The sequence below is a fragment of the Cytobacillus praedii genome (assembly GCF_001439605.1).
GTDB classification, from domain to species: Bacteria; Bacillota; Bacilli; order Bacillales; family Cytobacillaceae; genus Cytobacillus; species Cytobacillus praedii.
The window spans coordinates 165,345-265,703 of the sequence record NZ_LMBX01000004.1 but is presented as its reverse complement, the minus strand read 5'-3'; the positions used below and the strand labels follow the sequence as shown (position 1 = coordinate 265,703).

The 100,359-nt window shown below is 37.2% G+C and carries 91 protein-coding genes, 2 pseudogenes and 1 riboswitch; of the genes and pseudogenes, 23 read left to right on the top strand and 70 right to left on the bottom strand.

Annotation, left to right across the window (positions count from 1 at the left end):
* The 6 genes from ASU02_RS26880 to ASU02_RS06735 all read left to right on the top strand — a co-directional run.
* Window positions 1-221 (top strand): hypothetical protein (locus ASU02_RS26880; RefSeq protein WP_232426176.1); only part of this gene is annotated, 221 nt, incomplete at its 5' end.
* A 441-nt stretch (window positions 222-662) separates the two neighbouring features.
* A complete protein-coding gene (locus ASU02_RS06755; protein WP_057762266.1) occupies window positions 663-1,640 on the top strand; it encodes an iron-hydroxamate ABC transporter substrate-binding protein in 978 nt (325 codons plus the stop codon).
* A 20-nt stretch (window positions 1,641-1,660) separates the two neighbouring features.
* Window positions 1,661-2,668, top strand: coding sequence for a FecCD family ABC transporter permease (locus ASU02_RS06750; RefSeq protein ID WP_057762334.1), 1,008 nt, complete (start codon window positions 1,661-1,663; stop codon window positions 2,666-2,668).
* A 28-nt stretch (window positions 2,669-2,696) separates the two neighbouring features.
* The gene (locus ASU02_RS06745; protein ID WP_057762332.1) at window positions 2,697-3,692 is read left to right on the top strand and encodes a FecCD family ABC transporter permease; all 996 of its coding nucleotides are present in this window, start codon (window positions 2,697-2,699) and stop codon (window positions 3,690-3,692) included.
* A 15-nt stretch (window positions 3,693-3,707) separates the two neighbouring features.
* Entirely contained in the window at window positions 3,708-4,508 is an 801-nt protein-coding gene (locus tag ASU02_RS06740; RefSeq protein WP_057762264.1) for an ABC transporter ATP-binding protein, read from the top strand.
* A gap of 8 nt (window positions 4,509-4,516) precedes the next feature.
* The gene (locus tag ASU02_RS06735; RefSeq protein ID WP_057762262.1) at window positions 4,517-5,314 is read left to right on the top strand and encodes an alpha/beta hydrolase; all 798 of its coding nucleotides are present in this window, start codon (window positions 4,517-4,519) and stop codon (window positions 5,312-5,314) included.
* 267 nt (window positions 5,315-5,581) lie between these two features.
* Here the strand turns inward: ASU02_RS06735 and pdxR are convergent, their stop codons facing one another.
* Complete coding sequence (pdxR, locus tag ASU02_RS06730; protein ID WP_057762260.1) at window positions 5,582-6,970, bottom strand: MocR-like pyridoxine biosynthesis transcription factor PdxR; 1,389 nt, start codon at window positions 6,968-6,970, stop codon at window positions 5,582-5,584.
* A 121-nt stretch (window positions 6,971-7,091) separates the two neighbouring features.
* Here pdxR and ASU02_RS06725 point away from each other — a divergent pair, with 121 nt between their 5' ends.
* Together ASU02_RS06725 and ASU02_RS06720 are read left to right on the top strand one after the other, a co-directional pair.
* Window positions 7,092-8,018, top strand: a complete 927-nt coding sequence (locus tag ASU02_RS06725) for a DMT family transporter (RefSeq protein WP_057762258.1) — start codon at window positions 7,092-7,094, stop codon at window positions 8,016-8,018.
* A gap of 151 nt (window positions 8,019-8,169) precedes the next feature.
* Entirely contained in the window at window positions 8,170-8,607 is a 438-nt protein-coding gene (locus ASU02_RS06720) for a hypothetical protein (RefSeq protein ID WP_232426175.1), read from the top strand.
* A 33-nt stretch (window positions 8,608-8,640) separates the two neighbouring features.
* Here ASU02_RS06720 and ASU02_RS06715 read toward each other — a convergent pair whose 3' ends face one another.
* The 4 genes from ASU02_RS06715 to ASU02_RS06700 all read right to left on the bottom strand — a co-directional run bounded on the left by ASU02_RS06715 (window position 8,641) and on the right by ASU02_RS06700 (window position 13,378).
* A complete protein-coding gene (locus tag ASU02_RS06715; protein WP_057762255.1) occupies window positions 8,641-9,501 on the bottom strand; it encodes a YitT family protein in 861 nt (286 codons plus the stop codon).
* Window positions 9,502-9,984: 483 nt separating this feature from the next.
* Window positions 9,985-11,148 carry a DUF4317 domain-containing protein gene (locus tag ASU02_RS06710; protein WP_057762253.1) on the bottom strand — a complete coding sequence of 388 codons (1,164 nt, stop codon included), beginning with the start codon at window positions 11,146-11,148 and terminating at the stop codon, window positions 9,985-9,987.
* Window positions 11,149-11,513: 365 nt separating this feature from the next.
* On the bottom strand, window positions 11,514-12,773 hold the full coding sequence (locus tag ASU02_RS06705) for a mechanosensitive ion channel family protein (RefSeq protein WP_057762252.1): 1,260 nt from the start codon (window positions 12,771-12,773) through the stop codon (window positions 11,514-11,516).
* Between the two features lie 29 nt (window positions 12,774-12,802).
* Complete coding sequence (locus ASU02_RS06700) at window positions 12,803-13,378, bottom strand: TetR/AcrR family transcriptional regulator (RefSeq protein WP_057762250.1); 576 nt, start codon at window positions 13,376-13,378, stop codon at window positions 12,803-12,805.
* A gap of 156 nt (window positions 13,379-13,534) precedes the next feature.
* Here ASU02_RS06700 and ASU02_RS06695 point away from each other — a divergent pair, with 156 nt between their 5' ends.
* Window positions 13,535-14,296, top strand: coding sequence for an SDR family oxidoreductase (locus ASU02_RS06695; protein WP_057762249.1), 762 nt, complete (start codon window positions 13,535-13,537; stop codon window positions 14,294-14,296).
* Window positions 14,297-15,023: 727 nt separating this feature from the next.
* Here the strand turns inward: ASU02_RS06695 and ASU02_RS06690 are convergent.
* The 5 genes from ASU02_RS06690 to ASU02_RS06670 all read right to left on the bottom strand — a co-directional run bounded on the left by ASU02_RS06690 (window position 15,024) and on the right by ASU02_RS06670 (window position 18,564).
* Window positions 15,024-15,731, bottom strand: coding sequence for a DNA alkylation repair protein (locus ASU02_RS06690; protein ID WP_057762247.1), 708 nt, complete (start codon window positions 15,729-15,731; stop codon window positions 15,024-15,026).
* 130 nt (window positions 15,732-15,861) lie between these two features.
* Window positions 15,862-16,257, bottom strand: coding sequence for a VOC family protein (locus ASU02_RS06685; protein ID WP_057762245.1), 396 nt, complete (start codon window positions 16,255-16,257; stop codon window positions 15,862-15,864).
* 98 nt (window positions 16,258-16,355) lie between these two features.
* A complete protein-coding gene (locus ASU02_RS06680) occupies window positions 16,356-16,820 on the bottom strand; it encodes an SRPBCC family protein (RefSeq protein WP_057762243.1) in 465 nt (154 codons plus the stop codon).
* A gap of 131 nt (window positions 16,821-16,951) precedes the next feature.
* Complete coding sequence (locus ASU02_RS06675; protein ID WP_057762238.1) at window positions 16,952-18,127, bottom strand: macrolide family glycosyltransferase; 1,176 nt, start codon at window positions 18,125-18,127, stop codon at window positions 16,952-16,954.
* 2 nt (window positions 18,128-18,129) lie between these two features.
* Complete coding sequence (locus tag ASU02_RS06670; protein WP_057762237.1) at window positions 18,130-18,564, bottom strand: helix-turn-helix transcriptional regulator; 435 nt, start codon at window positions 18,562-18,564, stop codon at window positions 18,130-18,132.
* A gap of 1,154 nt (window positions 18,565-19,718) precedes the next feature.
* Between ASU02_RS06670 and ASU02_RS06665 the strand changes: the two genes are divergently transcribed.
* The 4 genes from ASU02_RS06665 to ASU02_RS06655 all read left to right on the top strand — a co-directional run bounded on the left by ASU02_RS06665 (window position 19,719) and on the right by ASU02_RS06655 (window position 21,971).
* On the top strand, window positions 19,719-20,153 hold the full coding sequence (locus ASU02_RS06665; RefSeq protein WP_057762235.1) for an NUDIX hydrolase: 435 nt from the start codon (window positions 19,719-19,721) through the stop codon (window positions 20,151-20,153).
* Between the two features lie 37 nt (window positions 20,154-20,190).
* Window positions 20,191-20,343 carry a hypothetical protein gene (locus ASU02_RS26625; protein WP_198317412.1) on the top strand — a complete coding sequence of 51 codons (153 nt, stop codon included), beginning with the start codon at window positions 20,191-20,193 and terminating at the stop codon, window positions 20,341-20,343.
* A gap of 155 nt (window positions 20,344-20,498) precedes the next feature.
* Window positions 20,499-21,284, top strand: coding sequence for an isocitrate lyase/PEP mutase family protein (locus tag ASU02_RS06660; RefSeq protein WP_057762233.1), 786 nt, complete (start codon window positions 20,499-20,501; stop codon window positions 21,282-21,284).
* A gap of 135 nt (window positions 21,285-21,419) precedes the next feature.
* Entirely contained in the window at window positions 21,420-21,971 is a 552-nt protein-coding gene (locus ASU02_RS06655) for an alpha/beta hydrolase (protein ID WP_057762231.1), read from the top strand.
* A 43-nt stretch (window positions 21,972-22,014) separates the two neighbouring features.
* On the opposite strand, the gene ASU02_RS06650 is transcribed toward ASU02_RS06655, so the two are convergent.
* Together ASU02_RS06650 and ASU02_RS26620 are read right to left on the bottom strand one after the other, a co-directional pair.
* Window positions 22,015-22,482, bottom strand: coding sequence for a DUF3291 domain-containing protein (locus tag ASU02_RS06650; RefSeq protein ID WP_057762229.1), 468 nt, complete (start codon window positions 22,480-22,482; stop codon window positions 22,015-22,017).
* Window positions 22,483-22,671: 189 nt separating this feature from the next.
* Entirely contained in the window at window positions 22,672-22,839 is a 168-nt protein-coding gene (locus ASU02_RS26620; protein ID WP_198317411.1) for a hypothetical protein, read from the bottom strand.
* Between the two features lie 309 nt (window positions 22,840-23,148).
* Here ASU02_RS26620 and ASU02_RS06645 point away from each other — a divergent pair, with 309 nt between their 5' ends.
* Window positions 23,149-23,520: a VOC family protein gene (locus tag ASU02_RS06645; protein WP_057762228.1), complete on the top strand. Its 372-nt coding sequence runs from the start codon at window positions 23,149-23,151 to the stop codon at window positions 23,518-23,520.
* Between the two features lie 264 nt (window positions 23,521-23,784).
* Here ASU02_RS06645 and ASU02_RS06640 read toward each other — a convergent pair whose 3' ends face one another.
* Together ASU02_RS06640 and ASU02_RS06635 are read right to left on the bottom strand one after the other, a co-directional pair.
* On the bottom strand, window positions 23,785-24,843 hold the full coding sequence (locus ASU02_RS06640; RefSeq protein ID WP_057762226.1) for an ABC transporter permease: 1,059 nt from the start codon (window positions 24,841-24,843) through the stop codon (window positions 23,785-23,787).
* The gene (locus tag ASU02_RS06635; protein WP_057762224.1) at window positions 24,824-26,350 is read right to left on the bottom strand and encodes a sugar ABC transporter ATP-binding protein; all 1,527 of its coding nucleotides are present in this window, start codon (window positions 26,348-26,350) and stop codon (window positions 24,824-24,826) included. The genes ASU02_RS06640 and ASU02_RS06635 overlap by 20 nt, the downstream gene beginning before the upstream one ends.
* Window positions 26,351-26,617: 267 nt before the next feature.
* On the opposite strand from ASU02_RS06635, the gene ASU02_RS06630 reads away from it, so the two are divergent.
* Window positions 26,618-27,172: a hypothetical protein gene (locus ASU02_RS06630; RefSeq protein ID WP_057762222.1), complete on the top strand. Its 555-nt coding sequence runs from the start codon at window positions 26,618-26,620 to the stop codon at window positions 27,170-27,172.
* A 317-nt stretch (window positions 27,173-27,489) separates the two neighbouring features.
* Here ASU02_RS06630 and ASU02_RS06625 read toward each other — a convergent pair whose 3' ends face one another.
* From ASU02_RS06625 to ASU02_RS06605, 5 genes are all read right to left on the bottom strand, one after another.
* A complete protein-coding gene (locus tag ASU02_RS06625) occupies window positions 27,490-28,473 on the bottom strand; it encodes an ABC transporter substrate-binding protein (protein WP_057762220.1) in 984 nt (327 codons plus the stop codon).
* Window positions 28,474-28,583: 110 nt separating this feature from the next.
* Complete coding sequence (locus tag ASU02_RS06620) at window positions 28,584-29,579, bottom strand: Gfo/Idh/MocA family protein (protein WP_057762218.1); 996 nt, start codon at window positions 29,577-29,579, stop codon at window positions 28,584-28,586.
* Between the two features lie 10 nt (window positions 29,580-29,589).
* Window positions 29,590-30,396, bottom strand: a complete 807-nt coding sequence (locus tag ASU02_RS06615; protein WP_057762216.1) for a sugar phosphate isomerase/epimerase family protein — start codon at window positions 30,394-30,396, stop codon at window positions 29,590-29,592.
* Window positions 30,397-30,689: 293 nt separating this feature from the next.
* The gene (locus ASU02_RS06610) at window positions 30,690-31,697 is read right to left on the bottom strand and encodes a Gfo/Idh/MocA family protein (RefSeq protein ID WP_057762213.1); all 1,008 of its coding nucleotides are present in this window, start codon (window positions 31,695-31,697) and stop codon (window positions 30,690-30,692) included.
* Window positions 31,698-31,711: 14 nt separating this feature from the next.
* Window positions 31,712-32,701 (bottom strand): LacI family DNA-binding transcriptional regulator, encoded by a 990-nt coding sequence (locus ASU02_RS06605; protein WP_057762211.1) that lies wholly within the window; start codon window positions 32,699-32,701, stop codon window positions 31,712-31,714.
* A gap of 360 nt (window positions 32,702-33,061) precedes the next feature.
* Here ASU02_RS06605 and ASU02_RS06600 point away from each other — a divergent pair, with 360 nt between their 5' ends.
* Window positions 33,062-34,030, top strand: a complete 969-nt coding sequence (locus tag ASU02_RS06600) for a sugar phosphate isomerase/epimerase family protein (RefSeq protein WP_057762209.1) — start codon at window positions 33,062-33,064, stop codon at window positions 34,028-34,030.
* Window positions 34,031-34,625: 595 nt separating this feature from the next.
* Here ASU02_RS06600 and ASU02_RS06590 read toward each other — a convergent pair.
* From ASU02_RS06590 to ASU02_RS06480, 23 genes are all read right to left on the bottom strand, one after another.
* Window positions 34,626-35,291: a MarR family transcriptional regulator gene (locus ASU02_RS06590; RefSeq protein ID WP_057762206.1), complete on the bottom strand. Its 666-nt coding sequence runs from the start codon at window positions 35,289-35,291 to the stop codon at window positions 34,626-34,628.
* Between the two features lie 428 nt (window positions 35,292-35,719).
* Window positions 35,720-36,847: a TcaA NTF2-like domain-containing protein gene (locus tag ASU02_RS06585; protein WP_057762203.1), complete on the bottom strand. Its 1,128-nt coding sequence runs from the start codon at window positions 36,845-36,847 to the stop codon at window positions 35,720-35,722.
* Window positions 36,848-37,363: 516 nt separating this feature from the next.
* Window positions 37,364-38,722 (bottom strand): sensor histidine kinase, encoded by a 1,359-nt coding sequence (locus tag ASU02_RS06580; protein ID WP_057762199.1) that lies wholly within the window; start codon window positions 38,720-38,722, stop codon window positions 37,364-37,366.
* The gene (locus tag ASU02_RS06575; RefSeq protein ID WP_057762197.1) at window positions 38,713-39,381 is read right to left on the bottom strand and encodes a response regulator transcription factor; all 669 of its coding nucleotides are present in this window, start codon (window positions 39,379-39,381) and stop codon (window positions 38,713-38,715) included. Before ASU02_RS06575 ends, ASU02_RS06580 begins: the two co-directional genes overlap by 10 nt.
* A gap of 14 nt (window positions 39,382-39,395) precedes the next feature.
* Window positions 39,396-40,145, bottom strand: a complete 750-nt coding sequence (locus ASU02_RS06570; RefSeq protein WP_057762195.1) for a lantibiotic immunity ABC transporter MutG family permease subunit — start codon at window positions 40,143-40,145, stop codon at window positions 39,396-39,398.
* On the bottom strand, window positions 40,145-40,900 hold the full coding sequence (locus tag ASU02_RS06565; protein WP_057762193.1) for a lantibiotic immunity ABC transporter MutE/EpiE family permease subunit: 756 nt from the start codon (window positions 40,898-40,900) through the stop codon (window positions 40,145-40,147). Before ASU02_RS06565 ends, ASU02_RS06570 begins: the two co-directional genes overlap by 1 nt.
* Before the next feature lie 11 nt (window positions 40,901-40,911).
* Window positions 40,912-41,616, bottom strand: coding sequence for a lantibiotic protection ABC transporter ATP-binding protein (locus ASU02_RS06560; protein WP_057762191.1), 705 nt, complete (start codon window positions 41,614-41,616; stop codon window positions 40,912-40,914).
* A gap of 284 nt (window positions 41,617-41,900) precedes the next feature.
* A riboswitch (SAM riboswitch) is annotated at window positions 41,901-42,001 on the top strand.
* 518 nt (window positions 42,002-42,519) lie between these two features.
* A complete protein-coding gene (locus ASU02_RS06555; protein WP_057762187.1) occupies window positions 42,520-42,738 on the bottom strand; it encodes a hypothetical protein in 219 nt (72 codons plus the stop codon).
* A gap of 474 nt (window positions 42,739-43,212) precedes the next feature.
* A complete protein-coding gene (locus ASU02_RS06550) occupies window positions 43,213-43,578 on the bottom strand; it encodes a cupin domain-containing protein (protein ID WP_057762185.1) in 366 nt (121 codons plus the stop codon).
* Between the two features lie 174 nt (window positions 43,579-43,752).
* Window positions 43,753-44,649 (bottom strand): DUF2268 domain-containing protein, encoded by an 897-nt coding sequence (locus ASU02_RS06545; RefSeq protein ID WP_057762183.1) that lies wholly within the window; start codon window positions 44,647-44,649, stop codon window positions 43,753-43,755.
* Between the two features lie 299 nt (window positions 44,650-44,948).
* The gene (locus ASU02_RS06540) at window positions 44,949-45,977 is read right to left on the bottom strand and encodes an NAD(P)H-dependent amine dehydrogenase family protein (RefSeq protein WP_057762181.1); all 1,029 of its coding nucleotides are present in this window, start codon (window positions 45,975-45,977) and stop codon (window positions 44,949-44,951) included.
* Between the two features lie 97 nt (window positions 45,978-46,074).
* Window positions 46,075-46,923, bottom strand: a complete 849-nt coding sequence (locus tag ASU02_RS06535) for a MerR family transcriptional regulator (protein WP_057762178.1) — start codon at window positions 46,921-46,923, stop codon at window positions 46,075-46,077.
* 340 nt (window positions 46,924-47,263) lie between these two features.
* On the bottom strand, window positions 47,264-47,575 hold the full coding sequence (locus ASU02_RS06530; RefSeq protein WP_057762176.1) for a DUF6092 family protein: 312 nt from the start codon (window positions 47,573-47,575) through the stop codon (window positions 47,264-47,266).
* Window positions 47,553-48,077 (bottom strand): nitroreductase family protein, encoded by a 525-nt coding sequence (locus ASU02_RS06525; protein WP_057762174.1) that lies wholly within the window; start codon window positions 48,075-48,077, stop codon window positions 47,553-47,555. The genes ASU02_RS06530 and ASU02_RS06525 overlap by 23 nt, the downstream gene beginning before the upstream one ends.
* A 15-nt stretch (window positions 48,078-48,092) precedes the next feature.
* Entirely contained in the window at window positions 48,093-48,956 is an 864-nt protein-coding gene (locus tag ASU02_RS06520; RefSeq protein WP_057762169.1) for an NADPH-dependent oxidoreductase, read from the bottom strand.
* Between the two features lie 23 nt (window positions 48,957-48,979).
* Window positions 48,980-49,927 (bottom strand): aminopeptidase, encoded by a 948-nt coding sequence (locus tag ASU02_RS06515; protein ID WP_057762166.1) that lies wholly within the window; start codon window positions 49,925-49,927, stop codon window positions 48,980-48,982.
* Window positions 49,928-49,942: 15 nt separating this feature from the next.
* The gene (locus ASU02_RS06510) at window positions 49,943-50,614 is read right to left on the bottom strand and encodes an AroM family protein (protein WP_057762165.1); all 672 of its coding nucleotides are present in this window, start codon (window positions 50,612-50,614) and stop codon (window positions 49,943-49,945) included.
* A gap of 48 nt (window positions 50,615-50,662) precedes the next feature.
* The gene (locus tag ASU02_RS06505) at window positions 50,663-51,610 is read right to left on the bottom strand and encodes a DUF1177 domain-containing protein (protein WP_057762162.1); all 948 of its coding nucleotides are present in this window, start codon (window positions 51,608-51,610) and stop codon (window positions 50,663-50,665) included.
* A 22-nt stretch (window positions 51,611-51,632) separates the two neighbouring features.
* Entirely contained in the window at window positions 51,633-52,694 is a 1,062-nt protein-coding gene (locus tag ASU02_RS06500; RefSeq protein ID WP_057762156.1) for a DUF917 domain-containing protein, read from the bottom strand.
* An 11-nt stretch (window positions 52,695-52,705) separates the two neighbouring features.
* Complete coding sequence (locus ASU02_RS06495; protein WP_057762154.1) at window positions 52,706-54,325, bottom strand: OPT/YSL family transporter; 1,620 nt, start codon at window positions 54,323-54,325, stop codon at window positions 52,706-52,708.
* 38 nt (window positions 54,326-54,363) lie between these two features.
* Window positions 54,364-55,296, bottom strand: coding sequence for a DMT family transporter (locus ASU02_RS06490; RefSeq protein WP_057762152.1), 933 nt, complete (start codon window positions 55,294-55,296; stop codon window positions 54,364-54,366).
* A gap of 44 nt (window positions 55,297-55,340) precedes the next feature.
* Window positions 55,341-55,994 (bottom strand): aspartate/glutamate racemase family protein, encoded by a 654-nt coding sequence (locus ASU02_RS06485; protein ID WP_057762150.1) that lies wholly within the window; start codon window positions 55,992-55,994, stop codon window positions 55,341-55,343.
* 165 nt (window positions 55,995-56,159) lie between these two features.
* Window positions 56,160-57,686 (bottom strand): PucR family transcriptional regulator, encoded by a 1,527-nt coding sequence (locus ASU02_RS06480; RefSeq protein ID WP_057762148.1) that lies wholly within the window; start codon window positions 57,684-57,686, stop codon window positions 56,160-56,162.
* A gap of 359 nt (window positions 57,687-58,045) precedes the next feature.
* On the opposite strand from ASU02_RS06480, the gene ASU02_RS06475 reads away from it, so the two are divergent.
* Window positions 58,046-59,152, top strand: a complete 1,107-nt coding sequence (locus ASU02_RS06475) for a thermonuclease family protein (protein WP_057762146.1) — start codon at window positions 58,046-58,048, stop codon at window positions 59,150-59,152.
* A gap of 274 nt (window positions 59,153-59,426) precedes the next feature.
* Here ASU02_RS06475 and ASU02_RS06470 read toward each other — a convergent pair whose 3' ends face one another.
* Together ASU02_RS06470 and ASU02_RS06465 are read right to left on the bottom strand one after the other, a co-directional pair.
* Window positions 59,427-60,662: a Zn-dependent hydrolase gene (locus tag ASU02_RS06470; protein ID WP_057762145.1), complete on the bottom strand. Its 1,236-nt coding sequence runs from the start codon at window positions 60,660-60,662 to the stop codon at window positions 59,427-59,429.
* A 327-nt stretch (window positions 60,663-60,989) separates the two neighbouring features.
* Window positions 60,990-62,156, bottom strand: a complete 1,167-nt coding sequence (locus ASU02_RS06465; RefSeq protein ID WP_057762143.1) for an ankyrin repeat domain-containing protein — start codon at window positions 62,154-62,156, stop codon at window positions 60,990-60,992.
* 1,045 nt (window positions 62,157-63,201) lie between these two features.
* Between ASU02_RS06465 and ASU02_RS06455 the strand changes: the two genes are divergently transcribed.
* Window positions 63,202-65,169: a methyl-accepting chemotaxis protein gene (locus ASU02_RS06455; RefSeq protein WP_057762138.1), complete on the top strand. Its 1,968-nt coding sequence runs from the start codon at window positions 63,202-63,204 to the stop codon at window positions 65,167-65,169.
* Between the two features lie 79 nt (window positions 65,170-65,248).
* Here ASU02_RS06455 and ASU02_RS06450 read toward each other — a convergent pair.
* The 3 genes and pseudogenes from ASU02_RS06450 to ASU02_RS06440 form a co-directional block, all read right to left on the bottom strand.
* Window positions 65,249-65,490, bottom strand: a pseudogene (locus ASU02_RS06450) (hypothetical protein); the annotation flags it as partial.
* Window positions 65,491-65,930: 440 nt separating this feature from the next.
* A complete protein-coding gene (locus tag ASU02_RS06445; protein WP_057762134.1) occupies window positions 65,931-66,314 on the bottom strand; it encodes a retropepsin-like aspartic protease in 384 nt (127 codons plus the stop codon).
* The gene (locus ASU02_RS06440; protein WP_057762132.1) at window positions 66,311-66,571 is read right to left on the bottom strand and encodes a hypothetical protein; all 261 of its coding nucleotides are present in this window, start codon (window positions 66,569-66,571) and stop codon (window positions 66,311-66,313) included. Before ASU02_RS06440 ends, ASU02_RS06445 begins: the two co-directional genes overlap by 4 nt.
* Before the next feature lie 129 nt (window positions 66,572-66,700).
* Here ASU02_RS06440 and ASU02_RS06435 point away from each other — a divergent pair, with 129 nt between their 5' ends.
* Window positions 66,701-67,306: a restriction endonuclease gene (locus tag ASU02_RS06435; protein WP_082631711.1), complete on the top strand. Its 606-nt coding sequence runs from the start codon at window positions 66,701-66,703 to the stop codon at window positions 67,304-67,306.
* Window positions 67,307-67,537: 231 nt separating this feature from the next.
* On the opposite strand, the gene ASU02_RS06430 is transcribed toward ASU02_RS06435, so the two are convergent.
* The 8 genes from ASU02_RS06430 to ASU02_RS06395 all read right to left on the bottom strand — a co-directional run bounded on the left by ASU02_RS06430 (window position 67,538) and on the right by ASU02_RS06395 (window position 80,688).
* Complete coding sequence (locus ASU02_RS06430) at window positions 67,538-69,670, bottom strand: DEAD/DEAH box helicase (protein WP_198317410.1); 2,133 nt, start codon at window positions 69,668-69,670, stop codon at window positions 67,538-67,540.
* 4 nt (window positions 69,671-69,674) lie between these two features.
* Window positions 69,675-70,985, bottom strand: a complete 1,311-nt coding sequence (locus tag ASU02_RS06425) for an ATP-binding protein (RefSeq protein ID WP_057762131.1) — start codon at window positions 70,983-70,985, stop codon at window positions 69,675-69,677.
* Entirely contained in the window at window positions 70,975-72,117 is a 1,143-nt protein-coding gene (locus ASU02_RS06420) for a TerD family protein (RefSeq protein ID WP_057762130.1), read from the bottom strand. Before ASU02_RS06420 ends, ASU02_RS06425 begins: the two co-directional genes overlap by 11 nt.
* A gap of 721 nt (window positions 72,118-72,838) precedes the next feature.
* Window positions 72,839-74,914, bottom strand: a complete 2,076-nt coding sequence (locus ASU02_RS06415; RefSeq protein ID WP_057762128.1) for a hypothetical protein — start codon at window positions 74,912-74,914, stop codon at window positions 72,839-72,841.
* A 656-nt stretch (window positions 74,915-75,570) separates the two neighbouring features.
* Window positions 75,571-75,780: a hypothetical protein gene (locus ASU02_RS06410; protein ID WP_057762126.1), complete on the bottom strand. Its 210-nt coding sequence runs from the start codon at window positions 75,778-75,780 to the stop codon at window positions 75,571-75,573.
* A gap of 5 nt (window positions 75,781-75,785) precedes the next feature.
* Window positions 75,786-76,757, bottom strand: coding sequence for an MvdC/MvdD family ATP grasp protein (locus ASU02_RS06405; RefSeq protein ID WP_057762124.1), 972 nt, complete (start codon window positions 76,755-76,757; stop codon window positions 75,786-75,788).
* A 210-nt stretch (window positions 76,758-76,967) separates the two neighbouring features.
* The gene (locus tag ASU02_RS06400) at window positions 76,968-78,875 is read right to left on the bottom strand and encodes an ATP-dependent nuclease (protein ID WP_057762326.1); all 1,908 of its coding nucleotides are present in this window, start codon (window positions 78,873-78,875) and stop codon (window positions 76,968-76,970) included.
* Window positions 78,868-80,688 carry an ATP-binding protein gene (locus tag ASU02_RS06395; RefSeq protein WP_057762122.1) on the bottom strand — a complete coding sequence of 607 codons (1,821 nt, stop codon included), beginning with the start codon at window positions 80,686-80,688 and terminating at the stop codon, window positions 78,868-78,870. Before ASU02_RS06395 ends, ASU02_RS06400 begins: the two co-directional genes overlap by 8 nt.
* Window positions 80,689-80,779: 91 nt before the next feature.
* Between ASU02_RS06395 and ASU02_RS27345 the strand changes: the two genes are divergently transcribed.
* Both ASU02_RS27345 and ASU02_RS06390 read left to right on the top strand, forming a co-directional pair.
* The gene (locus ASU02_RS27345; protein WP_408607257.1) at window positions 80,780-80,983 is read left to right on the top strand and encodes a recombinase family protein; all 204 of its coding nucleotides are present in this window, start codon (window positions 80,780-80,782) and stop codon (window positions 80,981-80,983) included.
* 133 nt (window positions 80,984-81,116) lie between these two features.
* Window positions 81,117-81,347, top strand: coding sequence for a recombinase family protein (locus ASU02_RS06390; protein WP_057762121.1), 231 nt, complete (start codon window positions 81,117-81,119; stop codon window positions 81,345-81,347).
* Window positions 81,348-82,252: 905 nt separating this feature from the next.
* Here the strand turns inward: ASU02_RS06390 and ASU02_RS06385 are convergent.
* The 12 genes from ASU02_RS06385 to ASU02_RS25700 all read right to left on the bottom strand — a co-directional run bounded on the left by ASU02_RS06385 (window position 82,253) and on the right by ASU02_RS25700 (window position 96,924).
* A complete protein-coding gene (locus ASU02_RS06385) occupies window positions 82,253-82,441 on the bottom strand; it encodes a hypothetical protein (protein WP_157684489.1) in 189 nt (62 codons plus the stop codon).
* A 268-nt stretch (window positions 82,442-82,709) separates the two neighbouring features.
* Window positions 82,710-83,936: a Wadjet anti-phage system protein JetD domain-containing protein gene (locus ASU02_RS06380; protein ID WP_057762117.1), complete on the bottom strand. Its 1,227-nt coding sequence runs from the start codon at window positions 83,934-83,936 to the stop codon at window positions 82,710-82,712.
* A 2-nt stretch (window positions 83,937-83,938) separates the two neighbouring features.
* Window positions 83,939-87,235 (bottom strand): SbcC/MukB-like Walker B domain-containing protein, encoded by a 3,297-nt coding sequence (locus ASU02_RS06375; RefSeq protein ID WP_057762115.1) that lies wholly within the window; start codon window positions 87,233-87,235, stop codon window positions 83,939-83,941.
* On the bottom strand, window positions 87,232-87,876 hold the full coding sequence (locus ASU02_RS06370; protein ID WP_057762113.1) for a DUF4194 domain-containing protein: 645 nt from the start codon (window positions 87,874-87,876) through the stop codon (window positions 87,232-87,234). Before ASU02_RS06370 ends, ASU02_RS06375 begins: the two co-directional genes overlap by 4 nt.
* Window positions 87,877-89,298 carry a Wadjet anti-phage system protein JetA family protein gene (locus ASU02_RS06365; protein ID WP_057762110.1) on the bottom strand — a complete coding sequence of 474 codons (1,422 nt, stop codon included), beginning with the start codon at window positions 89,296-89,298 and terminating at the stop codon, window positions 87,877-87,879.
* Window positions 89,299-89,542: 244 nt separating this feature from the next.
* On the bottom strand, window positions 89,543-89,866 hold the full coding sequence (locus tag ASU02_RS06360; RefSeq protein WP_057762108.1) for a nucleoside triphosphate pyrophosphohydrolase: 324 nt from the start codon (window positions 89,864-89,866) through the stop codon (window positions 89,543-89,545).
* A 122-nt stretch (window positions 89,867-89,988) separates the two neighbouring features.
* A complete protein-coding gene (locus tag ASU02_RS06355) occupies window positions 89,989-92,883 on the bottom strand; it encodes a DUF3427 domain-containing protein (RefSeq protein WP_057762106.1) in 2,895 nt (964 codons plus the stop codon).
* A gap of 126 nt (window positions 92,884-93,009) precedes the next feature.
* Window positions 93,010-93,411: a (deoxy)nucleoside triphosphate pyrophosphohydrolase gene (locus ASU02_RS06350; RefSeq protein ID WP_057762104.1), complete on the bottom strand. Its 402-nt coding sequence runs from the start codon at window positions 93,409-93,411 to the stop codon at window positions 93,010-93,012.
* A 97-nt stretch (window positions 93,412-93,508) separates the two neighbouring features.
* Window positions 93,509-95,125 (bottom strand): DUF2075 domain-containing protein, encoded by a 1,617-nt coding sequence (locus tag ASU02_RS06345; protein WP_057762103.1) that lies wholly within the window; start codon window positions 95,123-95,125, stop codon window positions 93,509-93,511.
* Window positions 95,126-95,175: 50 nt separating this feature from the next.
* The gene (locus tag ASU02_RS06340) at window positions 95,176-95,478 is read right to left on the bottom strand and encodes a nucleotide pyrophosphohydrolase (protein ID WP_057762101.1); all 303 of its coding nucleotides are present in this window, start codon (window positions 95,476-95,478) and stop codon (window positions 95,176-95,178) included.
* A gap of 147 nt (window positions 95,479-95,625) precedes the next feature.
* On the bottom strand, window positions 95,626-96,387 hold the full coding sequence (locus ASU02_RS06335; RefSeq protein WP_057762099.1) for a TraX family protein: 762 nt from the start codon (window positions 96,385-96,387) through the stop codon (window positions 95,626-95,628).
* 42 nt (window positions 96,388-96,429) lie between these two features.
* Window positions 96,430-96,924, bottom strand: coding sequence for a DUF3267 domain-containing protein (locus ASU02_RS25700; RefSeq protein ID WP_082631716.1), 495 nt, complete (start codon window positions 96,922-96,924; stop codon window positions 96,430-96,432).
* A 106-nt stretch (window positions 96,925-97,030) separates the two neighbouring features.
* Between ASU02_RS25700 and ASU02_RS26865 the strand changes: the two are divergent.
* A pseudogene (locus tag ASU02_RS26865) lies at window positions 97,031-97,354 on the top strand (kanamycin nucleotidyltransferase C-terminal domain-containing protein).
* Between the two features lie 204 nt (window positions 97,355-97,558).
* On the opposite strand, the gene ASU02_RS06325 reads toward ASU02_RS26865, so the two are convergent.
* The 3 genes from ASU02_RS06325 to ASU02_RS06310 all read right to left on the bottom strand — a co-directional run bounded on the left by ASU02_RS06325 (window position 97,559) and on the right by ASU02_RS06310 (window position 99,851).
* Window positions 97,559-98,554: a DUF4179 domain-containing protein gene (locus ASU02_RS06325; RefSeq protein ID WP_057762097.1), complete on the bottom strand. Its 996-nt coding sequence runs from the start codon at window positions 98,552-98,554 to the stop codon at window positions 97,559-97,561.
* Entirely contained in the window at window positions 98,551-99,117 is a 567-nt protein-coding gene (locus tag ASU02_RS06320) for a sigma-70 family RNA polymerase sigma factor (RefSeq protein WP_057762095.1), read from the bottom strand. The genes ASU02_RS06325 and ASU02_RS06320 overlap by 4 nt, the downstream gene beginning before the upstream one ends.
* Before the next feature lie 224 nt (window positions 99,118-99,341).
* Complete coding sequence (locus ASU02_RS06310) at window positions 99,342-99,851, bottom strand: hemerythrin domain-containing protein (RefSeq protein WP_057762091.1); 510 nt, start codon at window positions 99,849-99,851, stop codon at window positions 99,342-99,344.
* Between the two features lie 321 nt (window positions 99,852-100,172).
* On the opposite strand from ASU02_RS06310, the gene ASU02_RS27340 reads away from it, so the two are divergent.
* Window positions 100,173-100,265, top strand: a complete 93-nt coding sequence (locus ASU02_RS27340) for a putative holin-like toxin (protein ID WP_252239787.1) — start codon at window positions 100,173-100,175, stop codon at window positions 100,263-100,265.
* The last annotated feature ends 94 nt before the right edge of the window (window positions 100,266-100,359 follow it).

Below are 100,359 nucleotides of genomic sequence, written 5' to 3'. Positions count from 1 at the left end.
TTTTACTGAAGTTATCTAGCAGCTTTATCGATTTATCTAGTACTTTTTATCTTTTATCTAGCAGCTTGCTGATTTTATCTAGCATTTCATTTATTCATTATCCGAACTTCATTTTTTTTGACTTATCGAGCATTTTACCGAACTTATCTAGCATTTCGATATTCATCGGCAAATTTTCATTCTTTTTTGGACTTATCGGGCATTTTACTGGAGTTATCTAGCAGCTTTTTTGATTCATCTTGCACGTTCAAACTGTTATCTAGCAACTTTCTGATTTTATCTAGCATTTCGATTATTCATTGTTCAAATTTCATTCTTTTTTTGAACTTATTGAGCGTTTTGCCGAAGTTATCTAGCAACTTTTTTGATTTATCTTGCGCGTTCAATGATTTATCTAGCATATTTTTCTTTTTATCTAGCAACTTTGAAAATTTATCGAGTATTTATATTTTTTCTTGTTCAGGCCCTCTTTCTATGTGAATTTTTTGTGAATTTTTATGAATTTATTAGGCAGTTTTTTCTAAAAATATGGTTGACATTTCCTGTGGGATGAATTAAATTGAGTTTGTAATTGAAATTGATAATCGTTATCATTTGTTACATCTGTATAAGTAGGCCTACTTACACGAAACTGAAAGTTTGATAATAAAGGAGATATAACTATGAGAAAGAGTCTTATATTAATTGGGTTAACTGCGTCTTTTTTAGCTGCTTGCGGAAACAGTGAGGGTGCGTCTACTAATACAGATACAAATGAGGAAAAGAAAACAGAGGAAGTAGCAAAAGAAGAAGCTGCTCCAACAGAACAAACGATTACATACTTAGGTCAATCCTATACACTTCCAGCTGAAGTAAAAAATATTATTGCAGCTAGTTTAGAATCGATGGAAGATGCTGCGATACTGGGAGTTAAGCCGTTAGGAGCTGTGACAACAGCCGGCGAGTTACCAGCCTATCTTGCTGCTGATTTAGAAGGTGCCACTTCTATTGGAGAAAAAACAGAACCAAACTATGAAACCATTCTTTCCTTAAAGCCGGATGTCATCTTAGGTTCTTCTAAATACAAGGAAGAAGTAGCTAATCAGTTAAATAAAATTCGTACAATGATACCTGTATCTCATATATCTACAAACTGGGAAGATAATCTGCGCTTAATGGGAACATTATCAGGCAAGACAGCAGAAGCCGATAAAATTATAGCTGATTACAAGGCTGATGCCGAGAAAGCGAAAGCCACTATTGCTGCCAGTTTACAAGATAAAGAGGTTTTCGTTATAAGAGTTCGTCAAGGAAGTATGTTTGTTTATCCAGCCGATGTTTATTTAAATCCCGTTATTTATAATGATTTAGGATTAAAAGTACCAGAATTAATTGGGAAAACAGCTGCTCAAGAAGAAATTAGTCTAGAAACATTGGCAGATGTAAATCCAGATATTATTTTCCTGCAATTTGAGAAAAGTGAGAACAGCGACAACCCAGCCGCTTTAGATGATATATTAAAGAACCCGATCTTCCAAAGCATTGACGCAGCAAAAAATAATCAAATATTCGTGAACGCTGTCGATCCTATGGCACAAGGCGGTACTGCATGGAGCAAGGTGAACTTCTTACAAGCTGCTGTCGAAAACCTATCTAAGTAATGGATGTTACGATGAAACGATTGCGGAAAACCCGTTCTGTGCCATTTTTGATTATTTGCGCATCACCGTTTCTCATCATCCTTACGATTGCCTTATCTGTTTTATACGGGACCAAAGGAATTGATGTATCAACCATTTGGCAGGCGATTGTACATTTTGATTCTGCGAATGTCGATCATAACATTATTATGCAGTCCAGACTTCCTCGGGCAGTAGCGGCACTTCTTGTTGGTGCCTTCCTTGCCATTTCTGGAGCGATTATGCAGGGGATGACAAGAAATTATCTTGCCTCCCCTTCTATTATGGGAGTTACGGACGGTTCGGCATTTGTGATTACCATCTGTATGATTTTTTTCCCGGCTATGTCGAATATTAATATGATCATTTTCTCGATGATTGGTTCAGCACTTGGCGCTGGGATTGTCTTTGGCTTTGGCTCGGTCATGCGCAATGGCCTTTCACCTGTTAGGTTAGCGATTATCGGAACGGTCATTGGCACATTTTTAAGCAGCTTGTCGTCTGTGCTTGCTACCCATTTCCAGGTTTCTCAAGACTTAGCCTTTTGGTATAATGCAAAAATCCACAAGGTTGATCCGGAAATACTAATGCTGGCTCTCCCTATCGGCCTCATTGGACTTGTCCTTGCACTGATCATTTCTAAATCCATCACCATCTTATCGCTTGGTGAAGATATTTCGATTAGTCTCGGCCAGCGTACAAAATGGGTTAAGGTTCTTAGTATCCTCATCGTTGTTTGTTTAACAGGAACGGCTGTGGCACTTGTTGGCAAGATCGGATTTGTGGGATTAATTATCCCTCATATCACTCGATTCATTGTTGGAATGGATTACCGGTTTGTGATCCCATGTTCTGCGATTATCGGCGGCATCTTTCTTGCCCTTTGCGATGTAGCAAACCGCTTTATTAATTTCCCATTTGAAACGCCAGTCGGTGTGGTTACTGCATTAATCGGTGTTCCTTTCTTCCTCTATTTAATCCGGACGAGAGGAGGCGAGCGTCGTGCATAATAAGTATCGAAGCCGTTTTTTTATCAATATGCTGTTTCTTACTGGAGCTATCTTATTGGCCATCTATATCCATATTACAAACGGTACCTTTGATATGTCGGTAAAGGATATCGTCACAACATTGCTGCGAATGAACCCAACGAATGAGTTTGATTTGGTTATCTTTCAATTCCGTCTTCCGAGGATTGTGATTGCTGCCCTTGTTGGACTAGGATTAGGAATCGCAGGCACCGTTGTTCAAGGAATTACAAGGAACGGATTAGCTGATCCGGGGATATTAGGCATCAACGCTGGAGCGGGTGCTTCTATCGTTATATTTATGTTTTTCTTTCAAATGGAGCTTGCTGTTTCTGGCAGCTCGAATTGGTTATCGATTTTAATCATGCCCATTTTTGGCTTTGTCGGTGGATTGGCTGCTGCCATCCTCATTTATGTTTTTGCCTGGACGAATGGAAAATTAGATACACAGCGATTAATTTTATCTGGGATTGCGATATGCACAGGGTTTGGTGCGCTTTCTTTATATATTTCATTGAAAATGCGTGAAAGTGATTTTGAGATGGCAACGGTTTGGATGTCAGGCAGTATTTATAATGCAAACTGGATGTTTATAATTGCCATGATCCCTTGGCTGATCATTCTTATCCCTGTCATTTACCGGAAAGCCCACCTATTGGATTATTTCCAGCTGGAGGAAGTGTCCATTAAGAGTCTTGGAATTCAGGTCGAAAAAGAAAAGGCGATTTTGCTATTGAGCAGCATCGGGGTCATTAGTGCTTGTGTTTCCGTATCAGGCAGCATTGGTTTTATTGGACTAATTGCACCTCATATTGCACGGCAGCTTGTAGGAATTCATCATCGGTATGTACTTCCGGCAAGTGCAGCAATCGGAATGTTTCTTGTTATCTTTTCCGATTATCTTGCGAGAACCATATTTGCACCTGCAGAAATTCCGGTTGGTATCATCGTGGCCATCCTTGGTGTCCCGTACTTCCTCTATTTATTAATCAAAACAAAGGCATAGAAGGAGAATGAAAAGATGGGTACAACGGTAATTCGTGCTGAAAGATTAACAACTAAATATGAAAAGTTTACTGTTTTTTCAAATCTAAGCACGGAAATTAAAAAAGGAAAAATTACAACGATTATTGGACCGAATGGCTGCGGGAAATCGACCTTATTGAAAACGATTGGACGGATATTGAAGCAGCAAAGCGGAGAGGTTTTTTTACAAGAACAGGATATGAAAGGCATCTCAACAAAAGCGATTGCCAAGCAGCTGGCCCTTCTATCGCAAAACCCTGAGGCACCATTACAATTAAAGGTTGAAGAGCTTATCTCTTACGGCCGCTTCCCCCATCGCAAGAATGTGGGTACGCTGTCCAGTAAGGATATGGAAGTGATTAACTGGGCAATGGACATTACAAAAACGAGCGCCTTTCGAACCCGTGAAATTGCTCAGCTTTCAGGCGGGCAGCGCCAAAAGGTATGGCTTGCGATGGCGCTTGCTCAGGAAACGAGTATTTTGTTATTAGATGAGCCAACTACCTATTTAGATTTAGCTCATCAGCTTGAGGTTCTGCAAATCGTAGATCGGCTGAATAAGGAGCATCGCTGTACGATTGTTATGGTTCTTCATGATATTAACCATGCCGCCCGTTTTTCAGATGAACTTATTGCTATGAAGAACGGTGAAATTATTAACGTCGGACCACCTGAAAAAATCATCGCAAAGGATGTATTAAAGGAAGTGTTCCATATTGATGCACGCATTATGGTCGATCCAGAAAACGGCTCCCCTGTTTGCTATGGGTATGATGCACTTCCCGAGTGTGAATAGGAGGAAATATGGATAAAGTAAGCAAAGCAAATGCGGAGGAATGGATCTTGCATTCCAAAAGAACCGGTTATTCATACAACATTAAAGTTGCTTTGCCTCCCTCCCCTCCCCATGAGGATGGGTACCCGATTATCTATATTCTTGATGGCAATTCTTATTTTCAGTTTGCTCGAGATGTTGTACGTTTGCAATCTAAGAATGCACGAAAGACCTTAGTCAATGAAGCGATCATTGTTGGAGTCGGGCATACGGGAGAAGACAAAGAGGCATCCAGGCGACGCTTTCTTGATTTTACTGCACCTGCGAAAGACTATATATATCCAGAACGGCTAAAGGGAAAAGATTTAGGTGACCATGGAGGTGCGGGGAGATTTTTAGAATTTTTAGAAGAGGAATTGAAGCCCGAAATTGAAAGACGCTATTCAATTAATAAAGAAAAACAAGCTTTATTCGGACATTCTCTCAGCGGACTATTTACGATATGGACATTGTTCACAGCACCAAATACTTTCCAGACGTATCTTGCTGTTAGTCCCTCCATTTGGTGGAACAATCATGAAATGCTTGCCTTTAGGGACTGGTTGTCCAATCAAACAAAAGAAGACAAAAAAAGACGATTGTTTATGGCAGTTGGTGAGCTTGAAGGCTTCATGGTTGATGATGCACAAAAACTGCTTGAACAATTAAAGGAGTCACAGCACTTATTTGTGGACAGTGATTTATATATGGCTCCTGAAGAAAATCATGCATCTGTTGTGCCGACAGTCATGAGCAGAGCGATTCGATTTGCTAATAAGTTTAAATAAGCTGAATAGAATCTCCTGCATTGGTGATATGAAGGACCGTGCTTTGCTGGCTTTCAAGAGATTGGTCCTTCATTGAGGCTATTGAAGGACTCAGCTTGGTCTGATTACACAGATAGAGTCCTTCATCGGGTTTATGATAGACTTGCTTTGCCGCGGTTATCAAGTGTTGAGTCCTTCATTAAGGCTATGAAGGACTCAACTTAGTGAGATTACACAGATAGTGTCCTTCATCAAGTGAATGAAGAACAAAGTTTCATTTGTAGCCATTTACAACCAAGCCCGTGCCAGCATCTTAACTGCATCCACTATTTCTTCTTCAGATAAAGTCGCATACCCTAGTAAAACCGTCTTATTATCATGGCTTCCATAAGCAGATAGTGGATAGACCTTACTATTAAAACAACTGGCTTCTTTAATTAATTCTTGTTCTGTCATGCCATTATTGATACGTATTAACACATGCAGACCGGAATCCTGGCCAATTATCTCAGCAGAATCAGGGAATTGTTTCATTATTTCTGCAACGAGGATATCTCTCTTTTTATGATAGATCACTCTCATTTTACTGATTTGCTTTTCCCAATACCCCTCTTCTAAAAACCTTCTTAAGAGATCTTGATCCATCCGCGAAACAGTTTGTGCGTAAAAGAAATATTCATTCTGATATCTATCGATAAGCTGCTTGGGGAGAACCATATAACTTACTCTTAGTGATGGCAGCAATGCCTTTGAAAAGGTTCCCATATAAACCACTTTTTCATTCGTATCTAATCCTTGTAATGCAGGAATGGGCTTACCGGAATAACGAAATTCACTATCATAGTCGTCCTCAATTATGTATCGGTCCTCTCTTAAATTGGCCCAGTGCAACAGCTGCATCCTTCTTGAGATTGGCATGATCATCCCGCATGGAAATTGATGGGATGGTGTAACAAATGCTACATTTGCCCCACTTTCCTCAAGCTCCGAAACAATCATCCCCTCCTGGTCTAATGGAATCCTCTTCACCCATTCCCATCTTTCAAAAGCAACATGTCTGCGGTGATATCCAGGATCTTCAACTGCAAATATTCCACCTTCTAGTAATTGAAACAGCAATCTTATTAAGTATTGTGTACCCGCACCAATAATAATTTGACTTGGTGAGCAGCAGACACCGCGTGATTCATAAAGATATTTTGCAATGGCCTTACGAAAATCATAGTCTCCCTGTGGATGACCAAGCTTTACTAATCGATCATTCTCTGAGCGTAATAATTCATTCGTCAGTTTGCGAAAAAGCCCAAATGGAAAGGAACGTGTATCTACACCTGTTTGTGTAAAATCATATAAACAGCTAGCGTCTTGATATTGTTTTTCTTTTATAAAATTGGCTGATCGCTGACCTCTGCTATCTGCTAGACTTTGGTCCAGTTCACATACATAATAGCCCTTTCGTGGAATGGACAGTAAATACCCCTCAGCTATTAGCTGCTCATAGGCGGCTTCAATTGTGTTCTGACTTAGCGACAGATGGGCGGCTAGTTTTCTTTTTGATGGGAGCTTTACATCTGGAGTTAAGTTTCCTGCTTTAATTTCTTGTTTTATATATTCATAAAGTTGGACATATAATGGCGTTTCACTATTATTATCAAGCTTTGGTGTAATCTCCAGCATTAAAACTGACCCCCTTGATATTTAATAATCTGATACTTAATACGGTATCAGTTATTATATATAATACCTCTATGCTTAGCAATTTCAATCATAACAATCATGTATTTAGGAGGTATGCATCATGAAAACATCACGCCGTCTTGGATTAATAATGATCATAAGCGGGGCAACATTATGGGGAATATCCGGTCCAATCATTCAATGGCTCTTTCAGCAAACAGCCATTACTTCCATAGACTTTTTAATTATTCGGCTCCTCTTAGCAGGAATCATCCTATTAGCTGTTTTATCGATTAGGAAACAACAGATTTTTGCTATTTGGAAGGACCCACGGCAATGGATACAATTAGTCATTTTTGCAATCATCGGTATGTTAGGGGCGCAATATGCGTTTATTGAAACAGTCAGAATAAGCAATGCGGTCACTGCCACGTTGTTTCAATTTCTTGGGCCGGTATTGATTACTGTCTACGTTGCAATTCTATATAAGAAACTCCCGACGTTAATTCAATTGCTGTCAATTATTATCGCGCTTTCCGGAATCTTTTTTCTTATTACAAACGGATCGATCGAAAATATCATTTTAACAAAAATAGCTATTATCTTTGGATTACTAACGGCCATTGGATTCACCTTCTATACGTTACAGCCTGCTTCATTAATAAAAAAATGGGGATCTCCGCTCATCGTTGGCTGGGGGATGCTGCTTGCAGGGATTGCTTTGCTCTTATTTAATCGGCAGTTTAGCTTTCAAGCCATTGCAAAAACTCTATCATTTGAAACCTCCACGATGCTATTTCTAGCCATCCTCAGCGGGACCCTTTCATTTGTGCTTTATATCGGGAGTTTAAAACACTTGAGTGCCATGGAGACAAGCCTTCTATCAAGCATCGAACCGCTTGTCGCCGTTATCGTGTCGATCACCTGGCTTAACGAATCGTTTGGCGGCTACCAGCTGATTGGCGGTGCATTAATTGTTGTTGCAGTCGCAGCATTGAGTTTACCGGAGAAGGAACTGAAGACTGTTGTGAGAGAAAGAGTCTCTTAACACCATATAATATTAATACATGAAAAAAATATCAAAGTTAATTATCAAAAGGACAGACCAATAGCCAAACGTTAGGTCTGTCCTTTTTGCTGTTAAACTAGTGTTAGAGTTGGGAAATGTTGTATAATTTTCTAAAAACGGAGTTGATTTTTTGCCGAGGAAAACGAAGATCTCTCTTGCCATCAGTATTATTTTCGCCATATTTTTAATAGGCTGTATGAATAAATCGCCGAAGGAATTTCATTTTAATCAACTTACTAGAGTTGATGTTGAAGTGGTTAATGCAGATGAAAATTATGAAGAAGCTGTGATGATTACGGATGAGGAAACGATAGAACGGTTGAGAAAAATATTTAAACAAGTTGAATGGGAACCTAATGCAGAACCTAAAATGGCAAGAATGGAAGATGTAAAGGCTACCTTATTTTTTGAATATGATAAAAATATGCCTGAAAGATTATTTGAATACGAGATTTGGTTCAATCAAAGGAATGATACGGCAACAATTATTAGCAACAATGAAAAAGAAGGGTTTGGTACCTTAGATAAAGATCATGCACAGACATTAAAGAAAATTTTACTCAGGTAAGTAAAAGAGCAGGACTCCTGCTCTTTCAAAATATTACCCATTACTTTTAGATAAAGAAAACCCTCGTCCAAGAATCTCAGAGGCGTTAAGAAAGACAACAAAAGAGGTAGGTTCCTGCTCCTGCAGCACCTTTTTTAAATAAATCGCTTCCTCCTGCTCAACCACGCAAAGGATTAGTGTTTTTTCCTTATTAGAGAAACCGCCAATCGAGCGGATCTTTGTTAGCCCACGATCAATTTCATCTTTAATAATGGTTTGAATTTGCTCTTCCTGCTCAGTAATGATGAGGACAAGCTTTGATGGTGAAGTCTGCAGCTGAACAAAGTCAATCACTTTGCTTGTTACATAAATCGCCATCATCGCATATAAAGCGAGTTCTAGATTAAACACAAGCGCAGAGGCGACAACAACAAATCCATCAACGATTAACTGGGAATAACCGCTGGAAAACCCTGTGAATTTTTTAACGATCTGTGCAACTGTTGCCAATCCGCCTGTAGAGCCTTTTCCACGATAAACAATTCCCAGCCCTACTCCTAAAAGAATGCCGCCGTAAATTGCAGCAAGCAGCGGATTATCAATTGTAAAAGGAATATCGGCACTAAGCCAAATCGTAAACGGTACAAAAAAAGTTCCTACTAACGTTTTTATGCTAAAATCCTTCCCTAGGATAAATAATCCAGCAAAAAATAGCGGAATATTTATCAGCCACTGAACATAGGCAGGATTAAACTGGTAAAGCTCAAATAGAATGGTACTAATACCTGATACCCCACCCGCAGCCAGTCTTGCAGGCAATAGGAAAATATTATAAGATAAACCAACTAAAATCGAACCAATAATAATGAAAATGTAATCCTTCAGCAACCTCGTCTGAGTTGTTTGTTTATTCATCATTTCCGTATCCTTTCTATTAATCATACGACCTTGGTATTTTAACATAAAAGCAGGAAAGAATTCATTAAAAAAATGAGGGAAAACTATTTGTAGCCTGCAATGAGAATAATAGGAAAAATGGGTTGGTATAAGAATATTAGTGAACAGGAATTATATTTATAGGAAAAAACGGGCTCATAAATGAATATTGGTGGCCAGAATTTACATTTATAGGGAAAACGCAGTTCTTAAATGAATATTCGTGACCAACAATTACATTTATAGGAAAATAAGGGTTCATAAATGAATTATAGTGACCAAATTTTACATTTACAGGAAAATGCGGGCACAAAAACAAAAGCTGATACATTAAATGAGAATTGGCCTATTCCTATAGGAAGTTCTGACTACTTTCAAAACGCTGAATAGTCTTGTTCTATGCATTAAATCAACATAGAAAAGGAGATCGCTATTTTATAAATCGCGACCTCCTTTTCCCTTTTATTGATGATTTGACATGTTCGGCAAACGAAAGCCTTCAACGACTACATCTTCGTCTACCTCTAATAGCAGGCATCGTTTTCCTTCGTAGGTAATGTATTTCACATTTTTAAGTTCTTTCGGGTGAATCGATACATCAGCAATCTTTGTATTGATTTTTATTGATTTTGGAATGATACTGCTTGCTTTAATTTCATGATTAACATCATAGACGACACTTTTGAAGGCATGTTCAACTTTCGCGGTATCGACATCTTCCACACCGCTTACCTCTAAGATACGTTCAATGTCCCGAGAATCCAGTTTAGGAGGTTCACTTTCTTCATTTTCTATACTCTCCTGTACCATCTTATCAATCTCTTCATACACATTCGAAATGACATTGGTAGGGACTTCTTCCCCTGCTACCAGTTTTACAATTTGTTCAAAGCTATCCTTCTCTTCAATTGCCGTGATAATGTCTTCGCAATGGAGAACCTCTTCGATAAACATCGTATCTGGCTGATTGGCTTTTCCACCATAATAAAGAATATGATTGACATCTGCAGCGTTATCATTAAAAGCCGGGAACATAAAGCCTGTTAACGGAGCAGTCAAATTGATAATTGGGTCCACTGCATTGTTTGATTTGAATTCCTTCTCGATATAATCAAATAACAGCGCTTTTTTCGGCTGATCAGTTTTATTGAGCGTGCAGAGGGTAAATTCATTGGAGTAGACCTCATCGTCTCCTCCTTCTTCAGTCTCCAGATCACGCTTCCTTGTCGCCTTTTGATATTCTCCCCGGATAAATGTAACCACTGTATCAAATTCATAGACAGCATGAGCAAACATTTTCTGGACGATTCTCAGCATGCTTTCCATCCATTCTTCCGTATCTGCCCGCAATCCATTGTAGAGAATCATTTGCGTGCTATCTTCCACATCTCTTCTAAATTTTAATTCAAACAGCTTTGCGTCAAGACTGCCTGTCAAAACCTTTTTGAAGTTTGTTAAAAACAATTCTTGCGCTTCCTGCTCCAGCAGTTGAAATGGCTGGCTGACCTGATGGTAAATCTCACCAGATTCTTTCTTTATATACACATTAAATATTTCTCGAATATTCATATATCGATTGTTTAATTTAAATTGTTTGCGGACGTTTGCAATGTCTTTTTTATTCATTTGTCTCATCTCCCATTCCTGATTATACTGTTCAGACAAAAAAATAGTAATACTTGATATTTTTTCGATTTTCATACCCACTACAGGATATTTTCTTAGACACTGTTGCAGATTAACACATAATTGGCAGAGGTTGAATTATGCTACAGGCACTCAGCGATCAAAGGGTATGTGTTGTTCCTCCTTGTCGCTTACACTCCTGTGGGGTCTCACCTGACCCGCTCATCTAAGCAGACGTCTTGTGCATTTCGCTGCAATCAACCAACTAGTATATCATTTACATTCTGCTTTAACACAGCCATTAAATAAAAGAACACTCACAAATACAAGATTCATGAGTGTTTTTACGATTTTTCATCGCTATTTCAATGTCCTCTTTCTCCATCCACTCTTGGTTCATCCAGCATCGTTCTTAAATCATTCCCAGATGGGCTCTGGAATAAGCGAAGCCCAAATTCTGGTGCGACTGCAAAGAGATGGTCGAAGATATCGGCCTGAACGGATTCGTATACTGCCCATCTGACATCATTCGAAAATGCATAGATTTCTAATGGTAGCCCGTGTTCTGTTGGGGCAAGCTGCCTCACCATTAAAGTCATTTCCTGATTGATCCCGGAATGTTTTTGCAGGTAATAGTTAACATACACGCGAAAAACACCAATGTTCGTAAGTGCCCTTCCATTCACAGGGTTGCTCCGGTTAATGCCATTTTTTGTATTATACTCGGCAATTTCACTTTCTCTATTGAGAATATATTCCGAAAGATAGTGAATGCATTTAAACTTTTCAATCATCTCGTCTGTACAAAATGAAATACTATTTTTATCGATAAATAAGGATCGCTTAATTCTGCGTCCGCCTGAGGTTTGCATCCCTCTCCAATTGATAAAGGAGTCGGATATTAACGCATAGCTTGGAATCATCGTAATCGTCTTATCCCAATTTTGCACTTGGACGGTATTTAAGGAGATATCGATCACGTCCCCATCTGCTCCGTATTTAGGCATTTGAATCCAGTCCCCAACTCGAACCATATCATTCGAAGACAGCTGGATCCCAGCAACAAGTCCCAATAACGAATCTTTAAAAACCAGCATGAGTACAGCTGAAAGAGCACCAATCCCGCTTAGTAGGATGACGGGACTTTCCCCGATCAGGTTCGCAATAACAACAATGATTCCAAGTGTAATAACGATTATTTTTACAACCTGAATATACCCCTTCATTGGTCTTGTCTTAGATATTTCATAGGTTTGATATATATCATTAATGGCATTTAATAGGCTATTTAGTACCAGTAATCCTACAATAATTAAATACGTGATCGCACCCTTTTCTATCAAATCTTTAAAGTAATCAAATGTAGTAGAAAAATTATAAATAATAATTGCAGGTACAAAATGTGATAGCTTATGGAAAACCTTTCGATCCAAAAGCATATTGTCCCATTGGTATTTGTTATTGTTTACGATATGAGTGATGATTCTAATTACGATCTTTTTCGTAATAAAATTTGCGATAATACAAATCATCGCTATGAAAAGAATCGTAATAATCGTTGATAGATACTTATGTACCGTAGAATTCAAATTATAGTCCGACAGCCAATTACTAATAAAATCCATATGTCCCTCCAATATATATACGTGGTGAACTACATTTTACGAAAGGGGCTATTGATTGACAAGATGGTGATAAGATGCTGATTCAGCTCATGGATCGATGTTTCGTATCCATGACGGTGCCATTCGATTAGAATGCCCAGGATCGCATTGGTCTGATAGCTAATGAGATAATCCAGCTGAATGCTTTGATCTAATTCGAAGTGTCCTTCTATCGATTCCTTCATAAATGAACGAATCGTATCAAATAGAAGATAATAATACATCATCGGAATGCGCTCATCAAATATTATTTGATAAAAGTCTTTATATTCCTTAACATGATGAAATATTTTTATCATATCTGCCTCGAGATTCTGGATATGATAATTCGTTTTAAAATAAGGTTCTTCGTACGATTGCTTTAAATCCTCAACAATGACCTCTAAGTATTCCTTAAACACTTCATGAACCTCTTTATAGTGCAAGTAAAACGTTCCACGGTTAATCGTAGCTTCCCGGCACAATTCAGCGACCGTAATGGTTTCCAGCGGCTTCTTTTTCAGCAAATCCAATAAGGCATGACGCAAACCATCCTTCGTCTTAACAATTCGAAGATCATGCTTCAATTTTTTTCACCTCATACTGAACACTATTGTAAATAAGTGTCTATTACTCAACACAACTCGAATTTTCTGTCGATTGTAGTCCTATACCTTCTCTAGTATAATTTTTATTGTACACGTGTTCAATATATATTATTTGAAAAAGTGGAGGGATATGGGATGAAATTAAAAGACAAAGTCGCAATCGTAACAGGTGCAGCGTCAGGTATGGGGAAAGCCATTGCAGAATTGTATGCGAGTGAAGGGGCAAAAGTAATCGTTTCCGACCTTAACCTGGAAGGCGCAGAAACAGTCGTTAAAGGGATTACAGAAAAAGGCGGAACTGCCAAGGCAGTTCAAGTCAATGTGGCAAAACAAGCAGACATTGACCACATGATTGATACAGCTGTTAGCGAATACGGAACTTTGGATATTTTAGTAAATAACGCGGGGATAATGGACGGTTTTGAACCAGTTGCTGATATTCTTGATGAACGCTGGGATTTAATTTTTGATATCAATACAAAAGGCGTCATGAGAGCGATGCGTAAAGCACTCCCAATTTTCTTAGAAAAAGAAAGCGGAGTGATCATTAATACCGCTTCAACTGGGGGATTAAATGGTGCTCACGCAGGTGCAACTTACGGAGCATCCAAGCATGCAGTCATTGGTCTTACAAAAAATACCGGTTATATGTATGCAAACAAAGGCATCCGCTGTAATGCCATTGCTCCCGGCGGTGTAGCAACGAATATCGCTTCTTCCATGCAGAACTTTAATCAATTCGGCATGGAGCGCACAAAAGCAGTACAAGGAGTAATGCCTCGAATCGGACAGCCTGAAGAAATCGCACAAGTAGCGCTATTCTTAGCTTCTGATGAATCTAGCTTTGTCAATGGCACAGTGATCACAGCTGACGGTGGCTGGACAGCAGCTTTCTAATAAACATATTAATATGAAAGGGGCTATTCATTATGTCTATTTCAGACTATTGGACAGCTCTTTTTCTTTTTTAAAGATGGTGCTGTAAGCGTGCAATTATATGCCCATGATTAAAAAACTCAATTTGGCTGTTGATTCCTCAAATTGAAGGATTTTTGATGATATTGTACTCAATTGAGCCTATTGGTTCCCGAATTTGAATAATTTTAGATAAAACTGTACTCTATCGTGCTTATTAGTTCCCGAATTTGAATAATTTTTGATAAAACTGTACTCTATCATGCTTATTGGTTCCCGAATTTGAATAATGTTTGATAAAACTGTACTCTATCGTGCTTATTGGTTCCCAAAAATGAATGAGTTTAGATAAAACTGTACTCAATCGAGCTTATTGGTTCCCGAATTTGAATAATTTTTGATAAAACTGTACTCAATTGAGCTTATTGGTTCCCGAAAATGAGTAATTTTAGATAAAACTGTACTCTATCGGGCTTATTGGTTCCCGAATTTGAATAATTTTTGATAAAACTGTACTCAATTAGGCTTATTGGTTCCCGAAATTAAACTATTTTTGATAAAACTGTACTCAATTAGGCTTATTGGTTCCCGAAATTGAACTATTTTTGATAAAACTGTACTCAATTAGGCTTATTGGTTCCTCAAATTGAGGGGTTTTTGGTGATACTGTACTCAATTTTTGGCGACAGCCTCTTTGTTGTTTACACTATCAGCAAATACATGTCTTCCGCTTCATCCCAATTCTATTTTTCTCTTCTACTTTTTTAATATAATCTGAAGCAAGCGGGACCTTACAAGCCGTATTTCCTACATCAACATGCACTTTGCCGATAGATTCTGCGACTTGCTTTGCTTCCTCTTTTAATTCAGTGACATAGGTGCCAACGGATATCACAAACCCATTCATTACATACCGCACCCGATTTCTTTCCTCATGTATTTTACTTTTCACTTGATTTAGCATTGTGCTTATTTCAGCTATATCCAATTTCTCATCCGGTGTGATGGATAGGTAGTTAGCGTATGTACTCCAGCCACAAACGGCTATCATTTCTTCCTCAGATTTCATCCACTCCCTCGCCAATTCAAGTGCATAGTCACTTTCGGCTGCCACTTGAGCAACCGTATATTCTGCTGCCATATACCAGTAGGCCTTTTTCGCCCACTCTTGTAAGGTTTCTTTAGAGATGATCTTTGGATTAACCGACAGACCTGCCAAATACATGGCATCATGATTTCCAGAAGCATATAGCTTTAATGCTAAGTCATGATCCTTCTTTACATACTTGACCAGTTTCTTTAGGTCCCCTATTTTCACGCCAAAATAAGGTTCCTTCACTCCATGATTGTTATAAATTTTTTTTGTCTGCTCAGAACCTAATTCTTCAAGCTTTTGCATAATTTCTTCATAAGTCATTTGATCCAGCCTCTCATAATATGAATATTTTCACTCCGACTATACACCATTTTATCAAATATTTTTATTAAAAAAGGTACTTTTCCTTTTAAAGAAAAGCACCTCATTAATTAAAGATGGCTACAGCATCCTACTTCGCGTTCTCATCTGGCTGATGTATCCCAAAGACATTTCCTTCTGTATCCATATAGTATCCCTGCCAGGCCATTCCAGGCAGCGCATGTTTGGGCAGAGCCACTGTTCCGCCTCCGCTAATGATTTTCGCTTCCGTAGCATCGTAATCTTCTACTCCCATTGTACAAGCAAAGCCATTCATCGCTTGCCCTGGCGCTGGGGGTGGACTTTGGCGCTTCATCAATGCACCATTAATACCAGGCTCATTTGCATCGCCAGTTACCGCTCCGAAATAAGGCGTTCCCGCATATTCGCTCCAATCTTCAAAGGTCCAGCCAAATACATCCCCATAAAACTTCTTCGCTCGTTCCATATCATCCACATGAATTTCGAAATGAATTAATCTTCCCATGTTAACCTCCTAATTTTTCTAAAAATCATACCTCTTATATATTCAATCTGTATAAGCCGAACACCTTTTCCATTATTGCGAAAAATAGGAAAAGCTATTCATTTTGCAAGCTTATTTTCCAAATAGCTTATGAGCCCATCCAAATCTTTCGCACATGCTTTTTTAAAGGTTCCTGCCATCATTTTGCCAAAAATTTTCGTCAACCCAGAAAGACCCTTTATTTCACCGTTCAGAGTTATGACCGCATGATCATCCACTGAAGCGACTATGTATGTAAACACAAATTCTCCTTTGCCCGTCGTTCCTTTCGTTCCATCACAGCGGAGCACAATTTTCTCCGGTTCTTGAAGTTCAACCACCTCAAAATGTTCAGTAGCTTCTTTTCCAAACATCTTTCTTGTTTCCATCCACTGACTTCCTGTCTGCATCGGCCCCTCATCTAATCGCTCTATTCTTACTAACCCCTGCATCCATCGTTTTGCTGAATCAAGATCAAGCAGACCTGTATAAGCTGTTTGTTTGGATACCTTCGTCGTTCTTTTCACTTCAAATTGAATACTCAAGCTGAATCGCTCCTTGGAAAACGTTTTAAAAGTATATCATACAATAATACTTGTATTTCCATCATAGACAGAATTATCAAATAATAATATACCCTATATAAAAAACGAGCACAATGATTGGAATCATGTGCTCATTTTTTTATCTTATCTAAGATTACAGTAGCTGCCTTTACAGATCCACCGGCTTTCCTGAAGTCACCAGAGAGCCCCCGGGCATTTTCTAAATAGGTCCTACTCGCTAGCACATGTGCTACAGCTTTCTCCAGATGCTTTGGCTTATTTCCTTTTAACTTTATGCCTGCGCCAAGTTCAGCGACCCGATCAGCCACTGCCCTTTGCTCACTATGCAAAGGAAATAGGACCATCGGAACACCATAATACAGGCTTTCATTCACACTGTTCATTCCGCAATGTGTAATAAATACATCTGCCTTCTGTAATATGGCCAGCTGGTCGACTCTGTTTTGAACGGTAATATTGTCTGGAATGCGGCCAAGAGAGTTAATCTTCGTTTTTTCACCAACCGACATCAAAACATCAAAGTCGCTGTCCGCAAATGTCTGGATGCAATTTTGATAAAAATCCTTATTTTGATTGAGTACTGTTCCTAATGAAATATAGATTAACTTTCTGTCTTTCCTTTCTTCGGATGCTTCAGGAGACTGCCGGATTGAAGGTCCAACGAAGGAATATCTATCGGAAAACGTTTCGGCCATCGGCTGGAATTTTTTCGATGTATACACAATCGTGTCTGTTTCATTATCATTTTGAATAATCGATATAAAATTTTTCACTTCATACCCATGGGAACGCAGCAGATCTAACTTTTTATTAATTCTTGGCATTCCAATTATCATGCCTACTATTTCCTTTATACTGCGTTTCATCCGTTTAGCTGTATGCCGATTAAATGCAAAGGTGGTTGTTGAACAGATATACGGTATTCCTAATTTCTTAGCAAATAACTTCCCCCAAATGCATAAGGAATCAGAAACAATGCAGTCCGGCTGAATCTCTCTCAATTCCGTACATACTTTTTCATCTAAAGCAATGGTTGTGTCTACAATCATTTCAATCAATGCGGCAAAATCTTTTCCGGCTTTGCGGTTCAATTCATCTTCAGAAATCACCGGAAGAAACTCATCACAAGGAATAAACGTCGCACCTAGACCTTCTATTTTTTCTTTAAACTCTAAAAAAGAGTAGTACCATACGTCATGCCCTCTACTTACAAGCTCAGCTACTACCGGCAATGTCGGATTCGTATGCCCATGTGCAGGGATCGAAAAAAATACGATTCTGCTCATTCTTACTCCCCCTCTGCTGCTTCAGCCTTACGGATTAAATCGGCAAACTCCAGAAAACCATCTGTTTTTAAGATGGCTATTCCTTTTGTCACGTCTTCCCCCAAAACAACAAGCTTATCGCCAGCATGAATCTGATACATTTCCCTCGCTTGCTTTGGAATAACGATTTGCCCACGCTCGCCTACCTTCACAACACCGAAAAACTGCTTTCCCTTTGGTCCCAGATGCTCTACCTCTTCTTCACTCATACTGCCGGATAACTGGTCCAAAGTTACTTGAAAGATCTCGGCCAGCATTTTACATTTATGAATATCAGGCAACGCCTCTTCGTTCTCCCACTTCGCTACAGTCTGACGAGAAACGCTTACCCTCTCCGCAAGTTGTTCCTGGCTCATTTTGTTTTTCTTACGCAAAATACGAATATTCATACCAATCATATTTTCAACTCCTATAAAGTTAACTATAAGTTGGATATTTAATAAAGTCTATCAACGTTTCGCGTCATTTTATGTTAAGAATTGTGGCAGAGGATTGGATTAAGAATTATATTACTTACCAATTTTGATTTACTTAGCAGTACCAAAAACGTTAATGAAGGGCATTTTTCTTGTTGTTTGGGTAAGTGGGGGGCTTTTACTTACTTGTTGAATGACTGTACGGCAGGCTTTCTAACGAGGATGGGCTTTCATTCCATTGTTGATGGACCTTATCCCTGATTTTCTAACGAGTTGGGTCCTTCATTCTCTCGATGAAGGACCTTACACCTCTTTTTCTTACGAATTGGGGCTTTCATTCTCTCGATGAAGGACGTTATCCCTGTTTTTCTGACGAATTCGGGCTTTCATTCTATCCATGAAGGACCTTTCACCTCTTTTTTAGACATGTTCGGGCTTTCATTCTATCGAGGAAGAACCCTACTCCTGTTTTACTGACGAGTTCGTGCTTCCATTCTCTCGATGGAGGACCATAAGCCAAGCTTTCCCTGCCGCGTTTGAGCTTTCATACCCTTGATGAATGGGTTACAGATAGTTTCCTACCGAGATTTGTATATTATTTAAAGGAACGGAAAACTTTCGATTAAATTGATACTGCGGTTGAAGAGGAAGTATAAACTACATTTGAAAAATTATAACGCTCACAAAAATTGATAAACAGATTAGTACTTTGAATAGGGTGTGTTTTTTATTTTTACTAGGGAATAAGCCATTAAACACCAAAAGGCAGAGTACTAACATAATTACAGCTATCAAACCAATATCAAAAAGAATCTTGGATTCCATTGAAAACACCTCTATTTAAATAATTAATATAATTATACACTAGGCACATGGGGATAATATCCATTTTCCATTACACAGTTAGAAGGCAGCTGTAAATTAATCATCAAATTTTACAAACATCCTTTAATGACGTTAATCCTGGTTTCACACCGAGTTTGGGCCTTCCTTTATAACAGACTATCCTGAACCTATGTAATAAAGTTTGATTCAATGTTCAATTATTTTTTCACATTAGGTGTAAAGGGATAAAAGCAGGACGTTTTCTTCTTTATAGCGAAATAATTAATAAAACGATTAAAGGGGAGTTTTACGTGTTTTATGTTAATGTTGAAGGAGCCATTTTTAGGGATAACAAGTGGATGATAATTGAACGCAGTGTGAAAGAAGGACATGCAGGAGGTCTTCTATCTCTTGTGGGAGGTACGGTGGAAAATGAGGGTGACACTATAGATATATTAGAAAGAACGCTTAGACGAGAATTATTTGAAGAGGTTGGAGTGAAGGTAAAGGTAAAGATGGATTATGTAAGAAATACCTCTTTCAAATTAAATGATGGAAGTGAAGTTATTGATATTGTTTTCCTATGTGAGTTTGAAGAGGGAGAGCCTTTTGCTAAGAGTCCAGAAGAAGTGGATGCTGTCCATTGGCTGACAGCAGATGAAATCGCTGCTCATCCTCAAACTCCCATTTGGTTAAATGATAGTATCAAGGCAGCTGAGAAGCTCCTAAAAAGTAAAACTTTCTAAAGTATAGACACGCTTGTACAGCATTGGAGGGAACATTTTGAAGTCGTTAGTTAAGAAATACAGAAAGACTATCTTGTTTTTAGTCATCATTATTTTTATTATTGCTGGTCTGCTTGATATTAAATATGAAGGATTGTTCTTTCAACTCTTACCCGCATCCATACAGTCCTTTTTAGCTGATATTTTTTAATCAGTGGGGTATACGGTTTTCGAAGTGAAGCATAAGATGGCTTCACTTTTTTTGTTGTCTTTCACCCAGACACAGACCATAAGAGCAAGAATGAGGGCGAAATGGCGATAGGTTACTTGGTAGAATGTGATCATTACATAAGAGGAGGAATGAATATGAACAAGATTCAGCAATTCAATGACATGCATTTTTCAGAGGAACTATTATTTCTTGGAAACGCCTGGGATTTACTTTCTGCCTTAACGCTTGAGAAGGCAGGGTTCAAAGCAATTGGTACGACCAGCTGGGGCATTGCGAACTCACTTGGTTATGCAGATGGGGAATTAATAGATTTTCAGAGACATTTAGAGATTATCAAAAATATCACACAGAATGTGAAGGTTCCTGTTTCAGCTGATATTGAAGCTGGTTATGGAGAAGATACTGAAACCATTGTTGAAAATGTTTTGAGAACGGCAGATACAGGGGTAGCTGGCATCAATATTGAGGATTCATATAAAAAGCAGAATGGGTTACAAGAAATCGCTAAGCACTGCTCGCTTTTACACAATATTAGAACGGCGCTAGAAAATCATGGATATAAAGATTTTTATATTAACGCCAGAACCGATACATACTTGCAAAAGAAAAGTCCTCTGGTGGAGACGATTGAAAGAGCAAAGGCATATGTTGAAAGTGGTGCAAGCGGGATTTTTGTCCCCGGTTTAATGGCGGAGGATGAGATTAGAGAATTCACAATTAAAGTGAAGGCGCCTCTAAATGTGCTATCTTTACCTGGACTGACAAATTGTAACAAGCTGAAAGATTTAGGTGTGAGGCGTTTTAGTTTCGGAAATGCCCTATCTGATAAAATAATTGCTTATTTAGAAAAGAATGCTAGTGAATTAATAGCCTTGATGGATACCGCCCACTTGTATGAGAACGAGCATGAGAAAAAATAGAGTCACTGGGTGCTTTTAATATAATAAGAATTTAATTATGAGCGTTAATCCAAGCAGGATTGACGCCTTTTTTGTTGAAATTATTGAACAGATGTACGGCTTAGCCTGCTAATAGATAAGATTGGAGTGACTAAAATGAAAAAGACCGTTTTATTTATCCATAGTGCTGGTCCACAAGAACAACAGCAAGGAAGCAGTCAGCTTTCAGCGTATTTAGAAAAAAACCTTAGGAATACCTATCATTTTGTTTGTCCTAAGATGCCTGCGCCAGAAAATCCAGAATATGAACGATGGAAGAAGCAGCTTGAAATAGAATTGAATAAGCTGAATGGAGAGGTACTATTGATTGGTCATTCGTTAGGTGGTTCTGTCTTATTAAAGTACCTTTCAGAAGAATCATGTCCCCTGCCTATCAGCGGGTTATTTATCATTGCTTCACCATGCTGGGGAATTGATAAAAACTGGCAGTTGAAGGATTTCATCCTTCAAAATAATTTTGAAGAGAATCTCCTTGCCATACCAAATTTGTTCCTCTACCATAGCCGTAACGAAGAGATCGTCCCGTTTACACACCATAAAACCTATGCAGAAAAACTTCCTCATGCCACCGCTCGAGAGCTCGAAGGCAATGAACATTTATTTCTGAATGGATTGCCTACCCTGCTAAATGATATCGAGGGCATGTGATTAAACCTTTGAATAGTTACGACAGATATTCAACTGGCAATCGCTATTTAAGCAAAAATGTCTCCCCTGCTTCATCAAATGCTTGCTTAAAATCAAACGCAGCAGGAGTTGGTCCATTCTGCAGATAATAATTGTATCTACTGAAAGCCTCCTTCCAGGATACATCCTTCACCATCTCAGTCCACCAAAGCACATATGTAGGCTGTTTATCTGGATGAGGTTCAATCCACTTATTCCTATCACGTAAGGCTTGCTTATGCAGACCAGAATAAGTAAAGTGAAATACATTTGAAAGACTATCCCATACCGTTAATGTAAGAATCGGCAAGCCCTCTCCTTTTATTACTCCCTCAGGTAATCGCACTCGATTAGGAGAGAATTCCTTTATAAGATGGCCTGATCTTGCTGCCTGCCGTGTTAGTTCAGATCCCACTGTAAAAAACTCGCGAGTTGCAGAATGTCCATCCGGAAGTTTTAGTCTGCCAACAGTCAAAATCGCAATAAATGCCATAATCCTCACCCCATTTGCTCTTTTTATTAACATTTATTCAAGAAAGACTGACTAATACCTATAGAATACGATCGTAACAAGTATTTCAAACTGAATAGGCAGTCACTGCTCTCGCTTTTATTTCGAGCAGGCTGCTGTTCTTTTTGAACTAATAAAGTTAGGAATAGGTTTTTTTACTGCTTAATCTCACTATTCGTCCTTATCCTGTTTCTGCTTTACTATCTCCTTCAATGTTGTATGGATATTAGTTAATGCGATTAAGATTGCCCCTAGCATTACAAAGGTTACAATTTCCCCTGTAAAATAGGAAACAATGCCAAACACCAAAAAATATAAAGTGTATAAACCGTTTTTCATTTCACTTCCCCTTTCTTCGCAGAACTTTTTATCTGACAATTTTTGATAGCTTCATTCCAATTAACGGAGATAGGGATCGATACAAACACACCTGCTTTTTTCCCTATCATACTTACCTGATTTACATATCCGCTCCTACCTTATCTTCTCTTTATCCCAGCCATTCTCCTTCTCCTAACTTACATTCCTGAAACTTATGCGAAAGAGAGGCAAAGCATCCCCATCAACAAATGGGAAATATTGTGTATCCTATCGTCCTCCTTTATACTGAATCTATGATCTACATCAATAATAAAAGGCGGGATAACTATGGAACTAGGCGCATTTTCTGTAAGTTTAACGGTAAAGGATATTCAGGTGTCAAAAGCATTCTACGAGAACTTAGGCTTTCAAGTATTTGGGGGCAATATGGACCAAAATTGGCTTATTATGAAGAATGAAAACTGCATAATCGGGCTATTTCAAGGAATGTTTGAAAAAAACATCCTGACTTTCAACCCTGGATGGAATCAAAATGCTGAAAATCTTGAAACATTTACAGACATCCGCGACCTTCAAAAGCAGCTGAAAGAAAAAGGAATCAAAATAACCACTGAAGCGGATGAATCCAGTGAGGGACCTGCACACTTTACGATTGAAGATCCAGATGGCAATCAGATCCTCGTGGACCAGCATAGGTAGAGACAAGGCGTTCATCGAAAACTAAAAGAAGCTGAGCAAGTAAGCTGATTAATATAAAGTACATACCGTGCATTTTTTTACTTGCTCTATTCCTTTTCATAACTTCCATTGGCCCTAACGCAGATGGCAATCAGGCAGTTATTTTCCGTAAAGTGGACAAGGAATATCCCGAAATTTATATTATGACAGAATAAAAGATGTATAGATTTGCAAAAAAAAAAAAGAACTTGCCCCAGCAAGTTCTTTCTACATTATTATATAAGATCACGAAGTCTTCTCCTTCTTCTGCAGAAGCACGGCAGCAATAACGATTACACCTTTAAAGGCTTCTCGTAGAAATGGAGGGACACCAAATAGATTTAAGAGATTGTTCATGACAGCAATAATCAGCATCCCATAAACCGTCCCAAGGATAAATCCTCTTCCGCCCATCATATTGGTTCCGCCGACGACAGCTGCAGCAATGGCATCCATTTCCATTCCTCTTCCGGCATTTGAGAAATCCATTGAGCCAATTCTGGACACCTGTATAATCGCTGCAATCGAAACAAGGAGTCCCATCAATGCATATACTCGCAGCTTTACCTTTTCGACATGGATGCCAGAAAGCTTAGCAGCTCGTTCATTAGAGCCAACTGCGATAATTTGTCTGCCGAAGGTGGTTCGTTTCGAAACATAGTAAAGGATGATAGCAATGATGGCCCAATAAATAATTGGCATAATCATGAAGCTGCCAATTTTAAAACTAGCAATCTGTAAAAACTCAGATGGCACTTTCGGATTATACCCTTGCATGAAATGCTGGGTCACACTTCGAAAGATCATCATCGCGCCTAAGGTGGCTATGAAAGGCGGCACCTTCCCCTTTGTAATCGATACGCCAATTAATGAGCCTAATAAATAGCCAAATAGCAAAACAACGAGAATCGTAATCACGAATGCTGGAGCGCCTGATATCCCCATGGCCAACAAGAACCCTTTCGTACCGGTGTCAAGGAGCATCATCGATAGCGCACCGGTTACTACGAGCGTTGATCCAACAGCTAAATCAATCCCGCCTGTCATAATTACGAAAGTCATTCCTAAAGCAACGATGGCTGTTGCGGCATTGTTTCGAAGGATGTTGATCCAGTTGTTGATCCATGCCTGAAACCAGCTGCCAAAGGAATCATAATCAAAGCCTAACACGAGCGTCTGCAGGATAATCATGATGATGAGTGCTATCGCAATGCTAAAAAGCGGGTCACTTGACCACTTGTATTTAAACCATTGAAAAAAGCTTTGCTTATCTTTTATCGCAGTCTTATCCGGATTTGATATCATTCCTGTCGATCCCTCCTTTATCAGAAGCCCGCTGACCCCCTGTTGCAAGCCTCATTATCTCATGCTCATTCATCTCTTCCCCAGCCACCTCTCCTTGTATGACACCATGATACATAACTAAGGCACGGTCACATATGCGGATAATTTCATTTGCTTCACTTGAAAGGACAATGATGGCAATATTTTCTTCTGCAAGCTTTAGAATAATATCGTAAATATCTTCTTTGGCTCCGACATCCACCCCTTGGGTAGGATTGTCCAAGATTAGCAGTTTAGGCTTAGCCGCCAGCCATTTCGCCAAGATCACCTTTTGCTGATTTCCGCCTGAAAGGCTTGTAATGCTGTCCGTCAGCTCCCCCATTTTTATTCTTAGTGCCTTACGCTGCTCTGCAAACATCTCCTTATGCTTTTGCCTATTGATTGTGCCCTTTTTTGAAAAGTGCGGCCATGTCACAATGGAGGCATTCTCAATAATATCCATATCCTTAATAATTGCATTTTCCTTGCGGTTCCTTGGGACATACGCAATCCCCTCTTTAATGGCCTGTTGGGTGCTGGTGATTTTTACTTCTTTTTCGTTGAGATAGATTTTTCCGGTTGTAATGTCCTCCGCACCAAAAATCGATTGGAAGAGTTCGCTGCGGCCATCACCTAGAAGACCTGTAAAGCCAACAATTTCCCCTTCCTTTATCGAAAAGCTTATGTCTCTGAAGAAACGGCTATTCGAAAGACCTTCTACACGCAAAATCTCTTTTCCGATTTGTTTCTCTCTGTTTAACCGCTCGGTCCTTACGTCATGGCCAACCATAAAGCGGGCTAGATCATTCGTATTCACTTCATGAACATTTCCTTCTGCGACAAGGTTTCCATCTCGGAGTACGATATAGCGATCGCAAATCTGCATGACTTCATTCAATTTATGAGAGATAAAGATAATCCCTACATCATGCTCGCTTAATGTTTTCATCATTTTAAAGACCCGTTCAATCTCTTGATCTGTTAATGAAGTCGTGGGCTCATCCATAATAATGAAGGAGGCGTTTGTCATCATGGCACGGCAGATTTCAACGATTTGTTTATAGGAAGCATCTAGGTCACGAACCATCATTGCAGGATCGAGATTTACATCCATTTGTTTAAAAATCTTTTCTGTTTCTTGGAGCATTCGCTCTAAGTCCAGGCTTCCTCTTTTTGTTTTTAGTTCTCTTCCTAAAAACATATTTTCGTAAATGGGCAGGTCGTTAATCAGGTTTAATTCCTGATGGATGAAGGCGATTCCGACTTGCTGTGATTGTTTTGGGGTATGGAATGCAGCTTCCTTTCCATTGACAAGGATAGCGCCTGAATCCATTTGATGGATGCCGCCGAGGATGTTCATTAATGTTGATTTTCCTGCGCCGTTTTCGCCTAGTAATGCGCAGATTTCACCGTTTTTTAGTGTAAAAGAAACATCTTTAATTACATCGTTGCTTCCAAATGACTTCTTAATATTTCGCATTTCAATCATGCAATCACATCCGGATATAGTTTGTAGATAGGTTGACCTTCGCTCCAGGCTGCTCGCTTTCCGCGGGGCGGGCGTTGAGCCTCCTCGGCGCGCTGCGCCTGCGGGGTCTCAACTGTCCCACACTTCCCGCAGGAGTCTCGCTTCCTTCCGCTACGGTCAACCAAGTTTTTTTGTAAGAGGACGCAGTCTAAAAAATGATAAACTATTAGAAACATTTTCAGAATATAATCGTATAGTTTATTAACTACTTGAAAGGGCGGGATAGCTGTGAAGAAAATTATAACCATTGCTGCTCTTGTTTTGTTTTTACTGGTTGGCTGCCAAAACAATCAAAGTGGAACACTCGATACTTCGAAATTAACTTTAATAGAAATGAATGATTTGACAGACACACAAAAGGAAAAGTTGCCAATCACTTATCAAGCACCTTCTGTTAAAGAAGGACTTTCAGCACTTCCTTTCAAAATGACATTGCCTGAAATTCTTCCTTTTGATGCCCACCCTTTTCAACCACCTACGATTAATGATATGTCCCATGATGGCAAGCAATTGATGGCTGAATTTAAAACCGCCTCAAAAAACAACACTGGAAAATCAATTTTTTTAATGATAACTGCTATTAATAGTGAAGTAGAATCCGATCGTTCTAGTTCAGAAGAGCTTAAATTAAGCAGTGATGTCATTGGTTTTTATACTAATAATTCCCTATCCTTCCACCTAGATGGAGTCTCTTACACGATTACTTATATGAATGGTGACATTCCTAAAGAACAACATAAAAATGAAATTATAGATGTTGCCAACCAAATGATTGAACATTAAAGATGTGAAAGAGTCTTTTAATGATGTTTTTCCTTAGAAGATAGGTTGACCTTCGCTCCAGGTTGCTCGCTTTCCTTGGAGTGGGCGGTGCGCCTCCTCGTCGTTTACGCTCCTGCGGGGTCTCACCTGTCCCACTCCTCCCGCAGGAGTCTCGCTACCTTCCGCTACGGTCAACCGAGATTTTTTGTAAGTGGACGCAGTCTCAAAAATATTCAATTTATTAATGCATCTATTACAGCTAAAATCATGTTTCTCCTTAGAAAAGAGAGGCTACAGCAGTTGCCATACCCCCTCTTTAATAGTTATGAAATTACGAGTTAGTATGGGGAGTTTTCGTCTAGGAATTCTTTGTAGTTATCTCTGTCTACGATGGTTGTTGGGATGATTGTTTCTTTTTCTACGTCTTCTCCTTTTAATACTTTAAGGGCGACGTCTACAGCATCTTTGACCATTGCTGGACTGTATAGGGCGGATTGAATCCAGATGTCTTGATTTTCAGGCATCATATTGAAATACTCCTGCATGCCGCCTCCGCCTGTTACGACTTTAATATCAGTTCTGCCAGATTCTTTAATTGCTTGCAGGACACCGATAGACGTTTCATCATCCATTGAGTAGACTGCATCGATTTTATCAAGGCTTGTTAAAATATCCGCGAAATCCTTTAAGCCATCTTCACGTGTAAACTGGGTAGCATACGTGTGAAGTTCGATGTCAGGGGCAATTTCTTTCATTGTTTCAGTAAAGCCCTTCCCTCTAAGCTCTGAAACGGAGCCGGATGAAGGCACTTCCAGAATGACGACATTTCCCTCTGTCCCGATTTTGTCTACCACATATTTGGCCCCTTGAATGCCCATGTCTTCATTGTCTCCGGCTACACGATAGACATCTTCTGAATCGATGACAATATCAAAATTAACAATCTTAATTCCTTCATCGATTGCTTTTTGAATCGGCACTTCCATTCCTTCCCACTGCGGGAAGGCGACAATGGCTTCCGCTCCCCAGGTCATGAGATCGTCTAGCTGTGTTGTCATTTCCTCGGCATTGCTGCTTGTTTGGATTTGATACTCAATTTCACTGTTAAGCTCCTTTGCACGTGCTTCTGCATGGTAAGCAACCGCCGCGACCCACCCATGTGTAACAGCTGGCGCGAGTATCCCTACCTTATACTTCTTATCTCCTGAATCACCTTCTGAGCCAGCACCGCCGCCTTCATTTGTTTTTTCAGAGTTACAGGCACTTAAAACCGGAATTAGGCACAATACAAGCAGCATAAAGAGATAGAAAGACTTTTTCATTCAATAACCCCCTTAGTTTAAAATTTTGGTAATCTATCACAGGATGAACTCAATTAAAACACTTACATGTAAGAGGAATTTTTGCTGGGAATGAAGGTAAGTTTGAATAGTTAGTAGAGAGAGATTTTCTGTCCTGTTTTCAACGATGCTTCAATCGCCTTCAATAGCTTCAGTGTATAAAATACATCTTCTAGAGGAATCACATGGTTTTCTTGATTCGTTTCAAGGCATTGGACAAAATACGATAGTTCATTTTGAAATGCATCCCCATCAACAATATCTATGGAAGATTTGGTTTTATCATTGTAGTAAACAAACTGTTGATGATTGATTTGCTCGATATTCTCACCAGCAGCTACGCGATACTCCAGAGTGCCTTGGGCAGCCTGTGCTCTAAACAACATCGTAAACGGATAGCCGTTCGGCATGCGGTGAGAGGCTTCAACAAATGCTTTTCTATTATTTTTAAATGTAAGGATCGACATGATATGATCCCAGGCACCATATTTGTTTTTCGTGCCTGCAGCATAAACGGATTCCGCTTCGCCGAGCAGATATGAAATGAAATCGATATCATGAATATGGAGGTCGAACAAAGCGCCTCCGCTTTTTTCTGGATGCTGGAACCAATCACTCCATGCCGGAGTCTGCCCTAATCGCTGTGCATGAACGATTTCGATATCCTTTAATTGATCGGATTCGCTATAGGATTTAATGGTTTGATATTCTGGCCAAAAGCGGAGCAAATGGCCGACGAATAATCTCACGCCATGATCCTGAACTTCTTTAAAAATCCGTTTAGCAGACTCCAAGGATAAGGTTAGAGGTTTTTCACAAATAATATGCTTTCCCGCTCTTGCCGCCTTGACAATATATTCTTCATGTAAAAAAGTCGGCAAACAAATATCAATTATATCGATATCCTTGCGACGCAATAATTCATCATAGTCAGAAACAAAGGTTCCATTAAAAAGATCAGTGATTTCCTTGTCTTCTAGTTCACTCCGCGTACAGATTGCAGCAACCCGACAATTTTCAAATGAATGATAAGCTTTCAGATGCATGCTGCCGATAAATCCTAAACCGACGAGGCCTATGTTTTTCATATGGTCCTCCTTACTCTAGTAGTCTTGAAAGATAAGTGTACGACCTTTTTACTGCTTCGTTCACTTCTTCTAGATCGGCTGGGCCTGCTGGGGTAAATTCAATTTCTACGCTGATTGGTCCCTTGTAATCTGCTTTTTTTAATATGGCAAAGATTTTGCGGAAATCTAATTCTCCGTCTCCTATTGCGGGGAAGTTCCATTCATTATAAGCACCGCGTTTATCCTTTAAATGGATAAATGACACACAATCAGCGGAGGCTTCTAAATCCTCATAAGGCAGAGTATTTCCATAAAAAATTACATTAGCAGTATCATAATTTACTTTGACGCGGTTATGCAGTGAGGCAGCCAGTTTCGTCAGTGCCACACCTGTTGCATAGTTGTTTCCATGTGTTTCTATGACAAGGGTTTTATTTAGTTTTTCACACTTTTGAATGACAGGTTCCAAATTCTCAGCCAGCACCCTTTCGTCCTCAATGACATTGAAGTCATGATGGGAATCACCTGTGGCAGTAATGATATACGGGCAATTGAATTCAACGGCCAAGTCGATGCTTTTTAATAAGTTATCGATTCCTTCTGTTTTCATGACGTTGCTATGGGCGCCAATTCCTGCGCATTGCATGTTATATTCGTGAAGCAATTCTTTGATTTCACGAAGCTGTTTGGATGACATTTCCGGCAGGACATGTGCAGTATGGTCTTTGACTGCGGATAATTCAATTTGCGTGAATCCTGCACTGCTGGCACCTTTGACTGCATCTTCTAGTGAAAAGCCGTGATACGTGTTGGAATTGATTGCAAGCTGCTTCAGCATTTTCAACCCTCCTGTCTGATTAATTGATGACATTGAGACAGCTATTTAAAAATATGAAATCCATTACATGTTTAGTATGAAAAAATTTTTTTATAGGTAAAAAGTTTGGTAGGGGTTGATTTCCTCTACAGGTAGCTCGCTTTCCGCGGGGTGGGCGTTTAGCCTCCTCGTCGCTGGCTCTCCTGCGGGGTCTCACCTGTCCCACTACTCCCGGAGGAGTCTCGCACCTTCCGCTCCAAGCAACTAATCATTTTTGCTGTTTCTTAACAATCCTGCAGATTTCTTTAATCAATCTACAAACCTAGTATTTTATCAATTACTTTTAGACAAGCAAGTGCTTCCTTACTTGTTACTGGAGGCTTGCGGTCATGGATGATGCAATCGATGAATGCATCGATGATGCCGGAGTTTGTTTGGTTATTGTTTGTTTGGATTGGCTCTAGTTCGTATTTAATGATGGTGCCGTCTTTTTTTTCAATGATGAGCTGTGCTTCTGGATCTTGATAGATTTTGATTATTCCATCTTGGCAATAGATTGTGGTTGAATTGTCTTCTAAGCCGTAGTAGGTCCATGAAAAGGACGCTGTTCCTAGTCTGCCTTTTTTTGTTTTTAAGGCGCAGACCACATTGTCGCAAACTTCGATTGGCTTTCCTGTTTCGTCTACTTTATCAAGTGCCCCGTGAAAGGCATGCACTTCCTCGATTTCGTCAGCTAATAAGTAATGAATTAAATCGATTTTATGAATGCCGAGATCGCCTGCAACGCCCGAGTAGGAACGATCTTTCTTGAAAAACCAGGTGGCATTTGATTTGTCTACTCCCCAGTTTTCAGGGCCTTGATGTCCAAATGAGGTTTTAAAGGTTAATACTTCGCCTAGTTCATTGTTATCTAAAATTTCCTTCGCCTTTTGGTGAGCCTTCGTAAAGCGCTGGTTGTGGTCAATCATTAATTTCATTCCTGATTTTCGTTCGGCTTCTATTATTTCTTCGGCAAGCTCCACATTAATCGCTAAAGGCTTTTCACAGAGGACATGCTTGCCGCTTCGCAGCGCATTTGATGTATTAAGATGATGAACTTCATTGGAGGAGCAATCACTTATTGCTATAATGGCTGGATCATTGAATAGTTCTTCTACTGTTTTTACAACACACCCGCCAAATTCCAACGCCAATTCCTTCGCTCTTTCCACATTCCGGTCATAAAAAACGATTTCCTCCACATGAGGATTGGCTTTATACTCTGGTGCATGACGGTATTTAGCAATTGAACCGCAGCCGATGATGCCTACTTTTATTCCCAATTCAAAAGACCTCCTTACCCCATTGTTGACTCCCGAATGATTAAATCATGATCGAGCACAACGCTTTCCACCTGTTCACCCTTTATACTCATGATCAGCATATTTGCCGCTGTAACCCCCATTTTGTACATCGGCTGAGAAACCGTTGTCAGTGTTGGATTCGTCATGTTAGAAAAACTGATATTGTCAAAGCCGATAATGGCCAGATCGTTTGGTACATGCAGCCCGCTTCCATTGATGCCTTTTAATGCACCAATCGCTAATGTATCGGAAACTGCAAATATGGCAGTTGGCTTTTCTTCTAGCTCAAGCAGCATTCTCATTGCCTGCACACCATTTTGAAATTCCAGATCTCTTGTGTGGTAAATCCATTCTTCACGGATAGGAAGATTGAACTCCTTAAGCGCCCTTTCATACCCGCTTCTGCGCTGTCTTGCATAGAGGAACTTTTCATCTGAATTAATAAGGGCTATTTTTTTATTGCCTAAGCGAATGAGATGCTTAACTGCCTGATAAGCAGCCAGCTCACTATCAATCGTGACAAAAGGAATACTCCCGCCTTCGTCATACTCACTGCAAAGGATAACAGGGTGGCTTTCCGCTAATTCAGTTAGCTTCTGCCTATTAACTGTCGGGTCCATTGAGATGACCCCGTCTGCCAATTTGTTTTTGATCATATTAAAGTAAATGTTTTCCCGCTGCGGGTTTGAATCTGTTTCGCAAAGAAGTATGTTGTAGCTGTTTGCAATCGCTGTATTTTGAATCCCGTTAATAATTTCTGTGTAAAAAGGATTGGAAATGCTCGGGAGAAGGACTAGTAATAGCCGGCTTTCAGAGTTTCTTAGGTTTCTCCCGAGCATGCTCGGCTCATAATTTAGTTCCTTAATTGCATCTTCAACCTTTAGCCTTGTTTTTGTGCTTACTGATGCCGCATGGTTTAGCACTCTTGAAACGGTTGCGACGGAAACTCCTGCTTTTTCAGCTACCTGCTGGATATTTGCCATGATCATTTCCCTCTTTCATACTCTATGACAGCAATTTGTAATCGATTACAAAATGATTTTAGAATTTATTGGATTGTTACCCAATATATTATGGTAACGAGATAAATATGGCTGTTTTATTAATAAAAGCTTAGTTTGGTAGAGTTGATTTCCGCTCCAGGTGCTCGCTTTCCGCGGGGTGGGCGGTGAGCCTCCTCGTCGCTGGCGCTCCTGCGGGGTCTCACCTGTCCCACTACTCCCGCAGGAGTCTCGCACCTTCCGCTCCAATCAACTAAATTTTTTTCACTCAAACTATTTACACTGCTTTTATATTCGAATGTAACGGATTACAAATTTCATTTTTGAGGATGGTGTTTTTGTATGAAATTAGGCGTTTTTACTGTTTTGTTTTCGGATAAGGGTTTGGATGAGATGCTTGATTATGTTGCTTCGATGGGGATTGAGGCGGTGGAGCTTGGGACGGGGGGGTATCCTGGGGATGCACATTGTAAGGTGGATGAATTGCTTGCGGATGAGCAGAAGCAGAAGGATTTCTTAGAAAAGATTAATGGAAGAGGATTAATAATTAGTGCCCTCAGCTGCCATGGGAACCCGCTTCATCCGCAAAAGGCAATGGCTGAGGAAGCTGACACTATCTTTATAAAAACACTGCAATTAGCAAGTAAGCTTGGTGTTCCTGTCGTTAATACCTTTTCAGGCTGCCCTGGTGACCATGAAGAAGCGAAATACCCGAACTGGCCTGTAGCCCCTTGGCCAAATGAATACCAGGAAATTTTGAAATGGCAATGGGAAGAGAAAATCATCCCGTATTGGAAGGAAAAAGCAGCTCTGGCTGACCAGCTTAATGTGAAAATTGGTCTTGAATTGCATGGCGGGTTTTCCGTACATACCCCTGCCACGCTGTTGCGTTTAAGAGAAGCATGCGGTCCTGCAATCGGGGCCAATCTTGACCCAAGCCATATGTGGTGGCAAGGCATTGACCCAGTGGAATCTATTAAAATACTTGGACGTGAAAATGCGATTCATCATTTTCATGCGAAGGATACAATTATTGATCAGCCAAATACAAACCGGAATGGCTTAACGGATATGACTCCTTATAGCGACATGCAAAACCGGTCCTGGTACTTCCGCACGGTTGGATTTGGGCATGACTCCAAAGTATGGGCGGATATGATTAGTACCCTTCGACTTTACGGATATGATTATGTGGTGAGCATTGAGCATGAGGATGGGCTGATGTCTGTGGATGAGGGGTTTGCAAAAGCAATTCAGACTTTGAAACCGGTCATGGTTAGTGAGTCGGTTGGGGGGATGTGGTGGGTTTAGGTAAAGCATTGCCGAGAATTCTGATTAAACTATCCCCCTTGGGCGAATAAGGAAGATTCATACAATGTACCCCTTACCAATTTAGTCCATGCCTTCCGCCTTTTTGAAATTGGGATGAGGGAACAAAGGCGATTTCACTTTTTGGTGACTTATAGAAAGAGAGAAGAATTTTAAAAAAATAAAAATCACCTTCCTGCTTGCCCTCCAAAAAGCTGTCTGACTCTTAGCAGGGTAATACATTAACGAACTGGGGGTCAGACACCAGAAGGAGTTTATTTTATTTTCAATTAAAAACCCATACCAAGTACTACTGATATATCTCCGCAACGCATTAATATGAACTACTCTAAGATTTACACCCGTTTTCATCTCATTTCCATTCCTGAATAAAGTACCTAGGGAAAGTAAAATAAGCGGAGATTTTCCGGTTAAATACAAAATAGATCTCTTTTTGGGGTAAATAAGGGGAGAATTTCCGACTATTCAAAACAAAATCCACGATTTTTGCTTTTTTCGAGTCAATAGGCGGAATTTCTCCGTCTATTTAAGGTATCTTTTATTATAACTACTACATAAGCGGATTTTTTCCGACTATTTATCTGATCGGGTACTTAACCTGATTCCCCAACCGATAAGAGCGGACCCTCTTGATCCCAGATGCGGGAATCAACAGCTTTTTATCGACTAATTGAGTCAGTATTTTTTTTACCGTCTTATCACTTAACTTTAAATAATTACCCACTTCTTTAGGGGATATGGCTCCTCCATTTCGAATCGCTAGCCGAAGCACTTCCTTTTCAACAAAGGACAAAGATGTTTGGTCCAGTTCATCACCCAGCCATTGGCCAATCACTTGCTGAACAATCTGTTGGCATCGACGTGGCTTCTCTTTCACTTGGTCATAAGAAAAGCGGATCACGGTCCATCCGTCAATCACCAACTGGTTTTGACGTTCTAGGTTGTCGGAAAATTGCCATCTGCTTATGTTCTTTAGATGAGAACCATACCCATCAACCTCAAAACAAATCCGGATGGCGGAACGAATATAAGCGAAATCCAAATACCTTTTGCCATCTTTGAAATCATCGACTTCATATTCTGGATGAAGATACTTGAAATGGTAAAATAAAGGCCACCATACTTGCTTCAAAAACAGCATTTCAGCCTGATTGTGCCCCTCTTGTAGGCGCCGCAGCCGTTCACCTGTTCTAGCCTGCAAGTGAGAATTCAAAAAGGTCTGATATTCTTTTTCAAATCCCATAGCATCCTTCCTCCAATCCAATGCTCATGTATTTTCAGCACCCTCTATATACTAAAAACGATTTTAATAAATTTAGAAACCTCCATTTATACCATGATTGTATCAGCTTTATTTTGAACTTCGGACAGATTTTTAAAATTTATGAGTGTTTTGTGAGTATAAAAAAGAGGTGTATTCATTTGGAGAAAGTAAAAGGCATATAATGACTTGCGAAGCAGCAAATATAAAAAGAAAATTTAGAGAAGAGTTTGAGGATAAATCTATTTTCAGTTTAATAGAATTCCTAAATTAGTCAATCTATTATCCTTGCGATGTCCATTAAGAAAACATATTATTCTAGCCTCCCCCAGGCTTAGGAGAGGCAATTGGTTATAAATGTTATGAACGATTCATCGCCTCAAATGTAAGTGGTATTTATTCTATAATTATTATAACTCTACCGCTGTAATATAAAATTCTCCGTCAATTAGTTCAACTGTATATTTGCTCGTTTGTTTGGTATCACTAAAGCCCTTTTCAGGATTATCAATCGTATAATACTCATCCGCATTTACTTCATACTTCTTATCTGCTATTTGCTCTATTGAAATAAGTTCGTAATCAATTAAATCTAATACTATTCCGCGAGAATTTAACGATTCCATATAGGTTTGTTGCTCAGAATAGAATGCCGATGATGGATAAACATAATTACCAAGAGATGCCGTATCACCATCTGTATATGTTTGCAAATAATACATTAATAAGTAGCCGATTTGATCTCGTGCTGACTCTGCCGTATTGTTTGCCCCCTGGACAGGTACCTCATCTAAATCATTTTGACGATTATCTCCAAGTGTAGACGTACCTGCTTCCCCTTGATGCTGTTGTGTATTATCTTCCTCTGATTCTCCATATGGCGTAACTTCATCCACATCACCGTTAGGATACATGAATGATACGGTTCTATTTTTATCTATTATGATTGACCCTTCTGCTAGCCCATTCGGTCTACTTATATCGATTGCCCATACATCATCGTGAATTCTTGGCTCAGCAAAAGTATCGCCATTTTCAACTAGGTCTGAATAACTTGGTAGTCTTTTAGACAAACTAATAGCCTCATCTTTGGTGATACCATTAATTGAAACTTCTTTATCTTCTACTTCATTTTGAGAATCCTCTTGCACCTCTTGCTTTCCATTATCCTGTTTAAGTAACTTTAACTTAACTCCATATAGATTACTGATTTCTGTATTAAAGTGGAAAATATTATTTGCACCTGCCACTACCTCAAATTCCACTACATCACTTTTATCCCCTTGTCCCTTCGTTTGAATAGTATGAATACCGGTCGACATTGACATTTCTAAGGTTTCTGTTTGATTGTTTTTTACTTTCATCACTTCTTTATCGTCAATATATACTTTAACTTTTCCGATACCTGTTAATAATCCACCAGTCCGTTCAACACTTATTTTTACTTGTTCAAGATTTTCATCATTTACTGAATTAGAACAAGCAACTAAGAACATCATTAACATAATAAAATTAATAACATACACTACTTTCTTCATTCTTAATATCCTCCACTAAAATTGCTCTAATCTATAAAAATTAGCACTTTAAATCACCTAATAATTACCTATCAATATTATCCTAAAAACATATATTAATAAACAATATCTGAATACTATTTTAAAAATATGGAAATACATTTAAATTTAATAAAAAATGGTGCAGTAATTCGATGAAAAAAAGCCATAAGATGAAATCAAAAAAGCCATGCCCGTATATGGACATGGTCTATTTGTCATACATCCATAGTTTTTTATGGAGGGTATCGCTATGAACCTCTCCTGAAAAGTTTCAGGTATTTAATCTTTGAAAGTTTTACAACAAATGCGAATAAAATGCCAAAATTTTTTTACAATCCATCATGATCCCGGTATAGATACAAACTCATTTATGCTTTAATTGATTGATTGATTGATTACACCATCAATTATTAATTCAGATCCTGTCACAAATGCCGCTTTATCCAAAGCTTCGAATAAAACAGCATTTGCTGGTTTCCCTAAACGGCGTAATGATCAACCTTTTTCCCGAATGAGTACTGGCAATTCTACGAGAACTTCCCCAGAGTGATTCGCATTATTGCTAAGGATCATCCTGCCTTCGTGCTGCTTAACTATGTTTTCCGTGAACGTTAATCCCAGTCCATAATGGCTGTTATTTGTCCGTCCTTCGTTTTCAGTATAGAAAAGCTCGGTTCCTTTTTTGAGAGCTTCCTCTGAAAAACCAGGTCCCTTATCAATGATAAGGAATTGGATACAATCATTATCTTGCTTGATGATTAATTGTACTTTTTCATCCTGTGGTGTTCTTTCCATTCCGTTTAGTATGATATTATTTATCGCTCGAATGAGCAGATTTGCATCTATAAAAAGGCTAGTCTCCTTATCTGTAAAATCCTCAACAATTATATTATTACTCAGGCTTCTAATTTCGGCTTTCAGCTTATCCATAAAATCATTTATAGCTACTTCTTCTTTTTGCATATTTATTTGCTTGTTGTTCAAATTGATATCGATTACTTCCTGAATGTATTGTTCAACCTGTTGTATGGAATTCATAATGTCAGTAAAATTTTCCTTCATGTCGTCGGCTGCCATTACTTCTAACAGTTCGACATTCCCTTTGATCACGGTCAGTGGAATTTTTATATCATGGATTAAATAGCTGATTTGTTCTGCCTTTGAGTCTGTCACCTGAATTTCCTTTTGAATGGATTTAACCAGTGCTTCTGATAAGCTTTCCATTGCGCCCATTACATCTTTATACTCATTAAATCGAACATGTGGAAACTCGATATTCAGATCCTTTTCTTCTATTTTTCGAGCTACTTTAATAAGCTTTTGATTTTCTTGGATAATCACTTGCGAGAAGCTTCTAATGCTCCAGACTAAATAAATCATATAAAAGAGAATAGAAAGACTGGTTAGCCACACACCAGGGTTAGGAAATGCCTTTCTCCATTCAGCGTTTGCGAACTGAACTTTCAAGTTATAGTAAATCAAAATCGTTTCATTCTTACTATCATACCTGATAAAAGAACTCATTTTTTCCTTGCTGGGATTCTGAAAAGCTTCTTTTGCTTTTTCTTTATTTCTTCGACTCAAATTACTCTTTATCATTTCGCTTGTTTTCTTATTAAAAATAGCGTAATCCAGTTCAGGTGGGATGCTGCTGAAATCAATAGAATCCGCATGTACCACTTCATTTTGGATTGTTTCTGCCTTTTTTATCGGCTCGTTTGCCGGCAGTAACAGATGATGATTGATTCCCCCGATCGCAAATCCAACATTGATTAGCAGCACAATTAAACCGGCAAGGCCTAATTTTATAATGGATGTAACAAAATAAGCTGAAAATGTATTCTTTATTCCCATATATACCCCACACCCCAGACTGTATTGATGGGGACTAGATTAAATTGGGCATATTTCTTTCTTATTACCCTGATATGTTCAACAATCGTTGAAATTTGCGAATCACTTTCTATTGAATAGACGGATTCATAAATATCGTCTTTGGAAAAAATTTTCCCTTTATGTAAAGCAAGCAATTCACAGATTCTATATTGAGTCTTCGTAAAACTGACTTCATCCCCTTGGATGATCACTTTTTTTGCTTCTAAATCAAAAAGAATATCCCCATCAATAAACACGCTTTTGCTTCCTCTTTTTGGTCTGGATTCCCTTCGTAAATGGGCCTCAATCCGCGCATTCACTTCATGTATACTAAACGGCTTGACAATATAATCATCTCCGCCAATTGATAAGCCTTTAATAATGGAATTTTCATCACTTTTGGCTGTCATAAAGATGATGGGGATATCAATCAAAGGTCTAATTTTTTCACAAATTTTAAAGCCATCCTCTCCCGGCATCATTACATCCAATAAAATCAGATTATATCTATTTATTTCTTCTATCGTGATCTCTTTTATATTTAGAAGAGTAGTAACTTCATGATTTTTCATCTCTAGCATTTTCCTAATAAGCCTTAGAATTGCATCATCATCATCAATCGCTAAGATCCTTGCCATATTTACGTCATCCTTTAGTCGGTTGTTTTTCTTCCTGTCCATTGATTGATCCAAACGATACTTAGCACAATCATTCCTATTGTTAAAATAAGAAAGGAATAGCCTCCTATTACTAGCATCGGATCACTAATAAACGTTAAATTAGTTACGTATTCACTGAATCGGTTTGCCCATGCCCAAGGCAGGAACGCCCACACTTTTTCTCCAATTGCAGTTAAAGAAAGCGCAGCAATGATCAATCCTCCGAACCCGCATAGGCTGCTAATCCCGATCCCATACTTATAGCCAATCACTTGATAGAATCCATATTGAAATACGGAAGTTCCTGTAAAAATTATACCTGTTAAATAGTAGAGAGTGTAGGAAACTTCATCCGCACCAACTAGAAACGTTAAAGACAACGAATAGATAAATATCGTTAAAAATATCGCAGCACTATATGAGAAAATCATCATTGTTGTTTGACTCGTGAATGAGATGGTTTTACTCTGAATAACTCCGAGCATATTTTGAAAATGACCTGCTTCATTTTCAGAATCAGCCACCATTCCGCAAATAATAGAAATGATAACCGGTGTACCAACTCCTATTAATTCAAAGAAAATAACGTAGCTTGCTTCTGAACTTATCGAGTGATTCCTAGATAAAAAGTAAATCACCAATGCACTGGGGAAAACGAGTGGAACGCCCAAGTGTAATAACAGGAATAAACTTCGCTTTCTCTTTTTAAACTCAGATAGTAAGCATCTGTAAAATTGCCGCATTACTTCACCTCGATTTTATTAAACGACCGAGCAGCTATGAAAGTAAGAACTATAAAGAAGAGAATGCTTACTGCAAGAGCGATTGGAATGACTGAATAACTAAGCAGTTCATCGTTTGGCGGCAAAGGGATTCCGTTGGAGTGCAGTTTAGTTAAAGGCATTTGCACTCTTAAATGCCAGCTAAAAGGGATGAACCACCAATCTTCCGTAGGAGCAAAAAATGTACCCAAATTTAAATTAAGCATGCTATTCAATAATAATGTGATAAAGAAGTTCGTTTTTCTTGAAAGCCATAAACAAAATGGAACCTGCCATAGGGAAGTAATAAACATTAAGATAACTGCCAAAATATAAGAAGAGAGTGGAACTGCAGCTGTCTGGATCAGTAAACGGGTTAGGCTTATAGCTGCAACTAATAGAAATGAGCCTAGCACTACAAATCCGATTACTAATAAAACTCTGCTCATTTCCTTTTTTGAAAGATTAATTGGTAAAGCAATGATTGTTTTAAATTTGGTTGATTTTTTTTCCAGATTATTCAGAAGCCCTGCTGTAAGAGCGATCAATACGGAGAGCCATATGATCCCCCAATGATTGATGATCGTTTCTGCACTGAGACTTATAACATCTGAATCACCGCTAAGAAAATTAAAACCGATGGCAAGCAGTGAGCAGATAAGGGGAATCAGCAGCAGCAACTTCCTTATGCTTGTTCGTTTTATTTTAATGAATTCTGATTTCAAATATAAATACATCCGGCAGCCTCCTATTGTGTTCTATTTTTTCGTACAACATCAGTAAAAAGCGTTTCTAAATTTTCATAAGAATGGTATTTCCCTTCATAACCTAGTACCCCATTACTGATGATTCCGATATCGTCAGCTATTTGTTCCACTTCCGATAACAAGTGGCTTGATAATAGGACTGTAATGCCCTGCTGCGGAAAAGAAGCAATCAATTCTCTTAATTCTTGTATCCCAATAGGATCTAATCCATTCGTTGGCTCATCCAGGATTAATAGATTGGGATGATTCAAGATCGCAAGGGCAATGCCAAGACGCTGCTTCATTCCCATTGAAAAATCCATCACTTTTTTATTTTCCGTATGGGTTAAACCGACAATATCAAGAACCTCTTCCATTCGCTCTTTTGGCAGCCCAAGAATGGTATTAATAACCTCTAAATTTTCTTTAGCCGTTAAATTCCCATAAAGTGGGGCATTTTCAATTAAAGAACCAATATGGGCTAAATCCTTTCTAGTCCACGGATTTCCATTAAAAATGACTTCCCCAGATGTTGGCTTCAGCAGACCCGCTATGAGCTTTAGCATCGTGGACTTCCCTGCCCCATTTGGCCCCAACAAACCATAAACAGTGTTCTTCCTTACATTGATTGATACAGCATTTAAAATGGAAGACCTCCTGAACTTCTTGGTTAGCAGTTTTGTTTGCAGAATATACTCCTCATTCATATTTATTCACTCCTTTATAAATGGAGTGTAACAACAAAAAATCAAGACTCTATCAACATTGCAGATGATTTATTAATGATTATTAAAATCCTGAGTAATCATCTGTCTAAAAAAAGGCAGAACAGCGCTAATTGACTACTATTATTCTGGCAAAAATATCCCTTTACCATCCATGAATCCGAATTCCATCCCTTCCATGCAAAGATGCACTTATTTTTAAAAATCGAGTTGATAATCGGCCTTTTATCGTGTAAATTGGTTAATAATTTAATAACTTCAAAGTTTTCTTATCCAGCGAGGTGGAGGGACTGGCCCTTTGGAGCCTCGGCAGCGGACTTTATAAGTACTGTGCCAGTTCCAGTAGCCAAATGCTACAAGATAAGGAGAGCAGACCATTCATGTATGTAATCAGCCCTCTTCTTATTTTCAGGAAGAGGTTTTTTTGTATTTAATGCTCTGATTTAACTGTATGTTGATTTTTGAGTGTTTGAGAAATAAACGGAAAAATTCCGTTTAAATTGGGAAATACCCATATTTTTTTAAAAATAAAGGGAGTTTTTCCGGTTATCGTATCCAAATCTTTGGATTTTGTCTCAATCTAGCAGTTAATCGGAATATCTCCGCTTATTACTGCTTCTCAAGCTACCTTTCTATAAAATAGCCGGAAATTCTCCGCTTATGAATTCTTATACAAAAACACGAAAATCAACTATGAAAAATAACAGAGCGATAAAAAAATTGGAGGGGATAAACATGTGAAGTGAATACCATTTTGTATAGTATTCACTTCACATGTTTAGGCTATTTTCGTATAGATGGTTATTTCCGTGTACGAAAAAATATCATAACCGTTGAAATGATAAAAGGAGCAAAAAAAGCGTTTGGAATAAAACCCAAACGCTTTTACCATTTATTGTTATTATGCATATTTCTATGTATGTAATCTCTACTTTTGTTTGAAGACCACTGCCCTAAAAAAGTAGCCAGAATCATAAAAATCCCACCAACAGCAAAAGCAAGCATATATTGACCCATAAAAAATAGAACAAAAGAAGCTACAAGCGAAACGATCATTACAATCAGTATCCAAGTTATTAGTTTACTTTTCTTCTTCTCATCCAATTGAGCCCCTCCTTATAATAGTAATATTTTAACATCTTTTCTAAATATAAGGAAATTAATCCCTAATAAATGAAGGACTCAGTTTAAAAATAACTGCCTATTAGAAACGGAATAAACTAACACATATAATTAAAATTGTGGTTTAACTAGGAGAATCACATCGATTAGACAGAACGTCTGACGCAGGGTGCAGCAAGTGTTGTTGTGTTTTAACCTCCAAATACCGGATTATATGACTGGGGGAATGACGATGCATGGATTTTGGGTTAATGAGTGTTCGATTATGGTATGGATTAGTTTTACTCGAGAAAGTATTGATTTAAAATAAATGAATGCAGTGAACCAAGGAAAAGCCGTATTTTGATTCAAAGTTTGATCAAAATACGCTCTCAATGTATTTATCCATTTATAATAAAGAAATGATTCTTACAACCTGTGTTGGACAAAATCGCCCCTTTTCTTAAAGGAGTGTTATTAGATCCAAACATTGTTTTCAGCAGTCAATTTTCCTTTTGTTTCACCCGTATTAACAACACCTCTTGGCTCCACTATCATTACATGACATTCCATTTCAGCATAGGGCTTATGCTCCGCACCTTTTGGAACAACATACATTTCTCCTTTTGAAAGCTTAACCTCGCCATCACGGAATTCGATGACCATTTCACCCTCGAGTACGATAAATACCTCATCAGTATCTTTATGATTATGCCATACAAAATCCCCTTGAATCTTGACTAGCTTAAATTGATAGTCATTCAATTCACCAATGACTTTAGGAGACCACTGCTCAGTAAATTTCGACAGCTTTTCGCTCAGATTGATTGGTTGATACTCCATTTAATTCCCTCCCCGTTCTTTTGTACAATTCTATATTATCAGAGTACTATCAAACGTAGTTTCAAATAATCAATCTTTTTTATAAAACCACAGATAACGCATTGCTAAAACTGCTGTAGCGATATTTAATTTCTTCTTGGCTGTCCTAGTCATGCCTGCATTCGTACAAACAGATTACTTAGAAAACAGCCTACAATTATTTAGTATTTCATCTGTACTAAGTAAAGATGCTTCTCTAATGCCCACGTTATTCTCTTTCATAAAAGACTGTACTGCTTGGTATCCTACTGCATAGCCCGCAAATGATGATAAGCCAACAGGTTGATAGCCTTGTTCCTTTGCAATGGTGTCACCAAACATATAACTGCTGACCTCAGCAAAACCTTTAACATCTAATGCATCTTTTATTACTTCTTTTGAGTATTCGAAGTCCTCTTTATCAAGAGACGTTACCCAAGGCCCTAAAAGAGCTTCTCCATAAAGTTCTTTTGCAAAAGACTCCGCTAAGCCTTCTATAATTAAGTAATCACCAACCGTTACGTTCCCATGATCCCAATCAAAATATGAAAAACGAATGTTATGATGAAATTCATGTGCAATGACGGCAGGTAGTCTTGGAATGTTAAAGGAATTGGGATATATAGATACTTGAATAAATCCTGGAATTCCTCCAAATCCACAATAACCTTTTTGCAATTCTAGCTTTTTCGGGTCAGCTATATACATTCCAAATCTCAATTCATCCGCATTTATCTTTAAATGATTCTCTTCAATGAAGGCAACGCAATCCTTCAAAGTGTTTTGCGCCGTTTGAAGAGCTTGAATTTCTTTTAATTTCTCTAGTGCCCTTCTCCCCATTTCAGTATCTGATACGCTAAGATACCCAAGCATTTTTGTAGCCATCATTACATCATACCCATTCGGCTGCTTTGCTTTTAATGGAACATTAATCGTATTCCACATTTTTTCAAACGGCTTCATCATTGAGTAACGATAAAAATGTTCTCTATCTTCCTCTATTGCAAACAAATTTTCATATTGCTCCATTGTATCCTCTATTATTATTTTCATTCATGCCACCCTTTTTTGATGATTTGTAAAAACTTCAAACCTTCACAATACAATTGCCACTATAAAGGATTACGCAACGTAAAAGTCAATAGGTAGTGGTTATTAATTTTCAATATGAATGAAATTAATGTTTTAAAAGAAGCATATTAATTGAGGGGACTTTCACATAAGATTCTCCCATTTAAAGTATGATAGGTGTAATCTATGAATAGAATGATGGATGACAAAAAGGAGAGCTGTTCAAAAAAAAGAACAGCTCTCCTTTGTTTTTCAACTCTATTAATCTAGTGTCGCCAAAACTAATCTTTATAAAAATGAAGTGGATAGGTACGATAGCTTGCAACTGGCATCTTTTCAGTTGTATAGAAGCCTGGAGCAGCTTTTAATAAATCTGGGATTCGATTCACAACTGTTGCGCAGGTTAATTCGACTGTTGCTGGATTTGAAATTTTCACTACGGTTTCTGGCTCACCTTGAATGACCCAATCATTACAATCCGTTTCACCTTCAGCATACACTTTGCCGATACATTCGCTTACAATCACCGGACCTTGATGGGTTACAGTGGTCACAACAGCTGACATTCCTGTTGCATGTCCAGCAGGAATTGTTTTTCCTAATGTTTCTGAATATAAACCTTCGTTATGAATCATTGGCACTAATTTCTGATTCTGAGATTTAATCGTCCAGCCAAATTGCGAACATAGCCATTCATTTGAATTTCTCATAAAAGATGGAAGATCATTATTACTAGCAATTTTTCCCTCAAATTCTTCTAATGATAAACCTGCTCCATGCACCTCGGCGAGAGCTATTCCGTAATGCTCAACATTATAGCTGGATTTCCCTTCAATGCGAATAATATTATGTGTAGCACCAGCTAAAGTTGTAATTAAGTTACCCCAGAATACATCCTGATAGCCAGACCCTGTTAATGTACAATGATGATCTTTTGCTAAACGGTCTAAACGGTTGGTTATTTCTGGTGAAGTAGTCCATGGATAAAAGGCTTCTTCACAAGTAGAGATTGCATTTACGCCGTGACGAGCAGCCAATTCAAAAGCATCAACTGTGTCAGTCATTAAGCTCTTCGTCATAATAATACAAACATCAGCATCCGTTTCTTTAAATACTTCCTCAGCATTCCTTCTAATAGGGATATTTAGTTTAACATCTAATCCAGCAACTTCACCCACATCCTTACCGATAATAGCTGGGTTCGAATCAATTGCTCCAACAATTTCTGCACCTTTTTCATATAAATAACGCAAGCTAACCATACCCATTTTTCCACAACCATATTGAATAACGCGAACTTTTTCTAGCATCACTTATTCCTCCTTGGTTTGCTCAGTATTTCACATGTTTGTATACATGTAAGAGAATTTCTATAGTTTTATCGTAAACCTTATTGTTACAATAAGGTCAAGCACTAGTTGATTTTTTTTTCACAGGAATTTGTAGTTTCATAATCATCTTACGTTCATACTGTGTCCAGTACGGCAATTCCACAATAACTTCACAAATATAATCTCCAGCAATTTCAAGCTGATTTTCCACAATAAAATCGATTAATTTAATGGCATACTCTTTCTCCTGCGAAAAGTGATCACAGTAAATCGATACGTATTCATGTGCAGGCAAAAGCTCTATTCCCTTTACGTCGGAACAAACTGCATCAACAAACATGAAAATCTCTGTGGATGTTAGCTTCCGCTGTTTAATGGTTTCCATACGAGTTATCGAGCCTACATTACAAAAATATGAAGTTGGGAACTGATGAATAAGGGCTAAATCTCTTAGCTCCCTTAATATAAATTCATATGTTTCTAACTGATCTTCATAAATATCTCTTTTACCGTCATAGCAATAAATGATTCGTTCTGGGAGATATTCCCTCTCAACTACCCCCATTTTCGGGATTTGCATATATGTCTTATAGTTTTCGGCTGCTACCTTTAGCGTTTTTTTCACTTGTGCAAGCTCATTCATTTTTTGGTCAATCAATTGAAATTGTTCATCAAGAAGCTTTGGCATTGAATCCGCATCTTTTTCTGCAAAAACTTTTTTTACTTCTTGCAGTGTAAACCCCATATTCTTTAAATACTTTATAAAATCAAGACATGCGCATTGCTTAATACTGTAAAAACGATAATTTGTTTCTGGATCAATATAACATGGTGACAGTAGACCGATTTTATCATAATGATGTAAGGTTTGAATCGTAATATTGTTTAGCTTTGCCATTTTCCCAATTGGAATCTTATCTCGCATTGTTAAACCTCCTCGCTGTCTATCAAAGTAGAAAAAATAATTACTTTTATTATGACAGCTAAAGAGTATAATTTTACCATATTTTTTGAACATTTTATGGAATGGATGTAGAGTGACAATATAGTAGGAGTACCCGAATTTAGAGTAAAAGGGAAGTAATTTGGCTTACTTCCTCCGTTACGTCATATGCTAATCTAAAAAATAATGATGGAGGGAATGGCTATACGGAGTGCACATACGACAATGCAATCATCAGGCAACTTAACATGCTGCTAAATCAATTAGAAGGACAGATAAAAGGGAACACAACATTTCGAGATGCTGTGTTCCCTCAAAAATCCTATTTATTAACAGTAATATCTACAAGATTTAGAATCGATTCATCCATTGCCTTACCAAACTCGTCTGGCTCGGTCATCGCTTTCCACCTGGCGTTTCTTACAGCTGCTAAGCCTTCCTCGAGTGCCTCATCCTGTATTCCTGCTTCTTTCAGCAGGTGCAGCGCTTTTTCCATTGAATCGATCATCCGCATCGGTCCGTAGCTATGAGGCTCTCTATATAATCCTTTTGCGCTCGTTAATGTATAGGCAACATAATCTAGAAGCTGCTCTTGTAAAAGCTGGGCAGTCTTAGTATTTTCCGTAGTGTTCATAGGAAATTACCTCCTCTACATGCTTGCTCGTTTTGGGACGCGGTGGCATATCGGCATAGCCTAGGCTTATAAGAAGCTCTGGTTCTATTTCATGAGGCAGGTCAAGGATGCGTTTAATAGATTCCTTATGGAAGGAGCGTACAGGGCAGTTTCCTATCCCTTCTGAATGGGCAGTGAGAAGAATATAGGCTGCTGCTATCCCGAGATTCACAAAACGCAGCACTTCTTCCGAATCCTTCCCGCCCCGAATGAACGACTCTTTTGCATTGGAGCATAGGACAACGATCGCTGCAGGGTTTCCTGATAATCCAGGGGCAAACCGTTTCATGTTTTTTATTTGTCTTTCATCCTGGACGATCACAAAATGAGATTCTTGTGCGTTACTTCCAGAAGGACTATTTAGTATTGCATTTTCGATGTCTTTCATTATTTCCATTGGCAATCCACGCGGATCAAAGGACCTGGTACTTCGCCTTGTTTTAACGGCTTCTGTTACTTCCACTCTATTTCACTCCCTTTACCGTATTGGAAATCCTAGCTCTTCAAGGGTTTGTTTTAGATTTTCTCTTAGGCTTGCTGAAACAGCAATTGTTTCAGGGCGAGTGCATCGCCGGGCTGTGTGCTCACACCAGCCGTAATCCACCCCGTGTTTTTCGGGTTCCCCCGCTAAGGAAACTCTGCGCCCATCATACGTTTTTCGTGAAATCATCGTTTGGTCATATTCATTTAGATATTGATCTCTATCTTCTGTAGAATAGATCTCATCATGAACGGTTAGTTGTTCGGGAAGCCGTGGCTTGACCCCTCTTCTGACACCCTCTCGTTCAAATCCTATAGCTAATCCAGCTACCGCAAACACACCCTCAGGAAGTTTCAATTCATCTGCCACAGCTTTTGGATCATTCCTGATAGAACCAACAGGAACACATGCTAGTCCAAGGGATTCAGCTGCAACTAAAGCATTTTGTAAGGCTAATGAAGCATCAACGGCAGAAAGCAGAAACATCTCGAGTGTCTCAGCGGCAAATGTATAGCCTTGTTTTGCTGTTACATATTTTAAGCGATTAATATCTGCACAAAATACTAGAAATACTGGGGCTTCTCGAATAAAATTCTGATTGCCGGATAATGTGGCTAACCGATTCTTCCGTTGTTCATTTTTGACGATAATAATACTGTAGGCTTGAAGATTGGATGAAGTTGGCGCACTGCGTGCAGAAGCTGTAATGGCTTGTAAAGCCCCTTCTGGAAGAGGCTTTGGCAAAAATCCTCTGACAGTTTCATGGCTAGTAAGAATCTCAATTGTTTGATTGAGACAATCCTTAGCCAAATGGAGTTCTTCTAATTCTAATCGATTGGAAGCATGGATTGGATTAGACATGTTACATCCGCCCTTTACTACACTTAGTTTTTAAATTCACCTTTTTCCATGAGCAGTTCTTCATTTATATAGATATCGGGCTGTTTGACTACCCCATCTATATGCACGCCCGCTGATACGTTTCCGCCGAAGGTATTGTTGCTGCCAAAGGCAACATGAATGGTTCCGTAAACCTTTTCATCCTCAAGCACGACACCTGTAATACGGGCTTTATTATTTGTACCAATTCCAAATTCCCCTAGAAGTCTGCCGTTTCCTTCACCTAATATCTCTAGTAACTTTGCCCCTTCCTCTCCCATCGCCTCAACAATCCGTCCATTTTCAATAGAAAGAAGGACTGGTGATTGCAGTTTGCCGATGCCTGCAATTGAGCCGTCAATTAAGATTTGCCCGTTTGCCGTCCCCTCGATAGGAGCGATGTACGCTTCTCCGGATGGCAGGTTTCCTGACTCTCCAGCATGTAAATACATCCCCGTACTCGGGATGCCATCACGTCCTGAAATGGAGAATGAGAGTGAGTATCCATCCTTCTCAATTCTTACTGATTCCCCTTTAGTAAGGATGTCTGTCACACGATCGGTAAGTACTTTTACTTCTGAATAATCAGCGGAAATCGCTCCCTCTAAAAACATGTCTTCAGTAATACCCGGCATTGTCGCTAAGCGAGTACCTGAAGCAGCTGCTTTTTTCCTTGCTTTTGTATGGGTGAGGGAATGCTCGGTAATGCATATCACCACATCTGCTTCGATCATGGCAGACGCAACGGCAGCTGGCGGCTCTTCTCCAGATCTTTCTCTTTCCTGCATGACTAACAGCATGGATTCAGCCCCAAGCAGCTTTCCAGCTTCGTATAAGGATTCAGCGAGCTCCTTTTTGACATCATCTGCCACGACAAGGAACTGTTCATCTTGTTTAAGACCCAGGCAGTTCGACAGTACATTTTTGCTTGTTTCAATCAATTGTTCTTTCATTGCTACCATCCTTTTCTATATCATTTCTGAAGTTAATTTTGCCACGATGGCATTTGATAAAATGACAGGAAGTCCTGTTGCTTTTGAAATCATTTCACGCGCCTCTTCCGTGTATCCCATACAGTCTAGTAAAATAATATCCACTTTGTTTTTAAGGTTTTCTGCCGCTTCTGCATAGCCTGCTTGATCATGATGATAGGGAGAGGCTACAGCGAAAAATGGCTCTAAGCCAAAAGGAGAAAATTTTGGATAGAGTGATTCCTTTTGTTCACTAAGCGGGACGATGACTCCAAACCGGCGGTCTCCAACCATTGCTTTTACGGTTGGCGGGATCACATGATCGGGTTCAATCAGATACGATGAAGAAGTTGTCAGTCCTGGAAAAACGCCTGTACATAGAAGAAGAATCTGTTCAATGCCTTGCTGTTCGAGATAAGTTATTTTTTCCTGTAAAATAGGTTTAATTTTTTCACGAGACATCACGACTGATTCATTTGTCACTAAACGAGAGGTTAATACATAATCACCCTTCTCAGGGTACAAAGTCTCTTCAATATACTCTTTCGACATCCCATCCAAAACACCTACCTGCACCAATTCGGCACGCCCATCTAAGTACTTTTCAATAATTGGTGCAACATCTGTACGCGGTGCCTGTCCGATGGTGATCATTCCTAGCTTTTTCATTTTCTACACCCCCTAGAATGGAAAAAGGAGGGCACAGCCCTCCTCTTTTTATTGCTGAGCAGTTTTTTGCCCTAATGTTTGTAATACTTTCATTGAACCGTATAAATCTGTGATTCTATTAAATTCATCGTTGCTGTAAAATTTACATGTTCCATTTGTCGCTTCCTTTGCCACTTCCACTGCAAACCGAACGGCATCCGCGATGTCTGTTTCATGACTGGCTCCTGTTCCGCATCCAGGAACTATTGATTGCGCTGTAATGGCTACACCTACGACAGGCGAATCGGTAGCGACCGCTGGCTGCAGGATTGAATTAATATGGTAGAGGTCATTTCCATATGGTGTGATGTCTTGAGTTGTAATTGGGAAAGTAACAGGCAATTGACCTGTTGTCATCTCCATAATTCTTAACAGGTCATCACTTACGCGCAGAATATACCCTTCCTTTACAGTTGGAGAAATCGCAATTCCTTTATGATTGACGACACGATTCCCTTTCGTTGTATCAATAGATAAGACTACTTCCATTTCAGGCAGCACTTCATATTTGTTCATTGTTAAAATATCTACTGGTGAGTCCATGAAATCAACCGGATCATGCGGCAGGGTTGGCGCATCTGGACAGATATGAGTAGTAACCAATACATCTCCAAGGAGTGTGTCCCCTTTTGCTTGCATATCGGCAAGCTTCAAGGCTGAAGCGACCGCTGCAACAGCTCCGTCTGCATCTGATACAAGACCAATTCGGCTAGGGCGGGCACCAATGCCTCCAAGACGACCTATAATACCAACTGTCGGTGCATTTCCACCTTTACTTTTCCCATCAGACCCTGGGATAACAACTTTAACAAAATCCGTGCTTCCCTTTTCACCTGTAACAGTCTGAACCGTTACTTCAACGTTTTTATACAGACTGAATAATTCCTTCACCTTTTCTCCAGTTACGTAAGCACTTTCTAGAGATTCCATCACTGTTAATGTTTGCTTAAGTACCATTTAAAACCTCATCCCTTCTATTTTAGAAACTGTATTCAAGAATCGATTTCTTAATAATTTCTTCTACCGGCTTCATCAATTTTTCATTTCTCATCGTGCTGCTCAAAATTAGATGTTCCTTTGGTACGGCAATGACGGCAATTTGCTGGCCTTTTTGAATGGCTGCTGAGACAATTGGTTCTGCGGTCCTTGCATCCAGCGTCATGATTAGGTCTGGAAACGTGCCAAATCTCTCGCCATTTTTTTCAATCGTCATATATTCATTCCAGAAGGTCATTTCAAAAGCATCATTAATCGTTACCGTTCCAACATCAAATCCTCCAGTTGTTTCAAGGGTAAAATCGGTTACAAGCCCCTCTGTTACCACTTTCCCTCCAAGCTTTTGCACAACCGCATCAATTGCAGCTTCTCCTGTATGACTTAGCAATGCTTGTCCAACCTCAATGGCCTGCTGGATGGCTCCTGCTGCACCATTTGCCTTTGCATAGGCGGCAGTAATTGGATTTCTCGCAACCGCTAATAAACCTCCAGCTTCAACAGAAGCTTTACGAATCAACGTTGACGCTTTATCCAGTGATCCTGAAATACTCAATTCCATATAGTTTGAACCTTTCCCGCCAACAGCTGCTTGATGGGAAATATACTTCTCCTGCTCAGATAGATTCATCGAACCCATTGAGCCTGTTGGATGAGCTCTTCCATTGCAAGGGATATCCACGACTGGAATGCCTGTTATCGCGGATTGGAACCATCCATTCACTGTCGTTCCGGCACCATTTTCATTGGTGATAATTCCTTGAATCGGTTTTCCGATCTTTTGAGCAAGAATTTCAAGCGCTTTTGAATAATGAATCGGTTTCAAAAAGGCATCCTTTGCCGCGGGAGCCCCAACTAGTGACACGGTTACAAGCAAATCTTCATCCTGAACCTCATCTTCAGTAAGGAGGACCGGCTGGCCAATATCAACTGCAAGCCTGCCGATTTGGAGGCCTTCTTCAATCCAGCCTCCTCCTCCGCCTCCTAAGACTGCGCCGCCATAGACGGCATATTCCACCATTTTTTTGTCTAATTGAATGTTTGCCATTTTAATTCTCCTCACTTACCCATTTTAAATATGGAATTAAAGAAGCTATATAATGCATCACCCGCAATAAACCCTGCTGCTAAAATACTCATTGGTGTGTCTGCTTCTTTTCCTTTCGCTTTTCTCCAGATGATGCGAATGAGAATCCCTGCTAAAACTGCAAAGCCTGCATAAGGAGTTAAGATTAATAGACCTGTCGCGAGCATGACCCCTAACTGACGGCTCGGTCCGCCGATCAATTGAATGATGGCACCTGGAATTGCCCATAGAAGCAGCTGCATAGCTACGTCTTTAGATGTTCCTGCTTCGATGGTTGATACATAGACAGCATCAATTGGCGGGACTAAGTTTTGTGCAAAATAGCCTTTGTACGTGACAACTACTGTTAAAAGCGCTACGCCAAATGCGATCATCGCTGTAATGTATTGCTGCTTTCTGCCCTTTATTTCAAATTCTCTGTCTTGTCCATTTCCACGCAGAATATGACCTGTTTTAAAGTCATAACCCATATCCGCAAATGCCGGACCCGTTGCTGCACTAAAACCTGCAAGCAAAGCGAGTGCTAGCGGCGGAAAACCAACCATCATCCCAATCAGGAGTGTAATGAAGGCTACGGCAAAGGCAGGGAACCAGCCGGAGTGCATGGCGGCAATTCCGACAATTAATTCATGAACGAAGGCTGCAAAAGCTGCGAATAGCAAGAATCCGATTAACATGCCTGGAGACATATCAGTAATAATTCCAGCTGTAAGAGCGATGATCAAAGCAATGACAACATAAACGATAAAACCTATGCCTAATGTTCTTCTTGCCTCTTTAATTGAACGAGTTAAACCCGCTTCATCTGCCGTTTCTAATGCTGCTGCCACCTCTTTATTGGCATTCTTTGGTGTTTTCTGTTTTGAAAAAATCAGCATGGAAACTTGAACCAGTGCGACGATACCCGCTCCAACCATGATTCCATGGGGGATATATAATGCATTTACATCGATGCCAAACACGGGTACCGAGTATTGGCGAATCAAAAGTCCAATCCCAAACATGGAAAGCGCCCAAATATTCCCGATAAAGGCAACCCCAAACGCTGACATAGGAATATGGAGAAATGAACCGATGATCCCGATTCCTGTACCTAGACCAAGAAGACCTGCGCGCTTCCCGCCTTTATCTCCCGCTATAATCGCTTCTGCTGTTGCAACCCCAGGCGCCCATGTTCCTGAAGCAGGAAATAGCTTGGAGTCAAATATTTTATAAAGAATACCAGCATCGACAAACATCGCTAATGCTGCACCGATTAACATTGGAACAATTAGTTCCGGAGCTCCCATCAGGAAGGGAATCCCAATCGGAATTAATAAACTATTAGCTGCACCGAATGTGGCTGCAGAAATAGATGTTTGTACTAGGTTTTGACGGTGCATCGATTTGTATCTTTTAAAAAGATTCATCGGGATTCTAGCAATCAGCATCGCTAGAAGAGCACCAATGATAGAAGTATTCGGTGTTACACCGAGGCTAGTAATAATCTGCATTCCAATGATTGCCCCGAAAACGGCTGTAACAATCGTCAAAATAAAAGTAACTGGCTCAAAAATACGCGGATGTTTTTTTTCCTTCTCTTCTTGATTCACCGAAATTCCCCCTATAAAGATAGATGTTGGTTCATTTTCTAATCTAATTTTTTTAATGTCTCTTCCATTCCATCATTTGTTTTAGACAATGTATGGTTCGTTTGTTTTTTACTAAAACGTCTTATCTGGACAATACTTATAAGAATTCCGGTGAAAACAAATACAGCACCAACTATTTGCTGAAATGTTACGACGTTCTGGTAAATCCAATAATCAAGCATCATCGTCATTAAAGGCTGTAAATTCAGAATAACGGCGGACTTTACAGCACCTACTTCATTCATTGCCTTATTCCAAAGAATGGTCGTAAGCCCTTGTCCAATAAGAACGGATGCGGCAGCAAAGGCCCATATAGAAAGGGAATGACTCCAATCAATCGTGGTATTCGCTGCTATAAAAGGATCGAATATAATTGCACTGATCAGAAAACTGTAGGTCGTAATGATAAAAGGTGATAAACGCTTTGAAAGCAAGCGGACAAATATAAGATTGCATGAAAATGTAGCTGTTGCACCAAACAGAAGGACATCCCCAATATTGAATGCAAATTGTCTACTCACTGATAGAACTAAATAGATTCCAAAGATAGCGATTAAACTGCCTAGAATCATTTGTATGGTTATCTTTTCTTTAAGAAAAACAGCAGCTAGTACAGCTGTAATTAAAGGAGCTAAGCTAAAAATTAACGAAGCATTCGTAGCTGAAGAATACTTCAATCCAGTAAACAAAAAGACTTGATTTGCGACTAATCCTATTAAACCTGCCAAGCAAAAAAGCAACAGCTCTTTACGTGTAAGCCGAACATAGGACTTCGTAAGGAATGCCACAAAACAAAAGAAAAGAGAAATAACTGTTAAACTAAAGGCAGATAGAAATAGTGGCGTATATTCTTTTAATAAAAATTGACGAGCCAGGTAATTTCCTGCCCAAATAAACACACAGAATAAGAGAATTAAATAGGATTTGTTCAACGAACAACCTTCTTTCAAAGCAGCAAGTCTAACCTAGCAATCAATTATCCTTTGGAGGCTGGCAATTGCTTATAGAGCGCTGCGGCAAACATTCCCTCTGCTTCGACTGCATCAATAATCGGGACGTCTAATTCTTCTCTTAAAACATTCGCTAATCCAATCGTCGAAAAACCAGTACATGCAAACAAGATGACCTTTGCTCCCTGATTGATCAGTGTTTTAGCAGCATCCAGCCCTTTATTGCGGCCATCAGGGCTCAATAAATCAGTTGTATTCCTTACCCCTTCTGGTCTTTGATAGCCCGTATACAGTGGACCTAGAAGACTTTCTATGACTGCTGGAGGTTCATCTGTTATTCCAATCACACCAACGGGTTCACCAATTGCTAATGCGGCAAGGGCAGCTGAACTGCCAGCCCCGATGACTGGGATCGATACTTCCTTTCGAAGTTCGGCAACAGCCGGGTCAGCTGCACAGCTGATCACAATCACATGGCAGTCTTGCTGTTCAAGCTCCTTGCCCAGCTTTACGATCTTAGGAATAGCCACTACTTCTGTTTCATCATTAAAGATCCCCAATGGCTGATCCGGTATACATTTTGTTACCGTTGGAACTTCATAGGTTTTGGTAATAACATTTCCATGCTGTTCAAGAATTTCTTGATCATCAGTTGTAAAAACACGGATAATACCAATCATCCATTCGCTCTCCCTTCATTAACAGATTCACCAAAAATAATTCTGAATTCATTCAAATCATTGAATATTTATAATTTTAATGAAGTCTATATTTTTAAACAATGTCCGTCAGATATAAAAAAAATGGGAGACTATTATGCTCTGCGCACAATAGACCCCATTCAACTAATCCTTTTTTAACAGGTAATACACAAGACAATAGTAATACTCAAATCTTTTTTGATGATTATCTAAATCAATATCAGACAGCTGCTTAATTCGATCAATCCGATATTTAACTGAATTTCGATGTATAAATAATCGTTTAGCTGTTTCTATTAAACTGCCGCCCGTGCTTAAATAATGATATAAGGTGGGCAGCAGATCCATCCCATTCTCTTGATCATATTTATAAAGATGTCCAATCCTTTTCTCTACATAGGCATCCATATCGACATATTCAGATGCATCGATTAATAAATCCAATATTTCTATTTCCTCATAGGTAAATAACCTTGGATTCAAATTCATTCTGGCCCCAATCATGAGTGCTTTTTTTGCTTCTAAATAACTCCGATTAATGTTCCATAATTGTGTTTTCCCACCCAGGCCAAGACGAATCCCTTTCCAGTCATTCATAAAAGGAATAAGGATTTCATTCCAGCAAAAAGACAGGTTTGATTGATGTTTTGGATCTGCATCAAGGCTTTTTGAAGCTAATAATAAAATGTATTTATCCCCTTGCCTGTGAACATGCGATTTCACACGCAATTTTTGCGACTCTTGATGAATGAGGACAGTAACTTTATCGATGAATAAGGAAATGGATTCGCTATCAGACTCAATAACCGCAATTTCCCAATCAACCTCTGAATTAAATCCTAATTGACTGCCTTTATTGATAATGACTTGTTTGGATAGGGGAAGGCCACTCAACAGTTCATCAATAAAATCCCCTCGGATTTTTTTCTCCGTTTCCAAGGCTGTTTTTCTTCTCATTAGTTCCAGAGAAAAGACCAGCCTTGCCTGCTCCACGCAAATAAGCTCCAATTCATCTAATGCTTCCTTTTCGATAAAGAGCCTTCCTTCTACTTGTTTATCAACTGTAATATTCCAAAACTTCGTCTGACTAGAGAGTTTATCTGCTGTATCTGATGGTGATTGAACAATGGTTTCTCCAGACTTATCTACTAACCAGATGGAGGACTTTAATAATCCTGCAACATTATCAGCAACCGCTTGAATGCCCTGATTTTCTAATACTAATGTCGTCAATCGTTTGTATATTTCTTCTGATCGGCGAAGAAGAGAGCCTTGTTTATCAATAATCTGCTCCATAACCGCATTGGTAATATCCATATATGGAATATTGTTAGGGAGCTGAATAATAGGCAAATGATAATTATTGCTCATTTGGAGCATCTCTATCGGCATATCATGTAAAAATCGTTCCGGTTTAATGGCTAATGCAGCCGCATTTGCCTTAGCCAGCTCTTCTACTAATTTAGGCAATAATGTGGGATCATGACGAATCGAGTAAGCAGTCGTTAGTAAAAGCTCTCCTTCTCGCAGCCACCCTTGTACATCCGGTACTTCCATAATATCTACAAACTTAACCATCCGATTTAATCCCTTTTCCCCGCTAATCACCTTAGCCTCTTTTAGAACGGGAAGGCGAAGCAATTCAGATAATGTAATACCAGCAGGATTCATTTTTCTCCCCCCATTTCATTTTTAAGAATTAAACTATTAGGTTTCTCTCTGAATAAATATTATATTACCAAAGTAATCATAGTTTTAAATAGTTTAACATTTTAAGGAGTGAAAAAAAATGTACTATTGGACATGTTTGATTTCAAGGGAGAATGGGAGGGTGTGGATTCCAAGCATGCGGGAAAGTAGAAGCTTATGTTTATTTTTACTTCATTTAATATATGCCCCCACTTTTACTTTTACATAATTACCCAATACCCCCTATTAAAGGATTCCAACGATAAACAAAAACTGTGTATAATTAATTTCATCTACGTTTTTACGTTAGAAACATTAGTTTTAGGGAGCGAAGAAAATAGATGAAGTTAATAAAAGGAATTATAGTGGTGATCATTCTATTATTCATGTTATTCATGGGTATTGCGGTACCACTTGCATATATTGGGACAGCTGTCTTTTTACTTGGATTATTTTTGTCAAAGCAAAAGAAGAATGGAAATATCATAGTCAAGAGACCAGGTTTAATTACTGCAGCAGGATTAATCTTGTTCTTAATTTTAGGCCTTACCTTTGTTGACACAACGGAAACAGCAGATACAAATAACAGCAAGCAGCTAGCAAGTAAAGCTGAACAAAAAGATGCCGCTGAAAAAGAAGCGGCAGAAAAAGCGAAGAAAATAGAAGAAGAAAAAGAGAAAGCTGAAGCAGAACGTTTAGAAAGAGAGAAGCAGGAAGCAGAACAGAAAGCAAAAGAAGAACAAGCTAATAAACTAGGTTTAGAACTTGTTACGATCAAGAGAGTCGTAGACGGAGATACATTCATAACCTCTGATGACAGAAAAGTACGCTTAGTAGGTGTGAATACACCTGAGTCTACAACAAAAGTAGAGGAATACGGCAAGGAAGCAAGTAAATATACCACTTCAAAGCTTGAAGGGAAACAGGTTTATTTACAAAAGGACGTTTCAGATAAAGATCGCTATGCTCGTTATCTGCGAATTGTTTGGTTCGATATTCCAACCGATGATATGGATGAAAATGAAATTCGGACAAAAATGTTTAATGCCGATCTTGTTTTAAAAGGATATGCAGAACCTTCAACTTATCCACCTGACGTGAAATACAGTGATTCCTTTGTAAAATTTGCCCGTGAAGCGCGAGAACAGAATACCGGATTATGGGCATTAGGAGCAGAAGGAACAACAAAAGGAGACCTGGACTCCAATACAACAGCATCCAGCAGCAATACAACAGCTTCTTCATCAAACAGCACAAATAACAATACAAATTCAAGTACCAGCTCAAATACAAACCATTCTACTGCCGTCCCTTCAAACACCGGCAGCGAATCATATAAAAACTGTACGGAATTAAGAAAGGTTTATCCTGACGGGGTTGCTGCTGATCACCCAGCATATGAATCTAAGCATGACAGAGACAAAGACAACTGGGCTTGTGAGCGATAAATTAAAATTAAATCTTAAGCCATCGAACAACAGATAGGAACAAGCAGCACCTCGATATATCTAATCGAGGTGCTTTTTTATGTTGATTCATATAATTTTTTCTAGTTACGAATTAACCTTATTATAGTAAAACAATACTCTTAAGACCGTAAGTACTCCACCGTTTCCTCAATAGTAAACTCGTATGCAACATGCATTTTTCGCGGAGGGACTCCCATTATAGGCAGGTTTCTTCCCGCTTCCCACTCATATACCTTACTTCGATCAAAATTCACTAGGAAATTACTGCAAGTTGAAGCACAGCCTCCTCCAAGACATCTATCCCCAATAGAATATCATCAAGTTCAGTGAATTCATCGGGATGATGGCTAAGGCCATCTACTGATGGGACAAAAATAAGACCTGTGGGACATAGCTTTGTCATGTTCATCGCATCATGACCAGCTCCACTTGCCATTACCTGGTATGAAAGACCTTTACTCTCACAAATGGCTTGCGTCATATCAGTTATTTCTTTAGATAGTAATACTGGTTCTTCAGAAATAATTTCCTTACTAATAATCTCGAGATTTCTTTTCCTTTCCACTGATTGAATGGTTTGGAATAGATGGTCTAATACCCTCTGTCTTGAATCTACTGAAGTTGATCGAATATCCACTTTGATTTCTACTTCACCTGGCACCACGTTCATTGCTCCAGAAGGAATATCAACAACACCAACAGTAGCAACCGTTCCATAATCTTGTTCATTTACCGCTACATTCTCAAGCTCCAGCGCGATTTCGGAGGCACCAAGAAGAGCATCTTTTCTCATATTCATTGGAGTTGTCCCAGAATGTGAAGGGGTTCCAATTATTTTTATAGAAAACCTAACTGGTGCCGCGATTCCAGTAACAATCCCGATCTTCTTATCATTACCCTCCAATACAGGACCTTGTTCTACATGTAATTCTAAAAAAGCCTTGATTTTTTCATCTTTCCTATTCGCATATTCAACACTATCAATATCAAGCGCGCAAAAGGATAGCGCCTCTTCCAATGTAATGCCATCACGATCTTTTAAATCCCTCACTTTTTCCTTGTCAAATAGACCAGCCATCGCTTTGCTTCCTACAGTTGATACACCAAATCTAGAAGACTCCTCACAAGCAAATGCAATCACTTCAATGGGATGGTCTGTTTCAATGCCTTTTTCATTGAACCGTTTAACCACTTCCAATGCAGCAGTCACACCGACTGCTCCATCGTACTTCCCCCCTTGATAAACCGTATCCAGATGGGATCCCATTAACACAGGCGGAAGACCTTGTATTCTTCCTTCTCTTCTCGCAATCACGTTTCCACACGGATCCATCCGAATGTCTAATCCTTCTGCTTTACACATACGCATAAAAGCGTGTGTACAGGACTGTTCTTCATTTGTATAGGCAACTCTTGTAATCCCCTTGTCACCTGAATTATATTGATTGATTTTATCAAAAAGTATCTGATATCTTTCCTTGCTGTCCATACAGATATCTCCTATCTTATCGTTTATAGATTCTATTTCTTCTATTATACAAGCTTCATGATACTATTATCATCATATAATCATCTCTACGGGAAGTGTGTTTTATTGAGCAACATGAAATCGATACCCAAAAATTGCTTGTATCAATGAACTGAGACAGACAACAAAAAAGTAAAATCCGGCACTGGATTCATAGGCCGGATCAAATATATATATAAAACTGAAATTACTTCTGTCCGTTTAATTTAGGAAAAATCATTCTCATTAATCAATGAGTTGCCATTGATAGCAACAATAACTAGTTTTCCTACGGTATACTTTCTAATTCTACTTTCTTCCTAGTAATTCGACCGACTGCTCTTTATGTAAATGATATAAAGGATTAGTTGGATCATGTTTGATGGCATGTTCAATTGCTTCAATCGCCTCTTCATGTCTTCCTAAAGATCTAAGACTGTTAGCTTTATGGAATGAAAAGTCGTACCGAAGCGGCTGGAGAGCCAAAAGCTTATCCATTTCGATGACAGCTTCCTCGTGTCTGCCAAGTTCTCTTAAATAATTTGATTTATGATAACGGTAAAAAGTCTCATTTGGATCAAGGGTACAAGCTTTATCGTATTCAGCAAGTGTTTCATCCTGCAGATTCATGAGCCGTAAGCAATTCGCTGTATAGAAATAAAAGTCTAGATCAGTAGAATCTATTTTTAATGCGAGGTTGTATTGTTCAAGAGCCTCTTCATATCTCTTTAGTTCTTGTAATACATATCCTTTATAAAAGTACAAATCTAGATTCTCACGATCCGCTTCAAGTTCTTTACTAAGAATCGTGATCGCTTCCACATATTTATTTTCCTTATAAAGCGTTTTCGCTTGCTGGATGCCCGCATTCTTTTCAACATACTCTCTAGTAAGGATCTTTATGACCTTTTGCTGATTGAACTCTTCTGCATGCTGAAGTGATGACTTCCCATCTCTATCCTCAAGGTGTATATCTGCACCAGCTTCGACTAGAAGTTGGATCACATCAGAATATAAACGTCCGCCATTCCCTAAGATGACTGACTCTAATAAAGCGGACCAGCCCAAATCATTCACATGATTAACTGGAACGCCAGCATCTAAGCAAACTTGAACGGTTTTCAAATATCCTTTTTCACTAGAGGGCAGCAACGCAGTACCACCAAATCGATTAACGCTTTTAAGATCAGCACCATACTCGAGCATCAAGCTTAGGATTTCGTGAAATCCGTTTGCACCCGAGCAAATAAACGGAGTTAACGCGGTAATGTCTCTTGTATTCACATCACTTCCAGCTTCCAATAAAAGCTTCACTACAGAAATTTGATTTTTTTGTGTGGCAGCCATTAAAGCTGTAGTCCCATTCACATCTTTATAATCAACACTTGTCCCTTTTTGTAAAAGGTGTTCTACTTCTGCTGCATTTCCGCTTTTACTAGCACTGATTAGGTTCTCGTTTAAGGTTTGATTATGCATGGGTTATATCTCCCTTATTATTTTTTCAAGATATAGGGAAGCTCGTAAATCTTTCTAGAATAAAAGATACATTTTGCTTCCATAAATTATTGATTTCACTTAAAGCAAGCAGCGCCTTTTCAAATGCGTCTACTAGAGGATTCAAAAGACCCGTTCCACTCATTCAAATACTAGCGTCTTTATGAGCAAATGCTGTATTTATAATCAGCAAAATACCTGTTTGTAGCACTTTTCTAACATCAATTCTAATCACACTTTGTTTTTTAGGAATCATCTAAAAATTGATGCTTATTTTTATTATAGATAAGTTTAGTTAACCTGGATATACTTGACAGAATTTTTAAGGTCAAGTAGACTACGGTTCACATTTGAGGAGAATCTACATGACCATTTACTCACCAAAAGTACATTCATTGAATATGTCTTTCACTACATAAGGAATTGGATAAAATTACATTTAAAGGTGTTTGTTGAAACTAGTTGATAAATCAGGAAAACAGTTTTATACTTTTATAGTTAGTTAGTTATACCTATATAATTACAAGATAAAAGAACTATGTATAAATGATATTATTATACAGCATTCGAATTAAGCAAAAGCCTTGTAAACAAATAACTACAAGTGCTCAGCACCAGATTTTTGATCATTCTTAAATTAAAATTCTTCAGCTATTCACTATATTTGAATAGTTTTTTATTTAATAAAAGTGTGCTATATCACCAGATTGTAAATGGAATTCAGAAATGACAGCGATAGCTATGATTTACCAAGATCTTTTCAAACTATCGTATAGTTCGTCAGCTAAATCGATAAATGTTTTTGAAATTAGGCAAGAAAGAACATGGACGAAATTGAAAAAAGTGGGGTACCAAAAAAATCAGTCATCTAAAAGAATAGATAGGAATTCTATAACAAAACCATTTGTAACAATAGATAAAATAGCCACTTTCAAAAGTGGCTATTTCAATGCAAAAGCGTTGATAGGTTTATTGTAACTTACACTTTTTTCGAGGTAAGAATAAAAAATAGAAAAGAGGCCTTATAATGAAAAACATCTTTAAAAATATTAAAACAAAACTAATCGTAGCTTTTGCCCTCATACTGATTATTCCTGCTATTAGTATTGGTTCAAGCGCTTATATAACTGCCAAAAATGCAGTTGAACATCAGGTGTTAGATGGAATTGGGGAGAATCTTGATATATTAAATCTTATCATTGATAACACCATACAGCCTAAGGTTCATGATATTAAATTTATGTCAGAAACGGTAATCTCACAATTGTTTGAAGGGGAGAGCAGTCCCGAAATACGTAAAAAATTGAATCAATATGTACAATTGCACCCTGAAGCTTTAAGCTCATATGTTGGTACGGATGAGGGATTATTTGTACGAGAACCAATAGTAAAGATGCCGGATGATTATGATCCAAGAAAAAGAGATTGGTATAAAGAAGCGATTGAGAAAAAGGGTGAAGTAGTCATATCAGCTCCTTACATTGCTGCAAGTACAGGAGATATGGTCGTAACGTTATCTAAAACAACAAAAGATGAGTCAGGTGTAGTGGGCGTTGATATTCGTTTAAGCTTCCTGCAAGAGCTAACAAAGCAAATTAAGGTAGGCGAAAAGGGATTTGCACTGATTCTAGATAAAAATAAAAAATTCATTTCACACCCGACAAATAGTCCTGGAGATGAAGCAAAAGAAAGCTTTTATAATAAAATGTTTGAGCAAGAAAAAGATCAGTTTAACTATGAGCTGGATGGAAAAAATCAAGTAATGAAATTTGTGACTAACGAGATGACAGGATGGAAAATTGGCGGAAATCTTTATTCTTCAGAGATTAGTGATGCAGCTGCACCAATTTTTCAAAAAACAGTATTAGTCATCGCAGTTGCTTTTGTAATCGGTGCATTACTTGTTTTATTTATCATAAAATCCATCATTAAACCGATCAAGGTGTTAAAAGAAACCGCGATCACCATTAGTAAAGGTGATTTAACAAAAAAAGTCGTTGTTCAATCCAATGATGAGATTGGTCAATTAGGAAATGCTTTTAATGATATGCAGGAAAGTCTCAGTATCTTAGTTCAGGAAGTTGAACAGCATGCGGAACAGGTTTCCGCTTCTGCAGAAGAACTGACTGCAAGTGCGGAACAAACAGCAGATGCTACAGAACAGGTAGCTGCTTCGATTCAAGAGGTTGCGAGCAGTGCAGAAAAACAAACAGATGGAGTCGAACAAATTGCAAAAGTATTAGCCGAAGCCTCTGAAAATGCCGTTCTGATTGCATCCCATTCATTGAAGGTTTCCGAACTTGCTAATCATACAACGGTTCAAGCAGAAATGGGAGGACAGGCAGTTACGAATACGGTGGCTCAAATGAATTCTATTCATGACTCGGTAAAGGAATCAAATAAAATGATTACATCTTTGCATGAACGTTCTAAAGAGGTCAGGTCCATTTTGGATGTAATTACAGGAATTTCGGAACAAACCAATCTTCTTGCTTTAAACGCAGCGTTAGAAGCAGCAAGGGCTGGAGAGCATGGAAGAGGATTTGCAGTTGTTGCGGATGAAGTGAGAAAACTTGCGGAACAGTCTCAAAGCTCTGCAGGACAAATCCAAGAGATTCTTCAAGGTATTCAAAGCGATACAGAAAGCTCTGTTCAAATCATGGCTCGTGTTACGGATGATGTCCAGGCAGGGGTAGAAGTATCTAATGAAGCGATTGAGAGATTTAATCTAATCCTTCAAAGTACAAAAGAAGTTACTCCACAAATGGATGATATCTCAGCTACTGCACAACAGATGTCAGCAGCTATTCAAGAAATTACTTCCACAGCGAATGAGATGTCTGTAATTGCACAAGGAAATGCAGCGATGTCAGAAGAAGTAGCCGCATCCTCAGAAGAACAGTTAGCGACAATGGAGGATATTTCTGTATCAGCCAAATCCCTTGCTTCTATGTCAGAGGAATTGAATACATTGATTTCTAGGTTTAAACTTTAAAACTTACAAGATACTACCAATAAAAACTGTCTAACTAAGAATACATTTGTTAGACAGTTTTTTGTTGCAATGAAGTTGTTTGTTCATATAATTCAATAACCTTGTCTTTACGCCCCTTATCAAGGGCACTATTAAATTCATCTATACAATGTATCCTGGTGATGCCTCGATTGTTTGAAATAAGGCGAGTGCAAATAATAATGAACTAAGTGATTCCTCGCCACCTGATACCCCCTTTCCTACTTTGCCGCCACGTGCTTTCACACTAACATCTTCTAATTTTCCACGGTGACCTTCTTTTCTTGCTTTAATAAAAAGAGTATAGCGAATTTGTCCTCGTCGGTCGGTGTTCATATCCCATTCAATTTTCCAATTAAAAATGAGGACACACTTTTTTATCGGTATCGTCACACGTATGGCTATGACGAAGAGATGACGATTGAATATGTGAATTCAATTAACTTAAATAGTCAATCTTTCATACCAGAATTAGTTGATATTATTATACTTATTTACAATTAATAATCCAGAATGTTACGTGATTTAAAAAGTTTGAGGGAAATTTTGAAGGGATGATGGAACCTAGGGAGAATTTTAATCTATGCATTGGTAAAGAAAGATGGAATTTAATACGTTAAGAGAGCTTTGTTATATACCTCTTCTTTTTTAGGCATAGTATCCACTTTACCCAATGCATATATGTTCGTAGGGCTTGGATGGTGATGACAGATTCATATGGATGTAGTAGTGTTTACTTTAAACTAGTTTTTTCGTACTTCCATCTTTTCGAAGTCTATAACTAATTGATTTGCAAGAAAAAAATCACTTCCGATGATTCCGTCAAATCCATGCATTTCTCTTACATCACCGAGCTGTATAGTGAAATCTCTCAGGTGGAACGTATCTATTTTCATGCCACTCACTTTTTGTTCTATACAAATTTCAGTACCACCAATTCCGTACATTTTACGTGTAATCGCATTTTCTAAATCGAGCATTAACCCAATTTCTTCGCATAAATCCGTATCTAAAATACTTGAAGTGCAACCAGTATCAAGCAGTACATTAGTAAAAGTCCTTTTCATTCCGTTGAATTCAATCTGAACAGCGACTAGCGGCAGTTGATCATTCATTTCAAATTTCATACTCTTCCTCGCACTCCTATATATGGCTGCTCAATTACCTTTATTTCTTCGTTATTGGTGTGAAAGATATATAATTCACGATTTGTATTTTCTGCATGTAATTTTTTATACACTTTCCATGCTGCATTGCCGTTTTCAAAGTCATCAATTACAGACATTTCCTTGATGATTCTTTCTTTTCCTCTTATTTCTGATATTAATGATTCTACTAAGACACAACGTTCTGGAAAATGCTTACGTACTTCAGACCATTTCATTTATATACGCCTCCAATTTATGCCTAATTTATTTTAAATTATAGCATTTTTAATTGATTGAGTTTCATTCTTAATTTAAATTTGAATACTTTCCATAAATTTGATAATACTGGTGATTGAGGTGATAATGTGGAGTATTTTTTATTATGTGTTTTGTTAGGATTTATCTTTTATCATTGGAAGAAAATAAAAAATTTCAGATCGGAAGAAACCTATAAAAATTATTTATCCACTGAAGAATTTAAAAGAACGTTAGCTCTTGGTATTTATCAACGTTTTTGTAAAGAGAATGAAGAAAAATCTTATTCATCAATCTTTATAAAAAATAATCCCTTAGAATTTGAACATTTCATCGCTGATATATTTAAACATAAATATGGTGGAAGTACTTTTGTAACGAAAAGTTCAGGGGATTTTGGTGTTGATATAAAACATGGTGTTGGCGAAGAGAAAGTTCTAGGACAAGTAAAATGTTACAAAGATGATGTGGGCTATGAACCGATAGCTTTATTACATTCTAATATGGTAAAGCAAAATGTCTCACAGGGATATGTTGTAACAACTTCTAACTTTACTGAGAATGCTCGTTCATATGCCCAAGGTTTACAGATAGATTTGATAACTGGGACTGATTTAGTGGAAATGTGGCTGAATTATACTAACCCATTATCTGAAAGTATAATAATACAGTCGGTTCATAACCAAACTATGAATAAAATTGATACGCCGATTTAAGAACTGCCCCCTAAACAGATAATGGTTAGGGTGCCAATTTATTTCAGTTATATAATTAGCTGTATGATTTAACAATCACCTTTTCAAAAACATCTTTATAAGATTTGTGGACCCTCATTTTTTCCGATCCATTTACAACACTACTATCTTATGAAAAGACACCTCGTGGAAGTGTCTTTTTATCATGTAATTAGTAATGTAGAAATTCCTTCAACGGGAACAATTTGCTTCCTACATGAAACTCATACTCTTAAATTCATACTTCTGTAAATACCCCACCGCTCCCTCAATATCAACCTCATTCCCAACATGCATTTTCACACGAAGGGACTCATCAATAAACGCAGCGTATTTAGATGTAAAAAACTCCTTCTCTTCCACATAAGGAAGCAAATCCTCAGCGGTCCATTCTTTCTCTTTCATCTTTTGAAGAATAGAAAGGATGCCTTCTGGATTTAAAATTGTTATTCTGCCTACTCCATCCATAATCTTGGCATCCACACAAAAATACCGAAGCATCCAGACGAGCGTTTTCGTAATGGTTGTTCCTGTATAGGTTTCAAAAATGCCTTCAGCTTTATCCACCCATATACAGCGGTGATCGGCAGTGATTCCGTTCCAAAGATACTTTCTTCTTACATCGTTTAGCGTAGCCAGAGCGATGTCATTAATGTAATGAAACTCATTCTTAGAACAAAGGATTTCCATCATTTTTTCGCCAATTTTTTTGTGAATATAGCCGGGGCTGCCGGTATAGGTAGGTTTATTCCCGCTAACCGCTTTTGTGACGTATACTTTACTGCGATCAAAATCGATATCCTTAATGCCCCATAGTCTTCCACCAAGGATAATATTGTCGCCTACATTTATGATAAACGCTTTATCGAGCCGGCCAATTCTTTTGGCACCATCCATTACTTCATATTCGTCTGATGTCATAAAGACAGAATAAAAATCCTTACTTCTAAGAATTCTTTCCCCTTCCAGTCCGACAATCAGCTCGTCACTGTTTTTGAGTACTTCTACATATTCCTTTTCAATCATGCCTTGGATCAGGGTGATGACATCTTTTGTTAATAAGCTATGAAAAATATGATTCTTGTTAATTCTATCTATGAGGTGGTTGTACGAGATCCCATTGTTCTCCTGACAAATGGATAGGATTTGCTGGAATAAAACGTCAAAAGGATGCAAATAGCCTTTGGAGGGTTCAATCCATTTCTCAATCACAAGCTCCATAACGGCTAACGATTGAATCAGCTTGTCGTCATCAGTTGAATACAATTGAAGGATTTGATCTGCCTCTCTTTTTCTACCTGACCTTCCCAAACGTTGCTTTAGGGATGATACGGAATAGGTGCTATCAATTTGGATCACCACTTCAATATTGCCAATGTCTATCCCCAGTTCTAATGAACTTGTTGCAATCACACTTTTAGGAGCTGTTGACTCGCTCATTACTTTTTCAACATACTCGCGTTCTTTTTTATCGATCGATGAGTGATGGGGATAATACGTTTCCCCCATCCCTTCTTTTTCGGCTAATCGGTTTAATGTGACCGTTGCTTCCTCTACTTGTCCTCGATTATTGCAAAAAATGATTGATTTTTGATGGCGGGTTAAATCCCTTATATCCTCAAAAAGTTCTAAAGGCAATATACTTGTTTCACTAGGCACATGCATTAAGTGAAACAATAGCTGCTTATCACTGCCTTTCACCTCGACCACTTCGACATTATCCGGATCAGCATAATTCACCCATGCTTTTACTAAATCAAAATTATCTACTGTTGCGGATAAACCAACAATTCTCGGTGGAACATGGCAAAGATTACTTAAACGTGAAAGAAGAGAACGTAAATGCACGCCACGGGCATTATCAAAAAACGAATGGATTTCATCGATGACAATAAAATCTACCTCTTTGAAAGCGGCTTTTAAATGATTGGTCCGATTCACAAAAAAACTCTCAAGTGATTCTGGTGTAATTTGCAGAATACCTGAAGGATTTTTTAAAAAGGCTAGTTTCTTGCTCTGAGATACATCTCCATGCCAACGATGGATGCGAATATCGATATCATCACAAAGTTTCTCAATTCTCTCAAATTGGTTATTAATTAATGCCTTGAGAGGAGAAATATAGATGACTTTTAATTTACTGCTTGCTGTTTTCTCTACAACCGAAAGAATGGGAAGCAACGCAGCCTCTGTTTTCCCAGAAGCTGTACCCGATGAAACAATAATATCCTTTTGCGTATTTATAATGAGTGGGATGGTTTTCTCCTGAATAGGCGTGAAACGGTCCCATTTCATATCCCATATTTTCTTTTTCATTTTTTCCGACAAAAGATCAAATGAGCTCACTGCATTAACCCTCTAATCTGGAGAAGCGGCTGTTAATGTTCGCAGGACTGGCAGCAACAGCTTCCTCTTCAAAAATTTCCGTTCGATCGAAACCTGGATTTTGATGCAGAATATTTAAGGCTCCTAAGAAGCCTCGGACAATATCCCCTACCATTAAATTTTCCAGCGCTCCTGGTCTTGCATATTCCTTTTGAATATATCTTTTTATTTCCTCGTTTGTTACATTGCTTTGATATTTATAATGAACCGCATGAATGTCTCTTAGCTTTTGGAGAAGAACAAAGGTCTCTTCATGCTTTAACGGTGTCAATTTAATAACAGGCTGGGTCAAATCACGGAATTCACTCGTTTCAAATCGGTTCGTTTCCAATCTTCTTTTTAACGCGCCATAACTGAATAACCCTCTCCGTTCATCCTCAAGAAATTCGAGAGTTCCACCAAAAGTAATATATAAACCTTCCATATTCCCCTGAAGCGTATCATTGAATATTTTCAGGATGCTTTCATAGTTTTTCTCTCTTGTATGTGGATGGGTGATTTTATATAAATTAATGGCTTCATCAAAATTTACGACTAGACCTGAGTAGCCGATTTGCCGAACAAACTGGGACATGATCTTTAGATAGTTATAGTAATTATCATCATTAATCGTGTCGCGTACCCCAAGATCAGCCCTCGCTTCTGTTTTGGTACGGTACTCCCCTCTAATCCACCTCAGCGCTTTTCGCTGCAGCTCGGAATCATCATGAATAAAACCTTGATAATACTGGGTAAGAATACGGGCAAAATCGTAGCCGCCTGTGAAAACATCCATTTTAGAAACTAGTCGAGTAATTTCATGCTCAACGTCAGCAATGAAATTGGGATTATCCAGCTCAACGGAACCGTACCCTCTCATTTGCACCACTTGTTCCTGAACGTCTGTAATCCATTTATCAAAAATCGTGCTTAATGCTCCACCCTCAGGAACGGTGGCAATCGACAAGTTCTTCATTAACTCTGTATAAAGGGCAACCGCTTTTTGATCGCTGCCATATAATCTTCTTTCAGGCGTAAAATCAGCCTTCGTTACAACAAAGTTCTCTTTGAAACCAATTTGCTGAATCAACGCTTGGATAAAGCTTTTCCCGCTGCCGAAGGAGCCGATAAAGAATTTGATGATGGAAGTCCCTTTCTTTACTTCCTCCAAGTCCTTTATAATCTGAGTAGCTTCTTGGCTGCGTCCCACCAAGATATATTGCAATCCTCTACTAGGCACGACTCCACCTGAAAGAGAATTCAGAATAGCAGTTGAATCTCGTTTCTTAATGTTCATGATTTGCTCTCTCCTTCATACTTAAAACCAATGAATGAAATTCATCAAAAACCACAATGGAATTAGCCTGCACCTCAAGCAGGTTATCACCAAGATGTTCAAAAGCTTTCTCATTTATTCCATTTATAAATAAAGCAACCATCAATCCCTTTTGCTTTAAGAAAGATTTTGCAAGATCAAGAGAGATACTTCCTCCATCAAACTTTACTAAAAAAGCTCTCTCTACATCTGTTAATGACTGAATGAAAGAGTCGTAATCCTCTTCTTGTGAATCATCTAAAAAGGTTGGTAATGTGTGGACAGTCTCTGAAGAATCACCCGTAGACCTACTAGCAGTATCTTCATCTTTATCGGCAAATAATGAAATTAAATCATCATTCCTTTGCGATAAGGTTTCGATTCTTTGCTCATCAAACTGAACGCCAGATTCACGCTTTAAATGAATCGGTTCCGCCGGCTGCTTCGGGATCTCTTCACCCGACACCGCAGCATCCCGTTCCTGAACGACCTGAAAACGCTCATTAGGTAATGAAGAGACAGTGGTTGTTTCAACCTGTGTGTTAGTATCTGTAGGCTGATCATCAACCTCCACTCCATATTCTTTGCACAAATCAGCCAGCCCTCCAAAAAAGCCAGCTCCAACCGCATGAAACTTCCATTGATCACCATATCGGTATAACGACCCCAGCACAATCGCACTCTCTTTTGTAAAAGAATAATCGATCGGAAAAGCAGCCATCTCTTCTTGCTTTCTGCTATCGACAATCCTGAGGACTATATCAGAAACCGCCTCAAAAGTATGGCCGTTCAATTCCGACTCATAGATTGTAAGCGTAAAGGCAATCTTTTTTACTACTGTAGGAACCTTCAACAAATCAATCAGAAAGTGCTGCTTTTCAACAGATGAAATCGACGTCTCCAATTGAACAGACTTATTACTAGAATAGGGCTGCCCATAAAAGACAAAATCCTCTTCCCGAATAATCTTCTCATCTTCCCCAAGCATAAACGCCGAGACATCAATATCAAAATGATGCTGGCTCTTCCAGCCCATGCCGATATGCAATCTAGTAGTTTCTGGCTTATTTTTAGTTATATCGATTTTTTGGCCTTTGACTAAGGATATAACCATTGTTATCACTCCTATTGGTAATGCTGTTTTAGCTTTTATAAATGGTAAAATATGGATTCTTGATTAAGTAGTTATTATCTATTATTTTTCATAAATTAATTATGCTATAGGATGGGGATTTAATCACGGGGTTTTTCAAGTTTTTTTGGGATTTGTGACTTGAGGGTAGCAATATATGATGGTAAGTCTTTGACACGGTAGAAGTAGTTTCAATACTTGGCAGAGATAAATGCCTTCTATCACTTCCATGAGTTGGACACGATTATTGATTAACCTAGTACAAATAGAAACGGTTTAATAGCAGTGACTGCAAAACCACTCCGACACTTCCGTCCCAGGGATTTGATCATGATTCAAAGGTATGGGCGGATATTGTTAGTACGTATAGACAATAAGGGTACGATTCAAATAGTGGTTAGTGAGTTAGTCGATGGGATATTGAGGGGTTAGGAAAAAGAGAATTTTTTTCAATGAATTTATTAATTATTGCTGAAAAAAATACAAAACGTTTCTTCAGTGGAGGAACGTTTTGTATTGATATTAGAGTTCGAAGTCGAAACTAGGTTGAAAATTGTGATTTTATAATGTTTTTCTTTGGTGATGAGTAAATTTGTGTAAATATGATCAATTATCATATTCAATTGCTTATTTTGTTTTCACACACCACGTGTGTGGAGTAGTGGTTGCAGACAGAGTCATGATAGTATTCACTCAACATAAATTATCTATTAACCCTGTTTAATTTATTAATATTTTCAAGGAGTACACCTTGACCAAATTCTCCTCTTCTATCTAATATTGGGTTAATTACTCCTCTGATATCTCTTCTATCATATTCCCTCATAAGACTGTCAAATTCTTCATCTGTTGAAAGAATATTTAATTCATATTCCTTTAAGTCAAGTCCAGCCTTCTCCCAATTATTAATGTAATTCTTTAGAGTCATTGGGTCGCTAACAAATACTAAACGTTCATTTATTGTAAGTAATTCCTCAGTTTCTAAAAGAGTAATAGTCATCAGAGGAGCATAGTAATTTTTATTTGTCCTATATTGTATCCCAATATGGTTATTGTATTTTTCAACTTCCGCTGAAATACATTCTAAAATATCTTCATTATCATTTTTGTTAGTTATTAAGTATGTGTAAGTTCCATAAATATAATTTATAGATGTATAACCATAAGGGTCTCTATTCTTATTTTTCTCAAATTTTTCATTAAAAAGTTTTGCTGTTTTTTTTGCTTCACTTTTATTAAATCTATCAACCATACCCCTATCCAATATATACCTAAAATCTCCATTAGATAAATTTATCTTTATGCAATTATTAAAATGATTATTGGTTCCCCCATATGGGTCCCAAATCATGGTAACTAGTGGTGGCATTTGAGAACCTTTTAAATTATTTAACATTGCTTGAGAGTCCTTGATACTGCTTATCCATAAATTATAATCAAACTTTTTCAAGAAATCATTTTTATCAAATAAATCACTTGTAATTAAACCTATAACTCTATCAGTTGGTCTTAAACAATCTTGATGAACTACTCCAAGAATTGAATGTTCATATAAATCATCAATCTCAATGGCATAAGATTTTTCTGAAATACCTTTTGCACAATGTAAACAATTCATAAACTCTTTTTTATTTTCTTTTATATATCTTTGACACCATTCTTTATGCAATTTCACAGGTAGTTCCTGCTCGACATTCTCAATATTGTTAGCAGGGGCAATAATCAATTCATCATATGGAAGGATTTTTTCATTTTCTTTTAGATACCTTTCCATCCCTATGTTTGTTGCTGTTCTATGTAAAACTTTCATTTTAATCCCATTCTTAAAGACCACATAATTATTATCTATATACTGTAACCTTTTCGTACCGTCATCATCAAAGCGATATAATTCCATAAGAAGCATTTTATTTGAAAAACCTTCTCCCAACTCTTCGTTTCCCTCAACTAGAACTACATCTTTACCTATTGAAAAATCATCTTCTTTTAGTACTAGGTCAAAAAATCCACCAACTATTTCTTCACTATTTACATTCTCTTTAGGTTTATCTATATAGCCTTTCCACTTATCTTTTAGCTCATTACATAAAACTGACATTCTTCTAGAAGCAAAACTAAGAGATGTAGAGATTAGAAAAGACCAAAAAAATTGAGGAGATACTGAATTTATTTTACCACTAATTGCCGTTAGTACACTTTTCTCGAAAGCCATACCATCTTCAATATCAAGAACAGAAATTACCATCTTAGAAGAAAATTCTAAAAATTGTTGTTCACTCATATCTTTACTTGTAACGTTCTTATAAATTTCTCTTATTAAACTCTTAAACCTATCAAATGCAGATTTTTCACTTTTGTTAAGAGGGTTCTCTATAAAGGTTAAGGGATTGAGCCTAATACTTTCTAATATTTTTTTTAGTTCATTCTTAATAGGATTTGATGTATTAGAGGTAGTTAGTAAAATATAATAATTCACTGATTTACCTTCTTGAACATACTGTCTTACAAATTGATTTATAGCTTTAAAAAAATCGCTATCTTCACTTTTTGATAAAGATACTGTTCTCTTCATTTGAAAAAATAATTTTTCATTATCTTTAGTTGTTACTACAAGGTCATCAATTATATCTCTGGTTTCAAATGCTACTTTTTCAATATATGTATTTTCTTTAATATCAATAGAATTTGCTAAATCAATGTCGGTTACCATATTAAATAAAATCCAGCCTGAAACTCTTTGTTGAAAATCTATTCCTGCATTAGTAGGTTGAGTACCCATATAATTACCTCCAACATTTTGTATATTGGGTAATTATAACCTAGGTATCCTTAAAAATTAATTAATACACAACAATTGTAGACGACTAGATTAGCTTTATTCTTATGCAAAAAAAAAGATAATTAGCCTAGGCAGCTATTATATCTTCCTTTTTCAAGCCTAATATTTGATGGATATCAGAGATAATGACGTTATCAATGATTTGAAATGAAACGGTAAACTTCTTAACTAAAGAATTGAGGATTTCTCTTTGACTTTTTGAAAGACTACTCTTTTTTCTTTTTGCTAAGTTTATGAGATTAGCCTTTTCATCCTCAGTAGCGGTTTCTATGTTTATAATATGGTAACGCCTATAAATATTTTGTTTAACTAGAACTTCACCAATCTTTCTACCCTCTTTTGATTTAGGTTTGTAAGTATACTCAACCCTTGTAAGACAGTCTTGTACTTTAAGTCCCTTAGTAGCATTTCTAGACCTTTATCATAAACTTTTAAACAACCGTCACTTTCTCGTTTACCCATAGTATTTAGCTGTTTTGTAAGTCACCTTCCCCCTACCTATAAATTCTTGTGTAAACTTCTAAGTTATAATTATAATAATTATTTTTATGAAAAAAAATGGTATATCCAATATTATGGTATACCATCTTTACATTTTAAGCTATATACATACCTTCATTAGGTCTATCGCTATCAGAGCGGTTATCCTTTTCAGCCGCATATGTAGACTCTCTTGAAGATGTAGATTTGCCAGATGCATAAATATGATAAGCATCTTTATTGTTAGGTTCCCATGACCAACCTTCCTTTTTAAGGACTTCTTCTTTTGAAGGAGCCTCTAAATACCTAGAAGCAAACACTTTCATTTTACTCACCTCCTTAATTGTGAATTAGATATTAGCCAATTTGCAATTGTATTAGAAATAGAAAGTCCCGTAAGGTCTTCTATCCATAACCACTGGCCCATACAATTTATCTCGAGAAAATACCATTCATTATTAGGAGTCACAATAAAATCCATTGCTCCATACTCAAGTTCTAACATGGTCATAAAGCTATTTACTCGATTTCTTATCTCAATCGGAGGCTCCATAATATAATGAGGTGTATTTGGAATATCATATCTACGCCAGTCTATTGCTGCCTTTTTGGAGTTTTGAGATTCAATCTTACATACTAGATGCTCTTTTCCAACTACTGTATACCTCACTTCATAGGCTTTATCTATGTATTCTTGCAATACAATAGGGTTTTCAGAAGTGTCATTAAACTCTAATAACTCATTATAAGAGACTTGATTTACATATATCCCCTTAAATGTACCATCATCCATTTGATAAAACTCTTGAGACATTAATTTAAGAACAATTTTTTCATGTTTACTACTAAAGTTAAGAATTTGTTCTTTATTGTTAGAGACTATTAAGTCTGGTACATTAAAACCAATTTCTTTTGCAAGCTTCCTTTGAAGATACTTATTTTCTGCTTTATATGCTTTTCTTACTGGGTTCAACCAAGGAATATTATTTAAGTCGAGAAACAAGCCCAATAATGCCTTATTCCATTCAGCTTTCCACATTTTAAAATCATTTGAATTATCATTTTGCTCTTCTAATGTTAACTCAACAAAAGGTCTTCTTGCCCATACAGAGGTAATTTCACTAGAATTAAAACTACCATCCTGGTTTTCGATCAGCCAGCTTGTACCACTATGGTGTAGGTATGTCTTCCTTAATGACTCTACATCTAAGTTAAACCTAAAGTAGCTACTGTTTTTATCTCGAAGTATCTCAATTACTCGATCTGCATGCTTATCGAATCTATCTGTCAAAATAAGTATCAAAATAAGGTCTCCTAATCTATTTTTCTCTCCAAAATATTTTACTACATAAGTCTGATTTTTTCACCAATTTTTTCAAAATATCATTATCTTAATAGGAAAATAGAAACCGCTCATAATTTATGTTATAAGCGGTAGTTTTTTAATATATTATGTTTATTTTTGGCTGTACATATGGAATGTTACAAAAAATAAATTTTCAGGATTATTATTTTACATTAGACCATTTATTTTAAGAATATATGAAATTAACTTATCCAGATTCTCTTTTAAATCATTTATCATATCGGCATTAGGTTTTTCAATATCTCTAGGATTTAATTCAAAATGATTAGCGCTTAGCCTTCTAAAAATAAATCTCGCTAAATCATTTTTGTGTATTATTGTTCCACTTGCTTTAGCAATACCTTCAATACCTCTCTGCTCCAACAAGTACCCCACACCGTGAGAGCTTGAATACACATTCCAATCTAAACATTCTAATACTCCGGTTATCTTGGAGGATGGGGCTTTTGAACGATTTCCATAAAACTCCTTTAATAATTGTGGGTGGACGTAGTTCTCTAGTTCTCGTCCCTTAAGAACCCATAAATTTGTGATTTGGTGTATGCTATTTCCATCGATTTCACTAAGACACAGATGTTTAAATTTAGGATTATATTCATTTATATCATTTAATTCCCCTGCAATTCTTAGCATTCTTTGAAATTTTGCTGAACCAATAGCGGTATTATCTGAATCAATAATTACAAATGGATTAGGATTAACTTTTAAAACTTTAAGAACCTCTTCTTCTTCAATTAATTCAATAGACACTTCACCCTCTTCAAATCCATAATGGGCAATATTACTTCCACCAGTCATTAAAATAGAAAAATGCATTCCTTCAATAAGGTTAAAGTCAATACCTTTTTCTTTCTTATATATTTGTAAGTAGACTTTTAACCAAGCTCGTAGCCAAAACATTTCAGATGGTCCTTCCACCCAAATAACCACATTAGACAAAAGTGCATCTCCAGGTATTACACCTAATTCATTACAAACTTCACGAAATTTACCTAAACTCTCACTATTCCTAAAGAAGTTTTCAAAACAGCAAATTTCTCCATTCTTATTAAACCTGTATAATATGTCATCTCCAGTTGCACATTCTAAAACGTTCGGGGAATGAGTAGCTACTATGTATTGTGAATCTCCATGATCCCTAATTAATTGAATTAATAATCTAACGAGCCCTGGTTGCAAATGGCTTTCTATCTCATCTATAACTACTATTTCTTTTTTATTTCTTACTATCTCCATCAAAAGAATATACAGCATTGTATACCCAGTTCCAATTTCATCGGATGAATATTGATTATCATTAAAAGTAAACATTAACTGTTTTTTATCAATATTTGCAGTAACAGTACTTGGATCATCAAGATTGAAAATATTCTTTAACCACACTCTTACTTGTCTCCTACAGTTCCTAATTTCTGCAGGAGAGCGTTGTTCATGAATCCAATTAATTAATTCAGAACCATTTTTATAAAAATCTGATTCTGTACGGTCAAACGATCTTATTGCATCAAAAGCCAATACACGGCTTTGAACTTCTTGATAAAGTTTTTTACATAAGTATTCAATTTCTACTTGATCCATTTCTAAGCATCTACTAAGTTGGTTCGTTGATTTGTATATAAACTGTTCTTTAACAACATCATATTCATGAGTAGGATCATTATTAAGAGTAAGATATATGCAACATAAAAAGTTTCCTTTTATTTTTCTTATTTCAAAACAAAGATGGATATTTGGAATTCTTAATAGTTTTACTAATTCCGGTTCTTGTCTGTCTACAAAAACTTGGGTGTTTATATTAAACTTAAAAATGATTGGATTATCAATTTCAAAATTATGAAAATCACTATCTTGGATATAAGTAGTTCTATAGATATTACGAGTAAACTCGGTTATGTTATCTTTAAAAATTGCAAATGCTCGAGTAATAAGAGATTTCCCTGAATTATTTGGACCAACTAGAATTGTCATATTTTTTGGATCTGCTAATTCCAAAGTACACTCTTCTTTAAAACCTCTGTAATTCCTAAAAACAATACTATTAATAAATTTACTCATCTTCTTTAACGTCCCACCATCTATATAAAGTTTTATTAATATCATAAGATTCCATTAAATGAGACCATGCTTTACTAAAAGACACATCATGTGAATTTGGTGAAGGGTTTGGCATATCTATAATTCCTTTTATAGGCAATGGTACGCATTCTCCAACAATTAAAGTCTCTCCATTTTGAAAGAAAGGTATCATATTAGTTAGTGCACTTAAGTGATCTGGCAATATATGTTTAATAAATGCTTGATCCTCTGGATTTGTAACTCTCAAAACAAAAAAATTAGAACATTGAGAAATAATTGTGGTTGATAGATCAGAAGGACGCTGACTTATAATCAATTGCGAAATCCCATACTTCCTTCCCTCTTTAGCAATTCTCTCTAAGTATTTTTTTGGAAGTCTCGATGTGGGGGTGGACTCTTTCGGTATATAATTATGAGCTTCTTCAAACACAAGATAGAGGGGAAGTGTTGACGATGCTTCCTCCCAGAGCTTAAACTCGAAACAAATCCTACCTAGCATTCCAATTATAATAGGTGTTATCTCTGATGGTATTCTAGACAAGTCAAGAATAGTTAATTGTTTCTGTTCTGTATTATAAGGAATAGATAGTAAATCCATAAAATATCCTCTTATTGAAGTAGATTTCTCATACCCTGTTGGGAATAAGAAAGTGTATCTTCTATCCTGTCTGATACTTTGTAGTTTTTCAATAACTTGATTTAATTTCCCATAATAATTTGGATCTTGGATTACAGAGTCTTTTTCCCTTCCTGGACGATCGATCTTTTGAGATCCTGTTCCATTTCGATAATTTTGTCCATCTTCCGTTAAAGCTAATTCATTGTCAGATTTCCAAAAAGTCCTCTTATTCAATTTAGTTAACTCAGCTATTAATTCATCAATATTAAAATATAAAGGAGAATTAATATTAATCTTTTCAATTATGCCAACTTCATCTTTTATTAAATGGTGTTCTTTTTCCTTAAGAATTAGAATTTGTTCCTTAGTAATTCTAATCCCATCATTATTTTTTGTAGAGTCTATATCGCCCAAAAAAATAGATTGAAACTCTTCAAAATTCAAAAGCCAATATGGCAAAGTGAAAGTACTAGCTGGTACTTTATTAACCTTATGCTCAAATTCACTAGATTCGAATGCCGCAGAATACTCATCATGTAAATCAAAAAATACTACATGGCTATATCTATATTTCCTTAATAATTTTTGTAGAATACTAGCAACTGTACTCGATTTCCCTGAGCCTGTAGAACCCAAAATTACCGAGTGCTTTCCTAAAAATTTGTCAACATGAATTGAAATTTCTTCACTATGAACCCCCGCTACATTTCCCACCTTAATTCCTTCATCTGTTGTTAATGAAAACAATTGCTTTTTTTCTTCTGAAGTTAGTAAGTAACACTTTGAATTAAATCTTGGATAATGACCTATGCCTCTCTGAAATTTTAATACATCTCTAGTTGATTTATCTTGATAACCAATTACTTTGGCAATTGCTACTGCTTTATATTTATCTCCATTAGAACGTGTACTCGGCTGATTACCTTGAACCTCTTCATATTCAGAAACTAATTTAACTTCCTCAAAAATTCCAAAATGTAAATTATTAGATGTTGGGTCTCCTATTAAAAAAATGTCTCCAACTGTGCCAACAAATAGCTTTACAACCTCCCTATTAAAAGTAATCTGTTGCTCTAAATTCCTTTGTAATAGTTCCTTGTTAATCTCAATAACAATATCCATCCCAGAAATAGAGACGACTTGACCAAAGGGATTCTCTTTTGTAACTATCATTGATATCAACCCTCGCTAAATTTCCCTATTTTTCTACATTTTACCACAATTTTATTTTAATTTTATGTCAAAATTTAAGTATTGATAAAGAATACAATATGGTTTTTATAATATTGACACCTCAAAACAACAAGGAGAATTTATTTTTGGCATACATTCCCTATTGGTTCAACAAGAAAGTGAGCAAACTTCACAACGTTCTAAATTTGGTTTAAGATTACGGGCAAAAAAGGGGCATTTCACTGTTTCTATCGTCCCGTTTGGTTATATCAAAATGTTAGCAAGCTTGAAGTAAATGCTGAAACATCGCTTGTGGTTAAGGAGATCTTTCTCCTGTATCTACTTTAGAGCTGGGGACTTTACAGGATTGGTAACTATTTAAGACATAAAAAATCCCTACTCCACGAAGAGTAGGGGGATCAAAAAATGTGGGAGACCTTTGGCATCAAAGCACAGTAAAGACAATATTATCTAATGAAGTGTACACAGGTAACCTTGTACAAAACAAATCTGAAGTCATTGATATTAGAACAGGGACAAGAAAAGAATTCCAATTGATCAACAATCTATTGTTGAAAATCCTCATCCCTACTTATCACCTTGAAGGAATTTCTTGCTGCACAAGCAAAGCTAAAACAAAAGGGAAAATTGAGAAATAATGGTCAAGAAAATCTCTTTGCCCATATAGCTGTAGGTGCTGATTGTCAGTCGGGAATGCATTATAATAAAGACAGAGATTCATACACTTGTTACAAATATGGGAAGTTTTAGTAAGAGTACTGTAGCTCACATACAATCAAAGCAAAGGTCCTTCTATCATATGTCACCGATCACTTAAAAAAGTTACGGTGGGCAGTGTTAAACCAAAGAAGCTACTAGAGTTTGCAAAACAAGAAAGCGGGCAAAATCAACCTGACTACAAAGGTGAATTGCTAAAAATTGAGAAACGTCTACAACAGCTAGATACAATGCAAAGTACCCTCTTAGATATGTTTAATGATGGGGGATTTTACTAAAAAAGAATGGCGGACTCAAAATGACATAATCCGTAACGAACAGCAATCTTTAAATGAAAGAAAAGTTGAGTTACAAAATACTATTGAATAAACAAAAACACACAGACAATAATTTCCGTGCCTTTTAAAAACAAATTAATAGCCTACTTCATCTGAATATTGAAGATGAACAGGTATAAAAACAAATCCTTCATAAACTGATTCATAAAATCAAGGTTTATGAAGTCGGTACATTTAAAATTCATTACAATTTTATAAATCCTAATAGCATAAAAGGAGCATAAAATTCTTTTGCCCCTTCAATTTTAGCAACACTGTACACTCCAAGTGGCTTGAGTGTTGGTCGCAGACATATTGATGTAGTGGTGTTTACCTATTTAAATTTCCATGAAATTTCTAAAGCAATCGCGCCCGATTATTGAATATCATTATAATGATACGGTTCACCGCACCAACTATACTGGCAGTTTTTTCAATAACAAGAAAACCTTTTTTATTGGCATTACTTTTCAAAAGAAAGCTGTGTATAGGTTATAACACATCTTATTTTAATTTGCTTCTCCATTTTGATCATAAAGCATGTGTAATTCCACACGACCATATATGCTATTACTTGAATTAGCAAACTCCAACTTTTCAACGCTATCAAAACCTTTTCTAACAGTTATTGAGAAGCTGTTTATCAGACTTTTATCGAGATCCTCTTGCAAATTATATAGTTCCAGTTCCTCTACCATTCGAGAGCCAACCATAGAAATAAAAGAGATTCCCCTCGGAATAAAGTTGGATACTGATTTACGAGCTCGCGGGCACAATTTTGCTATGGCTTTAGGACCATCTGGATTTACCACCTAACAAGCGCTCTATCTCAAACCAAGTAACCACTTCGCAATGCCATGAGTGCTGAGAGCAGCGTGAATAATATTACTGGGAGATATAGTAGATTTGCCTTAAAAAAGATAAAAAAATTAATAGAATCCTACTTTTATATTTTTAGTAGTTACGCTACACTATTAACTTCCGATTCATCAAATTCAAACTAATAATTTCCTGCTCTAATTTTACATTATTTCCCAACATGTAATTAACTGTATACGCATATAAATCCATCTCTTTTAATTCTTTAAGTCTGGCTATATCATTTTCTGTAAGGCCATGCAAGCATGACTCATACTCTACATTTTTAAGTTCATCAGAAGACATATAATACAAAGCAAAATCAATTCCTGTAATCTCACATAAATTATGATGTATCCAGAAACCACCTGCGTCAATGTCTCCAAAGTGCATATACTTTGTATCTGGATTTGTGTCATGAATCATTCTTATAAATTCACGCTGATATCTGTTAGCATATCCTCCAAGATAAAAGGTGACAGTATCATCATCTTTGTATCTCAAGAATGATGTTCTATTCTCAATTGTCATAAATTTCGAAGCACATATTTTTACAGATTGAATATTCGAAAGATCTGAAGCTATGATTTCTATTCCTTCAGAAAAACCACTAAGATCCACATCATTGCCAGAAATGGTTATCACTACATTTCCTTTAATACAAAGTTTTTGAGGCTCCTTATAAATGTGATAATCCACCAGAATTTCATCAATCAGTTCATTTTCTTCAATAGTTCTATCTGAATACTTGCGTAACAAAGTACACACAGGTTGCAATGTTACATTCTCAAAGAACTTTGAATCACCATAAACCTTCATTGAAACTTCTCTGATGTATAAATCCTTCTGGTTATTTTCTATGAACAAAATTGCTTTGAAAACAGCATCAAGTTCTTTAAAATTCTTTGGAACCTTTCTATTATCAACGCTTTCCGATAATAGCGCACATTCCTTTTCACATATAGGAGAGGCATTCTTGTAACACTCAACCAACAATTGTAACTGCTCAATCTGCATTTCCTTTGACACGTAACCATACTTATCACTTAGGTATTTTTCGATATCCAGAATTCTCTCATCAACAAGATAAATACTCTGTATTTGAGTTCCAAATGTTTCTGTGGTGCTATAAGTAAAGCCTTTGTTCGTCAACTCATTTACCACTTGATTCAATCTGGATATCTCTTCAAAATCACCATCATTAGCATTATACTTTTTATATAATTTTCCAGGTTTCACCTGCGTTCTCCTGTTGGTTTTGTTATCTCCAGAATCTTTCTTACTTCTCCGATAATTATCAACTAAATATGTGAGGATTTTCTCTTCGTATTCCATCACTACACTCCCCTGTGCATTTCAACAATTCCTATCTCCATCAAATTCACTTGGGTTCTTAGAACAGGTAAAACAACTTCACATTCATTACCAATCAGCTCTGTCTTATCAGGAGCACAGAAGATCATCTGAAGATTCTGCTCCTTCATAAATCCAAGCATAATTTTTACATTAGTTGGATCCATTTTTGCAAATGGCTCATCGATAAATACAAGTCTTGTAGAATTAAGCTTATCATTGTAAATCATTAACAATGCCGATAACAAAATAAGCATATATGGAATCTGAACTTCAGCACCAGAATTATAACCAGTCTGTTTTGAAAGCTTGGCTGACTTAAGAACATCATTTGTAAGTAAGATTTCGTATGTCATATAATTACGATAATCTGCATAATGCTCAATCTGATCCTTATCGTTACTCCCAACAATTCGGTTAATAATCTTCCGTATATCCTTTTCCAGCTCTTCTCCCTTATCATCAGAATATGATGTCATTGCATCAAAAGTCATCTGACTTGATGTAGTTCCGAGTTCCTCGCGTTCTTTTAAGTAACTGGCATATTCAAGGATTTTCCCATAATCAGAACCATCCCTAACGTACTTAACATCAAATGCATATTTCGACTTAAATTTCAGTCTTGCTAATTCCGCATTTATTAACTTTAAATCATCCCTCGCAGCCTCACAGAACTTCAACACAGTAAGCACAAACTCATTCTTAAATATTTCTTCATATCGTCTGGTTTGTTTTTCTAACTTCTGCTGAATCTCCTGCAAATCATCCATCCAAATTTTAGATTTTCTTAACTCATATTCAGCTCTGGATTTATCAGACCATGGCAAACGATTATCTACAGATCTAGTAGCATTATATGAAGCTTGAGCTCCTTTAAGCTTCTCGTCTGCTTCTCTAAGAGAACGTTCTGAACGCCCTCTGTCCTTCAATATGCCACCAGTACTGCCCGGGCCATTTGCAATATGCTTTTCGTAATCATCAATGGCCTTTGCATATACTATATTATTAGTACTTTCTAATTTTTTCAAATCACTCTCTATACTTATGATAATCTCATTCTTTTCATTCAACCGGTTTTCATTTATACTATATTTTGTATACATAGCAGATTTGTCCTCACGAACTTCATCCTGTTCTTTATACACAGCCTCAAGATCCTGCTCGAGTCTGGAGACTTGCTCAGCAAGTTCCATATACTCTTGGTTATTTTTTTGAGCGTCTATCAATCGTTCTAATTCATCCTGTTTTTTTACACAATCGATTAATACTTCATCATACAATCTGCAAGCATCGAAATTATTCTCACCAAAGAACTCCATGGCTGTTTCTAAATATGACTTCTTTGATTCTTCCTGCTGCAGTCGTTCATGGAATTCCTTGTATTCAGCAGTTAATGCTTCCAGTGCTTTTATAGCTTTTATTCTATTTAGCTCGATTGTTTCCTGCCCTAAACAGTAAAATCCTATCTTATCGAAGCGCTGAAAGAAACTATCCATAGCAACGGATACTCTGCCATCTTTTGATATAGCGTTCTCGTAATTTTTAACCTTGTCCTTTGTGGTTGCATGAAAACGCCCAAGCTGGTAATCAAAATATTGCTTTGCAACCCGATTCTTTACTTCAATAAATTGAACAACTGAATCCTCTTCAGGTGTTATCTCTTTTTTCATTAAAAGCTTTGTATTGAATAAATGAGCATACCTGTTTTTTGATACATTAAGTACATCATCTGCAATATCATAATATTCCGGCTCAACCAAAATAGTATATCTCCGTCTCCCTAGATAGCTTTCAATTGCATCTCGCCATGACTCATCTTTCAAACCGATAACATACTCACATGCAAAACGAGCTTCAGATGATATACCTCTTTTTTCGAATTCTCTGTTAATCTCATTCTTTAATGCGACATAATCAGGTATTTTTGAAAATGTTGTCTTCTTAGAATTGCAATCATTAATAACTTGTTGCCACTTTGATTGTTGACTTCTATTTTCTTTCAATTTATCCTTGACTCTGGTTATTTCAGCGAAGATCTCATCCCTATGATATTTGATTTTCTTTAGAAGATAATCAACACTACTTTCTTTTTGAATCTTTGAGAAATGATCCAAAGTTAATGAAGACAATACATCCTGCTGTTCAATTGCTAGGTTTTCTTCATAAAACCAGGATAACAGTTCACTTACTCTAGTCTGGAATTCAATAAGAGCGTTCTTTTCATTTTCAAGTTTCTCTTTTTCAGCCTGTGCATCTTCCAAAGCCTGCTTAGCTTCCTCGATTGCTTTTGCACTGTCCATTGAATTCAAATTATCTTTCGCTTTATTGTAAGCTTCACGAAGCTCTTTTTCACGGGTAGCAATTGCTTTAAGCTTTTTCTCATCTTCCGCAATCTGTCTTTTAGCAATGTCCATTTTTCTTGTTGCTTCTTCGATGTCTTTTTTGCACTTCAAGAATCTTTTATATGCAATCTTTACATTATCCGTAAGGATGACATTTCTGGCATTCTGCAAGCCGTCAAAAAGCTTAAGTATATTACTAAGTTCTTCAATTTCATCAGAAATAATAGCAAAACTCATATTCAAAGCATCAATATTATTTTTTGCTTCTACCAGCTTTGAGAAATCAACCTTCTTTTCCTCTAATACACTTTCTCTGATAAACTGATCAATCTTAGCATTTGGGTCATAAGACATAATGCTTCGAAGTTTTCTTCGGAAAGATGCTAACTGCTGCTCATTCAAGCGAAGTCCGGTTCTCTGCATAAATTTGAGTACGCCCTCTTTTACATCCATCATTTTTACACCGAGAACTTTCTGCAATTCTAATGTACTATATGGAATGATCTGTCCGTTATCTTCGTATGTATGAGCGATATTCTCAAGTTTCACATTCTCTAATACATATCTTCTGGTTACAAATCCATTCCCGGAGTCTGTATCTATTACTGTACCAAGGATAAAACTCTTTCCAAGCTCCACCTCCGCCATTTCAAGCACAATATGAGTATATACATTTGGCATCTGGTCTGCAGGTCTCATAAAGGTGGCCGCAGTGGCATCAAGCAGACCTCGTGTATAGGAAGGCACCGTTCTGCTACCTTTATTCTCTGTAGACTTATTAAATACTGTATCCCCGTACAATGCATATTTTATGGCATCCAACAAAACTGATTTACCATTTCCATTCTTACCCGCAATTAAAGTGAAGAAGCCTATAGGTACAGTAATCTGGCTAAAACCATACCAGTTAATCAATCGAATTGATTTCAATTTGATCATTCCAAATCCTCCTCTTCTTCATCACTATCTGAATTCTGTTCTTCTGGGTCTTCTAGCTGGTTGTTCTTCATGTATTCCGCAGAAACTGTCTGGAATTGTGCAACATCCCAACCAAACTGCAATGACGGATACAATGTGATAATAGCATCTTCCGACTGATCCTTTGGATCATAATTAACCAGATCATATTTCTTAAAAATCTTCATAGCTGATGATAACTTTTTACTATCCATGTCTACTTCATATGCTTTGACTTTATCAATAAAATCCCCACGCATTACAACATTCTCATCACTATAACCCAGGTTCTCCAGATATATTTCCCAAAGCACAAGCAGGAGATGGTATTGCTCTGTTGTGAAAGTCACAACATTTGCTCGTTTTAATCCTACTGCTTCTTCATCAGCCTCATTAGGCTTAAGCATTGCAATTCGTACATTTGTATCTACTAATACATCTAATCCAATCATACGTAAGTAATCTGAAACATCCTGTCTATTTGATTCTCTTGATATAAATGAATACAGTTTCTCTTCCTTGTCACCAACGATGAACGTTGAATCCAACAACTTACGAATGCAACGCTTGAACAATATGTTATTTTCTTCTTTTACAGAAATGTTTAATTTGATATCACCCATTTAATTCTTCCTCTTAATACGTATTTTACTAATCGTTGCAATTTCTGTTTCTATAGTTCCTTCCAAGAATTCAACCTCATAAGGAAAATCTCCAGTCCCGGAATATATAATACTGGCTGCTACCATCATGGCATCATCTCTAGTTTTAACCAATGTATCATCCGGTATTAAGCTCACCTTATCTTCAAGTAAGTTATTAAAGTAACTTATTGCTTGCATTACACTGTATTTGTCCGGATATTCATATAACAATTCCTTAGTAAGCCTTGCTTTATCTTCATCTGATAATGAACTGGTAATAATAGCTCCACTCTTGATATTGGGTTTGCGTTTCTTTCGACGTTCAATTGATTTTCTTCCAACATATTTGTATGACTGCAAGCCAAAACACTTGGAAATAGAATCTATAATATCCTTCTTTTCATTTGGATCAAAATCCTTAATTGTCATCAGTAAGTCATTTAAATAGGTCTGCATATTCATACTATTGCTTAAGACCATAAGGATTCTTGTAGAGTATAGGCTGTAATAGTTATTAATTTTCTTATCTATGTAATCCATCTCTTTGACATAATCGTAGCTGATAAAACTTTGCACTTCAGAAAGCTGGCTATCTATTATTTCACGAGCTGCGATTTCGGTTGCGTTATTAATTTTATGATATTCCTTAATCATATTTTCATAGACTTCCGTATTGGTAATAAGTCTAAGCATTTTTTCGATTTCAGAAATATATCCGGGTATTAAACCATCCTTCTTTATGAAAAAGTAATCATTAAAGAAAGACTCCATCATTTCATCTTTGATAAGGAACTGTCCTAATTCATTGGTCTCCGTCATTTTTATAATTATACGCATTATAGACCTAATGCTATCTTTAAGCACCAACAGTTCATTTTTTAAGTCTGAAACACTATCCGATACCGGTACCAGAATATTGGAATATGGTCTATGAGTTCTACCATGATCTATAAAAGCAGAATGCAGAATATCATAAATGGAGAAAATGTGGTTAGTCAAAGCCGCACTGGTATCACGATTAAAGATTCTCTCTATCGAATCAATCATCTTCCTACAATAAGGCATAACAGTAGCAATATTGTCACCATTCCTTCCAATCTCCCGCTCTGAAATCCAACCACAATATCTGAAATATCTTAGAATTGCGCTAGCATTTTCAGTCTCTGATTTCTTACTGCTAATATTCGCATCAGCATCCCCAGTGTTATCTTCCTCCTCCATCATGTAAGAATAGTTACGAAGATACAAAATCAAAATGGCTTTGGCATCAGTTTCATAAAGAAGTGGAACTGACTTTGACTTTTCAATGAGCTGTAAAATGCATTCATAATATATCCTTTTATTTTTACAACAAAGCGGATTAAAAAAACGATCGTACTCCACATTGTCAAATAGGATCATATTTCTCTCCCCCTCTCAAATACCTAATTCACATTGCACTCCTTAGAATCAAAACATACAGTATTCAATACAGATTTCTGATTTATGCTTTTTGGTATAGGAGGAATTCGTCGAATTACGTGACTTTTCCGAAAAAATAAAATTAAAATGTGCCCATATTTCTTTATCTGTTAAATATTCAGCCCTCATTTCTCCTATTTGAAGCTTATGACTCATACCACACCTGCTCATATTAGTAGTCTTTTTATTCGCTAACCTCTATTAGAAATACTTTTTCACGGAAACTGCCCCTTTTTTCTGCTTTCTGTTTACGAACCTCCTCAATTTTATCAATCGTTGCGCCATGATACTCCGCAAGAGCATAGATGATTTCTAAAACATCTGCCAATTCCTCAATCGCCTCTTCATTATTCGTAGTATTCACATACTCATCAAGCTCCTCGAAGCTTTTTTTCTTGAGCTCTTTTATATATTCAGTGTTATCTAATATTTTCGTTGAGAACTTTTTTCCGGTTTTTTTGATGATTTCTGGGATGCGGTCTCGAACTAGTTTGTTGTAAGTTGGCATTTGAGATTCTTCCTCTCTTTATTACAATCACTCTTCAAAATATATGTTGTAGGGTGAAATTTTACTTAGATTAGTTAAAGACACCTGAACCCTCGAGAAACTAAGCGCTCAGGCATCCCTAATTATTCTACATCCTCACTACCCTCAATAATATAATGATAAAGCTTACTCTCAATCGACTGCTCCATAACCATATTCATATGAACCACCGGCTTGCCATCCTTCATCACGTCCTGCTGAACCGTGCTCTTATCAGGCTTTGCTTTACCTAGGTAATAGAAATCGCTACCTTCATCGTCATCTTTTTTGACAAAAATATGGAGATCGATATGATTTTCTTCAGCATTAATGATTGTTTGAACCTCATCTGAGCTTAATGTTCTGTTACTACGCGTATACCATTTAAGAACATCCTGACTGAGAAACTCATCACCATAATTTACACTAGATTCAATTTCATCTTTTTTATGGTAGGTAATAAAGATCGGACATGTATGATGTTTAGTTTTGTAACCATACATCGTGGAGCTTTCGTCATTTTGCCAATTTAATAGTTTACAAGAGTCTTTTCTTGAGTATTTTTCATACAAAGTTAGTGGTTGTTTACATTCATATCTTTTACTTTTTTCTTTTGCACTTAATAAAATATCTAATACCATTGTTCTGAAATAATCATTACTTACTAGACTTTCACGGATCGCATCATTAAACGTAAAATAGTTTTCATTGAAAGTAATAATGGGTTGATCCCCATATTTTTTCTTAAAGACTTGAGTAAAAAATGATAAATCAAAGATGCCTTTGACTGATGCAATGGTATCCTCGTCTACAACGCAACCTTCTTTGTTTAAATGATTAATATACTCCCCATGTGCAACCTTTTCTTGCTGCATTAACAATTCCAACAATACGATTTCGTGCTTACGCTTTCCATTTACTAGCTCTAACGACAGCATTGTCAAAACCTGATTTTCATAGTTTGTTATCGTTGGTACTTCTTCTTTCATTTTTAATAAAAATTGGTTGTAGTTCGAATATTTATCAACAATGACAACGGGATCGATAGAATGCTGCATGACGAAATCATATAGGTATGGCACTCGACCAAGTCTATTTTTCACCTCAATAAAGGCATCCTTTAGAATTCTGAGTGTAGTCAGATTACTATTATTTATAGCACTGAAGATCCGCTTTTTAGCGACTTCTTCAAAGTTAATCGTTGATACACCTTTTATATAGCTTGTGTCCTTCGTATGTCGGCGGATATTATCCTTGTTTTGTGATTGATCACCTGATAAAGCAATCGGAATTAAATAGTTATTTTTGTAATTACCAATAAAATCGATGATCGTAACGAAATCCTTTGAGTCATGCTTACGAAGGCCTCGGCCAAGCTGCTGAATGAATATAATGCTAGATTGTGTCTGTCTTAACATGACAACCTGATTAATGCATGGGATATCAATCCCTTCATTAAAAATGTCGACTGTTAATATATAATCCAATTGACCATTTTCTAATTGATTCACTCGATAGGATCTTTCTTCTTGAGAATCATCACCCGTCAACGCAACTGTTCGTAAGCCTTTATCATTTAATGCTCTTGATAATTCTTCCACTTCTTTTTTTCGACTGCAAAATATTAACCCCTTAACCGTTTCACCAGAAAAACCATAATATTCAACCTTATCGATAATATGATTGACACGTTCCTCGTTAATAAGCTTCGTTAAAATGGTCGCATCATCCATATTTTCTCCATTGATATCAAGGTCCGTCACACCGAAATAATGAAAAGGAGAAAGCATATCTTCCTCAAGCGCTTCCTGTAAGCGAATTTCATAAGCAATGTTGTAATCAAACAGTTCATAAATATTAAAGTCATCTGTTCGTTCAGGTGTGGCCGTCATCCCCATAAAAAATTGCGGTTTTAAATAATCGATCACTCTTCGATAGGACTCGGCACCCGCTTTATGGACTTCATCTATTAATACATAATCAAATTCCTGCGGATCAAATTCCCTTAATGTTCCTTCTTTTGAAATGGTTTGGATGGTTGCAAATAAATACTTCGCATTTGTTTGCTTATTGGAGCCTGATAAAATCCCAAAGTCTTCATCTATTCCGCCAAGAACTTTTTGAAAGTCTGACTTTGCTTTATTTAGGATTTGCTCTCTATGTACAATAAAAAGCATGCGCTTAGGACCAAATCGCCTTACATCAAAGGCAGAAAGATAGGTTTTCCCTGTCCCTGTTGCCGAAATAATTAATCCTTTATCCTTGCCCGCTGCTCGGACCGCTTCAATTTGTTCCAGTGCCGCTTGCTGCATCTTATTCGGAACGATCTTCAATGCATCCTCAATGGCATTCGTCTGATATTGGGTAGGTAATTCTACTACCTGATCAAAATCTTTATTGTCTGCTACTTGAGAATAGGTCTTTTCGTATTCCTCGATCCATTCCTCTGTTAAAACCCTAGCCTGATCCCATACTTCTTCAAACTGACTCTTGAAGTGATGAACGATCTCCCCATTTTCAAGTGAGGTTAATTTTACATTCCATTCATAATTAACCTTTAAGGCATGTGCAGTTAAGTTAGAGCTCCCGATAATAAGGGAGTAATGTGTATCATGGTTAAATATGTAGCCCTTCGAGTGAAAGCCTTTTAAATCTGTTAATCTCACTTCTACATTTTTGATTTTCATCAATTCCCTAAACACTTTAGGCTGATTAAATTGTAAAAAGGTAGATGTTAATATCCGCCCCTTTACTCCTTTTCGATTTAGGTCGAGAAAATGAGATTTAAGTGTTGCAAGGCCACTTTCCGTAATAAAAGCGACAGAAAAAATAAAGGACTTACTTTGATCAAGCTCTTCTAACAATGTGGATAAAACGTTTTCATTTTTCTTTAAATTATTTACTAATAGCTTCGGTTTATATCTCCCAGATTTATTAAGCTGTTTATCTATAAAGCCCTTATGTAGTGATGCTTCTAAGCTCTGAATCAAATTCTCCATATAATCCCCAATCATTTCCATTTGTTTATACTAATTGTAATACTCTAAATTTTTGAGTGCAATTTATTTTTATAGCAAAAAAGCCATCCACAAATTGTGAGTAGCTTCTTTGTCTATTTTTATCGATTATTTTACTTGAATAGCTCCTGATAGTTTTTCTACTGCTGGAATATCCGCGGGTGCCCAGTCTAGTGAAGCAAGCTCACTTGGCGGTAACCACTTTATTGCGACATGCTCTGTTAGCTCTGGTTTTCCTTCTATTAGCTTACAGCTAAAAGTCGTTAAATGAACAATGCCGAAGTCATATTCATACACCGTATGATCGACCTGCTCACCTATTTCTATTTGACAATTCATCTCTTCACTAATTTCTCGTTTTAATGCTTCCTGAGCAGATTCTCCGGCCTCAATCTTCCCGCCAGGAAATTCCCATTTTAAAGGTAAAGATTTATCTTGGCCTCTTTGGGCGCATAGGATTTTATTGTTATCGATGATGATCGCACCGACGACATGAATGTTTTTTTTCATGGGTCCTCCTTGTATGCAGCTTATTTACACATAAGTAGCTGTATCTATTATAACTTACTTATGATTTTTGTTAGAGAGGAAAAACTATTAGCGTTATTTAATTATTTTGAAGCTCTAACAACCTCTCTCTCAATTTCGGATCACTAGCATAAATAAACAGGCCACGTATTCCTCTTTTCATAAGAACATTAAGAGAATTTAATATGATTTTTTCCTTTATTTCATCGCTATTTAGAAATTCATCTTTTCCCCTATATGCTTCTGTATCTTTATAATTTTCTGTTAGAATTTTTAATTCATCTGTGTCTTCATCATATGAAATGGATGGACCCAGAATAACACCAACATAGTTTAAATCGAAGCCTTGTATGGTATAAATAGAACCGACTTCCCTGACAGTTTCTGCTTTTTCTGCCCATGTAGTATTTCCGTAATCCCCATTCCAAGGAAGTTTAAAATGATCTTCTTCTACGTAATACTCTTGATCGTCTTTCTTATGTATGTAATCGAATGTAGATACAATCCTTGCTAAACCATATTCCTCATTCAATCCCTGTATTACGTCATACATTTTAGCAGATGACTCAAAGATCTTAAAATTATATTCAGGGTCGTTTGGTATCTCGGTAATCTTCTTTTCAACAAAATGGTCGATCCAATTAACCATTTCATTAGTTGCCTGCATGCGGAATTGGTTCGTTAGCTTATAGGTAGGTTCAGTATTATATTTTCCTATAATCGATTGAAGTCTCTCCTCATCCCAGTAGCTCTTCATCTTTAATACTTGCTTATCATCGTACACTGCGATAACAATCTTGCTATGTCTAATAATCTCTTGCAGCTGATTCTCCTCAACAAAGTTATTATATGGATCAGGCTTGGTCAACAATAAATGAGCTTCATCGACTAACACAATATCAGCCTTTTCCATCAATTTTTTCCGCTGGTTAATAAAGGATGTTGGCTTTTCAAAATTCTTTTTAGTGAGTGCTTTAACATTACCAGCTATCTTCTTATACGTTTTTAACATCTCTGTATGATTGACTAATAAATAATTATTAGTTTTATACAATGGTGATGATTTTTCCTTTGATAACTCTTGAATTTTGTTAATTACGGAGCTTAATACAACACTTTTTCCTACTCCAGCTTCCCCTTTTATTAAGAAAACAAAATGCTCATCATCATTAATATGTTGCTTACAAACCTCAATAATCTTCTGCTGAAGCTCTAATTGTTCTATCGATAATTCTTTGAATGGGGACAGCTTGAATATGTCCTTATTTTCAATGGTATATCTTGAATTATCTACAATCTCCCTCTTTAATAGCTCGTCCCATATATCTTCAAACAATTCCTCATTAAAGTACTTTTTTTCATAATAATTGTGCATCACACTATTAACGGTTTGACTCTTGTTTTGTAATTTGTAGCGTTCATCTGCTAAAAAATAATTGATCAGCTTGGTTTCTATATTATATGTTGCCGATCGATTAAACTTTTCATGAATGATCAGGGACATCTTCTTTAATGCTTTTCTCTCACTATTATTTAAGTGGTCCCTCATCCGATTTCTTACTGCCACAGTCTCACCGATATAGACTGTTGTATCATTATTGAGAAAGTAAACTACTGGATAATCGGTATAGTAACCGTTCATTCTATCTATTGATGATCTGTCAAAAGGCATTGTTTTTATCTCTATTTTACTCATCTTGATTTCTACCTACCTCATGATTGCTGGCATAATGAAGGATTCACCAATTACTTCACTTTATTAACTGGATATTTCAAAGCATTCTTCTCCATCTTCTTAAACGCTTCCTCTTCCAGATCGATATTCATTTTATCCGCTAACTGCAGAAGATAAATAAATACGTCCGCCATCTCCTCTTTAATATTCTGTTTGGATTCAGCAACTGCTTCTTCACTTGTTCTCCATTGGAAGTTTTCTAATAGTTCATTCGCTTCTAGAGAAATAGAAAGAGCTAAATCCTTTTCATTATGATAAGGACTCCATCCTCGCTCATCTCTAAATTCAATAATTTTTTGTATGAGTTCTTTCATTTCTAGCCCACCTAATTTGAATATTATTTTTGTAAATATATTCTATTTTAACATTTGGTGTTATGCAATTAAATAGAAGCAGGCGCCTGTAGCGGACACCTGCTTCGATTATAAAGTAAAGCTCTTGGCAGCAGTGGAATCTTGATATTATTGTAAGCTTCTCCCGATAAAATAAAGAACTATTATATGTATGGGATAGAAGAAATAGAAAAAGTATTTTAATCCAACCCCTTTTTTGCCGTTATAGAGCAATAATAAGGGAAGTGCCAAAATCATGAGCCACTGAAAATCTCCAAATTGAAAAAAGATTCTATTATGAAGTTCAAACATATGGCCACGCTTTAGTATTATCACGAAAATAAGGGCAGAAAAAAATAGATAGTATAGTGTTAATTGTTTTTTAGTTTGAAAGTAATAAAACCCAACACCTAACAAAACAAATACAATGCCACCTTCAACAAATAACGAATTCCCTAATACTGCTCCAAGAAAATACTTATCCATTAACCTGTGAATAACAAAGAAATCAGTGAAATAAATAATAGGCACAGCACTAATTAGCTGCCAAAGGAGAATATAGGTAAACTTCTTTTTCTCAATGGCGTAAAGAAAAAGACCTATTAAAAATAACGGCGCAAAAAAATTATAGTTGTCATAATAGTTTGATTCTGGCATGGCTATTAATACAAGATTAACGAATGCCATTCCAACACTAGCAATATATAAACGCAATAGATACTTCTCTTTATTCGACGTATAGCGATATCCAATTGCAACGAAATAAATAAATATTGGTGCTGCAATCCGTCCTATCCATCTAAAATATTCTGGCGTATTTGGTATGAAGACACCAATATGGTCAATTAGCATTGCAACTAAGGCAATGATTTTTAGCGCGGTAGTAGTCAATTAAGGATTCTCCTTTTCAACATATGGTTACATGCCTCATACTTATTGCAAACGGTAATAGCCTTTGCAAAATATGGAGTTCTTCGGTTTAATAGCAATTAAATATGAACTAATGATGGCTGAGCCGGAAATCACAGTGTTTATCCAGCTCACAAATAATAAGATTGACTTAAGATCTCCAGTTAAAAAACACGATACAATGGCAGGCACTACTGATAATGCAAGGAGGGGCAAGCTCATAAAAACCCAAAATCTCGGTTTGGATTGGATTGCATTTGTTTGGAGCCAGAAAAATATGCCGCTAAACGTTAAACTAATATCACCTTTTTTGTTTATGACAATGATGTGAAGGGTTTCATGAATGATGAAGATGAGGATACCAATTAAAACAAGAGCAAATATAGAGATAGGAGGGAACCAACCTCTTAAGAAATATGGAATCAGACATATCATGAGCTGGAGTAGATAAACAAATTTCATATAGTGCGTTCGTAACCATTGATTCCTTATAAAGGGAGTCCATTCTGACAAATTCATCTTTACTTGTGGTAAGTGTTTAAACCACAATATCATAAGATTTCACTCCCTCAATTAATCCCCCTCCCATATATTACCACATTCTATTAAATAGTATATTGATAAATTGAGAAATATAAAGGTTCAAGGTCCTGAAACATATTTGCCTACTTTTGCTATAAATATAGCAACTGCGGGTGCGATGATTTTGGGATTACACAATAAACGATATTTTACGACAGCCGCTCAAGTATTGCCATAAGCTTTAAAATTTTCAAGTAGGCCCTGTCGGTTTGATAAACTTTGCGAACTGGTGATGTCTGGTCACCTGTATGACTCTAAAATGATAAATTATGCATGTGAAAACTTTTGGAATGGTTTATTGGACTGGTCGAAAGAGAATGGTTATAGTGTTCGTTATTCTAACTGTGTACCCTTATCATTCATTTAGTGAATGGAATACCGCCAACCATTCATTGGAGTACTATAATGGATGGTTGGCAGCATCAGAAATTATACTATTTAAAAACCCAATTTCTTCATTAAATATTGAGAAATTGGGTTATTTGTTACCTAAATAAATGGCCTACAATGCATTGGTATACAAATCTTTTTCCGAAGTATAGTTTCAATAGAATATGATACCCCCCTCTAATTATTTTTCATCTAAATCAAGTTCTATTATTTCATCAGTTAGGATGACTTCTTGAGCGTGCTTTTCCTTAGAAACAATTGGAATGATCCTAATCTTTCCACCTTCTATTGCCACAAAGCGGTTATAATTATCATAGTTAAATTGTTTTGCCATTAGTATCTCCTGTATTGCTTCTCCATGTTCATTTTCTAGCTTAAAATACACATCGTCATAAATATTGGACATTTTATAAACTAATTTTGAAGAAACAGGTGTAAGAATCAATTCTTCTAGTTCAATATTTTGGCCATTCTCTAATGTGAAGCGATGATTAATTGGAATTTTCGTCGAGTTTGCAATTAAGTTTTCTCCTGAAGCTTTAAATTTAAATGACCATTTACCCTTTAGCGTTTTTTCCGAATCACTTCTTCTCAAATCATTAAAAACAATGCGAATTGATTTTTCTTTTTGCAAATCCATATGTCCAATGTCCGCAGTCCAAAAATAATTAATGTAAGACTCTGTTATTTCTTGTGGACCACCACCGCCACCTTGTTGGATTTTTTGACCATCAATGTATATATCAATATCTGAAAACCAATTATAGACTAAATCATTGTTCTCCAATTTCGTATGAAATGTACTGCTAATTAAGAGCTGTCCTTCATCTAAGATAACTTCATTTAAAGTGACTTTTACACCATTCTCTTCAACAGAATCACCGATAATCGTTTTAAAATCGGATAGTGTTCCTGCTTGCGAATGAACAAAAGCCTCTAATTTCTCTCCGACAATCGGGATGTCTGCCAATGCAAAATTCGAGTTTAAAGCAATAGTAGAAACAAGGGCGAGTGAAGCAACAGCTGAAAGTGTTTTGACAGGAATCGAACGACGTCTATTTAATTTCTTTTTTATTCTTTTCTTAATAGTTTTTTTCTCGATAGTTGTTAAGGGACAATCTTCGTACTCTTCAAGATTGATTTTTTCATCATTCATCTTTTCAAATAATTCTTTCACGAAGATTCCTCCTTTTCTTTAAACTTATTTTTAAATACCGCACGTAATTTTTTACGCCCGCGTGATAATCGATTATAAAGGACCGACGTATGCACACCATGTTCTTTCGCCAGCTCTTCAATGCTTTTTTGCTCCCCATAATATTGTAAAAATAAGCGTTGATCCTCTTTCTTCAAAGATGATAGAAGGTTCTCGGTCTGATCACTCAACGTATTTTCGACTATTTTTGTCTCGGTATGATTGAAATCTTCTAGCATGTGATCTTCTAATTCATATTGCTGTAGAAACCTTTTATATTGCCTTTGATAATCTATTGACTTGTACTTAGTAATAGCAGCAATCCAGTTTTTCAATGAATTTTTATTCTTATCATACGATTCAATATTTTTCCAGACTAAAAGGAGTACATCATCTAAACACTCATCTTGAACGATTTCTAAGTTTCCTAAGAACTTCCTGATAATTGACTTGATCGTACCTCCATACTCGTCAACTATATAAAAGAGTGCTTTTTCATTTTTTACTTTCAACTGTTCCACTACATTCTCATCTGTGATTTTCATATACTACCTCCAACAAGGGCCCTATACTCTTATTACGTAAGCCATTGGATCATTTCTATCAAAATAAAAGAATTTATTTATATGCATAGAGATTTTACTTTTGTAAATATCTTCTATTTTAACATTTGTATTTAAATAGAAGCAGGCACCTAAGTAGATGCCTGCTTCTCTTATATAGTAAATATCAATTGGTAGCATCGATATCTTTGCTGTGGTGAAGCGACTTAACACGCTTGAAATCTTCTTTCAAGCTCCTCCTTCTCCTCATCGGACAGTATTTTCTCTGCCAATGGAAACAGCACTTTTTCTTCCCTATCAAAGTGCTGAATTAATGTAGCATAAGCTTGAACGGCATATACAGAAATAGCTTGGGCTTCTTCTTCATCAATGGTAGGTCCCGCTTGTTCCGCTTCAGTCAGGAATTCTCGTAAATGCTGTTCAGCCTTCTCATGCTCAAATTCCATCACTTCTATGGTTTTGTCATTCTCTCCAAGGCGGCTGGCCATCATTGGGAACAGCCAGTCATCCTCTTTTTTCGAATGTGCCTTTAGCTTACTATTGAATTCCTGAATCCGCTCGTATAATCTCGAAAACTCTTGAATCACAACAGGACCTGATTCGAATTCTATCTCTTCTGTGATTTCATAGAAATGATTCATCTCTTCCCGGAGTAACACATGCTCATCCTTTAATTGCTGCAGTGGAGCACTTAATATAACGTTTGATGCCTCCATCCTCCCATTCCTCCTCTAACCATGATGGCGTCGGTCTCTTTCTTCTTAAAAGAATACGCCAAACTTGCTGACAATTTCGTGACGATCATCACAAGAAAACAATGGGGGCAGCACTCATCCAATGGCCAATCTCAAATGCAAAAATAGGTCCTTCCCTAATTCCGCTTACTTAAGAAGTTCCCCAAGATCAGAAAAACTGCCAAAATGACAGCTTCATTATTCAATTTGAAAGTACCGATACAGAAATATGTAATTTCTCTTTCATTATTTTGTATAGGACAAGTTGGGATNGAAGGCTGAATATAGGGAGGCGATGTATAGATGGGTACATTTGAAGCACTATCTCTGATGATTAGCTTTGGGATGTTTGTAATCGCCATTTTGCAATTTAAAGATAAGGATAAAAATTCTTGAACACGCTGAAAATAGCGTGTTTTTCTCTGTAAAAAGTGAATGCTTCGGAAGGGTAGTTAAGCAGGGGGCCAAAGGGCTGTGAATGATTCAGACG

Excerpts from the sequence above, each read along its gene's own strand:
- ASU02_RS06755 (WP_057762266.1), top strand. The coding sequence starts at position 663 with ATGAGAAAGAGTCTTATATTAATTGGGTTAACTGCGTCTTTTTTAGCT.
- ASU02_RS06745 (WP_057762332.1), top strand. The coding sequence starts at position 2,697 with ATGCTGTTTCTTACTGGAGCTATCTTATTGGCCATCTATATCCATATT.
- ASU02_RS06740 (WP_057762264.1), top strand. The coding sequence starts at position 3,708 with ATGGGTACAACGGTAATTCGTGCTGAAAGATTAACAACTAAATATGAA.
- ASU02_RS06735 (WP_057762262.1), top strand. The coding sequence starts at position 4,517 with ATGGATAAAGTAAGCAAAGCAAATGCGGAGGAATGGATCTTGCATTCC.
- pdxR (WP_057762260.1), bottom strand. The coding sequence starts at position 6,970 with ATGCTGGAGATTACACCAAAGCTTGATAATAATAGTGAAACGCCATTA.
- ASU02_RS06725 (WP_057762258.1), top strand. The coding sequence starts at position 7,092 with ATGAAAACATCACGCCGTCTTGGATTAATAATGATCATAAGCGGGGCA.
- ASU02_RS06715 (WP_057762255.1), bottom strand. The coding sequence starts at position 9,501 with ATGAATAAACAAACAACTCAGACGAGGTTGCTGAAGGATTACATTTTC.
- ASU02_RS06710 (WP_057762253.1), bottom strand. The coding sequence starts at position 11,148 with ATGAATAAAAAAGACATTGCAAACGTCCGCAAACAATTTAAATTAAAC.
- ASU02_RS06705 (WP_057762252.1), bottom strand. The coding sequence starts at position 12,773 with ATGGATTTTATTAGTAATTGGCTGTCGGACTATAATTTGAATTCTACG.
- ASU02_RS06695 (WP_057762249.1), top strand. The coding sequence starts at position 13,535 with ATGAAATTAAAAGACAAAGTCGCAATCGTAACAGGTGCAGCGTCAGGT.
- ASU02_RS06690 (WP_057762247.1), bottom strand. The coding sequence starts at position 15,731 with ATGACTTATGAAGAAATTATGCAAAAGCTTGAAGAATTAGGTTCTGAG.
- ASU02_RS06685 (WP_057762245.1), bottom strand. The coding sequence starts at position 16,257 with ATGGGAAGATTAATTCATTTCGAAATTCATGTGGATGATATGGAACGA.
- ASU02_RS06675 (WP_057762238.1), bottom strand. The coding sequence starts at position 18,127 with ATGAGCAGAATCGTATTTTTTTCGATCCCTGCACATGGGCATACGAAT.
- ASU02_RS06670 (WP_057762237.1), bottom strand. The coding sequence starts at position 18,564 with ATGATTGGTATGAATATTCGTATTTTGCGTAAGAAAAACAAAATGAGC.
- ASU02_RS06660 (WP_057762233.1), top strand. The coding sequence starts at position 20,499 with ATGAACAAGATTCAGCAATTCAATGACATGCATTTTTCAGAGGAACTA.
- ASU02_RS06655 (WP_057762231.1), top strand. The coding sequence starts at position 21,420 with ATGAAAAAGACCGTTTTATTTATCCATAGTGCTGGTCCACAAGAACAA.
- ASU02_RS06650 (WP_057762229.1), bottom strand. The coding sequence starts at position 22,482 with ATGGCATTTATTGCGATTTTGACTGTTGGCAGACTAAAACTTCCGGAT.
- ASU02_RS26620 (WP_198317411.1), bottom strand. The coding sequence starts at position 22,839 with ATGAAAAACGGTTTATACACTTTATATTTTTTGGTGTTTGGCATTGTT.
- ASU02_RS06645 (WP_057762228.1), top strand. The coding sequence starts at position 23,149 with ATGGAACTAGGCGCATTTTCTGTAAGTTTAACGGTAAAGGATATTCAG.
- ASU02_RS06640 (WP_057762226.1), bottom strand. The coding sequence starts at position 24,843 with ATGATATCAAATCCGGATAAGACTGCGATAAAAGATAAGCAAAGCTTT.
- ASU02_RS06635 (WP_057762224.1), bottom strand. The coding sequence starts at position 26,350 with ATGATTGAAATGCGAAATATTAAGAAGTCATTTGGAAGCAACGATGTA.
- ASU02_RS06625 (WP_057762220.1), bottom strand. The coding sequence starts at position 28,473 with ATGAAAAAGTCTTTCTATCTCTTTATGCTGCTTGTATTGTGCCTAATT.
- ASU02_RS06620 (WP_057762218.1), bottom strand. The coding sequence starts at position 29,579 with ATGAAAAACATAGGCCTCGTCGGTTTAGGATTTATCGGCAGCATGCAT.
- ASU02_RS06615 (WP_057762216.1), bottom strand. The coding sequence starts at position 30,396 with ATGCTGAAGCAGCTTGCAATCAATTCCAACACGTATCACGGCTTTTCA.
- ASU02_RS06605 (WP_057762211.1), bottom strand. The coding sequence starts at position 32,701 with ATGGCAAATATCCAGCAGGTAGCTGAAAAAGCAGGAGTTTCCGTCGCA.
- ASU02_RS06600 (WP_057762209.1), top strand. The coding sequence starts at position 33,062 with ATGAAATTAGGCGTTTTTACTGTTTTGTTTTCGGATAAGGGTTTGGAT.
- ASU02_RS06590 (WP_057762206.1), bottom strand. The coding sequence starts at position 35,291 with ATGGGATTTGAAAAAGAATATCAGACCTTTTTGAATTCTCACTTGCAG.
- ASU02_RS06585 (WP_057762203.1), bottom strand. The coding sequence starts at position 36,847 with ATGAAGAAAGTAGTGTATGTTATTAATTTTATTATGTTAATGATGTTC.
- ASU02_RS06580 (WP_057762199.1), bottom strand. The coding sequence starts at position 38,722 with ATGGGAATAAAGAATACATTTTCAGCTTATTTTGTTACATCCATTATA.
- ASU02_RS06575 (WP_057762197.1), bottom strand. The coding sequence starts at position 39,381 with ATGGCAAGGATCTTAGCGATTGATGATGATGATGCAATTCTAAGGCTT.
- ASU02_RS06570 (WP_057762195.1), bottom strand. The coding sequence starts at position 40,145 with ATGCGGCAATTTTACAGATGCTTACTATCTGAGTTTAAAAAGAGAAAG.
- ASU02_RS06565 (WP_057762193.1), bottom strand. The coding sequence starts at position 40,900 with ATGTATTTATATTTGAAATCAGAATTCATTAAAATAAAACGAACAAGC.
- ASU02_RS06560 (WP_057762191.1), bottom strand. The coding sequence starts at position 41,616 with ATGAATGAGGAGTATATTCTGCAAACAAAACTGCTAACCAAGAAGTTC.
- ASU02_RS06550 (WP_057762185.1), bottom strand. The coding sequence starts at position 43,578 with ATGGAGTATCAACCAATCAATCTGAGCGAAAAGCTGTCGAAATTTACT.
- ASU02_RS06545 (WP_057762183.1), bottom strand. The coding sequence starts at position 44,649 with ATGAAAATAATAATAGAGGATACAATGGAGCAATATGAAAATTTGTTT.
- ASU02_RS06540 (WP_057762181.1), bottom strand. The coding sequence starts at position 45,977 with ATGCTAGAAAAAGTTCGCGTTATTCAATATGGTTGTGGAAAAATGGGT.
- ASU02_RS06535 (WP_057762178.1), bottom strand. The coding sequence starts at position 46,923 with ATGCGAGATAAGATTCCAATTGGGAAAATGGCAAAGCTAAACAATATT.
- ASU02_RS06530 (WP_057762176.1), bottom strand. The coding sequence starts at position 47,575 with ATGAACACTACGGAAAATACTAAGACTGCCCAGCTTTTACAAGAGCAG.
- ASU02_RS06520 (WP_057762169.1), bottom strand. The coding sequence starts at position 48,956 with ATGTCTAATCCAATCCATGCTTCCAATCGATTAGAATTAGAAGAACTC.
- ASU02_RS06515 (WP_057762166.1), bottom strand. The coding sequence starts at position 49,927 with ATGAAAGAACAATTGATTGAAACAAGCAAAAATGTACTGTCGAACTGC.
- ASU02_RS06510 (WP_057762165.1), bottom strand. The coding sequence starts at position 50,614 with ATGAAAAAGCTAGGAATGATCACCATCGGACAGGCACCGCGTACAGAT.
- ASU02_RS06505 (WP_057762162.1), bottom strand. The coding sequence starts at position 51,610 with ATGGTACTTAAGCAAACATTAACAGTGATGGAATCTCTAGAAAGTGCT.
- ASU02_RS06500 (WP_057762156.1), bottom strand. The coding sequence starts at position 52,694 with ATGGCAAACATTCAATTAGACAAAAAAATGGTGGAATATGCCGTCTAT.
- ASU02_RS06485 (WP_057762150.1), bottom strand. The coding sequence starts at position 55,994 with ATGATTGGTATTATCCGTGTTTTTACAACTGATGATCAAGAAATTCTT.
- ASU02_RS06480 (WP_057762148.1), bottom strand. The coding sequence starts at position 57,686 with ATGAATCCTGCTGGTATTACATTATCTGAATTGCTTCGCCTTCCCGTT.
- ASU02_RS06475 (WP_057762146.1), top strand. The coding sequence starts at position 58,046 with ATGAAGTTAATAAAAGGAATTATAGTGGTGATCATTCTATTATTCATG.
- ASU02_RS06470 (WP_057762145.1), bottom strand. The coding sequence starts at position 60,662 with ATGGACAGCAAGGAAAGATATCAGATACTTTTTGATAAAATCAATCAA.
- ASU02_RS06465 (WP_057762143.1), bottom strand. The coding sequence starts at position 62,156 with ATGCATAATCAAACCTTAAACGAGAACCTAATCAGTGCTAGTAAAAGC.
- ASU02_RS06455 (WP_057762138.1), top strand. The coding sequence starts at position 63,202 with ATGAAAAACATCTTTAAAAATATTAAAACAAAACTAATCGTAGCTTTT.
- ASU02_RS06445 (WP_057762134.1), bottom strand. The coding sequence starts at position 66,314 with ATGAAATTTGAAATGAATGATCAACTGCCGCTAGTCGCTGTTCAGATT.
- ASU02_RS06440 (WP_057762132.1), bottom strand. The coding sequence starts at position 66,571 with ATGAAATGGTCTGAAGTACGTAAGCATTTTCCAGAACGTTGTGTCTTA.
- ASU02_RS06425 (WP_057762131.1), bottom strand. The coding sequence starts at position 70,985 with ATGAACATTAAGAAACGAGATTCAACTGCTATTCTGAATTCTCTTTCA.
- ASU02_RS06420 (WP_057762130.1), bottom strand. The coding sequence starts at position 72,117 with ATGGTTATATCCTTAGTCAAAGGCCAAAAAATCGATATAACTAAAAAT.
- ASU02_RS06415 (WP_057762128.1), bottom strand. The coding sequence starts at position 74,914 with ATGGGTACTCAACCTACTAATGCAGGAATAGATTTTCAACAAAGAGTT.
- ASU02_RS06410 (WP_057762126.1), bottom strand. The coding sequence starts at position 75,780 with ATGAAAGTGTTTGCTTCTAGGTATTTAGAGGCTCCTTCAAAAGAAGAA.
- ASU02_RS06400 (WP_057762326.1), bottom strand. The coding sequence starts at position 78,875 with ATGAGTAAATTTATTAATAGTATTGTTTTTAGGAATTACAGAGGTTTT.
- ASU02_RS06395 (WP_057762122.1), bottom strand. The coding sequence starts at position 80,688 with ATGATAGTTACAAAAGAGAATCCCTTTGGTCAAGTCGTCTCTATTTCT.
- ASU02_RS06385 (WP_157684489.1), bottom strand. The coding sequence starts at position 82,441 with ATGGTAGAGGAACTGGAACTATATAATTTGCAAGAGGATCTCGATAAA.
- ASU02_RS06380 (WP_057762117.1), bottom strand. The coding sequence starts at position 83,936 with ATGGAATACGAAGAGAAAATCCTCACATATTTAGTTGATAATTATCGG.
- ASU02_RS06375 (WP_057762115.1), bottom strand. The coding sequence starts at position 87,235 with ATGATCAAATTGAAATCAATTCGATTGATTAACTGGTATGGTTTTAGC.
- ASU02_RS06370 (WP_057762113.1), bottom strand. The coding sequence starts at position 87,876 with ATGGGTGATATCAAATTAAACATTTCTGTAAAAGAAGAAAATAACATA.
- ASU02_RS06365 (WP_057762110.1), bottom strand. The coding sequence starts at position 89,298 with ATGATCCTATTTGACAATGTGGAGTACGATCGTTTTTTTAATCCGCTT.
- ASU02_RS06360 (WP_057762108.1), bottom strand. The coding sequence starts at position 89,866 with ATGCCAACTTACAACAAACTAGTTCGAGACCGCATCCCAGAAATCATC.
- ASU02_RS06355 (WP_057762106.1), bottom strand. The coding sequence starts at position 92,883 with ATGGAGAATTTGATTCAGAGCTTAGAAGCATCACTACATAAGGGCTTT.
- ASU02_RS06350 (WP_057762104.1), bottom strand. The coding sequence starts at position 93,411 with ATGAAAAAAAACATTCATGTCGTCGGTGCGATCATCATCGATAACAAT.
- ASU02_RS06345 (WP_057762103.1), bottom strand. The coding sequence starts at position 95,125 with ATGAGTAAAATAGAGATAAAAACAATGCCTTTTGACAGATCATCAATA.
- ASU02_RS06340 (WP_057762101.1), bottom strand. The coding sequence starts at position 95,478 with ATGAAAGAACTCATACAAAAAATTATTGAATTTAGAGATGAGCGAGGA.
- ASU02_RS25700 (WP_082631716.1), bottom strand. The coding sequence starts at position 96,924 with ATGAATTTGTCAGAATGGACTCCCTTTATAAGGAATCAATGGTTACGA.
- ASU02_RS06320 (WP_057762095.1), bottom strand. The coding sequence starts at position 99,117 with ATGAAAATCACAGATGAGAATGTAGTGGAACAGTTGAAAGTAAAAAAT.
- ASU02_RS06310 (WP_057762091.1), bottom strand. The coding sequence starts at position 99,851 with ATGGAGGCATCAAACGTTATATTAAGTGCTCCACTGCAGCAATTAAAG.
- ASU02_RS27340 (WP_252239787.1), top strand. The coding sequence starts at position 100,173 with ATGGGTACATTTGAAGCACTATCTCTGATGATTAGCTTTGGGATGTTT.